At 56.2% G+C, this 114542-nt stretch carries 106 protein-coding genes, 1 tRNA gene and 1 other RNA gene (2 of these 108 cut by a window edge); 80 read left to right on the plus strand and 28 right to left on the minus strand.

The window, feature by feature from the left end; genetic code table 11:
• From tssC to GSUB_RS05510, 22 genes are all read left to right on the plus strand, one after another.
• On the plus strand, nucleotides 1-1171 hold the 3' portion of the coding sequence (tssC, locus tag GSUB_RS05410) for a type VI secretion system contractile sheath large subunit (RefSeq protein WP_040199600.1). Its footprint begins 365 nt before the window's first position; 1171 of the gene's 1536 nt are visible here — the last part of the coding sequence; the start codon falls outside the window, past its left edge; it ends in the stop codon at nucleotides 1169-1171.
• 226 nt (nucleotides 1172-1397) lie between these two features.
• On the plus strand, nucleotides 1398-1883 hold the full coding sequence (locus tag GSUB_RS05415) for an Hcp family type VI secretion system effector (protein ID WP_040199601.1): 486 nt from the start codon (nucleotides 1398-1400) through the stop codon (nucleotides 1881-1883).
• A gap of 88 nt (nucleotides 1884-1971) precedes the next feature.
• Nucleotides 1972-2388: a type VI secretion system baseplate subunit TssE gene (gene tssE, locus GSUB_RS05420; protein ID WP_052464591.1), complete on the plus strand. Its 417-nt coding sequence runs from the start codon at nucleotides 1972-1974 to the stop codon at nucleotides 2386-2388.
• Nucleotides 2381-4114 carry a type VI secretion system baseplate subunit TssF gene (tssF, locus tag GSUB_RS05425; RefSeq protein ID WP_040199602.1) on the plus strand — a complete coding sequence of 578 codons (1734 nt, stop codon included), beginning with the start codon at nucleotides 2381-2383 and terminating at the stop codon, nucleotides 4112-4114. Before tssE ends, tssF begins: the two co-directional genes overlap by 8 nt.
• The gene (gene tssG, locus GSUB_RS05430) at nucleotides 4078-5043 is read left to right on the plus strand and encodes a type VI secretion system baseplate subunit TssG (RefSeq protein WP_040199604.1); all 966 of its coding nucleotides are present in this window, start codon (nucleotides 4078-4080) and stop codon (nucleotides 5041-5043) included. Before tssF ends, tssG begins: the two co-directional genes overlap by 37 nt.
• A 6-nt stretch (nucleotides 5044-5049) precedes the next feature.
• Complete coding sequence (tssH, locus tag GSUB_RS05435; RefSeq protein WP_040199606.1) at nucleotides 5050-7794, plus strand: type VI secretion system ATPase TssH; 2745 nt, start codon at nucleotides 5050-5052, stop codon at nucleotides 7792-7794.
• Between the two features lie 186 nt (nucleotides 7795-7980).
• Nucleotides 7981-10044: a type VI secretion system Vgr family protein gene (locus tag GSUB_RS05440; RefSeq protein ID WP_040199608.1), complete on the plus strand. Its 2064-nt coding sequence runs from the start codon at nucleotides 7981-7983 to the stop codon at nucleotides 10042-10044.
• A 22-nt stretch (nucleotides 10045-10066) separates the two neighbouring features.
• On the plus strand, nucleotides 10067-10501 hold the full coding sequence (locus GSUB_RS05445) for a hypothetical protein (protein ID WP_040199610.1): 435 nt from the start codon (nucleotides 10067-10069) through the stop codon (nucleotides 10499-10501).
• Between the two features lie 37 nt (nucleotides 10502-10538).
• Entirely contained in the window at nucleotides 10539-11072 is a 534-nt protein-coding gene (locus GSUB_RS05450; RefSeq protein ID WP_040199612.1) for a DUF4150 domain-containing protein, read from the plus strand.
• Complete coding sequence (locus tag GSUB_RS05455) at nucleotides 11069-14110, plus strand: toxin VasX (RefSeq protein WP_040199614.1); 3042 nt, start codon at nucleotides 11069-11071, stop codon at nucleotides 14108-14110. Before GSUB_RS05450 ends, GSUB_RS05455 begins: the two co-directional genes overlap by 4 nt.
• Complete coding sequence (locus GSUB_RS05460) at nucleotides 14110-14865, plus strand: hypothetical protein (protein WP_040199616.1); 756 nt, start codon at nucleotides 14110-14112, stop codon at nucleotides 14863-14865. Before GSUB_RS05455 ends, GSUB_RS05460 begins: the two co-directional genes overlap by 1 nt.
• Nucleotides 14866-14899: 34 nt before the next feature.
• The gene (locus GSUB_RS05465) at nucleotides 14900-15568 is read left to right on the plus strand and encodes an REP-associated tyrosine transposase (RefSeq protein WP_040199618.1); all 669 of its coding nucleotides are present in this window, start codon (nucleotides 14900-14902) and stop codon (nucleotides 15566-15568) included.
• Nucleotides 15569-15745: 177 nt separating this feature from the next.
• Complete coding sequence (locus GSUB_RS19365) at nucleotides 15746-16501, plus strand: hypothetical protein (RefSeq protein ID WP_052464593.1); 756 nt, start codon at nucleotides 15746-15748, stop codon at nucleotides 16499-16501.
• A gap of 7 nt (nucleotides 16502-16508) precedes the next feature.
• Entirely contained in the window at nucleotides 16509-17564 is a 1056-nt protein-coding gene (locus tag GSUB_RS05475) for a DUF2169 family type VI secretion system accessory protein (protein ID WP_040199619.1), read from the plus strand.
• Complete coding sequence (locus GSUB_RS05480; protein ID WP_040199621.1) at nucleotides 17561-18658, plus strand: beta-ketoacyl synthase N-terminal-like domain-containing protein; 1098 nt, start codon at nucleotides 17561-17563, stop codon at nucleotides 18656-18658. The genes GSUB_RS05475 and GSUB_RS05480 overlap by 4 nt, the downstream gene beginning before the upstream one ends.
• Nucleotides 18659-18714: 56 nt before the next feature.
• Nucleotides 18715-19575: a DNA ligase gene (locus GSUB_RS05485; protein WP_084211774.1), complete on the plus strand. Its 861-nt coding sequence runs from the start codon at nucleotides 18715-18717 to the stop codon at nucleotides 19573-19575.
• Between the two features lie 152 nt (nucleotides 19576-19727).
• On the plus strand, nucleotides 19728-20969 hold the full coding sequence (locus GSUB_RS05490) for a hypothetical protein (RefSeq protein ID WP_040199623.1): 1242 nt from the start codon (nucleotides 19728-19730) through the stop codon (nucleotides 20967-20969).
• A gap of 192 nt (nucleotides 20970-21161) precedes the next feature.
• Nucleotides 21162-21986 (plus strand): exodeoxyribonuclease III, encoded by an 825-nt coding sequence (gene xthA / locus GSUB_RS05495; protein WP_040199624.1) that lies wholly within the window; start codon nucleotides 21162-21164, stop codon nucleotides 21984-21986.
• A 146-nt stretch (nucleotides 21987-22132) separates the two neighbouring features.
• Nucleotides 22133-22306, plus strand: coding sequence for a hypothetical protein (locus GSUB_RS19370; protein ID WP_158414045.1), 174 nt, complete (start codon nucleotides 22133-22135; stop codon nucleotides 22304-22306).
• A 170-nt stretch (nucleotides 22307-22476) separates the two neighbouring features.
• Entirely contained in the window at nucleotides 22477-23085 is a 609-nt protein-coding gene (locus GSUB_RS05500; RefSeq protein WP_158414046.1) for a zinc ribbon-containing protein, read from the plus strand.
• A gap of 281 nt (nucleotides 23086-23366) precedes the next feature.
• A complete protein-coding gene (locus GSUB_RS05505) occupies nucleotides 23367-23864 on the plus strand; it encodes a ferritin family protein (RefSeq protein WP_040199628.1) in 498 nt (165 codons plus the stop codon).
• Nucleotides 23865-24021: 157 nt separating this feature from the next.
• Nucleotides 24022-24462 (plus strand): SseB family protein, encoded by a 441-nt coding sequence (locus tag GSUB_RS05510; RefSeq protein WP_040199630.1) that lies wholly within the window; start codon nucleotides 24022-24024, stop codon nucleotides 24460-24462.
• Between the two features lie 70 nt (nucleotides 24463-24532).
• On the opposite strand, the gene GSUB_RS05515 is transcribed toward GSUB_RS05510, so the two are convergent.
• The 3 genes from GSUB_RS05515 to GSUB_RS19730 are packed head-to-tail and all read right to left on the minus strand — an operon-like array spanning nucleotide 24533 to nucleotide 26186.
• Nucleotides 24533-24916, minus strand: a complete 384-nt coding sequence (locus GSUB_RS05515) for a pyridoxamine 5'-phosphate oxidase family protein (protein ID WP_040199631.1) — start codon at nucleotides 24914-24916, stop codon at nucleotides 24533-24535.
• Between the two features lie 18 nt (nucleotides 24917-24934).
• Nucleotides 24935-25837, minus strand: coding sequence for a DUF3014 domain-containing protein (locus tag GSUB_RS17915; RefSeq protein ID WP_052464595.1), 903 nt, complete (start codon nucleotides 25835-25837; stop codon nucleotides 24935-24937).
• Nucleotides 25838-25892: 55 nt separating this feature from the next.
• Complete coding sequence (locus tag GSUB_RS19730) at nucleotides 25893-26186, minus strand: hypothetical protein (RefSeq protein ID WP_235269961.1); 294 nt, start codon at nucleotides 26184-26186, stop codon at nucleotides 25893-25895.
• On the opposite strand from GSUB_RS19730, the gene GSUB_RS05530 reads away from it, so the two are divergent.
• Both GSUB_RS05530 and GSUB_RS05540 read left to right on the plus strand, forming a co-directional pair.
• Nucleotides 26114-26350: a DUF3793 family protein gene (locus tag GSUB_RS05530; protein ID WP_040199634.1), complete on the plus strand. Its 237-nt coding sequence runs from the start codon at nucleotides 26114-26116 to the stop codon at nucleotides 26348-26350. The genes GSUB_RS19730 and GSUB_RS05530 overlap by 73 nt on opposite strands.
• A gap of 210 nt (nucleotides 26351-26560) precedes the next feature.
• Nucleotides 26561-26833 (plus strand): cytochrome c3 family protein, encoded by a 273-nt coding sequence (locus tag GSUB_RS05540; RefSeq protein ID WP_040199638.1) that lies wholly within the window; start codon nucleotides 26561-26563, stop codon nucleotides 26831-26833.
• Between the two features lie 95 nt (nucleotides 26834-26928).
• Here the strand turns inward: GSUB_RS05540 and GSUB_RS05545 are convergent, their stop codons facing one another.
• Genes GSUB_RS05545 through GSUB_RS19000 form a run of 3 tightly spaced genes read right to left on the minus strand, consistent with a single transcriptional unit; the run spans nucleotide 26929 to nucleotide 29590 of the window.
• On the minus strand, nucleotides 26929-27882 hold the full coding sequence (locus GSUB_RS05545) for a TAXI family TRAP transporter solute-binding subunit (RefSeq protein WP_052464596.1): 954 nt from the start codon (nucleotides 27880-27882) through the stop codon (nucleotides 26929-26931).
• 53 nt (nucleotides 27883-27935) lie between these two features.
• Nucleotides 27936-28388: a universal stress protein gene (locus GSUB_RS05550; RefSeq protein WP_040199645.1), complete on the minus strand. Its 453-nt coding sequence runs from the start codon at nucleotides 28386-28388 to the stop codon at nucleotides 27936-27938.
• Between the two features lie 26 nt (nucleotides 28389-28414).
• A complete protein-coding gene (locus GSUB_RS19000; RefSeq protein WP_052464598.1) occupies nucleotides 28415-29590 on the minus strand; it encodes a TRAP transporter large permease subunit in 1176 nt (391 codons plus the stop codon).
• Nucleotides 29591-29711: 121 nt separating this feature from the next.
• Between GSUB_RS19000 and tnpA the strand changes: the two genes are divergently transcribed.
• On the plus strand, nucleotides 29712-30149 hold the full coding sequence (gene tnpA / locus GSUB_RS05560; protein WP_040198735.1) for an IS200/IS605 family transposase: 438 nt from the start codon (nucleotides 29712-29714) through the stop codon (nucleotides 30147-30149).
• A gap of 69 nt (nucleotides 30150-30218) precedes the next feature.
• Here the strand turns inward: tnpA and GSUB_RS05565 are convergent, their stop codons facing one another.
• Entirely contained in the window at nucleotides 30219-30899 is a 681-nt protein-coding gene (locus GSUB_RS05565) for a TAXI family TRAP transporter solute-binding subunit (protein ID WP_084211776.1), read from the minus strand.
• 348 nt (nucleotides 30900-31247) lie between these two features.
• Between GSUB_RS05565 and ispE the strand changes: the two genes are divergently transcribed.
• The 12 genes from ispE (at nucleotide 31248) to dnaB (ending at nucleotide 41528) form a co-directional block, all read left to right on the plus strand.
• A complete protein-coding gene (gene ispE, locus GSUB_RS05570) occupies nucleotides 31248-32108 on the plus strand; it encodes a 4-(cytidine 5'-diphospho)-2-C-methyl-D-erythritol kinase (RefSeq protein WP_040199646.1) in 861 nt (286 codons plus the stop codon).
• 84 nt (nucleotides 32109-32192) lie between these two features.
• A tRNA-Gln gene (locus tag GSUB_RS05575) sits at nucleotides 32193-32267 on the plus strand.
• 160 nt (nucleotides 32268-32427) lie between these two features.
• Nucleotides 32428-33369, plus strand: a complete 942-nt coding sequence (locus tag GSUB_RS05580) for a ribose-phosphate pyrophosphokinase (protein WP_040199649.1) — start codon at nucleotides 32428-32430, stop codon at nucleotides 33367-33369.
• 66 nt (nucleotides 33370-33435) lie between these two features.
• Nucleotides 33436-34050, plus strand: coding sequence for a 50S ribosomal protein L25/general stress protein Ctc (locus GSUB_RS05585; RefSeq protein WP_040199651.1), 615 nt, complete (start codon nucleotides 33436-33438; stop codon nucleotides 34048-34050).
• A gap of 10 nt (nucleotides 34051-34060) precedes the next feature.
• A complete protein-coding gene (gene pth, locus GSUB_RS05590; protein ID WP_052464600.1) occupies nucleotides 34061-34636 on the plus strand; it encodes an aminoacyl-tRNA hydrolase in 576 nt (191 codons plus the stop codon).
• A 30-nt stretch (nucleotides 34637-34666) separates the two neighbouring features.
• Nucleotides 34667-36688: a sodium-translocating pyrophosphatase gene (locus GSUB_RS05595; RefSeq protein ID WP_040199652.1), complete on the plus strand. Its 2022-nt coding sequence runs from the start codon at nucleotides 34667-34669 to the stop codon at nucleotides 36686-36688.
• Between the two features lie 78 nt (nucleotides 36689-36766).
• A complete protein-coding gene (gene ychF, locus GSUB_RS05600; protein ID WP_040199653.1) occupies nucleotides 36767-37861 on the plus strand; it encodes a redox-regulated ATPase YchF in 1095 nt (364 codons plus the stop codon).
• Nucleotides 37862-38011: 150 nt separating this feature from the next.
• Nucleotides 38012-38368, plus strand: a complete 357-nt coding sequence (gene rpsF, locus GSUB_RS05605) for a 30S ribosomal protein S6 (RefSeq protein WP_040199654.1) — start codon at nucleotides 38012-38014, stop codon at nucleotides 38366-38368.
• A 39-nt stretch (nucleotides 38369-38407) separates the two neighbouring features.
• Nucleotides 38408-38653, plus strand: a complete 246-nt coding sequence (gene rpsR / locus GSUB_RS05610) for a 30S ribosomal protein S18 (RefSeq protein WP_040199655.1) — start codon at nucleotides 38408-38410, stop codon at nucleotides 38651-38653.
• 33 nt (nucleotides 38654-38686) lie between these two features.
• A complete protein-coding gene (locus GSUB_RS05615) occupies nucleotides 38687-39616 on the plus strand; it encodes a DUF2232 domain-containing protein (protein WP_040199657.1) in 930 nt (309 codons plus the stop codon).
• 15 nt (nucleotides 39617-39631) lie between these two features.
• Nucleotides 39632-40087, plus strand: a complete 456-nt coding sequence (rplI, locus tag GSUB_RS05620; RefSeq protein ID WP_040199659.1) for a 50S ribosomal protein L9 — start codon at nucleotides 39632-39634, stop codon at nucleotides 40085-40087.
• Between the two features lie 73 nt (nucleotides 40088-40160).
• The gene (dnaB, locus tag GSUB_RS05625; protein WP_040199661.1) at nucleotides 40161-41528 is read left to right on the plus strand and encodes a replicative DNA helicase; all 1368 of its coding nucleotides are present in this window, start codon (nucleotides 40161-40163) and stop codon (nucleotides 41526-41528) included.
• Between the two features lie 45 nt (nucleotides 41529-41573).
• On the opposite strand, the gene GSUB_RS05630 is transcribed toward dnaB, so the two are convergent.
• Genes GSUB_RS05630 through dusB form a run of 3 tightly spaced genes read right to left on the minus strand, consistent with a single transcriptional unit; the run spans nucleotide 41574 to nucleotide 45121 of the window.
• Entirely contained in the window at nucleotides 41574-43004 is a 1431-nt protein-coding gene (locus GSUB_RS05630) for a sigma-54-dependent transcriptional regulator (protein ID WP_040199663.1), read from the minus strand.
• 39 nt (nucleotides 43005-43043) lie between these two features.
• The gene (locus GSUB_RS05635; protein WP_052464603.1) at nucleotides 43044-44153 is read right to left on the minus strand and encodes a two-component system sensor histidine kinase NtrB; all 1110 of its coding nucleotides are present in this window, start codon (nucleotides 44151-44153) and stop codon (nucleotides 43044-43046) included.
• Nucleotides 44153-45121 (minus strand): tRNA dihydrouridine synthase DusB, encoded by a 969-nt coding sequence (gene dusB, locus GSUB_RS05640; protein ID WP_040199667.1) that lies wholly within the window; start codon nucleotides 45119-45121, stop codon nucleotides 44153-44155. The genes GSUB_RS05635 and dusB overlap by 1 nt, the downstream gene beginning before the upstream one ends.
• Nucleotides 45122-45523: 402 nt before the next feature.
• Between dusB and GSUB_RS05645 the strand changes: the two genes are divergently transcribed.
• Nucleotides 45524-46837 carry a citrate (Si)-synthase gene (locus GSUB_RS05645; protein WP_040199668.1) on the plus strand — a complete coding sequence of 438 codons (1314 nt, stop codon included), beginning with the start codon at nucleotides 45524-45526 and terminating at the stop codon, nucleotides 46835-46837.
• A gap of 231 nt (nucleotides 46838-47068) precedes the next feature.
• Here the strand turns inward: GSUB_RS05645 and GSUB_RS05650 are convergent, their stop codons facing one another.
• Nucleotides 47069-47857 carry a class I SAM-dependent methyltransferase gene (locus tag GSUB_RS05650; protein ID WP_040199670.1) on the minus strand — a complete coding sequence of 263 codons (789 nt, stop codon included), beginning with the start codon at nucleotides 47855-47857 and terminating at the stop codon, nucleotides 47069-47071.
• Between the two features lie 93 nt (nucleotides 47858-47950).
• Here GSUB_RS05650 and GSUB_RS05655 point away from each other — a divergent pair, with 93 nt between their 5' ends.
• Together GSUB_RS05655 and GSUB_RS05660 are read left to right on the plus strand one after the other, a co-directional pair.
• Nucleotides 47951-48901 (plus strand): aldo/keto reductase, encoded by a 951-nt coding sequence (locus GSUB_RS05655; RefSeq protein ID WP_040199672.1) that lies wholly within the window; start codon nucleotides 47951-47953, stop codon nucleotides 48899-48901.
• Nucleotides 48902-49151: 250 nt separating this feature from the next.
• Nucleotides 49152-50144 carry a permease gene (locus GSUB_RS05660; protein WP_052464605.1) on the plus strand — a complete coding sequence of 331 codons (993 nt, stop codon included), beginning with the start codon at nucleotides 49152-49154 and terminating at the stop codon, nucleotides 50142-50144.
• Nucleotides 50145-50157: 13 nt separating this feature from the next.
• Here the strand turns inward: GSUB_RS05660 and GSUB_RS05665 are convergent, their stop codons facing one another.
• Complete coding sequence (locus tag GSUB_RS05665) at nucleotides 50158-50823, minus strand: hypothetical protein (protein ID WP_052464607.1); 666 nt, start codon at nucleotides 50821-50823, stop codon at nucleotides 50158-50160.
• Between the two features lie 188 nt (nucleotides 50824-51011).
• Here GSUB_RS05665 and GSUB_RS05670 point away from each other — a divergent pair, with 188 nt between their 5' ends.
• Complete coding sequence (locus tag GSUB_RS05670; protein ID WP_040199674.1) at nucleotides 51012-52205, plus strand: class I SAM-dependent rRNA methyltransferase; 1194 nt, start codon at nucleotides 51012-51014, stop codon at nucleotides 52203-52205.
• A 102-nt stretch (nucleotides 52206-52307) separates the two neighbouring features.
• On the opposite strand, the gene GSUB_RS05675 is transcribed toward GSUB_RS05670, so the two are convergent.
• Nucleotides 52308-53687, minus strand: coding sequence for a tetrathionate reductase family octaheme c-type cytochrome (locus GSUB_RS05675; protein ID WP_040199676.1), 1380 nt, complete (start codon nucleotides 53685-53687; stop codon nucleotides 52308-52310).
• A gap of 319 nt (nucleotides 53688-54006) precedes the next feature.
• Here GSUB_RS05675 and fabI point away from each other — a divergent pair, with 319 nt between their 5' ends.
• The 6 genes from fabI to GSUB_RS17920 all read left to right on the plus strand — a co-directional run bounded on the left by fabI (nucleotide 54007) and on the right by GSUB_RS17920 (nucleotide 60712).
• The gene (gene fabI / locus GSUB_RS05680) at nucleotides 54007-54777 is read left to right on the plus strand and encodes an enoyl-ACP reductase FabI (RefSeq protein ID WP_040199678.1); all 771 of its coding nucleotides are present in this window, start codon (nucleotides 54007-54009) and stop codon (nucleotides 54775-54777) included.
• A gap of 73 nt (nucleotides 54778-54850) precedes the next feature.
• The gene (gene hflX, locus GSUB_RS05685) at nucleotides 54851-56509 is read left to right on the plus strand and encodes a GTPase HflX (protein WP_040199680.1); all 1659 of its coding nucleotides are present in this window, start codon (nucleotides 54851-54853) and stop codon (nucleotides 56507-56509) included.
• Between the two features lie 129 nt (nucleotides 56510-56638).
• A complete protein-coding gene (locus GSUB_RS05690; RefSeq protein ID WP_052464609.1) occupies nucleotides 56639-58348 on the plus strand; it encodes a LysM peptidoglycan-binding domain-containing protein in 1710 nt (569 codons plus the stop codon).
• Complete coding sequence (locus GSUB_RS05695; protein WP_040199682.1) at nucleotides 58341-59105, plus strand: hypothetical protein; 765 nt, start codon at nucleotides 58341-58343, stop codon at nucleotides 59103-59105. The genes GSUB_RS05690 and GSUB_RS05695 overlap by 8 nt, the downstream gene beginning before the upstream one ends.
• Nucleotides 59106-59236: 131 nt before the next feature.
• Nucleotides 59237-59962, plus strand: coding sequence for a tetratricopeptide repeat protein (locus GSUB_RS05700; protein WP_040199684.1), 726 nt, complete (start codon nucleotides 59237-59239; stop codon nucleotides 59960-59962).
• Between the two features lie 48 nt (nucleotides 59963-60010).
• Nucleotides 60011-60712 carry a Smr/MutS family protein gene (locus GSUB_RS17920; RefSeq protein ID WP_052464611.1) on the plus strand — a complete coding sequence of 234 codons (702 nt, stop codon included), beginning with the start codon at nucleotides 60011-60013 and terminating at the stop codon, nucleotides 60710-60712.
• A 63-nt stretch (nucleotides 60713-60775) separates the two neighbouring features.
• Here GSUB_RS17920 and GSUB_RS05710 read toward each other — a convergent pair whose 3' ends face one another.
• A complete protein-coding gene (locus tag GSUB_RS05710) occupies nucleotides 60776-63589 on the minus strand; it encodes an Rne/Rng family ribonuclease (protein WP_052464612.1) in 2814 nt (937 codons plus the stop codon).
• 386 nt (nucleotides 63590-63975) lie between these two features.
• On the opposite strand from GSUB_RS05710, the gene GSUB_RS05715 reads away from it, so the two are divergent.
• From GSUB_RS05715 to GSUB_RS05730, 4 genes are all read left to right on the plus strand, one after another.
• Entirely contained in the window at nucleotides 63976-65910 is a 1935-nt protein-coding gene (locus tag GSUB_RS05715) for an ABC-F family ATP-binding cassette domain-containing protein (protein ID WP_040202151.1), read from the plus strand.
• On the plus strand, nucleotides 65907-67214 hold the full coding sequence (locus GSUB_RS05720) for a nucleotide-binding protein (protein ID WP_040199686.1): 1308 nt from the start codon (nucleotides 65907-65909) through the stop codon (nucleotides 67212-67214). The genes GSUB_RS05715 and GSUB_RS05720 overlap by 4 nt, the downstream gene beginning before the upstream one ends.
• 76 nt (nucleotides 67215-67290) lie before the next feature.
• Nucleotides 67291-68253, plus strand: a complete 963-nt coding sequence (locus GSUB_RS05725) for a DUF2226 domain-containing protein (RefSeq protein ID WP_052464614.1) — start codon at nucleotides 67291-67293, stop codon at nucleotides 68251-68253.
• A gap of 55 nt (nucleotides 68254-68308) precedes the next feature.
• The gene (locus GSUB_RS05730) at nucleotides 68309-68995 is read left to right on the plus strand and encodes a hypothetical protein (protein WP_040199688.1); all 687 of its coding nucleotides are present in this window, start codon (nucleotides 68309-68311) and stop codon (nucleotides 68993-68995) included.
• A 21-nt stretch (nucleotides 68996-69016) separates the two neighbouring features.
• On the opposite strand, the gene GSUB_RS05735 is transcribed toward GSUB_RS05730, so the two are convergent.
• Both GSUB_RS05735 and GSUB_RS05740 read right to left on the minus strand, forming a co-directional pair.
• A complete protein-coding gene (locus tag GSUB_RS05735) occupies nucleotides 69017-69913 on the minus strand; it encodes an OmpA family protein (protein ID WP_040199689.1) in 897 nt (298 codons plus the stop codon).
• Nucleotides 69914-69975: 62 nt separating this feature from the next.
• Nucleotides 69976-70194: a hypothetical protein gene (locus GSUB_RS05740; protein WP_040199691.1), complete on the minus strand. Its 219-nt coding sequence runs from the start codon at nucleotides 70192-70194 to the stop codon at nucleotides 69976-69978.
• Nucleotides 70195-70623: 429 nt separating this feature from the next.
• On the opposite strand from GSUB_RS05740, the gene nadC reads away from it, so the two are divergent.
• The 13 genes from nadC (at nucleotide 70624) to GSUB_RS05805 (ending at nucleotide 83323) form a co-directional block, all read left to right on the plus strand.
• Nucleotides 70624-71457 carry a carboxylating nicotinate-nucleotide diphosphorylase gene (nadC, locus tag GSUB_RS05745; RefSeq protein WP_040202153.1) on the plus strand — a complete coding sequence of 278 codons (834 nt, stop codon included), beginning with the start codon at nucleotides 70624-70626 and terminating at the stop codon, nucleotides 71455-71457.
• Between the two features lie 87 nt (nucleotides 71458-71544).
• Nucleotides 71545-72543, plus strand: a complete 999-nt coding sequence (locus GSUB_RS05750) for a biotin--[acetyl-CoA-carboxylase] ligase (RefSeq protein WP_040199693.1) — start codon at nucleotides 71545-71547, stop codon at nucleotides 72541-72543.
• 5 nt (nucleotides 72544-72548) lie between these two features.
• Entirely contained in the window at nucleotides 72549-73340 is a 792-nt protein-coding gene (locus tag GSUB_RS05755) for a type III pantothenate kinase (RefSeq protein ID WP_040199695.1), read from the plus strand.
• Between the two features lie 159 nt (nucleotides 73341-73499).
• Complete coding sequence (gene fusA / locus GSUB_RS05760) at nucleotides 73500-75578, plus strand: elongation factor G (RefSeq protein ID WP_040199696.1); 2079 nt, start codon at nucleotides 73500-73502, stop codon at nucleotides 75576-75578.
• A gap of 125 nt (nucleotides 75579-75703) precedes the next feature.
• Nucleotides 75704-76912 (plus strand): SPOR domain-containing protein, encoded by a 1209-nt coding sequence (locus GSUB_RS05765; RefSeq protein ID WP_040199698.1) that lies wholly within the window; start codon nucleotides 75704-75706, stop codon nucleotides 76910-76912.
• Nucleotides 76913-76930: 18 nt separating this feature from the next.
• The gene (locus tag GSUB_RS17925; protein WP_052464616.1) at nucleotides 76931-77965 is read left to right on the plus strand and encodes a hypothetical protein; all 1035 of its coding nucleotides are present in this window, start codon (nucleotides 76931-76933) and stop codon (nucleotides 77963-77965) included.
• A 23-nt stretch (nucleotides 77966-77988) separates the two neighbouring features.
• On the plus strand, nucleotides 77989-78459 hold the full coding sequence (locus GSUB_RS05775; RefSeq protein ID WP_040199700.1) for an MOSC domain-containing protein: 471 nt from the start codon (nucleotides 77989-77991) through the stop codon (nucleotides 78457-78459).
• The gene (locus GSUB_RS05780) at nucleotides 78459-78950 is read left to right on the plus strand and encodes a MogA/MoaB family molybdenum cofactor biosynthesis protein (RefSeq protein ID WP_040199703.1); all 492 of its coding nucleotides are present in this window, start codon (nucleotides 78459-78461) and stop codon (nucleotides 78948-78950) included. The genes GSUB_RS05775 and GSUB_RS05780 overlap by 1 nt, the downstream gene beginning before the upstream one ends.
• Nucleotides 78951-78990: 40 nt before the next feature.
• Complete coding sequence (locus GSUB_RS05785) at nucleotides 78991-79722, plus strand: PilZ domain-containing protein (protein WP_040199705.1); 732 nt, start codon at nucleotides 78991-78993, stop codon at nucleotides 79720-79722.
• A gap of 484 nt (nucleotides 79723-80206) precedes the next feature.
• A complete protein-coding gene (locus tag GSUB_RS05790; RefSeq protein WP_040199707.1) occupies nucleotides 80207-81871 on the plus strand; it encodes an AMP-binding protein in 1665 nt (554 codons plus the stop codon).
• A gap of 140 nt (nucleotides 81872-82011) precedes the next feature.
• Nucleotides 82012-82461, plus strand: a complete 450-nt coding sequence (locus GSUB_RS05795; protein WP_040199708.1) for a hypothetical protein — start codon at nucleotides 82012-82014, stop codon at nucleotides 82459-82461.
• Between the two features lie 49 nt (nucleotides 82462-82510).
• Nucleotides 82511-82909: a YbaN family protein gene (locus GSUB_RS05800; protein ID WP_040199710.1), complete on the plus strand. Its 399-nt coding sequence runs from the start codon at nucleotides 82511-82513 to the stop codon at nucleotides 82907-82909.
• 78 nt (nucleotides 82910-82987) lie between these two features.
• On the plus strand, nucleotides 82988-83323 hold the full coding sequence (locus GSUB_RS05805; protein WP_052464620.1) for a hypothetical protein: 336 nt from the start codon (nucleotides 82988-82990) through the stop codon (nucleotides 83321-83323).
• Here the strand turns inward: GSUB_RS05805 and GSUB_RS17930 are convergent.
• A complete protein-coding gene (locus GSUB_RS17930) occupies nucleotides 83320-85584 on the minus strand; it encodes a Cache 3/Cache 2 fusion domain-containing protein (protein WP_052464622.1) in 2265 nt (754 codons plus the stop codon). The two genes, GSUB_RS05805 and GSUB_RS17930, sit on opposite strands and share 4 nt — an antisense overlap.
• Nucleotides 85585-85806: 222 nt before the next feature.
• On the opposite strand from GSUB_RS17930, the gene GSUB_RS05820 reads away from it, so the two are divergent.
• On the plus strand, nucleotides 85807-87000 hold the full coding sequence (locus GSUB_RS05820) for a M24 family metallopeptidase (RefSeq protein ID WP_040199712.1): 1194 nt from the start codon (nucleotides 85807-85809) through the stop codon (nucleotides 86998-87000).
• Between the two features lie 56 nt (nucleotides 87001-87056).
• A complete protein-coding gene (locus GSUB_RS05825; RefSeq protein ID WP_084211780.1) occupies nucleotides 87057-88892 on the plus strand; it encodes a putative bifunctional diguanylate cyclase/phosphodiesterase in 1836 nt (611 codons plus the stop codon).
• Between the two features lie 199 nt (nucleotides 88893-89091).
• Here the strand turns inward: GSUB_RS05825 and GSUB_RS05830 are convergent, their stop codons facing one another.
• The 4 genes from GSUB_RS05830 to GSUB_RS05845 are packed head-to-tail and all read right to left on the minus strand — an operon-like array spanning nucleotide 89092 to nucleotide 92671.
• Complete coding sequence (locus GSUB_RS05830; RefSeq protein WP_040199713.1) at nucleotides 89092-90513, minus strand: nicotinate phosphoribosyltransferase; 1422 nt, start codon at nucleotides 90511-90513, stop codon at nucleotides 89092-89094.
• 23 nt (nucleotides 90514-90536) lie between these two features.
• On the minus strand, nucleotides 90537-91370 hold the full coding sequence (locus tag GSUB_RS05835; protein WP_040199714.1) for an SIR2 family NAD-dependent protein deacylase: 834 nt from the start codon (nucleotides 91368-91370) through the stop codon (nucleotides 90537-90539).
• Nucleotides 91371-91427: 57 nt separating this feature from the next.
• Complete coding sequence (gene ybaK, locus GSUB_RS05840) at nucleotides 91428-91919, minus strand: Cys-tRNA(Pro) deacylase (protein ID WP_040199715.1); 492 nt, start codon at nucleotides 91917-91919, stop codon at nucleotides 91428-91430.
• 5 nt (nucleotides 91920-91924) lie between these two features.
• Complete coding sequence (locus GSUB_RS05845; RefSeq protein ID WP_235269912.1) at nucleotides 91925-92671, minus strand: rhomboid family intramembrane serine protease; 747 nt, start codon at nucleotides 92669-92671, stop codon at nucleotides 91925-91927.
• 228 nt (nucleotides 92672-92899) lie between these two features.
• Here GSUB_RS05845 and GSUB_RS05850 point away from each other — a divergent pair, with 228 nt between their 5' ends.
• Complete coding sequence (locus tag GSUB_RS05850; RefSeq protein ID WP_040199716.1) at nucleotides 92900-94264, plus strand: NAD-dependent succinate-semialdehyde dehydrogenase; 1365 nt, start codon at nucleotides 92900-92902, stop codon at nucleotides 94262-94264.
• Between the two features lie 178 nt (nucleotides 94265-94442).
• Nucleotides 94443-96212: a L,D-transpeptidase family protein gene (locus tag GSUB_RS05855; protein WP_052464626.1), complete on the plus strand. Its 1770-nt coding sequence runs from the start codon at nucleotides 94443-94445 to the stop codon at nucleotides 96210-96212.
• Here GSUB_RS05855 and GSUB_RS05860 read toward each other — a convergent pair.
• Both GSUB_RS05860 and ssrS read right to left on the minus strand, forming a co-directional pair.
• Nucleotides 96188-97354 (minus strand): TraB/GumN family protein, encoded by a 1167-nt coding sequence (locus GSUB_RS05860; RefSeq protein WP_235269913.1) that lies wholly within the window; start codon nucleotides 97352-97354, stop codon nucleotides 96188-96190. The two genes, GSUB_RS05855 and GSUB_RS05860, sit on opposite strands and share 25 nt — an antisense overlap.
• A gap of 168 nt (nucleotides 97355-97522) precedes the next feature.
• Nucleotides 97523-97703: non-coding RNA, 6S RNA (gene ssrS / locus GSUB_RS18515), on the minus strand.
• 237 nt (nucleotides 97704-97940) lie between these two features.
• On the opposite strand from ssrS, the gene GSUB_RS05870 reads away from it, so the two are divergent.
• The 9 genes from GSUB_RS05870 to GSUB_RS05905 all read left to right on the plus strand — a co-directional run bounded on the left by GSUB_RS05870 (nucleotide 97941) and on the right by GSUB_RS05905 (nucleotide 103967).
• Nucleotides 97941-98225: a GAF domain-containing protein gene (locus GSUB_RS05870; RefSeq protein WP_040199719.1), complete on the plus strand. Its 285-nt coding sequence runs from the start codon at nucleotides 97941-97943 to the stop codon at nucleotides 98223-98225.
• Entirely contained in the window at nucleotides 98222-98968 is a 747-nt protein-coding gene (locus tag GSUB_RS05875) for a sensor histidine kinase (RefSeq protein ID WP_052464628.1), read from the plus strand. The genes GSUB_RS05870 and GSUB_RS05875 overlap by 4 nt, the downstream gene beginning before the upstream one ends.
• Nucleotides 98969-99255: 287 nt before the next feature.
• The gene (locus tag GSUB_RS05880) at nucleotides 99256-99594 is read left to right on the plus strand and encodes a P-II family nitrogen regulator (RefSeq protein ID WP_040199720.1); all 339 of its coding nucleotides are present in this window, start codon (nucleotides 99256-99258) and stop codon (nucleotides 99592-99594) included.
• 65 nt (nucleotides 99595-99659) lie between these two features.
• Nucleotides 99660-100979, plus strand: coding sequence for an ammonium transporter family protein (locus GSUB_RS05885; RefSeq protein ID WP_040199721.1), 1320 nt, complete (start codon nucleotides 99660-99662; stop codon nucleotides 100977-100979).
• 77 nt (nucleotides 100980-101056) lie between these two features.
• Complete coding sequence (locus GSUB_RS17935; protein WP_052464629.1) at nucleotides 101057-101251, plus strand: hypothetical protein; 195 nt, start codon at nucleotides 101057-101059, stop codon at nucleotides 101249-101251.
• 28 nt (nucleotides 101252-101279) lie between these two features.
• Nucleotides 101280-101813, plus strand: coding sequence for a hypothetical protein (locus GSUB_RS05890; protein ID WP_052464632.1), 534 nt, complete (start codon nucleotides 101280-101282; stop codon nucleotides 101811-101813).
• A 160-nt stretch (nucleotides 101814-101973) separates the two neighbouring features.
• Nucleotides 101974-102762, plus strand: a complete 789-nt coding sequence (cysZ, locus tag GSUB_RS05895) for a sulfate transporter CysZ (protein ID WP_052464634.1) — start codon at nucleotides 101974-101976, stop codon at nucleotides 102760-102762.
• Nucleotides 102763-102830: 68 nt separating this feature from the next.
• Nucleotides 102831-103625, plus strand: a complete 795-nt coding sequence (locus GSUB_RS05900) for an inositol monophosphatase family protein (protein WP_040199722.1) — start codon at nucleotides 102831-102833, stop codon at nucleotides 103623-103625.
• A gap of 126 nt (nucleotides 103626-103751) precedes the next feature.
• A complete protein-coding gene (locus tag GSUB_RS05905) occupies nucleotides 103752-103967 on the plus strand; it encodes a hypothetical protein (protein WP_040199723.1) in 216 nt (71 codons plus the stop codon).
• A gap of 115 nt (nucleotides 103968-104082) precedes the next feature.
• On the opposite strand, the gene GSUB_RS05910 is transcribed toward GSUB_RS05905, so the two are convergent.
• The gene (locus GSUB_RS05910; RefSeq protein WP_040199724.1) at nucleotides 104083-104478 is read right to left on the minus strand and encodes a hypothetical protein; all 396 of its coding nucleotides are present in this window, start codon (nucleotides 104476-104478) and stop codon (nucleotides 104083-104085) included.
• Between the two features lie 235 nt (nucleotides 104479-104713).
• On the opposite strand from GSUB_RS05910, the gene GSUB_RS05915 reads away from it, so the two are divergent.
• Nucleotides 104714-105658, plus strand: a complete 945-nt coding sequence (locus GSUB_RS05915) for a class 1 fructose-bisphosphatase (RefSeq protein WP_040199725.1) — start codon at nucleotides 104714-104716, stop codon at nucleotides 105656-105658.
• Between the two features lie 30 nt (nucleotides 105659-105688).
• On the opposite strand, the gene ptsP is transcribed toward GSUB_RS05915, so the two are convergent.
• The 4 genes from ptsP to GSUB_RS05935 form a co-directional block, all read right to left on the minus strand.
• Nucleotides 105689-108055 carry a phosphoenolpyruvate--protein phosphotransferase gene (gene ptsP, locus GSUB_RS05920; protein ID WP_040199726.1) on the minus strand — a complete coding sequence of 789 codons (2367 nt, stop codon included), beginning with the start codon at nucleotides 108053-108055 and terminating at the stop codon, nucleotides 105689-105691.
• Between the two features lie 438 nt (nucleotides 108056-108493).
• On the minus strand, nucleotides 108494-110812 hold the full coding sequence (locus tag GSUB_RS05925; RefSeq protein ID WP_040199727.1) for a sigma 54-interacting transcriptional regulator: 2319 nt from the start codon (nucleotides 110810-110812) through the stop codon (nucleotides 108494-108496).
• A gap of 114 nt (nucleotides 110813-110926) precedes the next feature.
• Nucleotides 110927-111913, minus strand: coding sequence for an ABC transporter ATP-binding protein (locus tag GSUB_RS05930; protein WP_040199728.1), 987 nt, complete (start codon nucleotides 111911-111913; stop codon nucleotides 110927-110929).
• Nucleotides 111910-112872 (minus strand): ABC transporter ATP-binding protein, encoded by a 963-nt coding sequence (locus GSUB_RS05935; RefSeq protein ID WP_040199730.1) that lies wholly within the window; start codon nucleotides 112870-112872, stop codon nucleotides 111910-111912. Before GSUB_RS05935 ends, GSUB_RS05930 begins: the two co-directional genes overlap by 4 nt.
• Nucleotides 112873-113093: 221 nt before the next feature.
• Here GSUB_RS05935 and GSUB_RS05940 point away from each other — a divergent pair, with 221 nt between their 5' ends.
• On the plus strand, nucleotides 113094-113999 hold the full coding sequence (locus GSUB_RS05940; RefSeq protein ID WP_052464636.1) for a PHP domain-containing protein: 906 nt from the start codon (nucleotides 113094-113096) through the stop codon (nucleotides 113997-113999).
• Nucleotides 114000-114134: 135 nt separating this feature from the next.
• Nucleotides 114135-114542: the 5' portion of a peptidoglycan L,D-endopeptidase MepK gene (mepK, locus tag GSUB_RS05945; RefSeq protein WP_052464637.1), read on the plus strand. Its footprint extends 165 nt past the window's final position; only the first 408 of its 573 coding nucleotides appear in the window; its start codon is at nucleotides 114135-114137; its stop codon lies off the right edge, out of view.

The raw sequence follows: 114542 nt of genomic DNA on the forward strand, positions 1-114542 counted from the left end.
GGTCGACCGCTGTGATTTTCGCGCCAATATCAAGCTCGAACTTCTTGACTGTCGCAAAGACGACCTGCGCGACGATTTCGAGGAGGCGCCGGAGACGGTGCAGACCGGCCTGTATCGCCACGTGTACGTCAATGAGTACGATACGCCGGGCGGACAGCCCATTTCGGCCATGGTCGCCAATTACGAATTCGACAACACGCCCCAGGATGTGGCGCTGCTGACCGATGTTTCGCGGGTCGCAGCCAGCGCGCACTGCCCCTTCATCAGCTCGGTGGGTGCACGCTTCTTCGGTAAGGAGAGTATCGACGAGCTGCCGAAGATTCATGATCTCGCTACCTACATGGAGCGGGCCGAATACATTCGCTGGCAGTCTTTTCGCGAATCGGAAGATGCGCGTTATGTCGGTCTGGTTCTGCCGCGTTTCCTGCTGCGTTTGCCTTACGGGGCCGACAGCAACCCGGTGCGTACCTTCAATTACGAAGAGGAGGTTCGCGCCGAGCACCATGGAAATTACCTGTGGGGCAATGCCGCGTTTGCATTTGCCGCCAATATCGCCCGGTCCTTTGCCGACAACGGCTGGGCGGTCAATATCCGTGGGCCCGAATCCGGCGGCAAGGTCGAAAATCTGGCCATTCATAATTACGATGTCGGCAAGGGTCTCCAGAGCAAGATCCCCACGGAGATCCTCATTCCGGAAACGCGCGAACTCGAATTCGCCCAGCTCGGATTCATCCCCCTGAGCTACTACAAAAACAGTGACTATGCCTGTTTCTTCTCGGCGGACTCGGTGCAGAAGCCGACCCAGTACCAGGCTGACGACGCGACCGCCAACGCCCGCATCAACGCGCGTCTGCCCTATATCTTCCTGGTTTCGCGCATATCGCACTATCTCAAGGTGCTGCAGCGCGAAAATATCGGCACCACCAAGAGCCGCCAGACGCTGGAGAACGAACTCAACACCTGGCTGCAGACCCTGGTGACCAAGATGAAGGATCCGGAACCCGATCTGCTCGCCACCCATCCCCTGAAGGACGGGCGGGTTGAGGTTGCAGAAATTCCTGAAAACCCCGGCTTCTTCAGCGTCAGCCTGTATGTGATTCCCCACTTTCAGATCGAAGGCGTGGATGTGCGGCTCAACCTGGTGGCGCAGATGCCGCGCGCGGAGAAGTAGGCGGGGGAATGGAGAAACGGGGGAAGCCGCCGGTACGGCCCCTGTCCATCTCCAGGGACGCATGAACCCATCCCTGGGGCTTAATTGTCGCCATCCCTGGCGACAGATACCCTGGAGATGGACAGGGGCCGTACCGGCTCTCCCGTAAGAAGAAAAAGAGATGCAATGTTTTTTCAATGCCCGGAGATGAGCTTCGGGATATCAACCCAAGGAGGAAGTACAGAAAATGGCAATTCCGGCTTACATGTGGATCAAGGACGATCAGGGCAACCAGATCGAGGGACCGATCACCGTGCAGGGGCGCGAGCAGAGCGTTGAAGTGCTCGGCTTCGATCATGAACTGCGCATCCCCACCGACAACGATACGGGCGCTCTCACCGGCACTCGCAAGCACGAGCCGTTCAAGTTTCTCAAGGCTTTCGACAGCTCTTCGCCCTACATGTACAAGGCCTGCAGCAACGGCCAGACACTCAATGAACTATTGCTGCGCTGGTACCGCATCGACGACACCGGCACCGAAAAGGAATATTTCCGTCACAAGCTTGAAGGGGTGAAGATCACCTCCATCAAGCCGACCATGCACAACGTCAAGGATCTGGACAAAGAGCGCTTCCCCCATCTGGAGGAGGTCTCGGTGCGCTATTCCAAGATCACCTGGACTTACGTGGACGGCAATATCGAGTTCAGCGACTCCTGGACCGAGGGCCGCTGATTTCCGTTGTCATGCAGTTTATTGTCATGCCGGGGCGAGGAGGGGCGCCCCGGCCCTTTTTTGATTCCTCTTTTGATTTGAATACCTGATGGCCCTGGCTTTATTCGACATTCTGACCGGCTCTGGATATCCGCAGGACGACTCCAGTACCCGTGCCGCGTTGGACAGCGTGCAGACCCATCTGCAGCGCTTGTTCAATACCCGCCGCGGTTCGCTGGTGCATCTGCCGGATTACGGTCTGCCCGACATCGGCGCGGTTTATGAAAACCTTCCCTATTCGGTGGATGACCTGGCACGGCAGGTGCGGCTTCTGATCGAGCGGTATGAGCCGCGGTTGAGCGCGGTGCGGGTGCGTCGCCTCGGATCGGTGGGGGATGACCGGCGCATTCACCTTGAAGTGGCGGCATCTCTTGTCTCCGTAGGGGATGTGCGTTTTCGGACGGTATTCGAGAGTGCCGGCAGCGCTCAGGTAAACGCCCGCGGCGTGCGGAGCCATCATGCGTGAGTATTATGAAGCAGAGATGCGCCTGCTGAGTGAGTCGGCGCGGGAATTCGCCCGTCTTCATCCGGAACAGGCGGCCATGCTCAACCTCGATGAGCTGCGCGATCGCGACCCTTACGTGGAACGTCTGCTGGAAGGGGTCGCCTATCTGAACGCCCATGTGCGGCGCCGCCTTGACGATGATGTACCCGAACTCTGTGAAGCGCTGCTCAATCAGCTCTGGCCTCATTTTCTGCGCCCCTTTCCGGCGGCGACCATCGTGGAATTCTCACCTCGGCCAGGTCAGTTGCAGCAACCACAGACCTTGAATCGCGGCGCTCTGCTGATGAGTTCCCCCCTCGGTCCCGATCGGGTCATCTGCCGGTTTCGCACCACCAGCGAAGTGGTGCTGCAGCCCCTGCAGCTGAAAAACGTGCAGACCGAGGAAGAAGCAGCAGGCGGTACATTGCTGAGGCTGAGCTTTCAGCTTGATGCAGGGCTGGAGGCTGAGAGTCTCGACCTCGCGCGAATCAAATTCTATGTCCACGCCGATGCGGCCCTGGCCCTCAAGCTCTATCATCTGCTGGCGGCGGGGGTAAAAAACGCGCAGATCCGTTTTCCGGACTTTCCCACGCAAAGCGCACAGAGTCTAGGCGGACAGCAGGCCGTCGCTCCCTGTCATCTCGCTGGCGATGATCTGCTGGTACCGGGCGTCGGGCGCAGTTTTCTCGGCTACCATCTGCTGCATGAGTATTTCTGCTTTCGTGAGAAGTATCTCTTCGTCGAGCTGCGCGGGCTGGAGGAGGTCCGTTGGCCGCGGGACTGTCATGATTTTGAGATTGAACTGACCCTCGCCGGCCAGTTTGAGCGTGAAGAACGCCTGAACCGCACGCACCTGAGGTTGCATTGCGCGCCGGCGATCAACCTGTTTGAGACAACGGCCGAACCGATCCGCCTGACGCATCGACGTAGCGAGAACCGACTGCTGGCCGATGCTTCTACCACTGAGGGCGTGGAAATTTACAGCCTCGACGGGGTCGAGGGGATCAACGCCGCCAACGGGGAGCGGCGCGCTTATCGTCCTTTACACGACTTCCGCCACAAAAAACAGGCTGAGCCTTATTACCAGCTGTCCCGCCGCCAGGAAGGCGATGCCGCGCCGGCGCATTTTCTGACCCTCGGCGGTCTGGAGGATTATAGCAGCGAGACCCTTTCCTGCGCCCTGACCGCCTGCAACGGCGAACTGCCCCGCCGTCACCTGCAGGAACGCGGTTTGAGCCTGTCCACCAGCGACATGCCCTCGTTCCTGCGTTTTTCCAATCTGCTGCGACCCGCGCCGCGACTGCAGCCGCCGGCACGGCGCGATTTTCGCCTGACCCTGCTTTCTCATCTGAGCATCAGCCTCAACGCCCTGGATTCGCCAGATGCTCTGCGGCGGCTGCTGCGGCTCTACGACTGGAGTGGCCGGGAGCAGAATCAGCGAAGGATTGAGGGCATCTGCGAACTGCAGGTCGCGGCCTGCAACCGCATTCGCAAAGGTGGATTGTGGCGCGGGGTCGAGGTGCGTGTGGGGCTGCGGGAAGACCACTTTATCAACCGGGGTGACGCATATCTGTTCAGCGAGCTGCTGCATGTGTTTTTCAGCCGTTTTGCGTCCCTCAATGTGTTTGTTGAAACGGTGACGGTGCTTCACCCCTCGGCTCAGGAGATGCGATGGCCCCCGCTGTACGGCGACAGCTCTCCGCTCTGATCAGAGACCTGACAGATGATGCCGCGCCCTTCGAGTATTTCCAGGCCGTACGCCTGATAGAAACCGCCGCTGCAGCTTCCGGCAGCGGAAGGGGCGGGCCCGGGGAGGTGGTGGGCCTGCGCACCGCGGCGGATCTCTCGTTTCCCGCCGCCGATGTGCGGCGTGCCTCTATCGGGAAAGACGGGCGGGTGGTGCTTGAATCCGCTTTCCTGGGGCTTTACGGGGTTGATGCTCCGCTGCCGGCCTATTTCCGTGAGAGTGTGGCGCACGAGGGTAAGGCGGGACAGTGCCTGCGATCGTTTCTTGATCTGTTCGGCGGGCGTTTTTACGAGTTGTTGTATCTGGCCTGGAAAAAGAACCGCGCTCATCTCTTCGATGACAACGCCGCCAATCCTCTGGAGGATTACCTGCTTTCCCTGTCCGGCGTGGTTCAGGGTGAGCGGGGAGATCTGGCCATGGCCTATTCAGGAGTTTTCGGTCGCCGGATCAAAGGGGCGACAGCCCTGGCCGGGATGTTGCGTGACCGTCTGGGGGTGGCGGCTCGCATCGAAGAGTTTGTGCCCTGCTGGGTGGAAACGGGCGCGGTCTCTTCGCTTGGTCGGAGTGGGATGACGCTGGGGGACGATGCCCTGCTGGGCGAGCGGGTGCTCGATGTCGGGCGCAAGATCAATATCCGGGTCGGACCCCTGTCAGAGGACCTTATGCTGGATCTTCTCCCCCTCGGCAATGGCGCGGGGGATTTGCGGGATATCGTCAACGGCTACCTGGAGCCGACGCTGGAATACGACGTCATTTTCGAGTTGGAATGCGCGGCTTCTGAACGCCGCCTGGGGTGCGATCCCATTCATCTGGGCTGGACCAGCTCTCTGGGACGATCGACTGCCGCGCTGCGCCGCATTCGCCTGGCGGGCAGTGCTTACAAGGGGTGATCAATCATGGATAATCGACAGCTTCGCTCTCTGCTTGAGCGTCTCAACAACCATTGTGTCAACGCACTGGAAGGCGCTGCGGCATTTGCCGCAACACGCGGCCACGGCGAGGTGACTATCGAGCACCTGTGCGTCAAACTGCTGGAGCAGGGGGGCGGTGATTTCGACCGTGCCCTGCATCGTTTCGGTGTGGACCTTGATGCTTTCTGGCAGGCGCTGCTGGCCGCGCTTGCCCGGCGCTCCGCCGGTCCGGCAGGCAAGCCGCTGTTCGGAGCGAGCTTGCAGCAGTGGCTGGAACGCGCCTGGCTGGCAGCCTCGCTGCATTATCACACGGATCGGATTCACTCGGCGGCGCTGCTCGATGCCCTGGTGACTCTGGCTCCGGCGCTGCCCGAAGAGACCTTCGCCCTGCTTGACAATGTTTCGCCGGAGATCCTGCGCAAAGAGTTTGGCCGCCCGGGTGATGATTCCGCTGAGGAGCAGGGGGGACAGGATTCTGCAACGACGATGGCCTCCCTTCAGACGAAAACCTCGCCCGGAGGGGAGGCCAGCTCCTTTCTGGCGCGCTTCACGGTAGACATCACCGCCCGTGCCGCCGCTGGGGATATCGATCCGGTTCTCGGCCGCAGCCGCGAGATCCGCATGATGCTCGATATCCTTGCGCGGCGCCGCAAGAACAACCCCATCGTGGTGGGAGAGCCCGGCGTCGGCAAGACGGCGGTTGTGGAGGGACTGGCCCTGCGCATTGCCGCCGGCAGCGTGCCGGACAGTTTGCGCAAGGTACGCCTTCTCGCGTTGGATCTGGGACTACTGCAAGCCGGAGCCGGGGTCAAGGGTGAGTTCGAAAAGCGGCTGAAAAACGTGATCGAGGAGGTCAAGGCCTCGCCCGAGCCGATCATCCTGTTTATCGACGAGGCGCACACTCTCATCGGCGCCGGCGGCGAAGCGGGGCTCGGCGATGCGGCCAATCTTTTCAAACCGGCCCTTGCGCGCGGCGAACTGCGCACCATCGCGGCCACTACCTGGGGGGAATACAAGAAGTATTTCGAACGCGATGCCGCCCTGGCGCGGCGTTTTCAGCCGGTCAAGGTCGAGGAACCCAGCCAGGAGGATGCCATTGCCATGCTCGGCGGTCTGCGCGACCTCTACCAACAGCACCACGGCATCCTGATTACCGACGAGGCGGTGACCGCCGCAGTGCACCTGTCGGCGCGCTACATTTGCGGGAGGCAGCTGCCCGACAAGGCGATCGACCTGATCGATACCGCCGCCGCACGTCTGTGCATGGCCCAGTCCGTCGTGCCGGCGGAGATCGACGCGGACAGAGAGCGTGCCGCGTTTCTGCAGGGACGGCTCAGTGCCTTGATCGCCGAAAAAGCCCAGGGGGTGTCTTTTGACGACACCCTGCTCAAGAAGGTGGGAGATGAGCTGGAAGAAGTTCAGAGGCGGCTATGGATGGCGGAAAAGAAATGGGCGGCAGAAGGTGAGCTGATCCGCCAGGTACGTGGTCAGCGTGAAGAACTGCCGGCGGATGCTGGCGATTGCTGCGGCAAGGTGGTGGCTCTGCGCCGCGCCGCCGGACAGACCCGCGCCCAGCTTAAAGAGGCGCAGGGAGAAAACCCCATGCTGCAGGCCGAGGTCAACGGCGAGGCGATTGCGGCGGTGGTCTCCGAGTGGACAGGCGTGCCGGTTGGCCGCATGCTGCGTGACGAACTTGAGGCGCTGTTGAAGTTCGAGGAAGCCCTGGCGCAGCGCGTCATCGGCCAAGACGATGCATTGGCCGTCATCGGTGAAACCATCCGCAGCGCCAAGGCCAGTCTGCGCAACCCCGCAGCTCCTCTCGGGGTGTTCCTGCTGGCCGGTCCGAGCGGCGTCGGCAAGACGGAAACCGCTCGCGCCCTGGCGCAGCAGCTGTTTGGGGGCGAACGCTTTCTGGTCACCATCAATATGAGCGAGTATCAGGAATCTCACACCGTCAGCCAACTCAAGGGATCGCCTCCCGGCTACGTCGGCTACGGCGAGGGCGGCATCCTGACCGAGGCGGTGCGTCAGCGCCCCTATGCCGTGATTCTGCTCGACGAAGTGGAAAAAGCCCACCCCGACGTGATGAATCTGTTCTACCAGGTTTTCGATCGTGGCTTCATGCGTGACGGGGAGGGGCGCGAGATCGATTTCAAGAACACGGTCATCCTTATGACCAGCAATCTCGGCGCCGAGGAGATCAACGCTCTTTACAGCTCGTTGGATGAAGAGGGGGACGAAAGCCAGACCGCGCCGACCCTGTCGCAATTGGGCGATGTCATTCGCCCTGCTTTGACTCGGCATTTTGCACCGGCGCTGGTCGCCCGCATGCAGGTGGTGCCCTTTCGTCCCCTGAGCGCGGAGGCGCTGCACAACATTGTCGCTCTCAAACTCGACGAGGCCGCACAGCGCCTGCACGCCGCCCATGGGATCGAACTGCGCTGCGCGCCCGAGGTGCTGGAGTTTCTCGCCGAGCGCTGCCGTCAGCCGCAGACCGGCGCGCGCTTCATCAACGCCCTTCTGGAGCAGCGCCTGCTACCCGGTATCGCGCGCAACCTGCTGGGGTATATGGCCGAAGACGACATGCCGGATATCCTGACTCTGGAGATGGATGAGCGGGGGGAGGTAGCGTGCGTATATGCCGATCGGGTGGAGGCGGATTCGGTGAATTTCACCGCGGAGGACGCTGAGCACGCGGAGGAAAATCTCAAGGAGTTTTCTTCTTTTTAGAGTGCGCTGCACAATAAGAACCAGATGGTTTCTATTCACCGCACGGATTCGCAGCTCCCATGACAAGGGCCACTTTACGCCATCCCTGGCCGTTTGATTGGCGCCATCCCTGGCGCCAAACACCCTTGTCATGACAGCTGCGAACCCGTGCTGAACAGTTGCACATGATGATTCAAAGGGGGGAACATGTCATTCATTTCTGCGGCTTGGGACGCCTCGTCTCACAGGGCTGATGCCCAGCAGTATTTCTTCCGTGTTCAAGGCGTGCCGGATGGGACCCTGGCGGTGAAGGATTTCAGCGGGAGCGACCACGGGTTGTCGCAGGATTACTGTTTTACCATCAACCTGTTCTCTGAAAGCTTCCTGGATGTGGGGCTTGCCGTCGGGCGCAAGGGTACGCTCGAGATGGCATGGGAAGGGCGGATGCTTCCACTTCATGGGGTCGTCAGTGAAATCTCCTATGTGGGGGAGGCCGTCGGCGGCCACGCGTATGTTGTGCGGCTCAACTCTGTTCTTCACCCCCTTAAATTGAGGCGTGACAACCGGGTTTTTCTCAACACCACCGCGCCGCAGATCATCGAGGAGATCCTGCAGGGAGCCGGCTTCAGCGAGACCGACTACGAACTGGAGCTTGACGGCGACTATCCCTTCCGCGAATTCGTGGTGCAGTACGATGAGAGCGATTGGGATTTTCTCCTGCGCATCTGCGCTCATGTGGGCATCTTCTTTCGATTCTCCCAGAACGGGGAGGGGGTACGGATCGTCTTTCACGACCGTGTTGACGATCTGCCGGCCTGCGCCTGCGGCGAACTGCTCTATGAAGTTCAGAGTGGCACTCGCCGCGGCCGCGAGACGGTATTTGCCCTGCGTGAGCGCTCCAACCTGCTGAGCGCGCAGGTCGAACTCAAGGATTACAACGATCAGACCCCCGAAGCGCATTTGTCGGCCCATGCCTCATCGTCTGGCGGCAATGGGCGTGACTACCGCTACGGAGAACATTTTCTCGACCTCGAGCAGGGGCAGCAGCTGGCCCGGATGCGCGGTCAACTGCTGGACTGGCAGCGCCGCACCCTGGTTGCCGAGACGGACTGCCGGGCCCTGGCGCCGGGAGAAATTCTGTCCATAACCGGTCACTCGGATGAAGGACTCAACGGAGATTATCTTATCGTCGAGCTCGAACATGATGGCGATCAAAGTGCCGGTTTCGCTTTTGGGGACAGCGGCAAAGGCATGAGCTACCGCAACAGGCTGCTGCTGACTCGCGCTGGAACGCCCTATCGGCCTCCCTTGCCCGCCGCGCGTCCGATGCACGGCCTATTGACGGCGCGCATCGAGACGACTGGCGGTGAATATGCCTATCTCGACGAACAGGGGCGCTACCGCCTGCGCACCGATTTCGATCTCAGCGAGACAGCCCCCGGCGAGGCCAGTCACCCGGTGCGCATGGTGCAGCCCTACGCCGGCAGGGACTACGGTTTCCATTTCCCTTTGCATGCCGGCACCGAGGTGGTGATTTCCTGTGTCAACGGTGATCTGGACCGGCCGGTGATTCTTGGTGCCCTGCCCAACCCCGATACGCCTACGCCGGTAACCAGCGCAAACCGCACGCAGAACATCCTGCGCACCTGGGGCGGCAATGAGCTGCTTATGGACGATCGCGCCGGCAGGGAAAAAACCGAACTCTTCACCCGCGAGCGAAAGAACATCCTGAGCCTTGACGCCGACTGCGACGGGCATCGCGTGCGACTGGCCAGCGAAGAGGGCGAGATGGAGGTCTATGCTGCCAAAACGATGCTGCTCGAATCGGGCGACAGCCAGTTCGTCGAGGTGGGCAAAGATCAGATCGTCACCGTGGAAAACGCTCAGCGCCTGATGACCCGCACAGGCGAGATCGAGCAGCAGGCGGCCACCGATATCCGCATGAAGGCCGGAGAAAACATCCTCATGCAGAGCGACCGGCAGGATATCGAAATGCGCAGCGGCCGCGACCTTGTCGCCGAAGTCGGACGCAACCTGTCTATGGAGGTGCGAAGCGAAGATTTCGATCTCCAGGTCACTCAGGGGAAAATCAGCATCAACGCGGCCCGCGCCATCACAGTGACGGGGCAGGGAGGTGGTGCCATCCGCATTGGCCAGAGCGGCGGAGGCATTGAGATCACCGCCGGCGGGGATGTGATCATCAGCGGCGGCAGCGTCGAGGTCAACGCCGGCATGATAAGCCTTAAGGGCGGCAAAATCGGCAGCAATTGATGAGAGCCAAGGATCACAAACGATGACAAATACGGTGGTAAGGTTTCGTGAAAGCAGGGTTGAAGCGGAAGATATCTGTTCTGTCGCTACAGTGGTTGAGGCAGAACAGGGGCAGGCGCTCTCGGTGATGCTTGCCGATGGGCAGGTTCTGGATGTCCATGGGCACCTGAGCGAAGTGTCTGTGCTTAACGCCAGGGATCAGGTGCTTGTCCAGCGCACCGCTGTGGGTCTTGTGGTAACGGGTCGCCTGCGTGCCGACGGAGAATCCGCCTGTCCGCTGGTGCAGGAACGCAATGGTCGCTTCATCCTCGATGCGGCTGCAGGGATCTGCCTGCAGGCGGGCGACGCCCGCATCGAACTGACGCCCGATGGTCGAATCCATGTTGATGGCAGGGAAATCTACAATATTGCTTCGGGCCGGGTCCGCCTTCAGGGAACGACTGTGGAGATTAATTGATATTGCAGGATCGAATGGATAATCCGGAGGGGGAACGATGAGCAACGTCCTGATCAACGGCCGCACGGCCGTGCATGCCGGCAGCGGCGGCATCCTGACTACTGTCGATGTGTGCCGCACCAAGATCGGTAAGCCGATCGTCAACATTGCCTACACCAATATCGCGCGCAGCGCCGATGCCGCGCAAACTGCCGCCACGGTGCTCATCAACGGCCATCCCGTCTGTCATCAGAAAAGCATCTTCGCCGTGAGTACGGGCGATGAGCCCGGCGACCGCCTGGGCGTGGTGTCCAACACCATCAAGGGCAAGGCTGAATTCATCACCGCCTCATCCAACGTGTTCATCGAAGGCGTGCCCGCCGTGCGCCAGGGGGACATGATGATCTCCAACAACGGCAATACGGCGCCCATGCCGCTGATGCAGCCCGGTGCCGCGCCGCCCGCCGGACTTGATCTCGGCGCTATGGAAGAAGCTCAGAGCAGCGAGTGGCCGCGGCGTATTGATTACGGCCTGTTGGGTGGGCAGACGCCGCTCATCAAGGGCGGTCCCTGCGGGGAGCAGAACGCATGAGCCGTCAACATCGCCGCCTGGCGCGTTACATCGACGGCGAGGGCGACGAAGCCCAGCGTTACCGCGAACTGGTCATCGACACTCTCGATGAGGCCACGCAACGGCTCACCCTGGTCATGCGCGATCTGGCGTTCAACAACTCTTCGCCCGAAGAGCGCGAATATATCGTGCTGCCTTTAGCAGCCTCGGTGCCCACGGTTCCCGCTGACGCCCCGCGTCCCTCCTGCATCGAAGAGTATCCCAACTTCGTCATCCCCATCCTGCCCAAGCGCTACGCGACTCCCGAGCCCGACCCGGCCCAGGCGCAAGAGCTGCGTACTGGCTGGCTCTACGTCTACCGCAACGGCCATCTGTGGCGCGAACTCGAAGTCATGGAGCACGGTCACACCCGCGACGTCAACCTGCGCCGTCATCAGGGCAAAGACGAGCGCCCGGCAAGCGGCGAAGTCGACAGCCGCGTTCTCATCCCCTACAAGATGGGCAGCATTCATCAACAGATCGAAATTGCCTATTCCGAAGTGCAGTGGAGTTGGGCGCGCATCAACGCCCTGGGCGGCATGGACCCCGACCCCAAGGAGGAACCGCGCCTGCGTCCCGACACCCCCAAACCGCAAGTTGGCAAGGAACAGGCCGCCGCCAATCGCCGCGCGCGCATGCAGGACTTTACCGCCGAACTCAAACGCCACATCCGGGGCGAGGACACGGAAAACATCCAGAGTGTGGAGAACTGCACGGCAGAAATCTACTCGCTGCACCTGCATCGATTCAGCAAGCTGCCGGTGGTGTATCTGCATGATCCCTTGGGGGTGGCCATGGATCTGGCCGATCAGCACGAAGCCGCCTGGGCTGATATGGAGAGTTTCATCGAGGCTCTACGCGTCGGGCTTCCTCCGGAAAAGTTGGCCCTTGAAGTGCAGCGCGGCGACATCTTCGGCGAAGCGGAGCAGACCCTGCGCCAGCAGGTTGCCGCGCAGTTCCAAGTTGCCGTCCTGATGCAGCAGATCGGTTTTGCTTCCGAGGAAAACCGCAAAAAGTACGGCCGGCATCTTAGCAGGGAATGTCTCGACGTGCTGCTCGGGGCAGGGGAGCGCAGGCAATTGCGCCAGGTTATCATGAACACCAGAGAGGGTTTGGTGTCTTTTCTGGAAAGCCGCGCCTATCAAACGGCCCTGGGCGATTATCTCGACAACACCCCCGAGCGCCGACTCAACGGCAAGGGAGTGGTTCTTTATGCTGCGCGTTTTCTGGAACTGTCGGCGAATTTTCTCGACGCCCGGCTTGATCCGCCGGACACCCATACGGCCGCCGAGCGGCAGACCTCGCAGGCGGCCCAGGCCTACATGAACAGGCTCAAGACTGCCGGCAACTCCGCGGGGCTGCTGCTGGCGGAAAACGTGGAGATCCGCACCGAGTCCACCTCTCGTCCCGCCGCCAGACCGCGCACGGTAGCCCTGCTGCAAGACGATGCAACGCCGCAGAGCCTGCGACTCAAAACCATCCTGGAGGATCAAGGCGTTGATCTCGCCACCCGGGCTGGAGCGATCGGCACCGCTTTGATCGAAGCTTTTTCCAGCATCACGGCCGATCTGAAAACGCTGGAGTGGGTCTCAGAACGCGTCAACACCCTCAAAGTGCCTGGATTCGGTGAATACACCGTGATTGACGTCTCGCTGCCCGAACCGAAAATCCCCGAAGGTTATCACCCCGTCGAGGGGGAAACCACCAGCCTGGCCCGCCCGGCAGTCACCTACAAAGCGGCGCTGGCCCTCGGTGCCCGGACCGCCACAGCCGATGGCATGATGTCAGTGGTGCAAAAAAACCGGATCGCCATTTTCCCCGCCACCCTCGAGGTGACGGAAGTGACCGCGCGTCAACTCGTGCGCAAGGATCTCAAACCCCTTCCGGCCAGGCTTGCGGCCCGTTATCACGACTCGATCCCCCGCGCCGTCGCCGTCGCGCCCTTTTTCGTCGCCCTCGACCTGCTCAACCTGCGCACCGTCCTGCACCAGATCGCTGCCGGTGAGATCAAAGGTCTGGGCGACGCAGGTCTTCGGGGGCTTCAGTTGATCTCGGCGATGAGTGGCGTTGCGCAGGGGATGGCGGAGACGGGGAATTTGTGGTTGCGGGTTGGGAAAATGGAGACAAGTCGAAGTTTAGCTAAAATTTCTCTTCGCGGTCGTGTTGTCGGCAATGTGGCTATGGGGTTCTTCAATATTTTTGATGGCTTAAAAACTCGTCGCGAAAACGACAATGATGCAGCGGCGGTCAAATTCATTGCCGCCGGGGCTTTTTTCGGGCTTGCTGCTGCCACTACTTGGGCTTGGGCAATTCCCCTGACCCTAGTCGCTGTAGCCGGGACCCTCGCGGGCACCTGGCTGGAGGACGACCCTTTGGAGCGTTTTGCCAAAAATGGGCCGCTGCACTTGCACCACAAAAGGGATGCCACGCCCTGGGAGAAAATCCGTGCCCTTGCTCAAGCGCCTTCGGTAGAAGCAAGCTTCAGCGCCGAGTGGTCGCAGTGGACGGAAATCGAGCGGCTCTTTCTGGACGAATACCTTCTCGGTTTTGGGGTTGAAACTAGCGCGCGCGGACCACACAGTAGATCTTTCCCGTCAGTGTACGTGGATACCCTTTCAGCCATCTGCTCCTTTCAACGGTTCGTGCCCATGCTGAGTCAGACAGAGATCTTCTGCCATTACTATCCCGGAGGCGATTTTTCTTTAGAACCGACCGTCATCCACCCGACTGTCGAGGATTTCCGCACGGAAAAGGATACACAGATGATTTCCAGCATCGGTGTTACATTTCCCATACCGCAGGAACACCTGCGAAATCAGAGCCCGTACTGGAGCGCGATTATCTTCTGCCGCATTAAGTCCCAAACTGACCGTGAGAATTGCCGGCCCCCCCTCGGCGGGGACGGCAGCCCCCGTTATTTCGCCATACGCCACCACGGCAACGGCATGATGCGGAAAACCGCCCGACGCATCGGGACGATGCAAGAGTTGGCCAGACCTGAATTCTGGAGAACAACCTGATGACCTTTATCGATTTCATTCATAAATACATGAGTGTCCTTGACCGTATCCGCAGCACCAAGGAGTGGCTGCCGGTTGATTTTCAAGGTGAGCCCCATATTGTCACACCAAGGTATGCCAAAAGCAATGAGGTGGAGCAATTGGATGAGAAATGTTTTCGGATAAATACCACCGAGACGGCCTGGGGCGGTGTCATGTGGGCCGGTATTGGGTTGTTCGGCTTAATTGCTGGGGTCCTGCCATCCGGATGGGGGCTTTTAAACGAGTTTGGCATCGTGGGATCTTACAATAATGATCCCCTTTGGCTTTCCATATTCTTCATTATATTCATCGCATCTTTTACCTTCCTCCCCCTCCCCGCCATCCTGCTGTCCTTCGTCTATCCCTTCAAACGCCCCAAGGAGCGTTTGCTGATCTGGGATCGAGAAAACGGCACCGTGACCCTGCCGCCGCGCTTCTGGGGCGAGCATGAAGTGGTCCCTTTCAATGAGCTCAAGGTCAAGAAAATTCGCAATCTCGGCTCATTCGTGCAATTTCACGTTCTTGCCGCTTTTCGTCCCAGCGACGGCCAGCCCATCGAGTTCGGTCTGTTGGGCGACAATGAGAAAGACTGGGCTTTCTTCTGCTGGTACATGGACAAAACTCGCCCGCTGCCGCCCGGTGAAGTGTTCGACCCTTACCGCGAGCGCGATGAGGAGCGGCGCCGCACATTTTTACAAACTCTGCCCCCGGCAAACATCCAACAAGCAGGTTGAAAAGGGGACAGGCTACTTTTCGCTAAGGTGAACCATGCCAAGAACTTCCAGAGGTTTAGCCGACGGCTACTGCTACCATATCCTCAATCGCGGCAATGGTCGGCAGCAGGTTTTTCATAAAGATCAGGACTATCTCGCGTTCATCAACCTGCTGAGTGAGGCCATTGAGCGCTATCCGATCACTCTCTTTGCCTACTGCCTGATGCCCAACCATTTTCATCTGTTGGTTCGTGCGGAAATGGGGGAAGAACTGAGTCGTTGCATGCAGTGGTTGATGACCAGCCATGTCCGTCGCTATCACCGGCATTACGGCGGTAGTGGCCACGTTTGGCAAGGGCGCTACAAGAGCTTTATTGTGCAGCAGGACAGTTATCTGGTCACTGCGGCGCGCTATATTGAAGCCAATCCGCTGCGTGCCGGTATGGTGGACAAAGCACAAAACTGGCCCTGGTCTTCCTACTGCGAAAGCAGCGGGGAAAAGGAAAGGCAGATAACAGCTCCGATACCGACTCCCTATAATTTGAATTGGGCTGAATTTGTAAATCAACCCTTGACGCAAGGGCAACAAAACAAATGGCAAAAAAGCATGGAGCGGCAGTCGCCGTTTGGAGAAGAAGACTGGCAAAAGAGGGTGTGCGGGCAGTTCGGTCTTGAATCAACTCTCAGGCCTATAGGGCGGCCAAGGAAGATACAGGAAAAGTAGCCTGTCCCCTTTTCCTTTCCAAGCCGTCCGCGAGGATTGCCGGCCCGCTCTCGGCGAGGGCGGTGGCATTCGCTATCTGGCCATACGCCACCACGGCAACGGCGCGATTCGGAAAACCACACGGCGCATCGGGACGATGCAAGAGCTGACCAGCCCTGAATTCTGGAGAACAACCTGATGACCTTTATCGATTTCATCCACAAATACATGAGTGTCGTTGATCGTATCCGCAGCACCAAGGAGTGGTTGTCAGTCAAATATCAGGGCGGCGATGTGACAGTTCTCAACCGTACCAGCGTCCACTGGCCTGATACCCCACAACTGGACGACAAGAAATATGTTTACAACAAAACGACGCGGGATGTTGATGGTGTCCTTTGGGCCGGCATTGGGTTGTTCGGCTTAATTGCTGAAGTTCTGCCTTCTGGATGGTTTTTGATCAATTTGCTTGGCATAGCAGGCCCAAGTATCAACATGCCATCATGGATGTATTGGCAGGTTATAATTTTTATTTTTTTTGTCACTTTCTTTCCCATCCCCGCCATCCTCCTGTCCTTCGTCTATCCCTTCAAACGCCTCAAGGAGCGCTTGCTGATCTGGGATCGGGAAAACGGCAGCGTCACGGTGCCGCCGCGCTTCTGGGGCGAGCCTGAGGTGGTCCCTTTCAAGGATCTCAAGGTCAAGAAAATCCGCAATATCGGCTCTTTCGTTCAATTTTATGTTCTTGCCGCCTTTCGCCCCAGCGACGGTCAGCCAATTGAATTCGGCTTGTTACACGACAACGCTAAGGATTGGGCATTTTTCTGCTGGTACATGGACAAAACCCGTCCCTTGCCGCCCGGTGAAGTGTTCGACCCTTACCGCGAACGCGATGAGGAGCGGCGCCGCACATTTTTACAAACTCCGCCCCCGGCAAACATCCAACAAGGTTAGACGGCTCATGTATCAACTCGACAACCGCAGCGTCTGGTCCGCCGGGCTCTATCCCGGTTGGGGCCGGGCAGGGGAGCGACAGTTTACCCTCGTCATCAAGGCGGGATTCTGTTTTGATTGCCATGGGCATCTCTCCCCCCTCCCACAGCCTGACATCGAGGAAGCTGATCGCTATCGCGGCGGACCAGGGACCTCAAGTCTGGCCGGGGCCTGCGAAACCGTTCCCTTCAAACAGGGCGCCGAACTGCTGCTGTACGGGACGGCACAGCCGCCGGGAGCCGGGCGCACGGTGGGCGAAGTCGAAATCAGCCTGCGACGAGGCGATGATGCCCCCTGGTCGAAAACCCTGCGCGTTTTCGGCCGTCGCAGCTGGGCAACCCGGCTGCTGATGACCGTGCCCGGCGATCCCGAACCCCTTGAGGCGGTGCCGCTCATCTACGAAAACGCTTACGGCGGAAGCGACCCGGCCGACCCCGAAAAGATCTTTCCTGCTAATCCCGTGGGACGCGGCTTCAGCGACAAAGGACGACGCCTCAAGGGCGTGGATCTGCCGCAGATCGAAATCGGACCGCTTTTCATCACCAGCCCCGCGGCGCGTCCCGCGCCGGCCGGGTTCGGCCCCCTGGCGCCGCTCTGGGAGCCGCGCGTCAGAGCTTTTTCCGTCATCGACGAAGATGCGGCCCAGCACGGCGGCTGCCCCTGGGGTAAGGAGGTTGCGGCGGATTTATTCAACGCCGCCCCTCTGGACCAGCGCTTTTCACAACCCGTTCAAGGTGATGAGTGCATCAGGCTGCGCGGCCTTGTGGCCGAAGCGCCCCAGGGTGTCACGCTGCATGTGCCGAAACTACGCCCCGCCGTCCTGCTGAACCGGAACGCAGTGATGCAGAACCTTGAGGTATGCTGCGACACCCTGGTCATTGAGGCCGACCGGCAGGAGATGCACCTGGTGTTTCGTGCCGCGCTGCCCTGGGATGTTAAAAATCCCGAAAACGGTTGGGTGGTGGTGCGTGAGTCCCGGCCGCAGGAAGAACAACCAAAGATACACAAGCAGGCCAAGACATGATGAGGCTCGAGGATAGCGGGACTTCTCCGAAGAAAAACGCGGCTGGTGAGGTGGCTCTGGTCATCAGCGGCCAGGGTGTGTGCTGCCCGTCCGGCGATGTGCCTTCTGCCCTGCTGGGCGCGGTCGCCACGCATATCTCGGCGGCCGCAGCCGATGAGCGTTTTTCATTGCCGATTCCAGGCGCCGAAGAGGGCGCAGCCGTTTTGACCGCGCCCGTGGCGCAATTGCAAGAACTCAAAGATCCTCCTCTGCGCATGGCGATGCTGGCTCAAACGGCTCTGGAGCAGGCACTAGCTGCCCTGGCCGATGATTTTACCTGGGACGAGCTGCTGATTCTAACCCTGGTGCCCGATACAAGGACGCCGCGGGGACTTCCGCCTCACGCTCTCAATCAACTGCGTCGGGATCTGAGCGAATTGCGTCCCGGGCTTGACCGCGCGGCGTTTCGCTTTGCGTCTTGTGAAGAAGGGGCGGTTGTGCACCTGCAGGCGGCGTGCGCTGAGCTGCGAGAGGGAAAGCGGCGGGCACTGCTGTTCGGCGGTGTCGATTCTTTGGTCGATCTGGTGACTTGTACCCTGCTGGCTCGCGACGGACGCATCGCCACCACGCACAACAGTGAGGGGCGGGTCCCGGGGGAGGGGGCGGCCTACGTGCTGCTGCAACCTGAATCGGCGGCCACTGCCCTGGCGCATCTTGCCGGTATCGGCTGCGCCGTTGAGCCTAATGCCGGGGAAGCCGACGCCAAGCGCATGAGCGGCCTTTCAGCAGCCGTGACATCCTCTCTGGAGGCGCGCAGTCTTTCGCCCGCGGCTATGGATTGCGTGATCGCACCCCATGACGGCAGTTTGAGCGGCGCGCTTGAATGGCATCACACGGTGGAGCGTTTGTTCCCGCGTCGGGAAGCCGCGCCGCGAAATTTTGAAGAACTCCTGCCCTGTCGCAGCTTCGGTGATTTGGGCGCGGCCGCTCTGCCTCTGGCCCTGGTGCTGGGCAGCGCCCGCTTTGAGTTCTCGCACTCATCAGTCAAGCACGTCATGGTCTGTGAAACCGGTGATTGTCCGCAGCGTGGCGCCGTGCTGCTGGTGTCTTTTTAGCTCGAGCCAAAAAGGGAAAACTGACGGTTTGCGCTTTTTTACAGCGGCGATATGAAATGATTAGACAAAAATCGGCATATCCATTCCTGATGATCGGCCTGCTGCTGTTTTTTCTGGAGGCGGCTCCCTCTTTTGCGTCCTCTGCAGGGGGACAGATGCTGCCGCGCACTTATACGGAGCAGGTCGATGTGACGGGCTGGCTGATGAGCGAGAAGCTCGATGGCGTGCGCGGGAGATGGGACGGCCGTCGCCTCTGGTCGAAAAACGGTCATCTCTTTCATCCGCCGGAGGAATTTATTCGCGGACTGCCGGATTTCCCGCTTGATGGAGAGATCTGGGGTGGGCGCGGCACCTTCGGTGAGACGGCGGCCGTGGTGCAGCGAAGCCGGGATGACGAGGGCTGGCTGCAGTTGAAATTTGCAGTTTTTGATGTGCCTGAAGCGGGAACTGATTTTTTCCAGCGCATTGCCAGAGCTGAAAAATGGTTTGCAGCTCATCCGTCTGATTATGCGTTTGTTCTTTCCCAAAAGATCGTGCAAAACCGCGATCATTTACAGGAGGAGCTGCGCCGGGTGGAAGGTCTCGGCGGCGAAGGGTTGATGGTTCGCCGGCCTGACGCCTTTTATCGTGTGGGACGCAGCGCCGGGATACTCAAGGTCAAAAGTTTTCAGGACGCTGAGGCAGCTGTGGTTGCGCACATCCCCGGCAGCGGCCGAAACCGTGGACGACTCGGATCTCTGCGGGTGGAATTGGACAACGGAATTCAGTTCAGGATCGGGAGCGGATTCAGTGATGCACAGCGTGAAAACCCGCCGCCGATCGGTGCGGTGGTCACCTTCAAGCATTATGGATTCTATCCTTCGGGAATCCCTAAATTCCCTTCTTTTCTTCGCGTTCGCAAAGACCAGGATCTTTAAATGGCACAAAAAGCAGAAATTCAAAAAGGCGGGGCTCTATTTCCCTGGCGGGGTCGTCACTCCCATGACAAGGGTGTTTGGCGCCAGGGATGGCGCCAATCAAACGGCCAGGGAGGGCGAAAAGTGTCCCTTGTCGTGGGAGTGATGACCCCATGCTGAACGGTTGCAAAGAGGGATTTGTCCCCTGGGCTCAAACCCACTGGGATTCGGCGGTGGCATTGTTTCGGCAGCGCCGTGCGTTGATTATCTCCGCGGAAGTGGACGCCGATATCGTGGCGCGCAATGAATATCTGCTGCGCATGCATCTGCATGTGCTTGCGCGCTGCGATTGGAGTGCGCCGCAGGGCCGGAAACCGGAGCAGGTCTTCGTCATGCTGGCGCGTCACTTGAGTTCGCCGCAGGCTGAGGTGCGATGCAAAGGTTATGCGCAGGCCCGCGAGATGATGATTGAGGGAGGTGAGTCGGGGGAGGGAGCCTTTGCCGCCCTAGTGCTCTTTCCCGAGGCCGATGCAACAACCAAAATGCTCGATCTCTATCACGAGCACCCAAAGCTGCGCCCGCAGCTCTTTACCCTTTGGCGTGAACAGGGGCGGGCTGTTCCCAGGGCACTTCTCAACCGGGCCGAATTGCAGGGGTGCGACGAGGCGCTGCAGGAGGCGGCCCTGGCCTATGCCGTAAGTCGCCCGGAGATCGGCGTCGGTCTGTTTCGGCCTTACTATGCTCATCTGCAAAGCGCTGTCGCGCCGTGTTGTTCCGGGCGATTGACCGCGCTGGCCCTGTGGGGCGCCCTGGTGCGCGGCGAGACGGGGAGCGCCGAGGTGTTGCGCCGGGCGGTGGAACGTGAGGATGATGCCGAGATTCGCTTTGGGCTGCTGCGTCTTGCGGCCTTGAGCGCGGATGCGCAGATGCTGCCGGTTCTGCGGCGTCTGTTGGAGGAGAACCCTGCGCAGGGAGCGCGCCTGCTGGCTCTGCACGGCAGCGTTGAGGCGATTGAGACCCTGCTCGAGGCACTGTCACAGGCTGCGACCATGAACGCCGCCGCGCGTGCCTGGATGTGGGTCAGAGGTAAACCTCTGCCGCAAAAGCCGCGATTGCAGATGATAGGCCAGGACGACGGACAGGGAGTAATGCCTGACTCTGAAGGCGCTCGTGCCTGGTGGTCTCAACAACGCTCTGCATTGCCGCCGGAGGGGCGGATGCTCTACGGAGCGCCGCTGAGCGTGCCTCGGCTGCATGCGCTGGCGCAGAGCAGAGCCGGGGAGTCGGGGCGCGACCTCCTGGATCTACTTGCTCTCAAGCTGGGGCGCCCTTTGGGAATTTCTCCTCATGTCGAACAGGCGAAGCGGCGTTCTCTTTTACAGGCAATTCCCGCAAATCCTTACGCTCAAGGTTAGATCCCCCATGGACCAATCTCGATAATCGCAGCGACTGGTCCGCCGGACGCCACCCTGGCTGAAGTGCAGAACAAGGCTCCGTTCATCCCCTTTCTTTGAGCCAAAGTCGATTTTTCTGGCCCTTGGCGCCTGCATTTTTTATCCTCAAAACATCAACCACTTTTTGAACACCTGACACAGTAACGAGGTGCCATGAAGTTTGTTTCGTTCAATGTCAACGGCCTGCGCTCGCGGCTGCATCAGCTTGAGGCGGTGGTGGAGAAACACCGCCCCGATGTGATCGGGATTCAGGAAACCAAGGTGGCCGACGCTGATTTCCCGCTGGCGGCCGTGGAGAAGCTGGGCTACCAGGCGGCCTATCACGGGCAGAAGACCCATTACGGGGTGGCGCTTTTGTCCCTCAGTCCTCCGACCGAGGTGCGCTGCGGCTTTCCTGACGATAGTGATGAGGCGCAGAAAAGGCTGATCAGTGCAACCTTTGAAATCCCGTCCGGGGAAAAGATCGAGGTGATCAACGGCTACTTCCCCCAGGGGGAAAATCGCGACCATCCGGTCAAATTTCCGGGAAAGCGGAAGTTTTATGCCGACCTGCGGGCCTATCTCGCCGCACGCTCCGATAAAGAGAACCACTTTGTGGTGATGGGTGACTTCAACGTGGCGCCGGTCGATGAGGATATCGGTATCGGCGAGGAGAATGCCAGGCGGTGGCTGCGTACCGGCAAAACCTGTTTTCTGCCGGAGGAGCGCGAGTGGTTCGCTGACCTGATAGCGCTTGGGCTCAAGGACAGTTACCGGGAACTTTGCCCGCAGGTCAATGACCGTTTCAGCTGGTTCGACTACCGCAGCCGCGGTTTCGAGCGGGAGCCGCGGCGTGGACTGCGCATCGACCACATCCTGTTGTCACCAAAGCTGATGGCGCGCTGCCGTGAGGCCGGCATTGATTATGAAATCCGGTCGATGACGAAACCTTCCGACCATTGTCCCGTGTGGGCGGTGGTGGACGATGCCCCGGCCTGAGACAGTTTTAGTGCCGGCATGCATGCCTATGTGACTAAACCGGTTAAAATTGCCGACCTTGATCGCGTTTTGCGCGATACCCTGGCGGGCGAAAAGTAAATCGTGGTGTGGTCGTGCACCCCCTTCAAACAAAAAAGGATTCGTAGATGGAGCTTATTCTGTTCTGGGCTGTTTTTGCAGTGGCCGCTGGGGTTCTGGCTAAAGGAAAGAACCGTCGTGTTGTGCCCTGGGCAATACTCGGGTTGTTTATCGGACCCTTTGCCGTGCTGGTTGTCGCCTTGGTCAAGACTGCTCCCGGAGAGGATCAGGGTTACCAGTAGGGGGCAGGTTTTGGCCTTTTTGGGTGAAATTCAACTGCGTCAAAGTCTCTTTGGCTTGTGAAAGGGGCCCGTTTAAGCGTATACTTCAACGGAAACGGGGTTTTGCCCTGATGGGCATGTTTTTTACAGAAGGGATGGAGGATACGATGACGGAGTCGAAGAAGAGTCGCATGCCACGCCGAAAAAAAGAGCCGAAAGAGGCGTCGCAGGAAAAGCCGGAAACCATCGAAGTCGCGGCCGAGCCGGTCGTGGAAGCCGAAGTGGCTTCTGAGTCAACGGATTCTGCAGCGCAGACGGAATCTGCGACGGAGGCTCAGGAGTGCGAGGTTGGATTGTACGAAAAGCTGACCGCCAGGACATCCGAAATTCTCGAAGATGGCCGTAAAACCTTGGACGAGGCATTAAAAAAAGCCAAGGACGAGATGACTCGAGCCGGAGATTTTTCAAAAGAGCAGGTGGACAGAGTCGGTGAGTTTGTGCGTCGCGACATCATTGAAAATGCCGGTAAGGCTGTTGAGGCGGTGAAGAATGCTGTTGATCCGCAGCGGTTGTCCGCTGGAATCCAGGATTTTATTGCGCGCATTCTGACCAGTACCGCTGATGCCATAGGTGGGCTGGCCGAAAAAACCGAGCAGAATCTCGAGCATAAAACCGGAGAGCCGACCAGTGCGGGGACCCTGACCTGCAAAGAATGCGGAGCTCAGATGCACCTCAAGCATGCATCGCGTATTCCACCCTGCCCCAAATGTCATAAGACAGTTTTTCGCAAAACATATTGAGACCAAAAACCCTTTCTCCGACCATGGCGGACACGTTGTCTCCCGAATATTGAATATATATTTTCTCCTTTGTTCGGGTAGTTAGCGTGCTCCGTTTTGGTCGGCCAATCAATTCTTTTCTTCTCTGACAATCCGGCAGAATGCTGAAATCCTTAAAAAAACAGAGCCAGGCACTGGAATCTTTGCGCGCTGATGGTATTAGTTAATAAGGCGCTGGGTCTGTCATTTGTGTGTTCAGGCTGGCGCCAAAGTTAAATTCTATTTAACTTGAGGAGGTTTTTATGCCGCAGGAATACAAGATGAAGGAAGCTCTCAAAACCGCCATTCACGCCAAAAAAAATCTGATGGACTTTTATAAAGAGGCCGCATCGATGACGGATCATCCCGGCGGAAAAAAGGTTTTGCTGCGCCTGGCTGATGAAGTGCGCGAAAATGCAAAGAAATTTTATGATCACTATCGGTGGGATGATCTCGATACCTTTGAAAGCCTGATCGATGCACCCACACGGCCGGATTCCGCCATGATCGTTTTCCTGCGCAAGGCACTCGACAAAAATATTCATGAACGCAAAGCCCGTGAGTTGGCCATGAAGGAGCACGAAGATCTCGAAAAGACTTTTCGTCTTGCCGCTAAAAATATGGTTGACCCCCAGGTTAAAGCTGTATTTGAAGAGGTCGCCAAGGATGCCCGCAATCACTATGCCGTCATTGAATCGGAATATGCCCACACCATGGGGATGGTGCATGAGACCGATATCGATACTTATGTTCGAGAATAATTTGAAATATTGAGCGCCAGGAGTTCAATGTCTGGCATTTTCAGGTTGGGTCAAAGAACGGATGCTGTTAAGGTTCTGGTGTCCGCCCCTGTATAGAAGCCGGAGAAGGTTTTCCCTTCTCCGGCCTCGTGACCTGAAGAAATGAAAGGCTGTGCTGATGACTGAACTTGACGACGCTCTTGAAGTTCTGCGGCAGGATACGAGAAATCCAGAAAAGCAATCTCGATTTTACGATCTGTTTCTCAATTCCGAATTTTACATCCCGACATATATCACGCCCGAAAATACCGATGAAAAAGTTGAAGAGTCTGGAGAAAATCGGCAGGGCACACCGTTGGTCATGGAGGCTGACGGCAACGATTTTCTTGTGCTTTTCAGTACCCTCGATCGTTTGAACGAATGGGCGAAATCCGAGGCAACCTACATCCAGGTGCCTGGGCATGTGATTGCTGAAAATTCGACTCATCCCCTCCATTGGGTTCTCAACCTGGGGACCGAGCATGTGAAAATTTTCGTGCCTGACGAAATTGACTGGCTGAAGGAAGCTGTGGCGCTGTGCAAGGAAGAGGCAGGTGTTGGTCAGAAACCTTCGTCCTGAACAAGGAAATGACCAGATTTTCTGTCATACGACGAGCGGGGGCTTTCTCCCCGCTCGTCGTATGTTCCAGCTACCATTGATCCCCGATCAGGGGGAGGACTTTTTCAACTTTGAAGTAGACAATGTGTTTGGGTCCTTTTTCGCGATCTTCCTCTTCAGATAAACAGCGGCGTGACATATCGGCCATCAGTTCCGGATCCTGATCTTCTCGAATTTTTTCCAGGAAAAGCCGCGCCCCTTTGTAACCTTTCCCTTTCTCGATAAAAAGATAGGACGCGTAGGGATTGCGTCCGATATTGTGATAAGTCAACCGCTCCCGCATGATGAAGGCAACGGTGTCTTCATCGATGATGCGAGGGCGGGCATAGACCGCTGAATCGACACGGCCCTCCGCGTCCGCTGTTGAAAGAATCCCGGTTCCTTCCTTCTCATCAAAATACGTACCCAAATCCATGGGATAATCTCCTTCCATTTATGGTGTTGAAGCATTTCCGGATTCATTCAAGGATGTCAACTGAGTGCGAAAAGCGCGCAGTTTGGCCTTGATCAGCCGGGAATTTTCCTTGCCGATGCGAATCATAAGTTTCTGCCCCGCAGAAAGGGCTTCAAGCTCGGGATCGGCAAAACGATATTGAACGACATGTTGTTTAACGGGTATGGGTTCATCAACCTCCGGTGCTTGAATCAGGTGGTCGATGACATCGACAAGACGATCGTTGAAATAGCGATCTGGATAGCCAAGATTCTGGTAAGCCTCCTGAAAAAGGGGATAGAAGTGAACATACCAGTCAACAGCTTTCTGCGTATCGACAGCATCAACCAGTTTGACAAAAGAACGGTAACGCCAGCTGTTTTGAGCCGTTATGTAGCGGATCTCCCCCTGGCCTTCCACTGCAAGGGATCCAGAGGCGGGCTGATAGGGTAGAAGCCGTGGTGGAACCTTTTTGTGTGGCAGCATGTCCACCGTGACAACGATGCGTTTGACGAAATTATCCAAACGGAAAAGTTCGTCCAGCTTCTGTCGTGGGAAAAACCGAGCCAGAATGCTGCGCAGGGCCCCATCGCTATTATTGAGGTCGGGTACTGAGATGTGAAGCTCATCCGGTCCGGGTGGGGAGGGATCTTCCTCGGGTTGAGATGCCTCAGGTTCGACGACCGCAACAGGTGTCGGTTTTCCCGGCGGAGGGTCAGCGGGCGATGGCACTGGTACTGGATAGCGAATATCGGAGGACTTGCTTCCAGGGTCAGGGCTGACGGGGGGTATCTCCTCAGCGGGCAAAATGGTTTCCTGGCTTCTTTTACCAAAATTCCAGGCAAAGTAGCCGCCGCCGGCAGCAATCGCAAAAATCAGGAAGATAAAAATAGATTTTTTCATGAGGCGTCAAAAAATCCCAACTTCGAAAAGGAGAGAAAGGCATATCCCCTATGATTTAGGGCACAAGATTAAGAGTAACTGGAATGTAGGTTTTGGCAAGTTTGCCCTTAGATTTCTCGCGACGGTCAGATAAAGATTTGTTTAAAATGTTCAAAAAAATTCCCAGTTCAAATAAAATGACCGTAAAAACACTTTCTTTGAAAATGGTTTTCAAGACTATTGCCACCCATGCCCTTGCTGAGATATCGTGATAATCATTTTCAAAAAGAGGCATATATGTTTGATAACAAACAGAAACAACAAGACCATGAAGCGAATCCCAGGGCAGGCTTCGTCGGATTGCATTCATTGCCGGTCACATGCCAGCGGTTATGGAAAATTTACGGGTCACCGAAACAAAGCCTCTTGCTCGCCGAGCAATTTGAAAATGCCCGTGCGCAGATGAGGTACTCTTTACTCCAAGGGATGTCACCTCAATCAATATTGAGCTGTAACAATAGATTGGCGGCATGATCTGACTCTGGAATTTAAAATTTTTCGGCCTGTTGCAACCCGACATTCAAAAACCTAAAATACTGAAAATACTTGAATGTCGATCGACATCGGGCGGCGAACGGCTCGATGTCCACTGTTTTAGTGTGTAATTCCTCTTTATAGTATACAACAGAAACCCGAACGTCGTGTTCGTTAGAAAAAAACGCGTATCTATGAAGGAGGAAAAACATGAAACGTTTGACTGCTGTGATTGCCGCTGCTGCATTCCTGGGGGCTGCCGCCCTTGCTTTCGGTGCTGATTCTTACACCTATGAAGCTAAGAATGGCAACGTTACTTTTGACCACAAAGCTCATCAAAAAGCTGCTGGCAAATGTACTGCCTGCCATGAAGGTGGTGTCGGCCCCATTGAAGTCGACAAAGACTACGGCCACAGCACCTGTAAGGACTGCCACAAAGAGATGAGCGGCCCCACCAAGTGCAACGAGTGCCACGTAAAGTAAGCTTGGCATGATTTGAGCGCATCTATTGCGCGGCAACGAAAAAAGGCGCCCTGAAAAGGACGCCTTTTTTCGTTCGCAGTGTGATTCCGGTTCGTTTAAGGAGAGTTCAACGATCTCCAGAAAGCCTCTGCGCCATCGTGCATCGGGGCTATTGAGGGCGGTGGCGGGTTTTCGAATTTAAGCGGGTGCTCAGCGTCCGTTCCGCCCTCTTCCAGCGCTTTCATGATTCCCTTTACCAATTCAGGATCAACTGATTTTCCAGCAACCCAGAGTGCCTGGTCAGCGAAGGTGGCAATTGTGCTTTCCACCCCTGGGTAGGTGCCTGCCGGGACAGTAAACAGGGAGTAGAACGGGTAGTTTTTGAAGAAGCCACTTTTTTCTGCCGCCTCAGAGAGGTCCAGTATTCGGATAGGATAGCTCTCCGCAGCTTGGGTGACAGCGGAGTTGGGAATGCCGGCCAGGACCCACATGGCGTCGACATAGCCATGACCAAGGGCGGAAATGGCATCCTGGTATCCGATGAACTCGGGTTTTATCTGGTCCCAAATGTCCAGGGCGGTAAGAAACCTCTGCGCCGTTGCGGCCGTGCCCGAGCCGATGCTGCCAACAGCAACGCGCTTGCCGATAAGATCATTGATACCTTCAATTTGGCTGTCAGGTTTTACGATAAGTTGGGCTGGTGCAAGATAAAAGGATGCCAGGGTGTACACATTGTCGTAAGTTCGCTCGTCGAACGGAAGACGACCTTCACGCCCCAGGAAGAGGTCTGCGGCATAGACGATGCCCATGTCCGCCTGACCCTTGTTGATGCGGCGCAGATTTTCGACCGATCCGCCTGTCAGGGAATAATTGAGAGTCGCCTCGGTTTGGTGGTCATTGATATGTGCCACGGCCTTTTTAGCGACCTGCTCAAATGTTCCCCCCGCAGGGCCCCCAACAAAAGTGAGTCGTTGCGGTCCCCACTGAACAGCCGATACCGTGGTGCCGGCGAATATGATTCCCACCAGCACCGCAATTCTCAGAAGGGGGTGCGAAAAGGCGATGCTCATATCTGTTTCTCCTGGCGAAGATTGATTGGATCGACAGCAACATCTGCACGGGGCTACTTTCCGTCATGACAGGGGACTGTCAATACCGGGATGGGGGACCTTCTCACCACACGTTCCGCGGTGCTGCCCATCAGGACATGCTCGATGCCCGTGCGGCCATGAGTTCCCATGACGATAAGGTCGGCATTTTGGCTGCGGGCTGTGGCCAGAATAACCTGGAAGGGCTTGCCGATCGTCGTTTCAGTCGTATAGCGAACCTCATCTCTTAGATGTTGTCGGCAGAACTGGTCCATCTCCTTGACGACGTGGACTTCGATTTCCTTCTCAAACAATTCGAAGGCCTCCGGCGGGATGCGGCCCCGCCGCTTGTCCTCAAGCTCGCCAATGACATGGAGGACATGGATGTCTGCACCTGCCAGTTGAGCGAGGGTCAAGGCGTACTCGGCCGCCGGTGCGGAGCTTTCGGAAAAATCTGTCGCGTAAAGAATCCTGCTTATTTTTTTCATCCTGATTACTCTCTTTTGGTGCCGGGTCAGTTGGAGGTCGCCTGGAGTTCGCGCTTGTTCTTTGTTTTTTGCATGAACCAGACCAGTGCGACGATCACAACACCAATCCCATCAGTCATAAAGGTCGGCCAGTAGAGAAGCAGTGTGGCCGGTGCCAGCAAAGCCCATTCTATCACCGAAGTCCTGCGGATCCAGTATCCCATCATCAGGCTTGAAAAGGCGATAGTCCCAAGTACAGCTGAGAAGAAGGAAGAAAATATGCGAATCGGAGTCGGTGAGATTTCACTGCGCACGATAGTGTCGCCAAAACTGACCATGGCTCCAGGACCGGAATAGACCTGCACGACCGTGGCGTCTTTCTTTGCCTTTATCTCCTTGACCTGATCTCCTACACGGATTTGCGCAAGCAGATCCCCTTTGGAGAAATCGTCTCCCTCGGCCACACTGACCTGCATGACTGTGGCAAACGGCGCATCGATCTCGGGCATTTTGCTCTCGACAATCTTGCCTTGAAACAGAATCGATGGAGTAAATGCAAAGAGCAGGGGCATAACGTAGAGCATCTTGGCAAATTTGAATGCCGTCCAGCCTGTTTTCCAGGGGTCAGAGCCTGCAACTGCGGCCCCGGCATAGGCCGCAACGCAGACCGGTGGGGTGATATTTGAATCCTGGCTGAGCCAGTAGACGATCTGATGCGCAACGATGGCTGCGACACCGAATTCGCCCAAGGCCGGGACGGCAAGGACTGCAACGATCAAGTACGAAGCGGTGACCGGTACCCCCATGCCGAGCACCAGCGATGCCAGGGCGATCAGGATAATGGCAAGCAGCAGGCTGTTGCCGGCCAGGGCAATGATGAGATCGGAGAATTTTAATCCCATCCCGGTCAGAGAAATAACGCCGACGATGACTCCGATGACACCAACCGTCGCACCGATAATCAGAGTGTTGCGTGCCCCGGTCTGGATGGCTTCCCAGATTTCACGGGTGCCCATCCGGGTCTCCTTGTGTAGCCAGCTCACGGCGATGCACGAGATCGTCGCCCAGAACGCGGCATACCCGGGAGAACGGCCCATCAACATCAGCACCGTGATGATCACCAGCGGCAGGGCATAGAACCAACCGGTTTTGAGGACCGTCTTCCAGTGGGGAAACTCTTCGTCCTTGATGCCGACAATGTTGAGTTTGAAGTAGAAACCCACACCCTGTGGGTGTGGTGATGTGGACTGGCTACGCCGGTCCCGAATGGGTATGGCTGAAAGCCGCTCACTGTTATTCTTTCTTTCGAGTTGTGCCGCAACATCGAAAAGAAAGGAGAAAACAGTGAGCAGCCGATTTCGTAAGTTATCACACTCGATATGGCACTGCCAGTATCACATCGTTTGGGTCCCAAAGTACCGGTTTCGGATTTTGCAGGGAAAAGTGAAAGAGGCCGTTGAATCAGGTATTCATGCGATATGTGGCTATTCCGGTTGTGAAGTCGTGGAGTTGAATGTTCAGCCCGATCATGTCCATCTGGTTGTGATGATCCCGCCCAAGGTGTCGATCTCGAACTTTCTGGGGCGGTTAAAAGGGCAGACGTCGATGAAACTGTTTCAGCAGTTTCGGCATTTGCGGAAGAAACCCTATTGGGGCAACCACTTTTGGGCCAAGGGCTATTGCGTTGATACCGTCGGCATGGATGCGGACATGATACGCAAGTATGTCCGCTATCAGGACAAGCAAGAGCGGCAAATGGAGCAACTTCAGTTGGGAGATTGAGGACAGGACCGCGGCACAACTCCAGCCCGCCCCCTTGGGGGCAGGGCCAGCCCCCCTATGGGGGGCGAACTACAAAGCCACGTCCTGTGGGCGTGGATTCTTTACAATCAGAATCGGATTGCTGGCCGCTGCCTGGATGACCGATGAGTTGGGGAATCCGGCAAACACCCACATGGCGTCAATCAAGCCGTCTGCCAATGCCGAGGCACCTTGGCTGTAGCCGATAAATTCGGGAGTGAAATTGTCCCATAATCCGACGGCGGTGAAAAAGCGTTGGGCAGAAGCTGCTGCGCCTGAGCCGGCAGGCCCGACAGCAACGCGCTTGCCTTCCAACTCTTTAACGCTGGTGATGCCGCTATCCTTGAGGGTCAGAAGATGTGCAGGGGCACCATACAGATATGCCGCGGAGTAGACATTGCCGTATTCGCGGGGGTCGTTGGTCAATTTGCCGTTTTTGCCGAGATAAAGATCTCCGGCATAAACGACGCCGAAATCTGCATCCCCGGAATTTACGCGCCGCAGGTTCTCAACAGAACCGGCCGATGCCATATTGGATACTTCGAGATCAGCCTGGGTACGGGAAAGACGGGAAGAGATGGCGTTGGAGAAATACTGGAAAGTGCCGCCGTCCGGTCCACCGGAAAAGGCCAGACGAGTTTTTGCCGCCTCCGCAATGCTGCCTGAAAAAATCAAGGCAAAGACAAACAGTGTTGCAGAAAGTGTCGCCAACAATTTAGTTCTGTGAATCATGAAGTCCTCCTTTTAGGGTCGAAATTAGAACGCCATTTTGCCTGTAGCGCTCCCTGGTTAAGCAATCTCTGCGCCAAGGGGTGGGCGATGAAATGCTTCAGTCAAATATCTTTATAATAGCTTATTCTACCATAGTTGCTTGATTTTTTCTGGGAAAGACCGTGCCTGATTGCAGGCTGAAATTCGCCGACCGTGGCGAAAAGTGGCCTTTCGGGGTGTGGCGCCCGGAAAGAGGTAGAACGAGATTCTGGTTTGGCGAAGAAAAATCTGCAGGAGGGCAGTCTTATTGCCTTGACCCATTCGGTTGACCTGGTTTAGAAAGCGGACAGCATTTCAGGAGGTTGTGCAGTGGAGAGAGTTTTTCTGGCGCCGGCAAAGATTAATTTATGCCTGCATGTTCTGGGGCGCCGCTCAAATGGTTATCACGAGCTGTTGATGTTGATGCAGCCTGTTTCTCTGACCGACCGGGTGACGCTGCGTCTTTTGGATGAACCTGTTTTTGAGGTAGAGTGCCCAGAGGTGCAGCTTGCGGAGGGTGAGCAGAATATTGCTCTGCGTGCCGCTCGCGCCGTTTTTGCTCGGGTGGGCTGTGGTGGTGGGGTCAGGGTCCGTGTGGACAAGAAGATTCCTGTTGCAGCCGGTCTCGGTGGCGGGTCTTCGGATGCTGCGACGGTCCTTACGGGCCTGAACGGCATGTTGGGGTCGCCGCTTTCGACTGAATCTCTGATGTGTGAAGCGCTGAAGCTCGGGGCGGATGTGCCTTTTTTTGTGCAGGGGACTTCTTCCTGGGCCAGGGGAGTCGGAGAGCGTCTCGATCCTGTCGATAAGATGCCGGCAGTTTGGTACGTTCTGGTCAACCCGGGATTTGCCGTATCTACAGCGTGGGTGTACGGAAATTTGGGGTTGACATCCCCAGGTGATGTCGCTAAACTTCCGGAGTTTTCCGGCTTGACTGACGATCTTCTGCGGCTTCTGCATAATGATTTGGAGCGGGTGACGGTCGCGCGATATCCAGAAGTGGATCGGATAAAGCGAGCTCTTCTTGAGCAGGGTGCGCTTGGTGCCCTGATGTCGGGAAGCGGACCGACTGTATTCGGGGTTTTCTCTGAAAAAGATCGGGCGACTGCCGCTTACGAGAGACTTCGATCGGTGTCCGGATGGTCGGTATTTCTTGTGCAGCCCTTACGGTCCCCGACGGTTTATGTGTGACTCGCCTCCTGGGCTGCTGTCCCCTGTGGTGACCGACTGCCTGTTTGCAGGTTTTCAATAATTTGGTTTTGTTGTGTTTTTTATTGGGGCGTCGCCAAGCGGTAAGGCATCGGATTTTGATTCCGACATACCCAGGTTCGAATCCTGGCGCCCCAGCCATTTAACCAACGATCAAGGGCTCCGCAACGGAGGGCGAAGTTTGGTCCTTCTGGTGGGGGCTTTTGATTTTTGAGCTTTTTTTCACTCCTGGGGCAGGGGCGCCTCGAGTGGTTGTGGGGCGAAATAATGGTCTTTCGTTACAGCAGGAAAGGATCGGTTTTTGGATAAGATCAAGGTTTTTACCGGCAATGCGAATGTACCGCTGGCGCGAGAGATCTGCGGCCATCTGTCAGTCCCGCTGGCCAATGCCAACGTGCGAACTTTCAGCGATGGCGAAATCATGGTTGAAATCGGCGAAAATGTCCGGGGCCGTGATGTTTATGTGATTCAGCCCACCTCCGCACCTTCCAATAATAACATTATGGAGTTGTTGATCATGACCGATGCTCTCAAGAGAGCTTCGGCATCGCGTATCACGGCAGTTATCCCTTATTTCGGCTATGCGCGTCAGGATCGCAAGGTGGCGCCGCGCACACCGATCACCAGTAAGCTTGTTGCCGATCTTATTCATGCCGCAGGCGCGTCGCGTGTGCTGACTATGGATCTGCATGCCGGCCAGATACAGGGGTTTTTCAATATCCCTGTGGATAATCTGTACGCCGCCCCGGTTATCCTTGATGATCTTAAGGCACGTTTTTCCGACCAGCGCCTTGTGGTTGTCAGCCCTGATGCCGGTGGCACCGAGCGGGCGAGAGCGTTTGCGAAACGGCTCGACGCCGGTTTGGCGATTATCGACAAGCGGCGCAGCAGTCCTAATGTTTCCGAGGTCATGCACGTCATCGGTGATGTGGAAGGTGAAATCTGCATGATCGTGGATGATATGATCGACACTGCCGGAACGCTCTGCCAGGCTGCCAGTGCCCTTAAACAGAAGGGAGCCAAGCAGGTCTACGCCTGCGCCACTCATCCGGTCCTGTCGGGGCCCGCTCTTGATCGTATCAGTGAGAGCAACCTGGAGGAAGTTGTGGTCACCAATTCCATCCCCTTGGGAGAAAAAGCCTCCCAGTGTTCCAAGCTGCGCGTACTCTCCATTGGGCGTTTGCTGGCTGAAGCTATTCGCCGCATCCACGATGATGAGTCCGTCAGTTCTTTGTTCGACTGATACTCGCTGGGTTGAATTCTCTTTTACCTGAAAATACGCAGTCAACTGCTTTGGAGGAATAAACAAATGGCACAGTCTGAATTGTTGGTCCATGCACGTGAAGCAACTGGCAAGGGTGCGGCACGCTCTGCACGTCGTGAGGGAAAGATCCCCGGGGTCGTCTATGGCAAAGGGATGGACGCTTGTGCCGTATCGGTTGATCCTAAGGATCTGGAAAAAGCAATCTCCACGGAAGGGGGTTGGAATACTCTGATCACCTTGAAGGGAGATGGCCCTTTTGCGGATAAAGTGGTTATCCTCAAGGATCTCGTTGTGGATCCTATTAAGGGGTTTCCTCAGCATGCCGACTTTCACGCGCTGGACGTAAAACGCAAGATTTACACGATGGTCCCGGTGCATACGGTCGGCAAATCCCAGGGAGAAAAAGAGGGCGGTTCGCTCCAAGTTATTCGTCATGAGCTCGAGGTCTACTGTCTGCCGAGCCAGATTCCGGCTTCAATTGACGTCGATGTAAGCGCGCTTAATATTGGCGACGTAGTGCATATCGATGACCTCGAGCTGCCTGAAGGTGTTGAGGTGCCGCACGAGGTTAACTTCACCGTGGTCACCTGTACTGGTCGCAAGCCTGAAGAGGAAGAGGGCGAAGAGGAGCAGGAACAGGAAGTTATTACGGAAGAATAGGATTCTGGCCGTGAAGCTGATTGCCGGTTTGGGCAACCCTGGTGACAAATATGCTCGTACGCGGCACAACGTCGGTTTCATGGCGCTCGATGAGATTGCCCGGCGGGCATCAATTCCTCTGAAGAAAAAAGGTCATCAGGGGGTCTATGGTATTGGAAGGTTTGCCGGCGTTGAGGTCACTCTTCTTCAACCTCATACATTTATGAATCTGAGCGGAGCCAGTATTGGCTCCGCTGTTAAATCCCTCGGAATAACACCGGGGGATTTGCTCGTGTTGCATGACGATATTGATCTGCCCTTCGGAACCATCCGCATCAAAAGGGGTGGGGGGCATGGCGGGCAGCGCGGTGTGCGACATATCAGCGAAGTCCTTGGTACCAAAGATTATACCCGCATTCGGATCGGGGTCGGACGACCTCACCCCGGTCTGGATGCTGCTGATTATGTACTGCGGCCTTTTACAAAGGAAGAGGAATCGTTACTTGGTCAGGTTCTCGAAAATGCCGCTGGAGCAGTGGAAGTCATCCTCGCTGACGGTGAGCAAAAAGCGATGAACCTTTATCATTGCAAGGAAGTTTCCGTTTAATCCATTAAAGCAAAGAGAGGGTAAGGTCACATGGAAATGCAGATGTTCGTTCCGATTGTGGGTGTGATCGGTTTCGCTGTCGCCATTGTGCTGTATACGTTTGTCAAGGCCCAGCCGGTTGGCAATGACAAGATGCGCGAAATTTCAGATATGATCCATGCCGGTGCCATGGCGTTCCTGCGCCGTGAATATCGCGTGCTGGGGATCTTCATCGCCATTGTATTTTTTCTCATTCTGATCAGCATGGGTTATCAGACTGCCTTCAGCTTTCTGGGCGGTGCGATTTGCTCCATGACCTGCGGTTTCATCGGCATGAAGGCCGCTACCCGGGCTAATGTACGAACCACTGAAGCTGCACGTGAGTCCGGTCAGGCCAAGGCGCTTCAGATCTCCTTCGATGGCGGCGCTGTCATGGGACTGTCGGTGGCTTCTCTTGGTCTGGTTGGCGTCGGCTTTGCCTACATTTATTTTGGTGGTTCCCCTGAAACAGCCAGCTACATCAATGGTTTTGCCATGGGGGCATCTTCCATCGCTCTGTTTGCCCGTGTCGGTGGCGGCATCTACACCAAGGCCGCTGATGTCGGGGCCGACCTGGTCGGCAAGGTTGAGGCCGGAATCCCTGAGGACGATCCTCGTAACCCCGGCGTTATTGCAGACAACGTCGGTGACTGCGTTGGCGACACCGCAGGTATGGGTGCCGACATTTTTGAATCCTATGTCGGTTCGATCATTGCGACGATCGCCATTGCTGCTGCCGCTTCCCCTCAGCTTCTTGCTACTCTCGGCGGCGGCGACCCTGAGGTTGTTCGCGCCAGTGCCATGTTCATGCCTCTTGGCCTCGCCACGCTGGGACTTATTTTTTCCTTCGTCGGCATCTGGTCGATGAAGAAATTCAGTGACCGAGACCCTGCCAAGGCGCTTCATCTCACCACTTTCGTTGCAGCAGGTCTCTTTTTGCTGTTTTCCTTCTTTGTGGTGATTTTCTCAAGTCTCAAATTCGGCGTCTTTCTTGCTATTCTGGTCGGCACTCTTGCCGGTGTAGCTATCGGACAGATCACTGAATATTATACTGCCCACGGTCCTGTTGTACGCATTGCTAATGCCAGCAAAACAGGGCCTGCCACCAACATTATCAATGGTTTTGCGGTTGGCCTTGAAAGCACCGCCGCTCCTATTTTTATCATTGTTATTGCGATCGCCATCGCCAATGGCGTTGCCGGTCTCTACGGCATCGGTATTGCGGCGGTAGGGATGCTTGCGACTGTAGGCGTGACCATGACCGTCGATGCATACGGCCCCATTGCAGACAACGCCGGTGGTATCTCCGAGATGGCCGGGCTTGGTCCTGATGTGCGTAAAATCACAGACGGCCTGGATGCAATCGGCAACACCACGGCTGCCATCGGCAAAGGATTTGCCATCGGTTCTGCTGCCTTGACCGCTTTGGCGCTTTTCAGTGCCTACGCAACCACAGTTGGTCTCGAGGCGATCAATCTGATTGAGCCCCGCGTCGTTATAGGTCTCTTGATCGGCGGTGCGCTGCCGTTTTTCATCGGCGCACTGACCATGACCAGCGTCGGGCGTGCCGCAGGCCAGATGGTCGATGAGATCCGCCGGCAATTCCGCGAGATTCCTGGGCTTCTTGAAGGGAAGGAAGGTGCCAAGCCTGAACCCGAGAAGTGCATCGATATTTCCGCCAAGGCTGCTCTTAGAGAGATGGTTCTTCCCGGTGTTATCGCAGTTGTGATGCCGGTACTGGTCGGGTTTATCATCGGCAAAGAGGCCCTCGGCGGTATGCTCGCAGGTGCGACCGTTGCCGGCGTTCTGCTTGCGCTGCTCATGTCCAACGCCGGTGGGGCCTGGGACAACGCAAAGAAATACATCGAAAAAGGGGATCTTGAAGGCGAGCAGAAGGGCGGGGAAGCTCACAAGGCTGCTGTTGTCGGCGATACTGTCGGCGACCCGTTCAAAGACACCTCCGGTCCCTCGATGAACATTCTCATCAAGTTGATGAGTGTTGTTTCTCTGGTGATCGCACCTCTGCTTATCTGAGGCGCTTCCACTTTTCTGCAAAATCCGATAGCCGGGGTTCAAGCCCCGGCTATCTTTATTTATGGCGGTTAAATACTCATGGGTTTTAAATGTGGTATCGTCGGCCTGCCCAATGTGGGCAAATCGACCATTTTCAATGCATTGACTTCGGCGGGCGCCGAGTCGGCCAACTACCCTTTCTGCACCATTGAGCCGAATGTCGGAATCGTTTCCGTGCCCGACTCGCGTCTTGATGAACTTGCGCGCATTGTGAAGCCGCAGAAGGTGATTCCGACCACGATGGAGTTCGTCGACATTGCCGGGCTTGTCAAGGGTGCCAGCCAGGGAGAGGGGCTCGGGAACCAGTTTCTCGGCCACATACGCCAGGTCGATGCCATCGCACATATCGTGCGCTGCTTCGATGATGACAACGTAGTGCATGTGGATGGCTCTGTGGACCCTGTACGCGACGTCGATGTGATTCAGACGGAGCTTAACCTGTCTGATCTTGAAACGGTCGAACGTCGCATTCAGCGTGGGGAAAAGCAGGCACGCAGCGGGGATAAAAAACTTCAGGCCGAGATCGATGTCCTGCAGAAGGTGCGTGCGTGTCTTGATCAGGGTCTGCCCGCACGTCGTGTTCAGCTTGATGATGAGCAGTGGATTATTCTGCGCGATTTACACCTGATTACCGCTAAACCGGTTCTATATGTAGCCAACGTTTCCGAGAGCGATCTCGATGGGGCTCACCCTTATGTGGCTTGTCTGCGAGGACGGGCTGAAGAGGAAAAGGCAGAAGTCGTTGTGATCTGTGGCAGTATCGAATCGGAAGTCTCTGAACTTGATGGCGATGAGAAAAAAGAATTTCTTGCGGAATTGGGATTGGCCGAATCGGGGCTCGACCGTATGATTCGTGCCGGATATGATCTACTTGGCCTGATTACTTACTTTACTGCAGGGGTCAAGGAAGTCCGGGCCTGGACCATCACCCGTGGTACCCGCGCCCCGGGAGCCGCCGGGGTAATCCACACCGATTTTGAAAAGGGCTTTATCCGCGCTGAAGTCATCTCCTATGAGGATTATGTACGTGTCGGAGGCGAGAACAAAGCGAAGGAAAAAGGCCTGATGCGCCTTGAAGGGAAGGAATATGTCGTAAAAGACGGAGACGTCATGCACTTCCGGTTCAACGTCTAATCATAAATAGAACGACCAGGTAAAAAAGGTTGAAGAAGCTGCAGTTTTGTGGTAAAAGGCTAAGTTCACTGAAGCGTGGGGCTCAATGTGCCCACTCCTTGCTCCGGCCGGTGCCGGGGCGAAATACCCGAGAGGAGGAATTGTAAACCGATGAGAAGTTACGAAACCATGTTCATCGTTCACCCCGAGGTGGTCGGTGACGATTTCAAGGCCCTGGCTGATAAGTTCCAGGGAGTGATCACCGAGAGTGGTGGTGAGATCGTTAAGGTGGATGAATGGGGTTCGCGCACGCTGGCCTATCCGATTCAGAAGCTGAACAAAGGCACATACGTGATCCTCTATTTCCAGGCTGATCCTCAGGTGATTTCCGAGCTTGAGCGGCGGATGCGTCTTGATGACAAGGTGTTGCGTTTCAATACCCTGGTGCACGAAAAAGGGTTGAAACTGTCTGCCCCCGAGAAGGAAAAATCTGAAGAAGGCGAAGCCGCCGAGGCCGCCGAGGCCTGACCCCGATCTTTGATTTAAGGAACTGGAGGATAAAAGATTATGGCACCACCGAGAAGACGTTTTGGACGGCGTAAAGTTTGTCGTTTCTGCGCTGATAAAGACCTTAAGATTGATTACAAGGAAGTCGATACCCTGCGTGGTTTTGTGTCTGAGCGCGGCAAAATTGTTCCCCGACGTATTACTGGAACCTGTGCGCCCCATCAGCGCTTTTTGACCGAAGCGATCAAGCGTGCGCGCAAGATGGCCCTGCTTTCCTACACTTCGTCCCATTCCCTGGTGGATTAAGGGCGAATTTATCTCCGCTGTGGATTTTACCCGATGAGGGACTGGATTTTATTTGCCCTCGGCGGGGCGGTTGTAACCGCACTGTTGTACTGGGGTGCGCAGAACATCGTCCCCCTGGCGCTCTTTTTAAATTTGTTCACTCCCATGCCCGCGGCATATACACATATGCGTTTCGGCACTCTGCCGGGTGGATTGGCGGTTCTGGGGGCCTGCGTGATTCTGGCTGTTTTTTTTCCCGCAACAATGGCGGGGGGATATCTTCTGCAGTTCGGAATTCTGTCCTTCGTCATTCCTCTGCTCCTGCGCAGGGGAATCGCCTGGGATCGCACGGTTCTTTTGAATGTGTGTGCCGTCATGCTTGTTGCGGGGGTATTACTGGTCGGATTTTCCGTCACCCAGGAGGTGTCGCCTGCCCAGGTCATTCGTCAGCAGGCGGATTTAGCCGTTGCACAGGCGCTGGAGTTTTACGACCAGGGGCAGTTTCCCGCCCAGGATCGTGACCAGTTCGCGAGCACACTCGGAGATATGGCTGATATTTTTGTCAGGATCTTCCCGGCGCTCGGAGCAGTCATCGTCGCAGGGCTGTCGCTTCTGACAGTCCTTTTGCTGAACTCCTTCTCCGGGGGGCGCTACCGTGTTCCCGGGCCAGAGTTCGCTGCCTGGCGATCGCCGGAGTTCCTGATTTGGGGGGTGATCGCAGCCGGGTTCTCAATGTTGATTGATCAGCCCCTGCTGCGCACAGTGGCCATGAATCTTCTGATTCTTCTTCTGCCCATTTATTTCGTGCAGGGGATGGCCGTGGTGAATCATTTTTTAAAGCGTCGGGCCGTTTCGCCCATCATTCGATCCCTCATTTATTTTCTCATTTTCATTTTCAACCCTCTCCCGTTGGTGGTAACCGGGGTTGGAGTGTTTGATTTGTGGATCGATTTTCGGAAGCCTAAAATAAAAAAAACGTCGTGATACATGGAGGACCCCATGGAAGTCATACTCAGAGAAGCCGTTGACGGCCTCGGCAATATCGGTGACATTGTCAAGGTAAAGCCGGGCTATGCCCGTAATTTTCTTGTGCCCCGCGGCTTTGCCATTCAAGCGGACAAGCGCAATGTGCGTGAACTCGAACACCAGAAGCGCATGCTTGAGCGCAAACTGCAGAAGCTGTCCAAGGACGCTGAAGCCCTCAAGCAGCGTATCGAAGCTGTTGAGTGCGCATTTGAACAGCGTGCCGGGGAGGAAGGTAAGCTTTTCGGTTCTGTGACCAGTCTCGATCTTGAGAAGAAACTTCAGGATGCCGGCATTGAAATCGATCGCAAGAAGATCAAGCTGCCTGAACCGATCAAGAGTCTTGGCGAATTCAAGGTTCCGGTGCGCCTCAACGCAGGGGTGGTCGCTGAAATTAAAGTGACCGTCTCGGCACAGGAAGAAACCGAGTAATTCCCATTCCTGTTACACTTCGAGGGGCGGCTGTCTAACGGTCGCCCCTTTTGTCTTTTAATCAGGTTTCACTATGGAAGAAGCGCGTTCGCATCGTCTCCCCCCCCAGAGCCTCGAGGCGGAAATGTCCGTTCTCGGCGGCATTCTCATTGATGAGCAGGCGCTGGATAAAACGCTTGAGTTGCTTCGGCCTGAGGATTTCTACCGTGAAAGCCACCGGCTGATCTTTGAAAGCCTTATCGCGCTTGGGGAAAAAAGCGAGCCTGCCGACCTGGTGACTCTCTCCGCCCATCTTCAGAGTCGACAGAAACTCGAAGCCGCAGGCGGACACGCCTATCTGGCCACCCTTGTCGATTATGTTCCGACCGCCGCCAACATTGTCTATTACTGTCGATTGGTTAAAGAGAAAGCGATTGCACGTCGGCTGATCTCCGTGGCAACCGAAATTGCGACCTCCGGGTACGAAGGTGGCAATATTGAGGAGATTCTTGATCAGGCTGAGAAATCGATTTTCGAAATTGCCGAAAACCGTACCCGCCCCAGCTACTATCCTGTCCGCGAGATTCTGAAAGAGACTTTTCGCAATATTGAAAAGCTCTATGAACGCAAAGAGTTGGTCACCGGGGTTCCCACCGGCTACCTTGACCTCGACAAGATGACTGCCGGCCTGCAGCCTGGCGATCTGGTTATTATTGCCGCTCGTCCCTCCATGGGGAAAACCGCTTTCTGTCTGAATCTTGCTGAGTATGCCGCCGTTCGTAGTGAGAAGAAAACAGCGAGCCTGATCTTTTCGCTGGAGATGGGGAAGGAGCAGCTGGTACAGCGTCTCCTTTGTGCATCGGCTCTGGTTGATGCCAGTCGCATGCGGACAGGAAACCTGGGAGAGTCGGACTGGCCGAAGCTGACTGATGCCGCAAGCCGATTGGGCGAGGCAAAAATCTATATTGATGATACGCCCGCCATCAGTGTGCTGGAGATGCGCGCCAAGGCCCGTCGCCTTAAGGCACAGGATGATATCGGGCTGGTCATTGTTGACTATCTTCAATTGATGCGCGGCAACAATCCCGAGAGCCGCCAGCAGGAAATCTCTGAAATCAGTCGCTCTCTTAAGGCTTTGGCCAAAGAGCTCAACGTCCCCGTGGTGGCCTTGTCGCAGCTCAATCGCTCTTTGGAGAGTCGCACCGACAAACGGCCTGTCATGGCTGACCTGCGCGAGTCAGGTGCCATCGAGCAGGATGCCGACGTCATCATGTTTGTTTATCGCGACGAGGTTTATTGTCCTAAATGCAAGAAGAATGAGGAGTGCGGCGAAAATCACCGGGGCGCGGCGGAAATTATCATCGGCAAGCAGCGAAACGGTCCCATCGGTACCGTCCATCTTGCTTTCCGTGGTGAATACACACGCTTTGAAAACGTCGATCGCCACCACGAAGAATTCTGACCGTTTGCCGTTTTTTTATCCGAATTGGAAGAATTCAGCTGATTTTCACTCTTTTTTCAGATCGATACCGAGGGTCTGAATCTTTTTACGCAGCGTGTTGCGGTTTATGCCAAGCACCTCCGCTGCTTTGACCTGATTTCCCCGTGTTTTTTCCAGCACAATCTGGATCAGGGGCCTTTCCATCTGGTGCAGGACCATTTCATACAGGTTGTTAAGCTCCTGAACCTCCATTCCGCCGATTGACCCTCGCAGCTTTGCCGTAATCAATGCCTCAAGGGAGCCGTGGTCCTCGCTGTTGTCTGCCTCATGGAGTGATGTGAAATCCTCGGGGGCCAGGAGTTGGTTGGGGCTGAGAAGGGCGGCGCGTTGAATAGTGTTTTCCAGCTCACGGACATTTCCCGGCCAGGCATAGGATTGCAAAAGAGCCAGTGCCTCAACGCTGCAGCCCAATGCGGCCGTTCCAAATTTCTGCCGTGCTGCCTGGATGAAAAAATCCACCAGCAGAGCAATATCGTCTCCTCTCTCCCGCAGCGGCGGTAGATTGAGGGGGACAACATTGAGTCGGTAGAAAAGATCCTCCCGAAACTCCCGGCCCTGAACCTTTTTCCCGAGATCCTGGTTAGTTGCCGCGACAATGCGTACATCGACCTGAATCGTGCTGTTGCCGCCGGTTCGGGTGATCTCTTTTTCCTGAAGCACGCGCAGGAGCTTGGCCTGCAGATCGAGGGGCATATCCCCGATTTCATCGAGAAACAGGGTCCCTCCATCGGCCTGTTCGAATTTGCCTGCTTTGCGCTCCACCGCCCCGGTGAAAGCTCCTTTTTCAAAACCGAACAATTCACTTTCAAGCAGTTCGCGCGGGATCGCAGCGCAGTTCAGTGCCAGAAAAGGCTTCCCCAGGCGTGGACTGTTAAAATGTATGGCCCGTGCGACCAGTTCCTTGCCGGTACCGCTTTCGCCGGTGATGAGGACGGTCACGTCGGATGGGGCAATCCTGCCGAGTGTCTTGTAAACCTCCTGCATCGGTTTGCTGTTGCCGACCACCGTGCGTTCAAGGTGGTAATGCTGCTTGAGTTCCCCTTTGAGCCGACCGACTTCGGCAGAGACTTCGCGAGCCTTGTCGGCTTTGAGCAAGATGGCATCGAGAGCGTCGAGATCAAAGGGTTTTGTGATGTAGTCGTAAGCGCCCCGCTTCATCGCCTCGATGGCATTTTTCATGGAGGATTCAGCGGTCATGATGACTGTCAGGGTTTGTGGGCGTTTATCCTGAAAGCGAGTCAGCAGGTCGAGGCCTGAAATGCCGGGCATTTTGATGTCGAGGATCGCCAGATCGTAGCTGTTGCGTAGAAACAGGTCCTCGGCCTGGTTGCCGTCGCTGGCCAGATCAACCTCAAAGCCTTTTTTGCCGAGGGCCTTGGACAGAACCCAACGCATACTTTCTTCATCGTCGGCAACCAGGATGCGTCGAATAGGCATAGCAGGAAAACTCTCTTTCGAAGTCAGGTATTTGATGTATCAGCGATAAAAGGGGAGAGAAACGGAAAATGTGGTTTTCTGTCCAGGCAGGCTGTCCACTTTAAGAAACCCCTGATGCTCGCTGATGATTTTCTGGCAGATTGCCAGCCCCAGGCCGCTGCCTTGAGTCTTGGTTGTGAAGAAGGGGGTGAAGATCTGTTCCATCTGCTCTTTTGCGATTCCAGGGCCGTTGTCGCTGATGTCGACCACGATGAAGGGAATCGGGCGGTCTCCGGGTTGTTGAAGATGATATTCGGAGGCAACACGTGTGGCAATCTCCACGCGTCCTCCCTTTTCCACGGCTTCCCCGGCATTTTTGATCAGGTTGAGAAAAAGTCGTGTCAGCAGGTTTTCGTCCCCCTTGATGGGGGGGATGCTGGGGTCGAGTTTGAGAGCGAAGTCAATCTTTTTATGGCGAAGGGCCTCGCGTTGGAAAAGAACGATGTCGCCAAGGAGTTTGGCCAGGTTGACTTCGTCTGTTTCGGGCCGGCGCGGACTGGAGAGGTCCATTAATTCTTCAATGATGCCGTTCAGGCGCTCTACCTCTCGAATCATGACGCGAGTGTATTCCTGCAGCTCGTTGTCGGTGCTGAATTCCTGTGCCATCAGCTGTGCCGCGCCCCGAATGCCGCCAAGCGGGTTTTTGATTTCATGAGCAAGTCCTGCCGCCATGGTGCCGATCATCGACAGGCGATCAGTCCGCCGTACTGCCGCTTCAAGTTCCCTGATGCGCGAAAGATCCCGTAAAATCAGGACCACCCCTTCCTGGCTGCCGTCGTGATCGAAAAGCGGCGAGACCGAAACCCTGACCGGCAGGGGAGTGGAGGCCGGCCTGAGCAGCAGCAGTTCTTCATAGTTGACGATGGAGCGACCTTCTCGGATGACGCACTGCACCAGGGTCAAAAGTACGCTCTGTCCTCGGAAAATCGTATCGAACAATCGCCCGAAACATTGTCTGAGGCTCATACCGGTCAGGTTTTCCGCCGCAGGGTTGAAGAGAGTTATTCTGCCCTTGCGGTCAAGAGCGATAACCGCATCTTCGACATTTTCCAACACCCGGGCGTAGAGCTGCGGGTCGGTGGAGGCCCCTGTTCTATTGGAGATACTCATTACAATTGATCGGATGACGCAGAAAAGAATGCGTCGGTTTCCCGGACCATTTCAGCTATGGAGCGGGTGCTGTTGATTCGTGCGCGAAAGTTGGCGGCGCCGGGCAGGCCTCGTGCATACCAGCACAGGTGTTTGCGCATCTCGCCCAGAGTGCGCGTTGCCCCGAAATATTCCAGGTGCATGTCGATGTGAAGCAGGGCAACTTGGCGTCGTTTAGCTGGCGGAGGACAAGAGGTTTCCTCCCTGTTGTTCAGGTTGAGAATGCTGCGTGCCAGCCATGGGTTGCCGTATGCCCCGCGGCCGAGCATCAGTGCATCGCACCCGGTCTGTTCGGTCAGTCTGTCGGCGTCGGCAGGTTTGAGGACGTCGCCGCTTCCGATGACGGGAATTTTAAGCGCTTGTTTTAGTTTTCGAATGTGACTCCAATCGGAGAGGCCGCCGAATCCTTGAGTCCGGGTCCGGGGATGAAGGGTGACAGCATCGGCACCTTCTTCCTGCGCCATACGACCGACTTCCAAGTAATTTTCACTGTCCCGGTCCCAGCCGGAGCGAAACTTGACGGTCAGAGGGCGCCGTGTGACATGACGTACCGCACGGATGATAGCGGCTGCACGAAGGGGCTCTCGCATCAGGGCCGAACCGGCCCCGGAGCGAACAACTTTTTTAACCGGGCAGCCCATGTTGATGTCGATAACATCGGCCTCCTCTTCAACAAGCGCCGCTGCCCGCGCCATGATGTCCGGATCTGCTCCGAACAATTGGACGGCCAGGGGTTTTTCGCGCGGCTGGGAGCGCAGAAGGTCACGTGTGCGGGCGCCATTGTAGACCAGTCCGTTGGCGCTGACCATTTCGGTAAAAACCAGGCTGACGCCAAAACTTTTGAAAATCAGACGGAAGGGCAGATCTGTGATGCCGGCCATGGGGGCCAGGAAAAGATTGTTGGCAAGGGAAAGATTGCCTATCTTCATATTTTATATCTCTTTTGCTTAAATTTTATGCATATTATCACGCCCCTTGTTCAAGTCAAAAGGAAATTCATCTTGCCTTCCTGGTGTGAATACTGTATACAAAATAAAGCTTGACATTGTTCGGTCCCTGTTGCTAGAAAAGTGACTAAAATGATATTTGAAAATATTGTTTACGGTGGAGAATGCACTGCCCCATCTTCTTGATAATTTTATTGTTTTTTATAACGGTGTTATTTTCTTTTTTCTTGAGGTATTGGGACTTTGGGGGCCGGCGGAAATGAGTCCGCTGTGTCTGTTTGGGTAGGCTTTTATTGGATGCCGTTCCGGTAATTCTGCCGGAGGGTAGAGGCTGAGTCGATGGGAAGTTCCCATCGCAATTTAAAATGGAAAAGGAGAGAGAGTATGGCGACTTTGAAGGAAACTCTGTTAAAGAAGATCCAGGAGCACCGTCCTCGCACCACCCGTCTGGTCAAAGAATTCGGCGATGTGAAAATCGGTGAGGTAACCATCGCTCAGGCCATTGGTGGTGCACGCGGCGTCAAGTGCCTTGTGACCGACATCTCCTATCTTGACCCCATGGAAGGTATTCGCTTCCGCGGGATGACAATTCCTGAGACTTTTGAAGCTCTGCCCAAGGTCCCCGGTTCCGAATACCCCTATGTGGAAGGTTTCTGGTACCTGCTGCTGACCGGTGACGTTCCGACCGACGCCCAGGTGCAGGAAGTTGTCGAAGACTGGAAAGCCCGTGCTCAGGTTCCCGAGTATGTCTTTGACGTGCTGCGCACCATGCCCCGCGACACCCATCCCATGACCATGTTCTCCGCTGCTATCCTTGCTATGCAGCGTGAATCCGTCTTTGCCAAGAAATATGCTGAAGGCATCAGCAAGATGGATTACTGGGATCCGATGTATGAAGACTGCAGTACTCTGATGGCCCGTCTGCCCCAGATCGCTGCCTACATCTACCGCATGAAGTACAAGGGAGATACCCCCATCGCTCCCGATCCCGACCTCGACATGGGCGGCAACTTTGCTCACATGATGGGCATTGACAAGCCTTATGATGATGTTGCCCGCATGTACTTCATCCTGCACTCCGATCATGAGTCCGGCAACGTGTCTGCGCACACCACCCACCTGGTGGCTTCCGCACTGTCCGATGCCTATTACAGCCTCTCTGCCGGCATCAACGGTCTGGCAGGCCCGCTGCATGGTCTGGCAAACCAGGAAGTTCTCCGCTGGACTCAGGACTTCATGAAAAAGCTCGGCGGCGAAGTGCCCACCAAGGAAGGGCTCGAAAAAGCTCTGTGGGACACCCTCAACAGCGGTCAGGTCATCCCCGGCTACGGTCATGCTGTTCTGCGCAAGACCGACCCCCGCTACACCGCTCAGCGTGAGTTCTGCCTGAAGACCCCCGGTCTCAAGGATTACCCGCTGTTCCAGCTGGTCAGCATGATTTTCGAAGTGGCTCCTGACGTTCTGCAGCAGCATGGCAAGGCTAAGAACCCCTGGCCGAACGTCGACGCCCAGTCCGGTGTTATCCAGTGGTACTATGGCGTGACCGAGTATGACTTCTACACCGTTCTGTTCGGTGTTGGCCGCGCCCTCGGTGTTCTCGCCAACATCACTTGGGACCGCGCTCTCGGCTATGCTATCGAGCGTCCCAAGTCCGTTACCACCGATATGCTGGAAGAAGCAGCCGGTATCAAGAAGTAATCTGCGAACACGGCAGAGATTTCCATTACATTTTCATCTGATGAATTGGCGGGGTGCCCTGAAAAGGGTGCCCCGTTTTTTAATGTTTTTGGGAAAAGTCTCTTTTTAGAATGCAAAAAGCCCCTCCAGTATAGTTAGGCGGGGCTTTTTGCATTTGTCGGGTGCTTATAATGTCTTGCGGAATTTTGCGGTGAAGTAATCCTGTTCTTCAGGTTGGCCGCCAGGACATTGCTATTTCTTTTCCGGTCGACGGCCGAACAGCAGAAGCTTTTGGTCGGTGTAGCTTTCCACTTCCCCTGCGAAAGTTTCAATCTGAAAATAGTCATGGACCTTCTGCGGTGCATCGATAAAATACTTGTTGAGGCGCTGAACTCCTTGTCTGTCGAGGCCCGAGCGCTTAGCCCATGTGATGAAATCATGGGTTTTGGGGAACTTCTGGGTCTGCAGGTCGATGAAGCCGGCCTCTTTCGCCATGGCGAGCCACTGGTCTTCAGTGAACGCCTGCACATGGGTAGGGTCGCGCATCTTTTCCATTGTCTGGTAGAAATCTGCAATCTCAGGATCTTCCGGCAGCAGAGTATCGATGATGACCATACGCCCTCCGCGGCGTAGGACACGGAAAAATTCGCGCAAAGCCTGGGGCACGTCGGGAAAATGGTGCGGTGCGATGCGGCAGGTGAGGATGGTGAAAGATCCTGCGGGGAAGGGCAGATCCTCGGCATCGGCCTCGCGGAAAGTGATGTTTTCCACGCCCCCCTCTTCGCTGATGAACTCCTGTGCTTTTTTGAGAATCTGCATGGTAAGGTCCGAGGCGACTACGCTGCGGACTTTTGGGGCAAAGAATAAAGATGTATGTCCTCCGCCGGTTGCGACATCGAGCATGAGATCATCTGTGGTCGGATTTAACAGGCGGGCTGCTTCAGCCAGGTCGTCTCCATGCGCGAAGCCTTCGTCGTGGACATAACGGTCGGCTGTCCGTGCGAACTGTTCTTTTACTTTTTCCTTAAACCCCTTGTCCATGGAGTCTCTCCTGATTTACTGTGTAGTGATGGCAAGGATCTGGTAAGCAGGTTTTCTGCCAAACGTATAGTAGATAAAGAACGGGAGCATAGCATGAAACAGACGGAATTGGGAAGCACTGGTTTGCGCGTCACCCCCCTTGTCTTCGGCTCGCTGCCTCTGGGACCGCTGCAGGCTGATCTCGATCCGCGTGAAGGCGGACGGCTGATCCGCCATGCGCTCGATTGCGGCATCAATATGGTGGACACTGCAGAGCTTTACGGTACCTATGCGCATATACGCGAGGGGCTTGCCGGGTTATCAAACCTTCCGGTCCTTGCCAGTAAAACTCATGCAACCACCGCCGAAGATGCCCGTCAGCATGTTGAAAATGCTCTGCGGGGTATAGGGGTTGAGCGGCTTGATATCGTGCACATTCATGGCGCCCGCCTCAGCGATCCTTTCAATGAAAGGGCCGAGGTTCTCGAAGAACTGCAGCGTATGCGCGCAGAGGGGCTTATCGGCCATATTGGACTTTCCACCCATTATATCTGTGCGGTTCGTGCCGCGGCAGATCATCCTGAGATTGAAGTTATTCATCCCTTGATCAACCGCGGTGGCATGGGGATTCTGGATGGCTCGGCAGAAGAGATGGCTGCGGCCATCTCCTACGCGGCGGCCAGGGGCAAGGGGATCTATGCCATGAAAGCTCTGGCAGGCGGCAACCTCATATCCAGCGCTCGCACCAGTCTTGGCTACGTCCGCAGGCTTGACGGCGTACATGCGGTCGCCGTCGGCATGCTCGCCCGTGAAGAGATCGAGGCCAATATCGCTCTCTTTGATCAGCGGGCCGAAGATGAAACCCTCTGGCGGGCGTTGGAAAGCAGGCGACGCCACCTCAAAATCATGGCGAATTTCTGCAAGGGGTGCGGTGCCTGTGTGGATGCCTGTACGAATGACGCATTGCGGCTTGTTGATGGCAAGGCCGAGATCATCGAGGAAAATTGCATTCTTTGCGGGTATTGTGCGGCGGCCTGTCCCGAATTTATTATCCGGGTGGTCTAATGTGCTGCCCTGAGATTGTGTGTCTTTTGGCTGCGTATTTTTTCTGAACGACCTCTGGAATAAAGATTGCTAGAGCCCCGTGGAGTTGGAAGTGTCCGGTCCTCCACGGGGTATTTTATTGCCTCCGCAAAGGGGTTGAACGACAATTGTGGCGAAAATCTGTCCAGCACGGCGATCTGCGTGACAGATAATGATTCGATGCCTGTCCGATGCGGGCAGGCAGGATCTTATGCGAAGGAGTCAGGTGTAAATGGAAAACTGGGATGTGATGTTGGCCGAACTGGGGCTTAAACTGTGGCGTGAATTGCTTTATATCCTGCCGTATCTTGCCATCGGTGTTTTTCTCGAAGCCGTAATCCGCACGTTTAAATGGCATGTGCGCATTCGCAAGGCGCTGACCCGCTTCGGCCTGATCTCTATCGTATTCGCCACCCTGCTTGGAGCCATAAGCCCCCTTTGCGCCTGTGCAACGCTGCCGCTGGTTATCTCTCTGCTGCTGGCCGGGCTGCCTTTGGCGCCGGCGGTCTCCCTGCTGGTGACCTCGCCGTTGATGAGCCCCGCATCCTATACCATGCTCTCAGGCATGCTGGGGCTGGGATGGGCCAACATGGTGCTGCTTTCCGCGATCTTTCTCGGCCTTTTCGCCGGTTATCTGACGCACTGGCTGCGCGACTTCGGATTTTCCGAAGATGTTATTTTCAAGAAAAAACTTCCTGAAGGCGATTTCCACGACCCCGATTATCCCGTCGAAGAGCTGCGCTGTGAATGCGGCAAGCAGCTGTCGCACCGGGTCGATCGCTGCACTCACAACAAATTCCTTGTTTTTCTGGCCAAATTCTGGGAAGGGGCGATCAAGATCGGTAAATTCGCCATGATCGGCCTTATTATTGAAGTGGTGGTCACCTCTTTTGTCCCCAATCAGTGGATTATCAATCTGCTCTCCGGGGAAGGGTTGGCTCCGATTTTTACCCTGACTTTCGCAACAATCCCCCTGCACCTTCCCCAGGTGACGGCGGCGTCGATGATCTTCGGCTTTTTTCTGCCGGATCCCGGTGAGGCGATTGCTCTGGCCAAGGGGCCGGGTATTGCCATGCTGGTCGGGGGGCCGGTGACGGCTTTGCCGGTTATGGGGGTTTTTATCTCCATGTTCCGCCCGCGAGTTGTTTTGCTCTATCTGGCTCTATGTGTCACCGGGACCTTGTTTCTGGCTCTGACGCTGCGCGTGCTGCCGATTTCACTGTGATCCGGCACCAGTTTTATTCCTCCTGGTTCTCCTGCTCTTGCTCCTGTTGTGCTTCCTGCAGGCGCTGCTCAAGCCACTGCGCCAGTTCATGGACCGGGCTGTCCGCACCCTCCGGAAGATCCTCCAGGGACCGCAGGCCGATTTCCAGGCGTCTTGCTGCCTGCAGGCAGGCCCGGTAGTGCAGGGCAGGGTCCTGGTCGGCGGTGTCCTGCGCTGCGGCGGTTTCCTTGAATTTTTTCAGAACGGTGGGATGGCTACGTTCTTCATCCACCACCGCCTTGCGTAAATCAGCATATTCCTCTTCTGAAAAGTTTTTTTCCTCCCGTGCCTGCCGCAACAGATCAATGGATCGATAATCGGGGAGAGGCGAGAGTCCCTCATGGCGCGCCAACACCTGAGGTTCGTTTTTTTCAAGAAAATGATAGGCCATCAGCAGTTTGTCGGCTGTAGCCTTGCGGATGCGGATCTCGCGGGAGCAGTAATCCTCGAAAACGGCATAGCCCCAGTTCTCAAAAAGTTTCTGTCGGCGCACTTCGGCAAGGCGTTCACCGAGTTCAGCCCATGAAGACTTGAAACGCTTGGCCGATTCAAGCGCGCGATATCGGTCGGAGCCGGGCTCGACTTCCTGCATGATCTGTTCTATTTGACGTTCCGCTTTCGATTTGACCTGTTCGTCCATTGTATAATGCTCCTTTGTGCAGACGCTATCTTGCCAGACGAGAGCTTAACACAGCAATGCTGGGCGGCAAAGAGTCTGGTCGATGTGTGCTATCGGTGGTAATCTCTGCCCTGCCGGCCTTTCTCTCATCAGGATTCAGATGGGGATGGCGTTGTTGTTGGTGAATACCTTTAGAAGGAGATTTTTACATGCTGCCTTCAGCTGTGGTCGGGCCTGAAACGGTCCGCATGTTGGAACTGGGCCATCCCTGGGTGATCGCAGATCGATATACACGCCGGTGGCCGAAAGGTCGCGCCGGCGATCTTGTTCTGCTGACGGACGAGAAGGGGCGAGCTCTGGGCTGTGCGCTGCGCGACCCCAGTGACAGGGTGGTGGCGCGGGTCATATCAGAAAAAGCGGTGAAGCTTGATCAATCCTGGTTTGAAGCGATGCTGCGTGACGCACTCATGCGGCGGCGTCATGCGGATCTCGGCGACACGACAGCCTATCGTCTGGTGAACGGGGAGGGGGACGATCTCTCCGGCGTGGTGATTGAATGCTACGGCGATTTTCTCCTGATTCAGCTCTACACCCAGGCGTGGGAGCCCTACCTCGACCGCATTGTCGCAGCGCTGGTGAAAGTGGTTGGGCCCCGCGGCATCTATCTCAAGACCAGACCGCGCCAGACGCGCAAGTTGGCGGCCGAAAATCGGGAAAATCGGCTGGGGCGCCATGTCTGGGGCGCCCAGGCCCGGTTCCCGTTGACGGTGCGGGAAAACGGCCTGAATTTTCTGGTCGACCTGGAAGAGGGGCTCCATACCGGGTTGTTCATGGATCAGCGTCATAACCGCGCAGACCTGATGAAGCGTATCGCAGGAGCGCATTTTCTGAACCTGTTCTGCTTCACCGGGGCATTTTCCGTTGCAGCAGCAGCTGCCGGAGCCGAGCATGTCGTCAGTGTGGACGCTTCTGCGACCTATCTCGATTGGGCGCGCCAGAATTTCAGAGCTAATGGTCTCGACCCGCAAGACCACGAATTCATTGCTGGTGATTGCTTTGCTGTGCTGGCCGAAGCCGTACGTGAAAACCGGCGCTTTGATGTGATCCTGATGGACCCTCCTTCCTTCTCGACGACCCGTAGCAGCCGTTTCACAACGCGAGGCGGCACCAGTGACCTGGTCGCCAGTGCCTTGCGATTGCTTTCTCCCGGAGGGTTGCTGATCTGTTCATCCAATCATCAGAAAATCGATTGGGCCGAATTTCTCAAGGAGATTCGTCGCGGAGCTCTGCAGGCCGGCAGTTCGCCTCGGGTTTTGTCCACCCGGGGTCAGCCTGAAGATTTCCCCTTTCCCGTGACATTCCCCGAAGGGCGCTATTTGAAATACGTGATGATGGAGAAATAGCCCCGGTTGTTACGGATAAAAAAAGGCCCGGCGTGGGGGCGCCGGGCCAAAACGTGAGCAAGGGAGTCAGGCTCACGGTCAAGATGTTGGTTTTACAAACGTTTACTTGAGGCGTGCGCTCTTGCCGGTGCGCAGCGGATCCCCTTCATAGCCAAGGGCTTTCCAGTCCAGGCGACCGTTGTCGCCGTGGCAATCCAGACAACCCAGGGACTGCTCTTTGGGGGACACCATGTGGTTGATGCTCCAGTACATCTTGGTGGAGGCAAAGTCATAGTTGCCGCTGTATTCGAGGCCGCTGGCCTCCATGCCGAGTTTGGCGGCGCTCTGCCAATCGAAGGTTTTCCAGTAACCGTCCTTGCCGAACACCTTCGGAGTGATCAGGTACTGATGTTCGGTGTCGTAGATCTGCTTGCCTGTGTGGACCTTGAAAGGTGAAATCTTGGCTTCAGGGTCGTTGATGTCGCCGAGAGGATAGCTCAACAGAGTCATCTCATCGGGGTTGATTTTATCCCCCGGGATATATGCGCCGCCGGTGCCGTTGTACCAGGCATACTCAGGCACGATATTCTTGTCCCAGGTGAAGTGACCCTTCTTTTTCATATAAGTCGGCTTGCCATGCTCGTCCTTTGCCTCCTCAAGATCCTGCCCGGCGGTTGACCAATCCCAGGAGGTTTTGGTGGGGATTTGCTTGGCAAAGGTCGGGATGTGACAGGTCTGACAGGCTACAGCCGCCGTGTGGTCATTGAGCAGGCTTTCGGCGTGCGGGTCGGCGTGACAGCTTTCACAGCCGATGTGGGTCTGGTTGGAGGGGGAAACAACCATGGCGTTGCCGCTGATCTCGTGATTCTCGGTCGCGTGGCAGGTCTGGCAGGTGAAGTCGTTGCCTTCTACAGCCATATGCACATCTGTTTCCCGTTCGGGATAATCGATCGATGAATCAAGGTCGCCGTGTTTGACCGCATCGCCGCCGCCACCGAAGAAGTGGCAGGACCCGCAGTTGAAGCGGCTGGGGGTGCCGACATTTTTTGCGACATAGACCAGGTCAACAACTTCATCGGGGTGGCCCGCACCGGTGGCGGTTTTCTTGTAGGTCCCTGTCGTGTCATGGCATACAAGGCAGTCGACCTTGGTTTTATCGGTAAAATCGAAACTGGCGTCTTCCCAGCCGTAGCCGATATGGCAGCTGGTGCAGCGCGGCCAGTTGCTGTCAATGGAGACACAGAAGTTATTGATGGCGTTTTTTTTGCCGCGGTCGACTTCTTTGCCATTGATGGTCTGCTTCAGGTTCCAGTTCCAGTGGCTGGTTTTCATGACGTCTGTGGCTGCGTCCTCGTGGCAGTTCAGGCAAGCTGCAGTCACTTCCGGTCCGCTGTTGAGCGGTCCGCTGATATAGTTTTCGTGACCGGCCAGAGCGGTCAGCGGAATGGTGAGGAGCATGAGGACGAAAAGTCCCAAGCTCTTCCTGGGCTGTTTCCCTTTCATTTCATTGCCTCCATAATGCTGCGGGCGGGCATGGCCTGATCCCGTGAAAGTAGTGATTCATAATGATTTTTATTTTTTCTTTGGCCCCCATGCGGACGTGTCCAGATGAGTATCAAACATTTGGAAAACATACAATATAAAAAATTGAATGTTCATATAAGCAAAACTTATGGGGTGTTTAAATACTTGCCTTAGTTTATTGTTTTTGTTAAAAATGCCTATTCGGCTGTTCGTCTTCAGCAACTGATTGAAATGTGCATTTCCCGCTTAGATTCAGTTGCGGCGGCAGGCGAGAATACCAAGGAGGATATAAAGAATAATGGGATTTCTTGAAGGAAAGCGCGGCATTATTTTCGGTGTCGCCAACGATAAGAGTATTGCCTGGGGGATCGCCCGGGCTCTGCGCGATGCCGGCGCCGAGTTGGCCTTTACCTATTTGAACGAAGCGCTGGAGAAGCGCGTCAGACCTCTTGCCGAGAGTCTCGGATCGTCGCTGGTGCTGCCGTGCGATGTTCAGAAAGATTCGGATATCGAAGCGGTCTTTGGCGAGCTTGAAAAAGCCTGGGGCAAGCTTGATTTTGTGGTTCATTCCGTGGCGTTTGCCCACCGTGATGACCTCAAGCGACCTTTCAGCCAGACTTCTCGCGAGGGATTCTCCCTGGCTATGGACATCAGCGCCTACTCTCTTCTGCCGATCAGTCGCTATGCCGCGCCCTTGATGAAAGAGGGGGGCAGTATCGTCACTATGACTTACCTTGGGGCGCAGAAGGCGGTTCCCAATTACAATGTCATGGGGGTCGCCAAGGCTGCTCTGGAGGCCTCTGTCCGCTATCTGGCCGCAGAGCTGGGGCCTGAAGGTATTCGGGTCAACGCCGTTTCGGCCGGTCCGATCAAAACCCTTGCAGCCTCGGGGATCGGCCAGTTCAAGGAAAAGCTCAAGCTGATGGATGATTTTGCGCCTCTGCGACGCACCGTCACGCAGGAGGAAGTCGGGAAATCGGCTCTTTATCTGGTATCCGACCTTTCCAGCGGCGTGACCGGCGAGGTCCATTTTGTTGATGCCGGATTCAACGTGATCGTTAACGCTTGAACCCGGCATGACGCATGCTGATCCAACGGGGCCCTGGAGGCCCCGTTTTTTTCTCGGAAGGAGGTGAGGCTGCGTGCTTGACGGCAACCTGACCGGACTCAAGCCCAGCCAGATCAAGGCTCTTGAGCGGGTTCACAAGCGACGCACCGCTGCCGATCAGGTCATTGGAGCGGATCTGGCCCGCTTTCTGACGGAATTATCGGGCGAGATTCGTCGCCAGCTTGCAGTTCTGATCGACCGCCAGGGCACGGTCGTGCATGTCATCGTCGGCGACGATCGTGAAATCGTTATCCCCGATCTGTCGCGCTACCGCTTGGGTCGCAGCGGCCTGCGCGGGTTGCGCTGCATCCATACTCATCTTGGTGGTGAGCCCCTGTCCCAGGATGACTTGACCGACCTTGCCCTGCTGCGTCTGGATCTGATGGCTGCGATTGCCGTTGGTGCGCACGGTCTTCCCGGACGCATCGATTACGCCCATCTGCTGCCTCCAACCCCCGAAGGAAAAGGGGTTGAGCTGCTCAGCGCGCCTTCCGTACATGACCTCCACCTCGACTTCCCTCACTTTATCTCGTCCCTTGAGTCCGAGATGGAGCGCAAGATGGGGGAAACTTTCGACCTCTCCGACCCCCGCGAAAAAGCGATTCTCATTTCGGCCGGCCGTGAACCGCGGGCTGAACTGGAAGATTCTCTTTCCGAACTTGCCGAACTTGCCCGAACCGCTGACGTGGTGGTGCTGGACCAGGTGGTGCAGCGTACCCAGAAAATTCACCCCCGATTTCTGATGGGGGAGGGGAAGCTCAAGGAGGTCATCATTCGCGCCCTGCAGCAGGGGGCGACCCTGCTGATTTTTGATCAGGAGCTTTCGCCTGGGCAGGCGCGGGCGATCGGCGCCATGACCGAAATGAAGGTTATCGATCGGTCTCAGCTGATTCTCGACATTTTTGCCCGGCGGGCTCATACCCTGGACGGCAAGGTGCAGGTTGAGCTGGCGCAACTCAAATACATCATGCCGCGCCTGCTCGGCAAAGGCACATCCATGTCCCGCCTGATGGGTGGTCTTGGCGGCCGCGGGCCGGGTGAAACCAAGCTCGAGATTGATCGCCGCCGCATTCGAGACCGGATCACCCGCCTGGAAAAACAGCTGGCGTCACTGTCCAAGGGGCGTCGGCAACGACGCCAGCGGCGCATCCGTTCCCAGCTCCCCATTATTTCCATTGTGGGTTATACCAATGCGGGCAAATCAACGCTTCTCAATGCCCTCACTCAAAGCGCCGTATTTACGGAAGATCTCCTGTTCGCCACTCTGGATACCTCCTCACGCCGGTTGCGGTTTCCGCAGGAGCGTGAAGTCATTATTACCGACACCGTAGGGTTTATCCGCAAACTGCCCAAGAGTCTTCTGGGGGCCTTCAAAGCCACTCTGGAGGAGCTTGAAGACGCGGATCTGCTTCTGCATGTGGTCGATATTTCCGATCCGCGTTTCGAGGAGCAGATTGTTGCCGTGGAGCGCATCTTGCAGGACCTTGATCTTGGCACTTTGCCGCGGCAGCTGGTTTTTAACAAAACCGACAAGGTTTCATCGCAGGAAGTTGCGGCCTTATGCCGTCGCTTCAATGCCATTGGCGTCAGTGCCCTCGATCGGAGCAGTTTCAATCCAATGCTTGCGGAACTTGAATCGCGCTTCTGGCCGGGAGAGGCGGACGATGCGCTGCATGAGCATTCCGAGCCGTAAATTAAATTCAATTGGGAAGCTTGGCGACACCACCGGCCTCTTCCTCTCCAATGGCCCAGCCCTGCTTGCCCTGTCACTTTAACTGTCGGGCACGCTGTCCCTCTTCGTCTAAATTCCAGGGAATTAGTAATGAAAAAATGTCTGTTTCTTATCCTGCCGCTGATCTGTTGTGGTTGTTCTGTGCCGTCCTTCTGGTTTTTCGACCTGAACCGCGAGGCCTTAATCACTGACGGGGAGAAAAGCGTGGCTTATGCCTCCCAGGATGCTGCCGTAAAGTCGGATCAATCGGGGTTGCCGCTGATTGATCCGGATTATCCGGCAGAAAAGACTGACAGTATCTCCAGTGAAGTGCTTTGGGCCCAGGAAAATCCTGGTGGTGAAAAGACTTCCGAAATCAGTCGCGAAACTGCCGAAGATATTGCATTGCTGGAGACTGCTCCCGTTTTTGAACAGGGGGAAGGCAATACGGTGGCGCGCGATGAGATCGTTTTTGACTTCCCCGTGGTCGAAAACGATCGTGTACGCTATTTCATCGATCTCTACAGCGGTAATGCCCGTGGCACCTTTAAACGCTGGCTTGAACGCTCCGGGCGTTACCTGCCCATGATGCGTGATATTTTTTCCCAGTACGACCTGCCGTTGGACCTGACCTACCTCGCCATGATTGAATCCGGTTTCACTGACCGCGCCTATAGTTGGGCCCATGCGGCCGGGCCGTGGCAGTTTATCGAGAGTACCGGCCGTGTTTACGATCTTCATGTCGACTGGTGGCTGGATGAGCGACGGGATCCTGAGAAGGCGACCCATGCCGCCGCTCGCTTTCTCAGGGACATGTATGAATTTTTCGATGGTGACTGGTACCTTGCAGTCGCCTCCTACAACGCGGGCATGGGTAAGATTCAGCGCGCCATTGAGATGTATGACAGCAGAGATTTCTGGGAAATATCGCGTGGCAAATATCTCCAGGAAGAGACCAAGCACTATCTGCCCAAGCTGCTGGCCGCACTGACGATCGCCAAGCAGCCGGAGAAATATGGTTTCACCGATCTGGATTACCACGAGCCCCTGACGTATGACGTGGTCGAGGTATCAACGGCTACCGATCTTGAGCTGGTGGCGGAATTGTGCGGCGTTTCCTACGAGGAGATTAAAAAGCTCAATCCTGAACTCAAACGCTGGTCTACGCCTCCGGCCGCGGATAAGCATTCTCTGCGTCTGCCGCCCGGCAGCAGCGAGCCGTTTCTGGAAAAATTCCTGCAGATTCCGGTCGCTGAACGTGCCCGCTACAAGCGCCATGAGGTTGTGTCCGGAGACACCCTGCTTAGGATTGCCAAACGGCACGGGATTCAGGTCGACGACATTGTTCGTCTCAATAAGATCAGCAATCCGCGGGCTCTGAAGATCGGGTCCACCCTGATTCTGCCCCTGCGGCAAGGCTACACCAGCCGTCCCCTGGATGAGCTCGAGGACGATTATGTCCGTTCCTACCGCCGGAGCTATACAGTGCGCGAAGGGGACAGCCTGTGGAAAATATCCCGTAGATTCGAGGTCAGCGAGAAGCAGCTGCGCGTCTGGAATAAACTTGGGTGGAGCAATCTGCTGCGCCCCGGTCAGAAATTGGTTGTCTCTGCGGCAGGGGCCAAGTCGAACCGCAGCAACCGCCAACCGACCAAACAGCTGGTTTACGAAGTCAAATCGGGAGATACCCTGTGGGATATCGGCCAGCGATACAATGTCGGCACCCGGGAGATCATGAACTGGAATAATCTGGATCATGATCATGTGCTGCGTCCCGGCGACAGTCTGACCCTTATGGTCGCTCCGGGGCACAGTGGCTGAAGTCGAACGCTGCATCTTTTCGGCCGCCTTTGATGGAGAACTCCCCGCGGAGGTAGGCAGGGTCTATCTCGGTGCGGAATTCTGCTGTTGGCTGGTCCCGCCTGCGCGCCAGCTGGTTTCCGAGATTGCGTCGGTTCATCATCTCGGTCGACCGGTCTCGGTTGTTCTGCCTGTCCTCAATGAATTTTTTCTGCCGCAGCTGCAAACAGCTCTGTCCACCCTTTGTCCGTTTCTGAAAGACGACGACGAGATCGTGATTTCGGATTGGGGTGCCCTGGACCCGGTGCGCAGCTGTTGTCCAGGTGTTGAGGTGGTTGCCGGACGTGTTCTTTCCGGGCAGAAGCGCGGGCCCCAGGCACTGTCTCTCGATGAGTCCAGTGATACCGCCGGTTACTTTCGTCGCAGTCGTTGGCACAGTGAGGCGATGGCGGCAATGTTGAGGGATCTTGGAATTTTCAGGGTCGAACTCGACAACCCTGGCCAGGGAGTGGCCCCCTTGCCGCCAGGTCTGCGGGGAACGCTGCATACGCCTTATGCCTTTGTCACTTCCAGCCGTAATTGCCCCTGGCGGACTTCCGGTTCCACCGCCGCCTGCAGGGGGCCTTGTGGCGAGGTTTTCCGCCTCGATGCGGCACCGCTTGAGGCCCCTCTGCTGCAGCGTGGCAATACTCAGTTTGTGGAAAAAAGGGGGCTGCCTGCCGATCCCTCCTCTCTCGGAATCGACCGCGTGGTTTTTCATCCGTCTCTGCCACGCTGAGCGCTCTGCCCCATCCAGCGGAAGTTTTTGACATTTCAGGGGGGGATTGCTAAACTCACTCACCCTGAATTCCGTTGTATGCCCTGAGGCGGAATTCCCATCATCCACGCCGAAAGGACACGCTTTTTCCTATGTTCAATCTGATCATCTCTCTGCTTCTGTGTTCCGGTACTCTTGTCGGTCTTCATCTGCTGGCCGGGCTGGAATTGTGGATTTCTGCCCTCATCGCCATGGCGGTTTTCACCGTGGTTTTCATTGTCATCACCCGGATTGTGATGAAAAAAGTCGGACGACTGATGGAGACCGCCCAACACGATCTGCAGGCCGGGCGAACCGAAAAAGCCATCAAAACCCTCGAGTCCGGTTATCGCTTCAGTAAATGGCAATTTTATGTCAAAGGGCAGATCGATGCGCAGATCGGCACCCTGCTGTTCATGAAACGCGACTTCTCAAAAGCATTTGATTACCTGAAAAAGGCCTTTGTGCGTCACTGGATTGCCATGGGGATGCTGGGCGTCTGCTATATGAAGCGCAACCAGGTCGGAAAAATGATCGAAACCTTTGACAAAGCTGTTTCCGCCACCAAAAAGGAAGCCTTGCTCTGGAATCTTTACGCCTACTGCCTGGAAAAGGTTGGTGAAAAAGATAAGGCTGTCTCCGTCATGGAAAAAGGCCTCAAGAAAACCGGGGGCGATGAGCGCCTTGAGGCCAATCTTGAGGCCCTCAAAGCGGGGCGCAAGATGAAGATGCGTGCTTATGGCGATATGTGGCTGCAGTTCCACCTGGAAAAGCCCGGCAGTCTCGTCAAGGAGCAGTCGCGCTCGGTCATGGGGCGCCGCAAGATTGTGCGCCGCTGATTGATTGTATCGCGTGCCCAGTCAGGTTGAATCCGCCAGGGTCAGGCCATGTCCCGTAAAAAGAAACAAGCCGGCAATGCCGGCCAGAAAACATTTAAAAACAGCCCTTTCAGTGCATTGAAGGGCTGCAATCTCGCTGACGACAAGGGGCCAGGGCCTGCTGCCGGCAAGCCCGCTCCCGCAGATCCCCCTCCCGGACGCGCCCCGAGTGAAGGGCTTGACTTCCTTGAGGAGATGGTTTCGCTGGGCGTCAAGCCTTTTAAAAAGGGTTGTAGGGTTGCATCGACCCCGGATCAATCGGATGGGATAAACGACCGGGTCGTGGAAGATGGTGCGGTCCAGCAGCCAAAGGATGACCACTCTCTGTTCCTTGAGGCTGTGGGGCAGATGGACGCCACCTTCAGCGATGAGCTGCCTCCGGAAGAACCGGCCCGTGCCCTGCCGCGCCGTATGCGTGACTTGGTGCGTGGTCGCCTCACTCCCGGTGCTGAAATCGATCTTCACGGTTTGGATCGTGAGCAGGCCCGCCAGCGTGTTGCTTATTTCCTCGATAATTGCGTCTATCAGGATGTTCGCGTGGCGTTACTGATCACCGGACGGGGGCGCGGATCGGGAAGTGAGCCGGTTCTGCGCAGTGAAATGGAGCGCTTTCTCGATGACGACGGCCGGAAATGGGTGGCCGAATGGGGAAGAGCCCCTCAGCGATACGGCGGCGAAGGGGCTCTGGTTGTGTTCCTCAGAAAAAAATAGCGGACTCAAAATCATGTCACAAATAAAACGCCGGAGGCGGGTCGACCGCCTCCGGCGTTTTCTTTATTGATCAGAGTTTTCCTGGTCCTTATCCGGTGAAGATTCAGATTGAGAAGCTTTGTCCGTTTTGGTGGTGCGCGCCGCGGTTCGCCGGGTGCGAGGTTCGGCGGGCGTTTTTTTCGCAGCCGTTGACTTTTCAGTCTTGGAAGCCGTTTCTGTCGGGCTCGTCTTGTCGCTTGCGTCTTTTCCCGGCATGGGTTCCGGCTCAGCCTCGGCCTTTTTTTCGGTGGCCTTGGTGCGCGCGGGTGTTTTTCGTGTCGTTGGGGTGCGTCGCGTCCGGGGCAAAGTCGCCTTTTTGGCGGCGGCTTCGGCTTCAGGTTCCCCACCCTTCGAAGTCTCTTTCTTCGGGCTTTCAGAGGGCTCTGCGGCGTTTTCTGCTTTTTCAGCTGCCTTTCGGGCGGTTACTCTGGTGCTGGTTGACGCCTTGCGCGTTGTACGACGGCGCGGTGCAGGCTTGGCCTCTGTTTCCCTGGCTTCTCCCTCTGCCGCGCCCTGTTGCGGAGGCGCTCCTTGAGCAGGGGACATCTCGGTTTTTTCTTTTTCCTGTTCCTGTTCTTTTTTTGCCTCGGTTTTCCTGGGACGTCCCCGGCGTTTGCGCGGTGCAGCCGCTTGGGTTTCCGCTTCCGAAGCGTTTGCTTCAGGTTCCGGTGTTTGCTCCGGTTGAGTTTCCTGTTTCTGTTCGGATTGAGCAGCGGCCGGCTCCCGGGGTGCCTCTGGTCTCTTTTGGGGAGGCTTCGGGGCAGTTTCGTCCGCGAAGGGTTCTTCACCCGCAGAGTTGGTCTGCACGCTCGGCGATTCTGCCGATTTAGGTCTTGCGGGTTTGCGGCGACGAGGCGCGCGCGCTCGTGGTGGCGCCGTTTTGGGTTCCTCTTTTGTCTCGGCCTTCGCTTCAGACTGGGCCGCCTCTTCCCCTTGTGCTGTTCGCTGAAGCGTAGACCTCTTGGGTACTGGCGGTGCTTCAGGCTCTTTTTCTACAAGGGGAGCAGTGGACGCAGCAGGCTGATCGGTGGCAGGTTCGCCTTCTTTTTCAGCTGCGATTTCTTTTTCCTTCTTTTCCATTTGCACGGGCTCCGCAGGGCCCTGGGCCGCCTCCGTGCCGGTGGCTTCACTGGTGGAGGGCTTTTTGCGCCGCCGCCGCCGACGGCGCTTTTTGGGAGCCTGCTCCGTCGACGCGTTTTCTGCCGCAGGGGCGGCAGCCTCTTCCGGTGCAGCATCACTCTCTTTGCCCGAACGGTCTTCATCTTTTTCGTTGCTGCCGCCGTTTAAAACGGAGTCGACCTGGGAGACCAGGTTGATCGGCGCGATATCGCCATTCTCTGAGGACGTTTCCTCTTTTTCGCGACGGATGGTGTTGAGTTCGGCTTCATGGGGCAGCATTCCGGCCTGGCCATGCAGGATGATTTCCATGTCATAGCGCCGCTCCATTTCACTGAGTTCTTCCCGCTTGATATTCAGGAGATAATCCGCCACTTCCAGTGGCAGGCGCCCCTCAATGCGCTGCAGTTGGCCTTTTGCGGCCGAGGCGGCCTGAATGCGTCGCAGAAAAGCCAACCCCTGAGTTTCAACGCTTTTGATCTGCCCATGCCCCTGACACTGCGGGCAAACCCGGTATGAAGCGGCAGACAGGTTCGGCTTGAGGCGCTGGCGACTCATTTCCAGAAGGCCGAATTGGCTGATGCGGCCGACGGTAACGCGCGATTTGTCCTTTTTGAGGGCATCACGCATCTTTTTTTCAATGGCCCGGATGTTCTTGCGATCGCGCATGTCGATGAAGTCGATGACAATCAGGCCGGCCAGGTCTCGCAGCCGCAGTTGGCGGGCAGTCTCTTCGGCGGCTTCCAGATTGGTCTTGTAGGCGGTCGCTTCAATCCCCTGTTCAGAGGACATCTTGCCCGAGTTGACATCAACCGCAACCAGCGCTTCGGTCGTGTCAAGAACGATGGACCCTCCCGACGGCAGGTTCACCTTGTTGTGGTTGATGGTTTCGATCTGCTCTTCGATCTGATAGCGGCTGAAAATGGGGCGCCGTTCCTGGTGCAGTTTGACCAGTTTTACTTTGTCCGGCATCAGCATGCGGAAAAAATCGCGGGCGGCTTCATACATGACCGGATCGTCAATCAGAACTTCTTCGGTCTCTTCGGTGAAGTAATCGCGGATGCAGCGAATGATCAGGTTGGATTCACGAAAGATGAGGCAGGGAGCCTTGGCCTGGCGGGCACGTTCCTGGATGCCGCGATGGATCTCCACCAGATTTTCGAAATCACGACGCAATTCCTCGGGCGCCTTGCCAATCCCTGCGGTGCGCACGATGTAGCCCATGTTCTCGGGCAGATCGAGCTCCGCCATGGCTTTTTTGAGTTTCTTGCGCTCGGACTCTTCCTCGATCTTTCGGGAAACCCCTTTGGTGGGGCTCTCCGGCATCAGCACCATGTAGCGGCCGGCCAGCGAAAGATAAGTCGTCAGCGCTGCACCCTTGGTGCCTCGTTCTTCCTTGGTCACCTGGACAAGAATCTCCTGTCCCGGCCTCAGGATGTCGTTGATGCGGGGGCGCCCCCGCCGATCGTCTCCGGGCGAAGGAGGGTAAAGGCTGGGGTGAATTTCGCTGATCTGCAGAAACCCCAGGCGTTCCCCGCCATAATCAACAAAAGCGGCCTGCAAGCCGCTTTCAACCCTTATGACTGCTGCTTTGTAGATGTTTCCGCGTGTCTGTTCCTTGGCTGTAGTTTCGATGTCGAGTTCAGTCAGATAACCGTCCTCGACAATAGCCACCCGATGCTCCTCCGGATGGGTGGCGTTGATCAGCATTTTACGACTCATTCATTTCATTCCTTCTGAAAGTGCGAAAAATCGCGCTTCCGAAACGGGTTCGCGCACCAGTGTTGCGAGGTGCAGGTCATGGCGCGGCGGCCTCAACGGGGTATGCCGGCGATGGTCCCATAATAGAGGAACCTTCGCAGCAGCCATCGTATTCCGGAGGCGCCGGGCGGAAAAGGGGGGTGCTTTATATCTTTCTTTATTCAGACGTCGCCGTGTTCTCTTCGTACAGAGCACGGGTCTATGAAATTCTTTTCAAACTGTCGGCGCAAGCCGGCAAGTTTTGAAGAATATAGCAGAGAGATGCCGCTTTGGATAGGGCAAAGTCGGAAAAAGACAGTCTTTTTATCTGCTTCACCAGATCCTGGGGCTGTGTTATAAAAAAGGCCATGTATCAATTACGACAGGTTCGAAAATATTTCGCCGACCATGCTGTCTTTGCCGGCATCGACTGGACCATCGGCCCGCAGGACCGGATCGGGCTCTGTGGGGAAAACGGCGCAGGCAAGACCACCCTTCTTCGCCTGTTGGCGGGGCAGGTCGATGCCGATGAGGGTCAGGTGCAGATGGCACGTGACACCACGATCGGCTACCTTCCCCAGGATGGGCTTGAGCATTCCGGTCTTGTGCTTTTTGAAGAGGTTCGCAGTGCGCTGTATGAGATCACGGCCATGGAGCGCGAGATGAAACATCTCGAACGCGATATTGCGGCCCGCAACGAAGCGCGCGACCTTGAGAGGTACTCCCAGCTGCAGGAGCTTTTTCACCAGCGCGGTGGCTACACCATGGAGGCTGAAATCGGAAAGGTGCTCCACGGCTTGGGCTTTGCCGAAGAAGACTGGACAAAACCCTGTGAGCAGTTCTCCGGCGGTTGGCAGATGCGCATCGGCCTGGCCAAGCTGCTGCTGCGGCGTCCCAATCTACTGCTGCTTGACGAACCGACCAATCATCTGGATCTACCTGCCCGCGACTGGCTTGAAGATTATCTTTCCAACTACCCGTTCGCCGTCGTTCTGGTTTCCCATGATCGATTCTTCCTGGACCGCGTCGTCAATCGAATTGTTGAGATCTGGAATGGGCGCCTCACCGAATACCCCGGCAGCTACAGTCACTATCTCAGGGCGCGTGATGAGCATGTGGCCGCCTTGCGGGAGGCAAAGAAACGCCAGGACGAGGAGATCGCCCGCATCGAAGCGTTCATCAGCCGCTTTCGCTACCAGGCCAACAAGGCCTCCCTGGTCCAGAGCCGGGTCAAGCAATTGGAGAAAATCGAGCGGATCGAAGTGCCGCCGGTTCGCAAGCGCATCTCCTTTCGCTTCCCCGATCCGCCCAAAGGCGGGCGATTGGCCCTGACCCTGGAAGGGGTGCGGCATGGCTATGACGACCTGGTGGTGCTTGACGGTGTTGACCTGAATATTGAACGGGGGGAAAGAGTGGCCCTTGTCGGGCCCAACGGTGCCGGCAAGTCAACCCTGATGCGCATTCTGGCAGGGCAGGAAGAGCCGTGGCAGGGGCAGCGCGTGTCCGGCCATAACCTCAAACTGAGTTATTTCGCCCAGGATCAGGCCAAGGTCCTCAATCCGCACCGGACCGTCCTCGAGGAAATCACCGCCGCCGCTCCTTTTGAAATGGTGCCGCGGGTACGCGACGTGCTGGGGTCTTTTCTGTTCTCCGGCGACGACGTTCAGAAAAAAGTCGGCGTCCTCTCCGGTGGAGAGCGCAACCGCCTCGCCCTGGCCGGAATGCTGCTTCATCCCGCCAACCTGCTTTTGCTGGACGAGCCGACCAACCACCTCGACCTGCAGTCCAAAGAGGTTTTGCTCGATGCCTTGCACCATTATCGGGGGACGCTGGTTTTCGTATCGCATGATCGTTACTTCGTCGATGATCTGGCGACCCGGGTCGTGGAGGTAGGGCGGGGGAAATTGTTGAGTCACCCCGGCAACTACGAGGATTTTCTGCGTTTCAAGGAGCGGCAGGGCGATAACAGTCACAGCCGTGAGCGGGTTGAACATATCGAGGGTAGGAAAGCGTCTCCCGCAACCTCTCCAGCCGATTCCGAAGAGCGTACCCTTTCCCATGCCGAGCGAAAAGAAGCCAAACGGCTGGAACGCCGCCGACAGAAAGATCTTGAAGAGATCCAGGAAAAAATTGAAAACCACGAATCGGAACTGGCGGACCTGGAAGAGCGGATGGCGCGTCCGGAAGTGTTCAACGATCCGCAGGCTGCACGCGAGGCGGCCGACCGTCATGAAGAGCTGCGCCGTGAACTGGACGAGCTTTACGAACGGTGGGCGGATCTCGACGTCGAGGCAGCCGGATGAGCCGAGAGTGCGGCGACCCCTCGAAGTCTTCTTCGCCGGTTTTTGCGATCGCGGTTGCCGGAATCACACCGGGGGTGGGAAAGAGCACCATAGCGCTCAACCTCGCCATCTATCTCAAAGCATTTAGGGAAGATCTGCCGGTGACCCTGATCTCCCTCGACCCCCACTTCAACGTCGCGGATTTTTTATCCATCAGTGGAGAAGGGCTTTGCGGCGGCGGCGATCTTTTCTCCGGCAGCTCCTTTGCCGAGGCGGCTCATCTGGGTCAGTACGGCGTTCAGTTTTTAGCCGGAGAAAACGGAGGGGATTTTTACTCCATCGAAAGGGGAGAACTGCGCCGCACTCTGACACGCTCCTCGGCGGAAGGGATCCTCATATTTGACACCGCCTCCGGGCTGCAGGACGCCACCCGCCGGGTCCTCGAAGCGTGCAACCTCGTGCTGGCGCCTCTTTGCGGACACCGTCCCTGGCGGGATCTGTCTGTTTTGGTCGCAGCGGCGAGAGAGGCCGGCCTTCAGCGTGAAGCTCTGTGGCTGCTGCCCAATCAGGTTGAAGCGCAGACGCCTGGCGGAGGCGATGCCGGGTGGCAGGAATATCTCGCTTCCTATGCGGAAGAGTTCGGCTTCCCTGTGACCCCGCTGGCGCTGGAGCACGCTTTCGACCTTGCAGAAAACACCTCCCCCGCGAACCCCTTTTGCTCGGTGATGCACCGCTTGCCTGCAGGGCCGTTTCAGCGGGGATTTCGCGAACTGGCCGCGTTTGTTCTCGATCGCTACGACCGGCCAAAGGAGGTTGCGAACGGAAAGCCGCCGGGAACCCGCCGACAGGAGCTTCTCTCTCGTACCCGGGCTGCCCGGTTTCAACCGCAATGCCCGTGGTGCGGATTGGATACTGATGAATCAGCTCGTCTGTGGTACTGGGAAGACACCGCTCGCAGACGCCACGGCTTCATCCACCATTCCTGCATGGAAGAGCTGGCAGAGAATGTTGGAGTTGATCTTTCCGTTCTGGACAGCAATCTCCTGGCGCTGACGAAGAATGAGCCGGGCTGGAGTCCTGGTCTGGTTCTCTCTCTGCAGGCTCTGGATGAAGAGGGCGCGCCGGAGACCTGCCATGCTGTGCCGGGCGACGCAGAGATGGCCCGGGTGTTTTCCAATATGACCGGGCGCCTGATGCAGGAACTGCCTGCGGTGCGGATTTTTCTGGCGGATGGAGGGGAAAGGCCGGAGGCGTTTCTTACCGCCCGGGGATACAGAGATTTCTGTCGGCTTCGCCGACAATTTCGACAGTGGACCAGGGGGTGACCGAGGTGCGAAGAGTGTCTGATTGTCTGAAAAAGCATGTCATTGAATTCATTCCACATCGGGAGAGATTAGTCGCATGATTCTATTGCCACGTGGAAACCCGGTCAAGGAAAGCCTCAATCCCGCACGCATCGATCTGCCGGGGGCTTTTAAAAAATTGCAGGCCGGCCGCTTCACCGGCTATCTGCGGTTCGAAACGGGATCAGGGACCGGGATTCTGATTTATGAGAAGGGCAAACTTGTCAGCGCCCTGTTCGAGGGGCACGGCGAGCGATCGGTCGCCGAAGATGCCATCGGGCGCATTTTTGATGAGTCTCAGCAGGGAGATGCACGGCTTGACATCTACAAGCTGGCACCCGAGGTCGCTCTGAGCATTCACGCCCTTCTTCATGGTGAGCTGCTGTATCAGGGGCAGGACCTGAAGCTTATTGACATCAAGGCGCTTCTTGCCCGCATTAAAGAAAAACGCATGAATGGCTGCCTGCGGATTTACGCCGGTGACCGTATTGCATTGATTTTCTATGACCAGGGCCATCCCCTTGGGTTTTTTCGCGACGGTTCAACGGGGATTGAAACGACTGCCGACGCTTCCATGTCCATTGCCAAGCTCCCCGGCGCCAAGATCGACGTTCTGACGACCAAAAATCTTGAAGAGCTGATGCTGACGGATCTTCAACAGTCGGTCGATCTCACTTCCCTGTGGCAGGGTGCGCGAACGCGTCAGCAGGAAACGCTGCGCAAGATCGAGGAGCAGCAGGGGCGGATCAGTGAAGAGCGCGACCGCCAGCGGCGCAGAAACGTTCAGCTTTTCCTGTGCGAAACAGCACAGAAGTATCTGGGGAAAACCGGCGCAGGGTTGGCGGACAAGGAATTTGAACGCACCGTCAAGAGCGAGGGACCGATGACGGAGGCTTCGCTGGTTGATTTTTACGTCAAATTCAATAAGGCCGCGCGCATGCTGGCCGGGTCCAATGCCGTCAATCGAATGCTTGAAGAGATGAAAGGCGGAGTTAAAGCCTGCCTGCAGAAGGATTTGTGATAATCCCGGTGCGAGGAATTAAAGGACCGGTATTTTTTTCAGGAGGATGTAGCCGATGGATTTGAGCCTGTTGCAACTCGGTCTCTGGCTGATTGCAGGAATCGTCTCTTTTTATTTCAGCTTGGGCAGCGCCCGGGTATGGACCAGCATTTCGCTGGGCTTTTTTCTGATACTGGTCGGCGTGGTGATCCCTACAGCGATCCCCTTTCTTCCTGGAGCCGATCTGCCCAGGGTCCAGGCTCTTGGGTCGATTATCGGTACCATCGCCATCATGGTCATGACGCACGGTTTTATGGAATATTACCTCTTTTCCCGCACCCTGGAACTTGAGGGGCGGCGAAGATATGTCTTCATGGGGACTGCACTGGTGATTCTGGGATCGGTGATTTTTGTCGCTATTAATCCGGAGCCTTCCTCCCGTACCCTTGAGGTCATCCGCATAATCGAAAATGCCAACTGGGTCTTTTTGTCGATCATCAATATCGATATGCTGCGCAAAATCTATCTTAACGTCAAAGATACGCCGATTGCCCGCGGTTTCGTGGCATTCATGGGGGTCTTTGTCTGTCTTTTTCTTTGGAAAGGTGCCGCCCTGTACATCCAGGTGTACGACCTGCAGACGTTGGCCGGGGAATACCCGTTTCGCTATCAGTTCTCAAGCGTGGTAAGCCACCTGGGAAATATTCTGGCCAGTGTTTCCGTTGGTGGAACCTTTGTTTACCTGCTAAGGCTGCTACGCTGATCCCTTTGGGTACGGGTGAAGTTACGGGGATGAGTCGCCCGGTTCGGCGGGGGCCAGCACGATCTGGATACGACGGTTCTGGGTGCGCCCTTCGGCGGTGTCGTTGCTTTCCACCGGGCGATAGGGTCCGTAGCCGCAACTGACCAGGCGCTCCGGTGCGATCTTGCTGGTTTTCTGAAGAAAGTGCACGACATTGGTGGCGCGTGCGGTGGAAAGCTCCCAGTTGGTAGGGAATTTCTCCTGCAGGCGAGGGCTGATGGGGATATTGTCGGTGTGCCCCTCAACGCGGATGTCCCGGTCAGTGGACTCCGCCAGGATTTGCCCCACCCGTGACAGGACCTCAAGCCCTTTGTCCTTGATATCCGCTTTGCCCGAATCAAACAGGATGCGCTCGACCATATTGACCGTCAGCTTACCCTGCAGTTCTGAAATGGTGATCTCGCCGCGTTCAATCTCATTTTCAAGCTTATCGACAAGTTCATCGTAGGTGCTTTTCATCTGAGCCAGACGGGCCTGTCGCGCAAGTCGCTCTCTCTCCACCTCGCGGCTCAGTTCGCGATTGCGAATTTCGAGTTCATCCACCCGGGTGCGCATTTCGCTGATGATCCTGCCGGTCTCCGCATCCTTTGCATTGAGAGCTTTTTCGCTGCGATCGAGATTGGCGCGGGCGCGCAGAAGATCCTGATTGAGGGAGGATTTTTTTTCAAGGGCGTCGGCAAGTTTGCGCTCAAGAGTGCTGTTCTGGTTGAGAGCTTCCCGCCTGTCTTCCTCCAACTGCTCCATCCGGGCCTGCAGGTCAGCAATGCGGGTACTGAGTTCCGTGGCCTCTTCGACTTTAGACTGGTATGTGCTTTTGCCTACGCACCCCGTTGCAAGCAGGCACAACAGTAAAACACCCCAACGGGCGAACTTTTTCATACCGAACTCCTGGCAAAAAAACTAAGTGCAAGATCACGTACAAAGCCAAAGGGGGAATCGTTTCAGACCCGATTCCCCCCGCGCTTGATTTCATGACCGCAACGACTGCAGAACATCTTGTGCAAAGTGCCTTCCCGGTCGCTGCGCGCCGGGCGGATGTGCCTGTCCGGGTCAGTCGCGGCCCCGTCGCGCACCACATTGCGTGAAGTGGCGGTGGCCAGCACCTCTCGGTGCTCAGAGCCGAAACAGTTGGGGCAGATCAATTCGTTGCGGTTCTTCATAAATATCCCCGATCGCTGAGGTTTTTGCGCCGTATCGATTCAGCAAATCCTGGCTTTTTTCAGCCCTGAGCTGCTGCTGTGCCGTTCAAATGCTTTTCATGCGATTTGTTGTATGTTTTTAACAACCTTTCTTTCAAAAGTAAAGCGTATACGTAACCATTCAGCATGGAGTCGCAACTCCCATGACGAGAGCCACTTTTCGCCCTCCCTGGCCGTTTGATTGGCGCCCTCCCTGGCGCCAAACACCCGCGTCATGGGAGCTGTGACTCCACGAGGTGAATAGATGCGCGTATACAATGGTATGTCGTGTGGTCCCCGTCTATGGGACAACCGGGGTATAGCCGTTGAAAACCGGTTGTTTTTTGCGTTGCGAGGGGGGGGGTGGTATGCTATAAGGAATTGTTTTTATATAACTTTATGGAGTTTTTCATGTTCGAAGTCGATCGCATAATCCACACTGCTCTGGCCGAGGATATCGGTGCAGGTGATCTGACCACTGAAGCGACCATTGCTCCGGAAACCCAGGGCCAGGCGCGCCTTGTGGCAAAAGAGCCTTTCACCCTGGCAGGGCTTGATGTGGCACGTCGCGTTTTTGCCATGGTGGATTCTTCCATCAAATTCACGGCCCGTCATCAGGATGGTGATGAACTCAAGATCGGCGACGAGCTGGCACAGGTCTCCGGGCCTGCCGCCAGTCTGCTGCAGGCAGAGCGGGTCGCCCTGAATCTCCTGCAGCGCATGAGCGGCATTGCGACTATGACGGCCCACTTTGTCGCGGCAGTGGAGGGAACCGAGGCGCAGATTGTCGATACCCGCAAAACCACCCCTGGCCTACGCGTTCTGGAAAAATATGCGGTTCGCGTCGGCGGCGGGCGCAATCATCGCTATGCTCTCTATGATGGCGTTTTGATCAAGGAAAATCACATCGCGGCGGCCGGCGGTATCTCCGCTGCAGTGCAGCGCGCCCGCAGAAGGCTGTCTCATATCCATAAAATTGAAATCGAGACGCGCAATCTGGACGAGGTCCGTGAAGCGCTCGAAGCCGGTGCCGATATCATCCTGCTTGACAATATGGACAACGACACCTTGCGCAAGGCGGTTGATCTGGTCGCCGGGCGTACCCTGACCGAAGCCTCGGGAGGCGTTGACCTGAACCGGGTGCAGGGCATTGCTCAAACCGGCGTCAACCTGATTTCCGTGGGCGCGTTAACCCATTCCTATCGCGCTGTCGATATCTCCATGCTGTTCGACAGCGAGGTCTGAAGCTGATTTGAGATGCCCGATTTTTTGAGACCGAACTATCCGCCTCTGTAAAATTTTTCTGAAATCCTAATTATCGGTTCGGAGTCTATGCACGATTCCAGACACACTGCCCAGGAAGAAGTCCTTTCTCTGCTGCGCCATGCCGACGGGTGCATTTCGGGGGAGGAATTAAGTCGTCGTCTGGGGATTTCGCGTACTGCAATATGGAAACACATCAAGGCGCTTCGCAGCCACGGCTATGAAATCAGGGCGGCGAGCGGGCGGGGTTACCAGCTGGTGCAGGTGCCGGATCTTCTGTCTCCGACAGAGATTCAAAACGGCCTGCACACGCGCTTTATCGCCCGAAATGTGTATGCGTTTGATCAGGTCGACTCTACCAACCACCAGGCCATGCTGATGGGGGAAGAGGGGGCGGCTGACGGCACGGTCGTAATTGCCGATGCGCAGAGCTCAGGAAAGGGTCGCCTCGGCCGCCGCTGGGCCTCCCCTGCCGGCGTCAATCTTTACGCTTCCATCGTGCTGCGCCCTCCCATCGCTCCTCATCGAGCTCCGCAGCTGACCTTCGTTTCGGCAGTGGCGGTGGCGCAGGCGATCAATTCCTTCTCGGGGCTGGACGCCCGTGTCAAGTGGCCGAACGACATCCTGATCGATGATTGCAAGGTTGGGGGACTTCTCAACGAGATGAGCGCCGAAAGCGAGCGTGTTCATTCCGTGGTGCTCGGTATCGGTCTCAACGTCAATATGACCGCCTCCCAGTTCCCGACCGATCTGCGTTATCCCGCCACTTCTCTTTTTCTCTCCTCCGGCCGCAAATGGCCGCGCGCCGCACTGGCGCGTCATCTCTTCGAAAAGCTTGAGCAGCTCTATCACCAGTACCTCAACGAAGGGTTTGAACCCATTTTGCAGCAGTGGGAATCTCTGTGCTGCTGGCAGGGGCGGGTGGTGGAGGTTGATCGCGGCACAGATCGTATTCGAGGTCGTTTTGCCGGGCTCGATCAAACCGGCGCCCTGCTGTTGGATGCCGGGGGAACTCTGGAGAAAATCTATTCCGGGGATGTACGCCCCAGCGACGATGAAACAGGATAAGCGATATGCTCTTTGCGATCGATATCGGCAATACCAATACCGTTCTGGGGTTGTACCGCGACCGGCAGTTGTTGCACGACTGGCGCATCACTACGGACAAGTCCCGCACGGTCGATGAGTACGCGGTGGTCATCCATGATCTCTTTGCCCTGGCGCAGGTGAGATTTGACCAGGTTGAAGATGTGATCATCTCCTGCGTGGTTCCCCCTGTGCTGGTGACATTTGAATCCCTGTGCCGCCGGTATTTCAAACATGTCCCGCTGGTGGTCGAGGCCGACACCCGCACCGGCATGCCGATCTGCTATGATCATCCCTCGGAGGTGGGGGCGGACCGGGTTGTCAATGGTGTGGCCGCCTATGAACGGTATCACCGCGCCCTGATCATCGTGGATTTCGGCACGGCCACCACGTTCGATTACATTTGCGCACAGGGGAATTACCAGGGGGGAGCAATTGCGCCGGGAATCGGCATTGCAGCTGAGGCCCTGCATCAGCGCGCCAGCAAACTGCCCCGTGTGGATATTGTCCGGCCTCCTCACGTCATCGGGAAAAATACGGTTTCCAGCATGCAGGCAGGCATATTTTACGGCTATGTCGGCCTTGTGGACGGAATCGTTGAGCGCATGAAGGCTGAATGTGGTGAAGACCCGCTGGTGATTGCAACCGGAGGTCTTGCCCCCCTGGTCGCCGAAAGTTCGACCACCATCGACGAGGTTTCGGCGGACCTTACTCTTGAGGGATTGCGCATTATCCATGAACGGCACCGGCTCGGTTTTGACAGGTCCCCGGTGCGGTGATAGACTTAAATGCCATTAACATCTTTAAAGCCAGTATTCTCGGGAGGTTGTGAACGGATTCAGGTGAAAAATCATAAGGGCGTTAGCCCTGCTGGGTGTTTTTCCGCGGATTGCCATGCGACAGTCGGTCGCCACTGAATGGAATTGAAAGGAGAAGCCATGGGAAAGTACGACATCTCGAAGCTGAGAAACCTTGGAATTGTCGCGCACGGAGGGGCGGGCAAGACCTCGTTGGTAGAGGCCATGCTGTTCGACACGGGAATGGTCGATCGTTTGGGGCGCGTCGATGACGGTTCCTCGAACATGGATTTCGAGCCCGAAGAGATCAAGCGAGGCATTACCCTGAGTTCCAGCCTTCATCACTGTGACTGGCAGGGCTACAGCCTGCACCTGGTCGATACTCCCGGCTACTCCAATTTTCTGCACGATACCCGCAACTGCCTGCGTATATTAGGCGGTGCAGTCGTTATTGTATCCGCCATTTCAGGGGTCAAGGCCCAGACGCGCCAGATATGGGACTGGTGTGACGAGTTCGAGGTGCCGCGCATCGCCTTCGTCAACAAGATGGACCGCGAGCGGGCCAATTTCCTGCGGGCTCTCGACGACATGGCTGCGGCTCTCAACAACCGCCCGGTCGCGGTGACCATGCCGATCGGCGCTGAGGAAGACTTCAAAGGCGTGATCGACCTGGTGCGTATGAAGGCCCGTCTTTTTCAGTTTGACGAGAAGGGAACCTATGAAGAGCAGGATATCCCTGGTGATCTGCTGGACGAGGCACAGCGGCTGCGTGTTCTTCTGCTCGAAGCGGTTGCCGATGCCGATGACGAACTGATGGAAAAATACCTTGAGAATGAAGACCTCAGCGTAGAGGATCTTCTGCGCGGGCTGCGCGAGGGGACCCTGACGGGAGTTTTTACCCCCGTTCTGTGCGGCAGCGCCACCGCCAATATCGGCATCCGCCAACTTCTCGATTACATCCTTCATTGTCTGCCGTCGCCCCTCGATAAAGGCGAGCAGCATGGTCGTCACCCTCTCAGCGGCGACGACGAGGTCCGTCGCCCGGACGAGGATGAGCCTTTTTCGGCCATGGTGTTTAAAACCATCAGTGATCCTTTTACCGGCAAGCTGACTCTTCTACGGGTCTACTCCGGCAGTCTCAAGCCCGACTCATCTGTCTATAATCCCAATAAAGATGCCACCGAGCGGGTCGGCAATATTTACGAGATGGAGGGCAAAAAGCATAAGTCCCTGTCCCTTGCCGTCGCGGGCGATATTGTCGCAATCCCCAAACTCAAGGTGACCGCGACCGGCGACACCCTGTGCGATGAAAGCAAGCCGATCGTCTTTGAAAGCCCCATGCCTCTCAAACCGGTCATCTCCTTTGCGCTGCGCACCAAGAGCAAGGGGGATGAAGATAAACTCAGCACCGCCCTGCACAAACTGATGGATGAAGATCCGACTCTCAACCTGGTCCGTGATGAGGATACGCGAGAGATGATCATCTCCGGCATGGGCCAGGTCCACCTGGAAGTTGCCGTGGAAAAGCTCAAACGGAAATTTGGCGTGGAAGTTGAATTGCTTGAGCCCAAGGTGCCTTATCGTGAAACAATCACCGGGCGCACCAAGGTTCAGGGCAAATATAAAAAGCAGTCCGGTGGGCGCGGACAGTTCGGGGATGTCTGGATTGAAATGGAGCCCCTGCCGCGCGGCGAAGGTTATGAATTCGTGGATAAAATCGTCGGCGGAGTTGTGCCCAGGCAGTATATCCCTGCAGTCGACAAGGGGATTCAGGAAGCGTCCCACCGCGGTGTTCTGGCGGGCTTCCCGGTCGTTGATTTCAAGGTGACGCTGGTTGACGGCTCCCACCACTCGGTGGATTCGTCGGAGATGGCTTTCAAGGTTGCAGGATCCATGGCGTTCAAGAAGGCGATGGAGGAATGCAAGCCGGTGCTGCTGGAGCCGGTCATGGCCATGGAGATTAGCGTGCCCGATGATTGCATGGGAGATGTCATCGGCGATATGAACTCTCGCCGAGGCAAGGTGTTGGGTGTTGAGCCCAAGGCCGGCAGCCAGATGATTCGTGTTCAGGTCCCCATGGCCGAGGTGTTGCGTTACGCACCGGAATTGAGGTCGATGACCTCTGATCGCGGAATGTTCACCATGGAATTCAGTCACTACGAAGAGGTGCCGCCTCATTTGACCGCAAAGATACTTGCGGATCTGAAAAAGGCCGAATAGCGGGCCGAAAACTGTCACCCCAATGTGTCTCCCGGACGTCCGGCGGCCGGTTTTTCCTGCCGCCGGACCGATCTCCGGTCTTTTCTGCAATGGGGTATGGCGCGATATCAGGAGGATCAATCCGGATGACTGGCAAGGATGATGTGAAAAAAGAGATCGATCGTCAGACAGAATCCGCACAACAGGATACGCAACAGGAAAAAGACGTTCAGGCCCACAGCGGGGATGTGCCCAACGAGCCTGTTTCGCCTCCTCCGCAGGGACGATCCGTGCGCCCGCTTCTGCTTGTGCTTGTGCTTCTGCTGGTCGTCCTGGCCGCCGTCGCCTGGTTTGTCTATTTTGCGCCCCAGCAGTCTTTGAATTCTTCTGGAGTGTCGGGCGACTCTGTTGCCCAAAGAGAGACCCGCCCCATCCCCAATCGCGAGAAAGAAGTCTCCCAAAAACCGCAAACGCAATCAAAGACAGTTACGGCACCTGAGGATGCATCCTCCCCCTCTGATCAAACCGAACCCCCGGTAAACAAGCAGGACGGCACCGAGAAGCCTGCCGTTCAAAAACAAGCCATCCCCCGTCCCGCTGCGAAAAACCAACCGCAGGCCATCCCGATTACGGATGCGGCGGAGGGTAACGCTGTGGAAGAAAAAAAAGATGCAGCCTCCTCGACCACGAAAGAGGAATCAGGGCCGATTGCGAGCGAAGAATCGGATTCTTCTGTTCGGGAGAATGTTCAGGATGAGGCCCCGAAAAAAGGTTCCGAAGATGCCAAGACCGCCGCCCTTTTGCATGATTCCGATCCCGGTCCTGCCGCTGAACCCGGGCAGTCCAAACCGGCATCAGAACAAGCGGTTTCTTCCGGAAAGGACAGTGAGAAGGCTGTCGCCAAGGGAGCCTACATGGTCCAGGTCGGCGCCTACAGTGTCGCTGCACATCTGGCCGCCGACCAGAAGAAACTGCATGATCTTGGCTTTGAAACCTCGGTTCTCGAAACTCGACGCCCAATCCGCATGATCCGGCTGCGGGTCGGAACCTTTTTCCCCAACCAGGGAGAAACACAAATCGCTCGGTTGACAGAACTCGGAGCAAAGCCTTTTTTCGTCAAAGACGGAGATCTGATGGTGGTTTATGCCGGCTCCTTCCGCAGTGAAGAACGTGCCGATCGGCTCTCGCAGCGCCTTGCAGAGGCTGGAGTCCATGTTGAGGCCGAACGGACCAGCGTCGATGTTCAACTGTCGATTCTGCGGTTCGGTCCGTTTGAGTCCTTTGCCGAGGCCAGATCAGCCGCCCAAAAGGCGGATGATGCCGGGTTGGAGACTCTCATCGTCAAAATGCGCTGAACCCAGGCGGTCGAGACGATGGAAAAGGGTGAACGGTTGCGCCTGCGTGTCAGCCCGCAGGTCGCTGCGCAGATCGGTCCCGGCTCTTCGCGTACTCAGCGCCTGGAGGTCGCTAAGGCCCGGCATCCCCTGCCTGATCTTGCCTATGCCTTGGTTTTCCTGGCTTTCGGACAGGATGAAGAAATCCGCAAGCATGCTCTGCTCACGTTGAAAAAACTTCCTGTCGTTCATTTACACTCACTTTTGAGTGATGAAGCCACGCCTCCCAAGGTTTTGCATCTCATTGTCCGCCTTCGATATGACGATGCGGACTGCATGGCCTCCGTGATTAAGAATCCGGGGGTTTCAGACCGCACGCTTCTTTTTCTCGCCCGTGAGGCAGGGGAACAAACACTTTCACTGTTGCTTGAGGACGAAAAATACAGTGTTTCAGCCCCTGGTCTTCTTGAAGCCATTGCGGACAATCCCAGGGCAGGCAAGGGCATTAAAGACAGGATATCGGCTGGGAGGGGAGGGGAGAGCAGTTTGCAGGCCGAAAAATCTGCAGAACATTGTGAAGATGACAAAAGCGAGGGGGACAAAGACAGGGCGTCAGAAGATAGCCGGGAAGATGACATTTCAGAGTCCAGTGAGATCAATCAGTCCAAATACCAGATGTCGTTGGATTTGTCGGTTTCTGAAAAGATCAAGATGGCGTTGACCGGCGACAAGGAGTGGAGATCGATCCTTCTGCGCGACGCCAATAAGCTGGTCTCTTCGGCCGTGCTTAAAAATCCCCGCATCACCGATGGCGAGGTGCTCGCTGTGACCCGCAACCGCAGTGCCAGTGACGACCTGATTCGGATCGTTCTGCTCAATACCGAATGGGTCAAGAACAACGAAATTAAAAAAGCCCTGGCCATTCATCCTCGCACCCCTCTGCCGAAGGCTTTACGCTTCATGTCGGCTTTTACTGAAAAAGAATTGAAACAGCTCTCAAAAAGCCGTAATGTTTCGCAGGTTATCGTCAACAGCGCGCGAAGAATGCTGATGGGCAAAGAAAAGGGGCGCTGAGTACCGTTTTACAGGAGCATTTCATGCAACAGGGAAAGTTGATCGCCGTTTGTACCAGCCCCGGCAAGGGGCAGCGTAAAAAAGACGTAGGGCAGGGCGTACTGGTCCCCGGATTCGGGGTTGAAGGCGATGGGCATGGGGGAGACTGGCATCGTCAGGTTAGTCTGCTGGCCATGGAGAGCATCGATAAAATGCGTGCCGCGGGTCTTGATGTGGGGCCTGGGGATTTTGCGGAAAATCTGACTACCGAAGGACTTGATCTTTGCGCATTGCCTTTGGGGAGCTTGCTTCAAGTGGGCGAAACGGCCGTGCTGGAGATCACTCAGATCGGCAAGATCTGCCATGAGCGCTGTGCCATTTATTATCAGGCCGGCGACTGCGTCATGCCCAAGGAGGGCATTTTTGCGGTCGTCCGCGAGGGGGGAGAGATCGCACGGCAGGATCGGGTGAAAGTAATCAAGATCGGTGACGGCACCACGGAGGCTGTCTCCTGATGACTGCTTTTCGCATCGCAATCCTGACTCTGTCCGACAAAGGCGCCCGTGGCGAGCGCGAGGATGAGAGCGGTCGTATCCTGCACCAGATGTCGGCCTCTCTCGGGACGGTCGATCATTATGAGATCATTGCCGATGAAGCGGATCTTATCACGGCACGGCTGATGGAGTGGTGTGATTGCGGAGAGCTCGACCTGATCCTGACCACCGGCGGGACCGGTGTTTCTCCCCGTGATGTGACGCCACAGGCGACACAGCAGGTTCTTGATTATGAAATTCCCGGCATGGCCGAAGCCATGCGCGCCGCCAGCCTGGCCAAGACCCCGCATGCCATGCTCTCACGCGCCCTTGTCGGGGTCCGCGGACAGACTTTGATTGTCAATCTACCTGGAAGTCCAAAGGCGGTGCGGGAAAATTTCGAGGTGATTCTACCGGCACTGCCTCATGCACTGGCCAAACTCAAGGGTGATCCGTCCGATTGTGCCCAGTGAAGCCAAGAGATCGATTTTTCCCAAATAAGTGGTGGTAATTATGCCCAAGAAGATCCTTTTTGCGGTTTCCGATCCTCACAAACTTGGTCTGTCCCGCGGTTTTTACCGTCGCGATGAATTCAAAACCACCCTTTGCAGCGATAGCCGCGAAGCCTATGCCATCATTGAAGAAGATGCGCCGGATCTTGCCGTAATAGAGGTTAATCTCCCTCCGTGGGGGGGCGATTCCTGCTGCCGCCGTGTCAAAAATGATTTTTTACTGCAGCGAACCCGAATCATTCTGCTTGCGCCGCCGAAAATAGAGGATGAAGAGCGCTGCCGTGACAGTGGCGCCGATGCGATTCTGCCGCTGACCACCGCGCCCGATCCACTGCTGGCAACGGTTCGCAGGCTCCTGGGGCTTCCCGACCCGGGGCGTCTGGCTCCGCGCGCTTCCATCGAACTTAAAATCCGCTTTCGCCACCTTCCCCATGGTGATTTCTGTCAGGGGATCACTGTTAACCTCGGAACGGGAGGGTTGTTTCTGCAAGCGGAAGCACTTTATCCCCGCGACAGCCTCATTGAGCTTGTTTTCCCAGACCTGGGAAAACATCAGGGCAAGCAGGCAACCTTTACGGCCCGTGTGGCCTGGGTCAATCATCCCGAATGGGTTCTGAAACCTGAGCTTCCTGTGGGTATGGGGTGTGAGTTCATCGACCTGTCCCTGGCGGAAATGACGCAGCTTGAAAGGTTTGTTTCCCGCCATCTGTCCGAGACAACCAGCGCCACCTGACTGGATCTGTGTTTCTTTTGCAGAAGCCGGTACCTCAACCTCTTTGAGTCGATTATTTTCTGGTACAGTCCTCCTTTCTTCGCTCACTCTTTTTAGCCCGCCCTTGATTATCGGTTGTCAGCGGTGTCGCTGTCCACGCCAATGCCACTTGGTCGTCAATACATGTAAGATGCTGAAACTTAATGATTTAAAGCTGTTCCTCCTTTGTTTTCACAGTTCCTGTGGATAGCACTGTGAAAAAATTCAGGACAGTCGTGGCCAACGCCCCCGGAACGAGACATTCAGCTTTTTGCCTAAAAAATGTGCAGCGATGCTAGGCTTCATTTCTACCGAGTCTATGGAGTAAGAGCATAAGGTTTGAATTGACTGAAAAACAAAATCCGTGTTATCAAAAATTCTCTTTAAATATCAGTTTTTTACATTGTTTAACATTTTTTTGGGCACCCCAAAAATTTAGTACTGTTTAAAAAATGGAGGTTTCAATATGGCACAATCTCTCGCTTTCACTATGGGCTCCCTGCTTGCCGATATCGCCCGCCGTTTCCCCGAGCATGACGCCCTGGTTTATCCTGATCGCGGTCTGCGTTTGACTTATCGCGAATTCGACGCATTGACCGATCGTGTCGCTAAGGGCCTTCTTCGCATGGGGATCCAGAAAGGAGATCATGTCGCCATCTGGGCCACGAATGTCCCCCAATGGGTGATTCTGCAGTTTGCCACGGCCAAAATCGGTTCAGTACTGGTCACGGTCAATACCAACTATAAGTCGGCCGAGTTGGAATATGTGCTCAACCAGTCGGATGCCAAGGCGCTGTTTCTGGGGGAGGGCTTCAAGGATACCGATTATGTGGAAACTCTCTATACGGTGGTTCCTGAACTCAAGGGAACCGCTGCAGGTGCGTTGGAAAGTGCGAAACTGCCCTTTCTGAAACACGCCGTTTTCCTGGGGGAAGGGACTCCCGACGGCATGCTGGCATATAATGAGCTGGAAAACATGGGTCGCGATATCTCTGACGATGAACTCGATGCAGTCAAGAACAGCCTTGACCGCTTCGAAGTCATCAATATGCAGTACACCTCGGGAACCACAGGGTTTCCCAAGGGAGTGATGCTGACCCACGACAACATCATCAACAACGGCTTCCAGATCGGCGAGTGCATGAAGTTCACCGAAAACGACCGACTCTGCATCCCCGTGCCGTTTTTCCACTGCTTCGGCTGCGTGCTTGCAGTTATGGCCTGTGTCACCCATGGAACGGCTATGGTGCCGGTGGAGACGTTCAACCCTGAACAAGTTCTGAAAACCATCGAGGCTGAAAAATGTACTGCCGTCCACGGTGTCCCGACCATGTTTATCGCCGAGCTTGAGCATCCCAACTTCAGGAATTACGATCTTTCCACCCTGCGTACCGGAATCATGGCCGGCAGCCCCTGTCCCATTGAAGTTATGAAGCGTGTGATTCGCGACATGAACGCAAACGAGATCACCATCGCCTACGGCCAGACCGAATCTTCACCGGTGATCACCCAGACCCGTACCGACGATCCGATAGAACTGCGGGTGGCCACCGTCGGGCGCGCCCTGCCCAATGTCGAAGTCAAGATCGTCGATATCGAGACCGGCGAGTCTCTGCCGCCCGGTAAGCAGGGCGAACTCTGCACCCGCGGCTACCATGTGATGAAAGGGTACTACAAGATGCCCGAAGAGACCGCGCGCGCCATCGATGACGAAAACTGGCTGCACACCGGCGATCTTGCGGTCATGGATGAAAACGGCTATTGTAAAATCACCGGGCGCATTAAGAATATGATCATTCGCGGTGGGGAAAACATCTATCCGCGCGAGATCGAGGAATTTCTCTACACGCATCCGAAAATCAGCGATGTCCAGGTTTACGGCGTACCGGATCGCAAGTATGGAGAGCAGGTGATGGCGGCGGTCAAAATCAAGGACAATGTCGAGTGCAGCGAAGACGAGATCCGCGATTTCTGCCGGGGACGTATCGCCAACTACAAAATACCGACCTATGTGAAATTCGTCGATGAATATCCCATGACCGCCAGCGGCAAGATTCAGAAATTCAAATTGCGTGAAATGGCGATCAAGGAATTGCAGCTTGAGGACCTCGAATCGGCCTCAACGGGCTGAGTTACGTATCTTTGAATATATCTATTCACCTCGCGGGGTCGTCACTCCTTTGTCATGGGAGTGACGACCCCATGCTGAACATTTACCCTTAAGTGGTACGAAGCCAAATCTCCAGATTTTAACTGATGGGATGATACAGCATGATTTCAAAGCGCAATAATGCAATTCACCAGCGAGTGCGCGAAGCGTTGAAAGCGCAGTCGCCGCTGCCGCTGGAGGAGATCATCGCACTGCGTAAGAAGAGCCGACAGGCTGTCAAACTTTTTAAGGCCACCTTCTGGGTGGCCATTATTCTCTTCAACCTGGTTCTCTGGGTGCCGCTGCCTTTTGCCCTGAGTACAACAGCGCTGGTGACAATCTGTGCGATCTGCCTGTTTGTGGCTTTTGTGCCGCCGATCTTCGGCATCCGTGAACACCAGCGCCGCCTGGATCTTTTGCAGGAATCTTCTGCCGGACCTAAACGGTCGCTGGTTGGTTCCGCTGGCAAGACCTATCTCGAGAAGGTCAAGGAAGAGGGGCGCCTGCTGGTCAAGGCCGAGGTGGAAATTCTGGAAGAACGTCAACCGGCCGGCGCATCGGAGTCGAATTGAGGTACCTGGGCAGCGATAATTCCCGTTTCATGAGGGCGTTTGACAGATCGTGACCGCAGGCGCTTCTAAGAATAAAGATCGCCCCATCCTGCGAGCTTTTCTTCTGGCCGGGGGGCTTTTAAGCACGGGACTCGCTGTTCTCGGCATTTTTCTGCCGCTGCTGCCCACCGTTCCCCTTCTGCTGCTGGCGGCCGCCTGTTTTGTCCGCAGTTCCGCGCGCCTGCATCGCTGGTTGTTGGAACATCCACGCCTTGGCCCTCTTGTTTCCGGCTACCTTGATGGAGAGGGCATGCCGCTGCGGGCTAAAGTCAGCGCTATCTTGTTGATCTGGATCTCCATTCCCCTTTCTGCCTGGCTGGTTCCGCTGCTCTGGGTGAGTGTTCTGTTGATTCTTTTGGGATTGGCGATTACAATTTACCTGCTGAGTCTACCGACGCTGGAGTGCTGAATTCTCTCGACAATTCTCTGAAATCTCATCCCTTTCCGTCTCCGGGGGTTGCCTCGATGCGGAGAAAGAGCTGCTTTTGTGGACAATCAGGAATATGACGATCAGAACCTCGAGCAATATTCCGAAGGTCTTCAGGCATTGCGCAAGCGGCGCCTGAGCCTGGGAATCCTGATTCTGATCTATGTCCCGGCGATCTGGCTGGCTTTGAAACTGGGTCAGTCCGATCGGGTTGCGGGGGTCGTGTTTGCCATCTGGATCCTGCTGGTGTGTGTTGCGGTGTGTTACACGGCTTTTGCCCGGTGCCCCAGGTGTGGCAATTATTTCCACATGAACGGATTTATCCCTCTGTATCTGCGCCGCTGCCTGCATTGCAACCTGCACGTCAATGCGGATAAGCAGAGCAGAAAGGGTTAATTCTCTTTCTGCTCACTTCCTCTGGCAAAGGGCGCTCCTCTATCGGGCCACGGCAGTTCGATGTAAACACGCGTCCCCTTCGTCGGGCGGCTTTCCACCCAGACCCGCCCCTGGTGTTCCTGCACGATATCCTGCACGATGCTCATCCCCAGTCCTGTTCCTTCCACTGCCGTGGTGGAGCTGTCCGCGCGGTAGAATTTGTCGAATATATGTTTGACCTCTGAGGCCTTCATGCCGATCCCCTCATCCTCAACCATGATCTGGTAGCCGTCCACCTTTGGGGCCCCGACAATGCGGATTCTGCCCCCGTCAGGGGAATATTTGATTGCATTTCCGACAATGTTCTCCAGGGCCTGCTCCAGTTTGTCCCGGTCGCAATCCAGAACAACCGGCTCCTGCGGCACGTCGACTTCAAATTGGTGGCGCCGGGAAAGGTTGCGTCCGAACGTGGCGGCTTCATGCAGAATATCATTGAGGTCGCAGGGGTGTTTCTCGAGAGGGATTTCTCGCCCCAGCTCAATGCGGCTGAGATCGAGCAGGTCATTGACGATGCGAGATAGAGACCAGGCTTTCTTGTTGATAAAGGTCGCAGCTTCGCGAAAGGTCTCATCGGGCAGATCGCGGTTTTCCAGCAATAATTCCGAGTAGCCGATGATCGATGCCAGCGGTGTGCTCAATTCGTGCGCCGCTGTGCAGATAAATTCGCTCTTGAGGCGGTCTACTTCCCTCTCTCCGGTGACGTCATGAATGATAAAGATCATCCCGGCAAACCCTCCGACGCGCGCTTGTATGGACGAGGTGCGGGCTTCCATAATACGTGTCCCCTTTCGGGTGGGGACCTCAAAATCGAATCTCTGGGAAATTTTTCTGTCATGGAGACTCTCGTCGATTTTGCGACGAAGCTGTTCGTAGGGAACAATCTGCTCAAATGATCGCATGACCGCATATCTCGGGGAAACCCCCAGAAATTCGGCGGCTGGATCGCTCAGCAACATAATGCGGCCATGGTTGTCGACTACGATCAGGATTTCCTCCACCGATGTCAGGACGCTGTCGATCCGGTTGCGGATTCCGCCGGCGACCATGTAGCCGACGGGAACAGCCAGCAGCACCATGATCGCAGCCGTCAACCCCGTCCAGTAGCCCATGTTGTTGATCGCCGCCTGCAGCCGGTACTGGCTGTCCATCAGGTCGCTTTCGTAATATCCTGCTCCGATGACCCAGTCCCAGGGTTCGAAGTAGGCAACCGCAACGATTTTTTTCCGCGGCTCGTCTTCGCCGGGATTTCTCCAGCGGTAATTGACGAATTCCACCGGGATAGGGGAGCCTGTGGGGGGATTTGCCTGCCTGAGCGCCTGCTCGATGATTTCACGAATAAAGTAGCGGCCGTCCGCGTCGACGCTGTCCCAGATATCCTCCCCATCGCGGGTGCCGTCTTTGGATATGATGTAGTGCCCCCGGTGTCCCCCTTTGCCGCCGAGAACGTAAACATAGCCGCTTTTGCCCACCACGATGTCCGCAATCCCTTTGCGTAAGCTTTCGAGGTTGTCCTGACGCACTCCGACATAAAGGGCACCCACGACATTCTTGCGGGCCTCATCCCACAGGGGGTGGTAGGCGGTGACATACCAGGCATTGACCACATAGGCTCTGCCCCGGTAGCTCTCGCCCTTGAGAATAGCTGAAACAACCGGGTCTGCTTCACCTTCGGGAGTCACGGCCGGGATATATGTGCCGATTGCGCGGCTGCCGTCTGTTTCCGCCACGTTGGTCGCCACGCGCAACATATCGCCACGGGGGTTCATCCGCTGGAAAAGGGTAACCGTACCCCCGACCAGGTTCTGAATATCGTCCACAATGGGAGTCGGATTTTCGAAGTCCTTGTTCCGGCCCAGCCAAGTGGAACCGATATACAGGCGTGGCAGGGTGATCGCCTGCTGTGACCCATCGTATTGGTTGCGCACCTGCCATTCGATATTCGGTTCGCGAAAATGAACGCTGCCGTGGGATTTCACAATATGGCGAGCGACCTGCAGGTTATGGTTGACGGTCTGCTGCAGGGCCTCCTGGGTCGAGCGGCACATCAGGTAGACATTGCGGGTGATTTTACGGGCCTCGCTGCGGGCTTGCCGGTCAATTTCCTGCACAAAGAACTGCTCAAGCGAGCTTTTGTGGTAAAGGGCTGTTGCCGTGGCGACCAAGGTCGTCAGAAGGATCGGAAGAATGGCCATCCAGGTGATTTTCAAACCGAATTTCATCATGGCGTAACCCCCAACAGGCAAGCATTCAAATCGCAGCAGTACATATCTGAAAGGATAACGGGTTTTTAAAGTTTTACGACGAGGCAATTGGGCTGCTCATGTTTTCTTGACAGTCGAAGTCGACACTGTAAAAATGCCACTTTTAATTATGGGACAATATTATAAAGCGTGATTGCCTGTATCGCTCTTAGGATCACATTTTTTATAGGGAGGTTGAGTTGCATGCGCATAACTCCAGCGTCTGAACTGCAGAATCGTGTCCACGCACTTCAAAGCCTGATGCAGGAGGCCGGCCTGGATGCCGTCCTGATGCTCCAGAGCGCGGACCTTTTTTATTTCACCGGCTCCATTCAGCAGGGTCTGCTCTATGTTCCGGATTCCGGCGACCCCATCTACATGGTGCGCAAGGACTACACCCGGGCTCGTATGGAAAGCGGCCTCAAAGAAATAGTCGCGTTCCGGAGTCCGAAGGATCTTCCCGGGATTCTCGCCGATTTCGGACGCAGCATGCCGAAGACGGTCGGCCTTGAACTCGATGTGTTGCCGGTGTCCCTTTACCAGCGGCTGCGCAAGGTTCTTGGCGATGCCCAGGTCGGTGACGCCACGCATCTGATACGTACAGTCCGGGCGGTGAAATCCGAGTACGAAATCGAAATCATGAAGGACGCCGCGCTGATGGTCGATCAGGTCTGCCAGCATGCCGCTGAAATCATCCGGCCCGGCATGACGGATCTGGAATTGGCCGCCGAACTTGAATTCACTGCGCGCAAGAAGGGGCATCAGGGTATTACCCGCATGCGGGGATTCAACTCCGAACTCTTCTACGGCCATATCTTTTCCGGGGCCGACAGTGCCGCGCCGGCCTACCTTGACGCGCCGCTGGGCGGTATTGGCGTCAACCCGTCCATCGGCCAGGGCGCAAGCTACAAACGGATCGAGGCACATCAACCGATCATTGTCGATTTTGCCGCCGCTTTCGACGGTTACCTGGTGGATCAGACCCGGATTTTCTGTATCGGCGAGTTGCCCGCCGACCTGCAGAAAGGCTATGACGACATGCTCGCTATTGAAAAACACCTCAAGCAGATCGCGCGGCCGGGTATCAGTTGGGGCGACCTTTACGAGAGCTGCTACAACCTGGCCTGTGAAATGGGACACAAGGAACATTTCATGGGAGCCGCAGGGGCTCAGGTTTCGTTCATCGGCCATGGTGTCGGCATCGAAGTCGACGAATATCCTTTTATTGCCAAAGGGTTCAAGGATCAGCTTCTGAAGGAGAAAATGACCTTCGCTTTTGAGCCCAAGGTTGTCTACCCCGGCAAAGGTGCGGTCGGCATCGAAAATACCTTTTGGGTGGAAGACGATGGTCTCAAGCACATTACATTTACCCGGGAAGAGGTTTTTATCATCGACTGACCACGACAGGCGGCGTTGCCACCGTCGATCATCATTACCTTTGGGGGGGGATTGTGATGACTGGAGATACAAAGGAGAGCTGTGTGCCTTATTGCGCTGACGAGCAAAACCACTGTCAGCAGCAGCCAGGCTGGTCGGCGGTTCTATCCTCGTTGGCAGATGCTTCTCTTCTACTGAGAGAGGATGACGACCTTTACAGACGTTTGGTTGAAGATGTTTCAGATGGCCTTTTTCTTCTGGATGGATGCGGCCGGATCGAATACGCCAACGACGCCCTGGCCACGCAGTTCGGGCTGGAGTCCATCGACCTGCAAGGCGCTTTTCTGTGGGACTTTGCCACCGATGAAGAACAGGCAGGAAAAATAAGGGCGCTGCTTGCGCAGGTTCAAGCTGGGACAAGGTCCAAGCAGGATGTCTTGCTACGCGGCCATGACGGGAACGATTTCTGGGGATTGCTGTCGCTGAGCCCCGTGACCCGTGATGGGCTTGCCGTGACAGCGGTGGTGGGGCTTCTCAGCGACATCAGTCGGCGCAAAATGGCTGAAAAAGAGATTCTGCGGCAGGCCTATACTGATCCTCTGACCGGTCTGCCTAATCGCATCCTCCTCGAGGATCGTCTGCACCAGGCGCTGGCGCAGGCGCGGCGTCAGAAAGCCATGGTGGCCGTCCTGGTCATCGACTGTGACAGTTTCAAGGATGTCAACGACAGCCTGGGGCATGCAGCGGGGGACTGGTTTCTGCGTCGCATCGCCAAGCGCATGGAAGCGGAACTGCGCCGTGGCGATACCATTGCCCGCATCGGGGGAGATGAATTCGTTGCTGTTTTCTCTCCACTGAAAGGAACCGAGGATGCGGTTGTCCTGGCGGGTAAACTGCTCGATGTCCTCTCTTCACCGGTGACCTGGGATAAATGCGAGATTCCCTGTGCGGTCAGTATGGGAATGGCATTGTTCCCGCAGGATGGAGAAGACCCGGAAACCCTGCTTCACCACGCCGATATCGCCATGTATCAGGCCAAGAAAAGGGGAGGGCGAAGGTTTCAGTTCTTCTCCCCTTCCATGAACATGCGCGCGCGGCAATCGGACCGTTTTGAGCAGAACATTCTTCAGGCCCTGAACACGGGGGAAATTGAACTGCATTTTCAGCCTGAAATCGACCTGGCCGGAAAGCAGGTCCGCCGCGTTGAGAGTCTTCTCCGCTGGCGGCACCCTGAACATGGACTTCTCTCACCTGGCTTTTTCCTTCCTCTCGCCCAGCAAAGCTCCATCCGCCCTGTGCTGGGGGAGTGGATTCTGCGGACCGCCTGCCGCGCGGCACAACGGTGGCGAAAACAGATTGACACCCCCTTTCTCGTTTCCATCAACCTGAGTGCGGAGGAATTTCGAAACTACAAGTTCTTCGGAACCCTGGTGCGGGTTCTGCGGGAGAGCGGCTTGGATCCTGCTGCGCTTGACCTGGAGCTGCCGGAGGACGCCCTGGTTGGCGATGATGTTGAAATCTCACGTCGTCTAAGGGAGTTGCGTGATCTCGGGGTACAGCTGACCATTGATAATTTTGGCAGCGGTTATTCCTCGGTGCAGCGGTTGAGCGAGTGGCCCATTCAGCGGATCAAGATTGCACGCAACTTTGTTGAGATGATGGAGACACGTCGGACCATCGGTCCAGCCGCTGCAGTTCTGGCGCTGGGAAACAGCCTGGGAGTGGACGTGGTGGCCGAGGGGGTGGAAAGTCCGCGGCAGGTTGATCTGCTGCGTCGACAGGGGTGCCGCCACATGAAGGGATATCATTTCTGCAGACCCTGTGAGGCGGGTGCTTTTGATGAAATGCTGGCCAGCGGCCTCGGGCGCAGCGGTTTCGGGGTACTGGAGAGCAGGGTGGTGTCGCTGGATTGAGTTTTTCCTGTTGATTCGAACAAATTATAGCGTCCCATAAGACTGAGGTCGACACCGAAATTGGCCGATTCCTCGTATCCATAGTTAAAATTTTAAATAATACGCGGAATTTTGGAAAAGGAAGGTGCGGGAGGATGTTTATTGAGTGAAACTACCTGGGGGGAGACAAATCAGCAAGCCCTGAGTTGTGAGTTGGTTCTCAGGGCTCATGACGGGCGACGAGGGAATCACGCAGTTGGTGAAGTTTTTGACTGATGGAAACCTTGTAGATGTGCGGGTTGGTCAGTCGAAGAGAGCCGGCAGGGAGTCGCTGCAGCTGGTCCATGCAGCGGTCGCGCGCCTGCTCCAGGGTGGAGAGCTCCACACAGATGTTTCCGTCCTGCATGACCTGCCTGCGCGGCGATTCGAACTCTGCATCGTGCGGAAGTGTTTTCTGCCGCACGGGATTGGCCGGATCATAAACTCGATCCCCTGGCTTGGGTTCTTCGCCGTCGCTGGTGATCAGGTCCAGGTGGAAGTCGCCGTTTTTCTCCAGGACGCGCCAGACACTCTTGCGGTCGGGCAGGGTCGCCTTGGAGATGTCGGAGGTAGTCTTCATGCGTGGTTTGCCGTCGAACTGCACCAGTTTGTAGACGCCTCCCAGAGCACCGCCGCCTTCACCGTGGCAGGTGGCCAACTTGGTGCCGACACCATAAATATCCACCCGGCCGCCTTCATCGCGGATGGAATGGATCACGTGCTCATCCAGTTCGTTGGACGCCACAATTTTAGCATCGGGGAAGCCTGCTTCGTCAAACATGCGGCGCGCTTCCCGGCTGAGGTAGGCCAGATCGCCCGAATCGAGACGCACGCCGAGAATCTCATGACCGCGTTCGCGCAACTCCCTGGCGACCGTAATCGCATTGGGCATGCCGGACTCAAGCGTGTCGTAGGTGTCCACCAGCAGCAGACAGCTTTCGGGAAAGCATTCCGCATAGGCGCGAAAGGCTTGAAGTTCTTCCTCAAAAGCCATGACCCAGCTATGGGCATGGGTTCCTTTGACGGGGATGCCGTGCACCTGCCCGCCCCACACGTTGCTGGTGCCGAAGACGCCGCCGATGGCCGCCGCGCGCGCTACGCTGAGACCGCCGTCGGGGCCTTGTGCGCGACGCAGGCCGAATTCGATGACCGTACTGTCCGGCCCGGCGGCGGTGGTCAGTCGAGCGGCCTTGGTGGCCACCAGCGTTTGAAAGTTGATGATGTTGAGCAGCGCCGTTTCCACGAATTGCGCTTCAGCCAGGCTGCCTTCCACCGTCAACAGGGGTTCGGTCGGGAAGACCACCGTCCCTTCCGGGGGGGCCGTCACCGAACCGCGAAAGCTGAAGTCCCGCAGAAACTCAAGAAAACGCGGCTTGAACAATCCGAGGGAAGAAAGGTAGTCGAGATCCTCTCCCGTGAATTGGAGCTGTTCAAGATATTCGAGCGCCGGCGCAAGACCGGCAAATGCAGCATAGCTCCCCTGAAAGGGCGCTTTGCGAAAAAAAAGATCGAAAACGGCCGGCTTGTCGTGCATCTCTTCATCAAAATAGCCGGCCAGCATGGTGAGTTCGTACAGATCGGTCATCAGGGCTGAATAACGCATTCTGTCTCCTGTTCCGATGTGGTTTACGGAGTGTCGAGCTGCTGCTCAATCCCTCTGAGTCCTTCGAGCCCTCCGCAGTTCAACGAGATATGGGGCGCGTCGATGTGCGGCTCGCGCGGGTTGATGCGAATCACCTTGATGCCTGTGCGGCGTCCCAGACGCTCGCTCAGGAAGCGGATGGTGGGAACCATGGTTCCGGCGCCGATTTCGACCACCGCGATGGGCTGATCCCTGTGGGTATCGAGAAAGGCCTCGAAGTGCTCCTCCTGTCGTTGCGTGCGGTCGCTGATCCAGGAGTAGTCGCCGAACATGAGGATATTGGGGCGCGCCGTATGTCCGCAGTGAATACAGCGGGGAATGTGTTCTGCCCGCATGGTGTTGAAATCGACGGGGATCTCCTCTTTGTTGGGCCAGATCGCCATGCAGCAGGGCTTGAGACATTGAAGGTGGTGAATTGAACCATGGACCTCAAGGATCGCCCCTTCGTCGAAGCCGGCTTTCTGAAATTGCCCGTCGACATTCGAGGTGACCACGAAATGATTCAGGTCATAGCGTTTGATCCACTGCCGCAGAAGGGAAAACCCTTCATGGGGAGTCGTTGCGCGATAGAGGTTGGTGCGGTGACCGTAAAACCCCCAGCCGAAGGCGGGATCCTGCTCGAAGTGAGTGGGGTTGGCGGCATTGACGAAATTAATGCCCAGCCTCTGATACATGGGGTAGGCGTTCCAGAAACCATGATCGCCACGAAAGTCGGGCAGGCCCGAATCCACGCCGATTCCGGCGCCGGCTGTGACAATCAGGGCGCGCGCTTCGGCGATGGCCTGCGCGGCGGCGTGGAACAGCTCCTTCTGTGACATGCGTCCTCCTCAAATATCCATGCTTTTCCCGAAGCTCAATCCTGACCTACCCCCTCACTATACCAACTCCTGCGCAACTTGCACGGGGGTGGGCGCCAGCACACGAATCAGGTCTTTGGGAGCTATTTCCACCAGGAATCCACGCTTGCCGCCGTTGATGAAGATGCGGGGCAGTGTGGCGATGGTCTCCTCCATGTAAACCGGCATCGCTCTGCGCACGCCGAAAGGCGACGTGCCACCGACCTGGTAGCCGCTGTGACGCTGGGCATCGGCGGCGGCACAGGGTGTGACGTTTTTGACTCCCAGGGTGCGGGCCAGATTTTTGGTGGAGACCTGGCGGTCACCGTGCATCAGGACGATCAGCGGGCGGCCTGCTTCATCCTCCATGATGAGTGTCTTGATGACGCAGTGCTCATCCACGCCCAGTTCCCGTGCGGAGACCTCCGTGCCGCCTTTCTCTTCATAGGCGTAGAGGTGGGGCTGAAAACTGACCTTTTCTTTTCGCAGTACTCGAATGGCCGGAGTGACCGGTGTCTTTTCCTTAGCCATGATTGTTATTGAAACCAGGCGAAGAGCATGCCGACAAACGACAGGCCCGTCAGGACTACGCAGACCCAGGCGGTTGTTCGCAGCGCCGGCTCGATAGCCCGCTGGCGGGTGCTGGTCACCGGCATGACCATGCCGAGCAGAACCCCGCCGACCGCGCCGCCGAGATGTCCGGCATTGTCAGCGCCAACCAGCAGGCCGAAAATAAATGCAAAAACAGCCCATTGGAACATGAAATTGCGCATGGAGATGGCGATGGAAGTGCCGATGCGGTGATAATACATGACCGAAAAACCGATCAGCCCGAACAGCGAGGTGGAGGCCCCAACCACCGGTGTGTGGGGGTGCCACAGCAAACCAGCCAGGGTGCCGGTGATGGCGGTGATGAAATACAGGTTGATGAAGGCCGGGCGGCCGATCTCAAATTCCAGGCGTGAGCCGACCTGGTAGAGTACGATCATGTTGAAGGCCAGGTGGATGAGACCACCGTGGGTAAAGGCATAGGTGACACAGCGCCACCACTGGTCGGCCTGCAGCACCAGGGGCTGCCAGAGCTGTCCGCCCCAGTGCAGCAGCAATGCGACCGGGGGATTCATGATCGCTCGCATCTGCAGGCCTGCCACAGTCCCGTGCAGCACCATCAGGGTAAAAAGAATCAGATTGATGAAAATGATGGTCCGGGTCACCGAAACCGACTGTGCACCGAACCCGTGCCCACCCGAAAGGTTTCTTTTGATTTGGCGTTGCCAGTTCACGAATATCTTCTCCTTGTAAGAACGAAGTTGGAAAGGATAAAGACTAACTCAGCCCCTCGATTTGAGCAACGCATAAAGGACAGAAGCTTCGAGGTCAATTGTTCGGTTTGTTGCCGTGGAACTTGAAATCCAAAGATGATTTAGGCAAACTGTTGTGCTATCAGGGTAGCGTACCCGATAAATCTCGAATGCTTTGAATTTCACTCTTATTCTGGAGGAGACAACGACATGGCCCTGGAATCAATCAATCCGGCAACGGATGAACTGATGGAAACCTTCGATGAGTGGTCTGCGGAACAGACCGCAGAAGTCATCGATGAGGTGGATGCGGCCTTTCAGCAGTGGCGGCTGACATCCTTTGAGAAGCGGCGCGAGCTGATGAATCGTGCCGCGGGCGTTCTGCGGGAGAACAAGGATGAATACGCGCGCATCATGGCGCTCGAGATGGGAAAACCCATTAACGACGGGCGCGGAGAAGTGGAGAAATGCGCCTGGGTCTGCGAGTACTACGCTGAACAGGCTGAAAAGATCCTGGCGGATGAACCGATCGAAAGCGACGGCTCCAAATCCTATGTCGGTTTTCGCCCCATCGGAACGGTGCTGGCGGTCATGCCGTGGAATTTCCCTTTCTGGCAGGTGTTCCGTTTTGCCGCACCGGCCCTGATGGCGGGCAACACCGGGGTGCTCAAGCATTCCTCCAACGTGCCGCGCAGCGCCCTGGCCATCGAGGAAGTTTTCGTCAAGGCAGGCTTCCCGCCTAATGTTTTCCGTACCCTGATGATCGGTTCCCGCAAGGTCGATGCAGTGATCGAAAATGACCTGATCAAGGCTGTGACCCTGACCGGAAGCGATATCGCCGGGCGAAAAGTTGCCGCCAAGGCCGGTGAGATGCTGAAGAAAACTGTCATGGAACTCGGCGGCAGCGATCCCTTTATCGTGCTGGAGGACGCCGACCTGGAAGAATCGGCCCAGGTGGCGGCCAAGGCGCGCTGCATAAACTCCGGCCAGAGCTGTATTGCCGCCAAGCGCTTTATTGTCGTTGATGCCGTGTATGAAGCCTGGACGGAAAAATTCAAGGCGGCTCTGACCTCCCTTAAAGTCGGCGACCCATTGGCCGAAGAGACCCAGGTTGGTCCGCAGGCGCGGCGCGATCTGATGGAGGAACTGCACGAGCAGGTGGAAAAATCGGTGAGGATGGGGGCCCGGGTGCTGCTGGGCGGAAGCCCGCAGGAGGGCAAGGGAAGTTTTTATCCTCCGACCCTGCTGGCTGACCTCAAGCCGGGTATGCCGGCTTATGACGAGGAACTGTTCGGTCCGGTCGCCTCTCTGATCCGCGTCGCCGATGCCGAAGAGGCTGTGGCGGTTGCCAATGCCAGCGCCTTCGGGTTGGGCGGCTGTGTCTGGACGGCTGACAGCGCGCGCGGAGAAGAGATCGCCGCCCGCATCGAGGCCGGTGCGGTCTTCGTCAACGGCATGGTCAAGAGTGATCCTCGACTGCCTTTCGGCGGTGTGAAAATCTCAGGTTATGGCCGCGAACTTTCCCACTACGGCATCAAGGAATTCGTAAATATCCAGACCGTCTGGGTGCGCTGAGCCGGCTGCGGAAATCAGAAAATAGAGCTTTGCCCCCTGAAACCCTTTTTGATGGGCTTCAGGGGGCTTTGTTCTGAATCCGCCATCAGATCCGGCTGCAGAACTGGCATTTTTGCTGTTATAATAGGTCCTGACAAGCGTTTTGTTATTGACCCACCCTTGAGCAATGGGAGCGTTCATGTCTTTTGTCAGGATTTTCTGCCTTGTTTTTTGCTGTTTGCTGATTCCCTTGGTGGATGCTTACGGCGCAGATCGTTCGGAGCCCTCCCTGAGCGCGCGCATTGCGCTGGACATTCAGACTCTGACCCGGCAGTTTTCGCCGCCGGCCCTACGAATCGGCAGCCAGACTCTGCAACTGCACGAAGACCTGGCGCGCTTCTATATCGAAGGTGATTTTCAGCCTGCCTGGTTCAACCCGGACACGGGATGGGTTTCAGGCCAGGCGCGCTGCCTGCAGTCGGTGGTGCGCGATGCGGCAGAGCACGGCCTGCATCCCGAGGACTATCATTCTGAGCCCATCCGACAGCTTCTGGCGCTGGTGGAAGACTACCGGCGCTTCGGCATCCCCCCCGACCCCTTCCGACTTGCACAACTCGATCTGCTGCTCAGCGACGCTTTTTTGTCCTATGCCTCCCATCTGACGGCTGGGCGTGTTGATCCCAATTTGGTCCATGCCGGGCAATGGCAGGCCAGACCCAGACAAGCCGATGTGCGACGCCTTCTATCTTTCAGCCTTGAAAATAGGCGTGTCGCTGAAGCTCTCAACGGGATGGTTCCGGCTTATGCCGAATACCACCGGTTGCGGGAAGCCCTGCAGCGCTACCGCCTCGTGGCTCAAATTGGGGGATGGCCGTCTGTGCCGGCAGGAAATATCTTGCGCCCGGGAGACTCGGACCCGCGTTTGCCGCTGTTGCGCAAGCGGCTCTGGATCGAGGGGGATTTGTCTTATTCAGGTGACGAGGGCGATCTGCATTATGATGAATTTACAGCCCGGGGGTTGGGAAGATTCCAGGCGCGCCACGGTCTGAGCGCGGACCGCGTTCTGGGACCAAAAACCCTGCGGGAACTCAACCAGAGCGTAGAAAAACGGATTGAGCAGATCGAGATCAATCTTGAGCGTTGGCGCTGGCTTCCGAAGAATTTGGGCGACAGGCACATTCGTGTCAACATCGCCGATTTCAAATTGGAGGTCAGGGAAGGCGAGCGCACCGTCATGTCCATGCCTGTCGTCGTCGGGACGTCCTATCGAAAGACCCCGGTGTTTTCCGACCGCATGACCTACCTGGAATTTGCACCTTACTGGGGGGTGCCGCAGACGATCCTCGAAGAAGATAAGCTTCCTGAAATAAGGAAGAATATCAATTACCTGGATGCGCACAATTTTGAGATTATCCCCTGGAACGGTCCGGGATGGGCACGTATCGATCCGCGGACGATTGACTGGGATCGCGTGACGGCCGAAGATTTTCCAGGGCTGCTGCGGATGCGACCAGGCCCCTGGAATCCCCTGGGGCAGGTTAAATTCATGTTTCCGAATGAATTCGACGTCTATTTGCATGACACGCCTGAACGCCATCTTTTTACGCACAACAAGCGTCTTTACAGCTCAGGATGCATCCGTATCGAGCGGCCGGTTGATCTGGCTCAGTATCTGCTGGAAGGCGATGCAGAGTGGGGAGGGTGTTCGACGTTGCTGGATCTGTTCAATGGCGCGGAACCACGCCGGGTGGAGCTTGCAAAATCTCTCCCGGTGCACCTGTTGTACTGGACCGCGTGGGTTGATGCGTCGGGCTCTGTTCAGTTCCGCCCGGATGTCTACGAGCGCGATGCCGATCTGATACAGGCGTTGAAAAACCAGCGGCAATCAAGACGTTATATCGGTTCGCAGGCCGAATCCATGGAAAAGCTCGTGGGGCAGGAGGCTCAGATCAGATCCTTGAGCCAGTGAAAAGCAAGGAAGGTCCCCGCGGTTGACCCCAGGGATGAGAAAAAGAACACCAGCAGCACACGGGCCAGCCGATTTTTCCACCAGCCACGCACGACGACCAGATCCTCTCCCAGACGCTCCATGTCCCGTACCGTGGGGCTGGCCACGATCGCCTGCACCAGACCGGTGACAAAGCCGGCACCGATGGTGGGGTTAAGAGAGGTGATGGGGGCTGCGATGAAGGCAGCAAGAATGGTCAGCGGATGCCCCAGCGCCACAAGGGTCCCCAGCGCCGAGAGGAGCCCGTTGGCCAGTACCCACGCGAGTGCGGCACCTGCAACCTGCTGACGATCGCCGAGCAGGAACCCGAGGATGAACAGCGCTGCGACCACCGACGGAATGATCCAGGGGATAATCTTTGAAATCAGGGGTTTCGGAGGAACGTCCGAAATATCCTCGATTTGTTTTGTGCTGATTTCTTCATGCAGCAGACGCTTTATGCCGGGGATGTGAGCTGCGCCGAGCACCGCAACGATCCGCTTTCCAGGGGCCTTGCGGATGTGGTGCGCCATGAACAGGTCGCGTTCATCGACCAGAATGCTTTTCACCGACGGAAGCATGCGGCTCATTTCCTCCAGCATGGCTGAAAGAGTATCGCTTTGCCGCAGCCGGGCCAGCTCCTCCTCGTTGATCTCGCTTTTTTCAAAAAGGCTGGCCACCAGCGAAGCCATAATCTGCGTCTTCTTCCAGAACCCCGTCTTGCGCCACACGCGCAACAGCGTCGTGCGGATGCTGCGGTCGACCAGCTCGACCTGCAGGCCGAGTTTTTCGGCCGCTTCGGCGGCGGCAGCCATCTCGGCACCGGGTCGCGTACCGGTCTGCAATCCCATCCTTTTCTGAAAGGCGGAGAGTGCCAGGTTAGCCATCAGAAAGGGCACCTGCCCATTGCGAATGACCTGCTTGAGGTTGAGTGATTCCCACTGGTTGCGATACTGCAAGGCCTTGAAACGCTGCTCGTCAAGTTCAACGCAAACCGTATCCGGGGCCGTTTCCTCAATGACGCGGGTGACTGTTTCGGCCGACTCACGCGAGATATGAGCGGTGCCGATCAGAATGATTTCTTTGTCGTCAATACAGATTCGATGAATATCGGATTGGTCCATGGCAGCCATTTCTCTTTTCTGTGAACAGGATTCGCGCCGGATGGTAACACAACAGCGGGATGTGTCGCTGAAAAAATCGCATCCCGTGCTTTGGTACGGGGCCGGCCCGGCAATTCAATGTCCAGGCCAGAACGCAAAAAAGGCGCCTGTATTGCACGGCGCCTTTTTAGTCTCTCCACACCTACCGTGGGCCGTTGGCCTCACTACGAGTACCAACCAGGTGGGCTTCTCGCAGGCCGCATCAGGCGTCCCGCTCAAAGGCGGGCTTGCACACAGCAACCCTCTGGGAATCCCGATTCAAAATTATTCCGCGTGGGCGTTCCTGGCCTCACCTGTAGGGTAGAGAGTCCAACCTCTATGAGTTTGAGTATTAACAGATCGCTGCCCGCTGAGCAAGCCCTATTTTGAGCCTCTTTCTGCTCTTTTTTTCATCATCGCAGGGTGAATTGTTCGGCAACGTTCTGCTCCGTCGCAAGGCCGAATCTAAAGAGACCATGAAATATCGGGAGCTTGTAGCATAATTTTAAAATGGCACGGCTTATGCCGGTGTAAAAAATCATTGAATTCTGAGCGAGAGAGGAGCCCCATGGCAAGCTTCACCATCGGGAAAAAGGAAAAACTGCTGGAGGCCCTGATCGAGATCGGGCAGGAACTGGTTTCGACAACTGACCTGCAATCTCTGCTGCAGCGGGTTCTCGATGTCTCACGCGACGTGTTTCAATTTGACAACGCCATCATTCGCCTGCTTGATGAATCAGGGGAGAAATTGATCACCTCCGCCAGTTATGGATACGGCCCCCATGCCGTGGTGCGGGAGAACGCCGCTTCCAGAAACGCCGCATCGCCCCCCTTCTTGAAGAAAACGGCGTGACCGCCGGAGCCGTTGTGATCGTGGAGGATATCACCGATTTCAAAAATCTTCTCGACCAGACCATCCTATCTGAAAAGCTGGTTGAAATCGGCCGCCTCTCTGCCGGAATTGCCCATGAAATCAACAATCCTCTCAGTGTGATCTCCTATGCAACCCAGCTGCTTTTGAGAGAGGAGGACCTGCCGCCGTTTCAGATCGAGATGCTGGAGCGGATTGAAAACGAGACGGACCGTTTGAAAACTCTGACCGGCGGCCTCCTGTCGTTCTCCAGGTCCGGTGAAAGCCGACAGCGTTTGACCGACTTCAATGAGACCGTCAGGGACGCATTGCGCCTGTTGCATTTTGAGACGGCACGCAAGCAGATAGCGTTGCATGAATGCCTGGCGGCGCTTCCTCTTGTACGGATGGATGCCAACAAGATCAAGCAGGTGGTAATCAACCTGGTTATGAATGCCATTCAGGCACTGGGCGAGCGGGGCAACATCACTCTAAAAACGTTCGAGCCGGAGCCTAAAATGGTTGAGCTCTCTGTCGCCGATGACGGCCCCGGGATCTCCCCCGAAGTTCAGCAGAGGATGTTCGAGCCGTTTTACACCACCAAGAAAGAAGGGGAAGGAACCGGGCTGGGGCTTTACATCTGCCGTTCCATCGTTTCCGATCACGGCGGACAAATATGGGTCGAATCGATGCCCGGAGAGGGGACAACCTTTCACATTCGTCTGCCTGTTGCACAGTCTGTATAAAAAAAAGGCAAAATTGCTTTTCGGTGAGGAAAATAATATCAGGTGAAAAACGAGCGAATATTATAAGTTGCCGAAATAGCTAAGTTTTCTCAGTTGGCACGTTGAGTGCTATAAACCGGACAACCACGACAATCAAACCTGGCGGGATGAAACAATGACGTTTCGGTGCCCGCAGGAAATAAGGGCAACGGCGCCTGTGTCTCTTCCATGAATTTCATGGAATGTGGATGCGGGCGTTTTTTTATTTACGGTCGAAAAATTCATCGGCTTACAAGGAGAAGACAGGCATGAAAAAAGTGGAATGCATCATCAAGCCTTTCAAGCTCGAAGACGTAAAGAATGCACTGATCGAAATGGGGATTCCGGGCATGACCGTTGGCGAAGTGCGCGGTTTCGGCCGTCAGAAAGGACACACCGAACTGTACCGCGGCGCAGAATACCAAATCGATTTCATCCCTAAGATCCGCCTCGAAGTGGTTGTCGAGGATGGGCAGGTGCCCGAGGTGGTGGCCGCCATCCAGAAAGAAGCCTGCACCGGCAGGATCGGCGACGGCAAGATCTTTGTCACCCCGGTGGATCAGTCGATCCGGATTCGCACAGGCGAGCAGGGGGCTGACTCTCTTTAATCCCATGCCGATCAGGTCCGTAAACGCTCAATGAGATCACTCAAAATTATTTCGGAGGTTCAGTCATGAAAAAAATATTAACTCTTATCCTCGCTTTTTCGGCCTTGCTGCTTTTGTCTTCACCGGCGCTGGCCCAGGTTGAGGTCGGGCCGGAGGTTGCCTTTATCCTCAATACTTTTTCGTTCCTGATCAGCGGCGTGCTGGTCATGTGGATGGCGGCGGGGTTCGCCATGCTTGAGGCAGGCATGGTGCGCACCAAAAACGTGGCGACCATCTGTCTGAAAAATATCTCGCTCTATTCCATCGCCGGCATCCTGTATTACCTGATCGGGTACAACCTCATGTACGCAGGAGTCGATGGCGGATTCTGGGGGAGTCTCGGTTTCTGGGGTCCCGATGACGCCGCAGCTCTGAGCGGTGATTTTTCGGCCGGTTATGCCAGCGGCTCCGACTGGTTCTTCCAGATGGTCTTTGTGGCAACAGCGGCTTCGGTTGTTTCCGGCACCGTTGCTGAGCGCATCCGCTTGTGGCCTTTCCTGATCTTTGTCGTTGTTCTCACCGGCCTGATCTATCCCATTCAGGGTGCCTGGAGTTGGGGCGGCGGCTGGCTGAGTGAGATGGGCTTCTCTGATTACGCCGGATCCACCATCGTTCATTCCGTGGGTGGCTGGGCAGCGCTGACCGGGGCACTCATCCTGGGGGCTCGCAAGGGGAAATATGGCATCGGCGGTCGTGTTAATCCCATGCCGGGCTCAAGCATGCCTCTGGCGACCCTGGGCACTTTTATCCTTTGGCTCGGCTGGTTCGGCTTCAACGGCGGTTCGGTGCTCGCTCTCGGTTCAGCTGATGCGGCCATCGAGATGTCGGTGGTCTACCTCAATACCAACCTGGCGGCCGCCGCAGGGCTGGTGGCGGCGATGATCGCCCTGCAGATGATCTACAAGCGGGTTGACCTCTCCATGGCTCTCAACGGTGCGCTGGCCGGTCTGGTCTCTATTACGGCAGGTCCGGCGACACCTTCACCCGGCGCCGCGGTGCTGATCGGTGCCGTCGGGGGTGTTCTGGTTGTTCTGGCCGTTCCCATTTTCGACAAGTTGCGCATCGATGATGTGGTGGGTGCCCTCTCCGTCCACCTGGTGTGCGGCATATGGGGAACCCTGGCCGTTCCGTTCACCGATTCCGAAGCGAGCTTTGTTGCCCAGATCGTTGGCGTGGCAGCGGTCGGGGTGTTCGTCTCCCTCACCAGTTCACTGGTGTGGCTCGCACTGAAGTTCACCGTCGGAATCCGTGTTTCCCAGGAAGAAGAAAGTTCCGGGTCCGATACGGTCGAACTGGGCCTGGAAGCCTATCCCGAGTTCGGACGCGGCTCTCAGGGCCTGAAGTAAGTAAGTGTTTCTTTGACCATCGCCGGGCGGCATGGTGTCGCCCGGCGGATCGATTCATCGACACAAGGAGAAAAACAATGACTGTGAAAAAATGGTACGCGGCTCTGTTTGTTGCCGTGATGATGAGTACAACCCTGGCCAATGCCGCAGATGCCGCGATTGAAGTGTCCGGCGACGCCTATATCGGCATTTATGACAAGTATCTCTGGCGCGGAATCGATTTCAGCGCTGGGCAGCCCGTTTTGCAGGGGGGGGGCGGACGTCAGTTTTAAAGGGTTTACTCTCGGATTCTGGAGCAATATGCAGCTCAGCCATGGCGGCACCGACGCCCTGGACAGCGGCGAGGTAACCGAAACGGATATTATTCTGGACTACACCTTCAGCCCGGTTGATGGCCTGGCGGTGAGTCTCGGCAATATTACTTACACGTTCAACATTGAAGACAGTGCCACCAACGAGGTGTATCTTGGGCTTGCCCTGGACACGCTTCTCTCCCCGAACCTGACGGTGTATTACGACTGGGATGATGAAGAGGGCTTCTATTACACCCTGGATGTCAGTCACGGTTTTGCCCTGGCTGACAACCTCGACCTCGGCCTGAGTGCGCTGGTGAGCTACAGTGCGCAGAGCCCGGCGGTCTTTGCCGGCGACGGCAGTGATTTCTCTGATTGGAGCACTTACGAGTTGGGTTTGAGCCTTGATTATGCCGTGACCGATCAGATCGTTATTACTCCCTCGTTTCTGTGGTCCGACACGTTGAGTGATGATGCCGAGGATGTCGGGATGCTGGATGACGAAATCCTGGCCGGCGTCAGCGTGTCCTTGAATTTCTGAATCCGACCAATAAATCTGCCGGATAAAAATTTGGGAAAACCGCCTTTTCAATCAGGATAGGGCGGTTTTTTCATTCTGCACAGAGGCATGACAGGATGCATTCAGCTCCGGCTTGTGCTAGGATTTTTCTTTTTGACCACAATAACGGGGAGAATTATCCATGTCCGGTATTCTGCGAAACAACCCTGTCAGCCATTTTTCGTTGGGATTTTTATACCCTTTTCGTGCCGCGCGCTATATTTCCCGTCATCCCACACTCTGGAAATTCGTGCTCATCCCTTTTCTGATCAACACCGTTGTTTTTTCCATTTCCGTATACTTCGGGCTTAATTTTTTCAGTGAAACCGTCGTAGCCCTCATCCCTACAGGTGAGGCCTGGTACTGGATGATTCTTTATTACCTGAGCTGGGTGCTGGCCGCCGTGGTCACGGCGGTGCTTGTTTTTTTCTCCTTCATGGTGGTGGGCAACCTGATTGCTTCGCCGTTCAATGACCTGCTCTCCGAACGAACGGAGGAGAAGTTGCGGGGCGGCATCAGCGAAACGCCCTTTTCCCTGCGGGAATTCCTGCTAGACGCGCGCTATGCCCTGGTTGAGGAGTTTAAAAAAATCAGCGTGTTCGTGCTGGCCATGGTGTTTGTTTTCGCATTCAATCTGCTGCCGGGATTCGGGACGCTGATCTACTCCGTTCTCTCCATTCTGATTACGCTTTTTTTCCTTTCGGTTGAATATACCGGCTACATTTTTTCCCGGCGGCGGGTGCCGTTTCGCGAACAGCGCCGCTACCTGCTGGGGAGAAAATTTCTCATGCTTGGATTCAGTACAAGCCTGCTGGTTATCCTTGCGATCCCTCTTGTGCAGTTTTTGTGCATTCCGATGGGGGTGGTGGGAGCTACCCTCTTGTGGGTCGATCACACAAGCCCGGAATTGGAAAAAAAATCCGGAGCCTGAAATCACCTGCAAACCTCTGCTTATTGAATGACAGGCCTTTATTGCATGGCCGTTGACAGGAGATGTTGATGAAAGAGATCGCTATAAAAGCCGCCCACGAAGGAGGCCGTGTCCTGCTGCAGAAATTCGGCGGTGTTCTCGATGTCGGCTTCAAGGGGGCCATCGATCTGGTCACGGAAGCCGACCGGGCCGCCGAAGAAGCGGTGGTGGGAATTATCCGCCATACCTTCCCGCGCCACGCGGTTCTGGCAGAGGAGGCCGAACATGGCCTCAGCGAAGGAGAGTACCGCTGGATCATTGACCCCCTGGATGGGACGACCAATTACACGCACGGGTTTCCCTGGTTCGCCGTGTCCATTGCCTTGGAAGTCCGCGGGGAGGTGGTTCTCGGCGTGGTTTACAACCCTGCGCACCAGGAATTGTTCGTTGCGGAAAAAGGGCAGGGGGCCTACTGCAACGCTGTGCAGATCCGCGTGTCTGAGACCCGGCGCCTCGACCGCAGTTTGCTGGCCACAGGCTTTCCATACGACCGCAAAGAGAGCGAGATCAACAACTACGATCATTTTGTGAATTTTCAGCAGGCGGCCCAGGCCTGCAGAAGGCCGGGTGCGGCCAGTCTCGACCTGGCCTACACCGCAGCCGGACGCTTTGACGGTTACTGGGAGATGAAACTCAAGCCCTGGGATGTCGCTGCGGGGCAGTTGCTGGTCAAAGAGGCGGGTGGTCGGATCAGCAATTTCGCCGGTGGCGATTTTGATATTTTCAGCCCAGAAATTCTGGCCAGCAACGGGGCCGTCCATGGAGCGATGGTCGAGGTTCTGCGGCGTGGCCGGTGCCCGCAATCTTTTACCTCTAAGACGTGATTATTGGACAGACGGGGATTTGTCTCCTGCCGGAAAGTTGTTATAATAGCGACAGAAACGACCCGCCGCAGTCGTGGCGTAGTGCACAGTCGGCAGCGGTGGGTTCAGCAAGGCAAAGGAGGTCTTATGCCCGAGAACAACACTGGTTCCGGAACGACTAGCGTCGACCCTCGCTTGGAAAATCGCATTGAGAAAGTCGAGCGTGATCTGGACATCATGGATCGGCACTCTCTGGAAATGTCCGAAACTGAGGAAGGCATCCAATCTTATATGAGGCGTTTGGATCGCGAGTATAAAGACAGTCACCTGCACAGTGTTCCAAAAGCACGCAAACACTCCTGAGATCGCGCAGATAACCTCGATTGTAAAAATCTGCATAACCTGAAAAAGGCTCCCCCGTTTTGCCGGGGAGCCTTTTTCAGCTTTAAAATCGATTGTTTGGAAGATTTTCTTTTTTTTATTGTTCGGAACCGGAATCCGTTGCAGAGGCCTTTTCTTCCTTGAGGGCTTTGATCTCCTCCTCCAGTTGGATTGCCGATTGCTTGAGGTTGTCCAATTTGTTCAGAACCTGGCGCACGTCTTCCTGATCGAGAGGATTCCCGGCTGCGTTTTCACGGGCCTGATCCACTTTGCGTCCCAGCTCGGCGTGAGCCTGGTCGATTTTCTTGCGTGTCGCGGCCAGATCAATTTTCTTCTGCACCATTTGCTTGTAGCGAACAGCGGTGGAGCTTGCCTGGTCGAGAGTTTTTCGTGTCGATTTCCACCAGTCGGATGCACTCTTCTGTTTCTGTTGCTCCTGCTCTTCCACCTTTTCCTTCTGTTCCTGCTCCTGTTGGGGGTTGGTGTCGTTCATCAATGCCTCCTCCCTGAAAGCGTCAAGTCCTGGCAACAGGCGGGGTGATGCACCCGCCTCCGGTCAAAGATCATGTATAGCCTAATAAAAATCCTAGCAGTTTTATTTATTTCGTCAAACTTCAAACCATTTGAGGTGCTTGCCCCGGCGGGCTATTTCGTCTAGACTCCTTAAATATCGTCCACATGGCAGTATGTTCACTTTTTAATCATTTTCAACCCCATGGAGGTTCCCCGTGACGGCTGTTTCCGAACCCGGTACAACCAAGCTACAGATTGATCTGCGGCGCCATCTGCGTGAGCTTGATGAGGATCGCGATCTGACCCGACTGATCTGTGAGGTCGCTGATGCATCAAAGTATATCGTCAACTCCATCCGCACTGGCGACCTGGGGGTGGCGGGTACTTCCAACCTGTACGGTGAAGATCAGTTGGCGCTCGATGTTCTCTCAGATCGTATCCTGAGAAAACGCCTGATTCATTCGGGAGTGGTGGCTACAATCCTCTCCGAGGAGACCAACGAAGTCATTGAAGTTGACCCGAACGGGAAATTTTCTGTGGCATTTGATCCCCTGGACGGTTCCTCCCTGGTTGATGTCAACCTGGCTGTCGGTACCATTGTCTCGATCTGCCGCGGGGGCAACCTCCTGCAGCCCGGGCGTGAGCAGGTGGCCGCCATGTATATTCTTTATGGCCCACGTACGACACTGGTTTATTCCACCGGGCGTGGCGTACATGAATTCCAGATGAACCACCTGATGGAGTATACCCTGACGACGGAGAATGTGCGCATCAAGCCGAGCGGACGCATCTACTCACCGGGCGGTCAGCGCAATCTCTACACTGAAGGAACGGAAAAATACGTCAGCTCTCTGGAGGAGAAGGGGTACAAGCTGCGTTACAGCGGCGGATTCGTGCCGGATATCAACCAGGTGATGATGAAGGGGACCGGGATTTTCCTTTATCCCCATCTGCGCGACAATCCCCATGGAAAGCTGCGGTTGCTCTTCGAACTCAATCCCATGGCCTTTCTGATTGAGCAGGCCGGCGGCAAGGCCTCCACCGGCAAGCAGAGAATCCTGGATATTGAACCTCAGGGGATTGATGACAGGGCGCCTGTTTTTATCGGCTGTCGCGAGGATGTGGAGACGGCTGAAGAATTGATTGCCAGATACGGCTGATCAGCAACACTGCGGGATCGCTGACCCGCATCAGGAAACCTTGATGCCGTGCGTGAGCAGGTCCCGGCGGATCTGCTCACGTACCAGGCTTCCCTCCTCGAGTTCCAGTGCCCTTTCGGCGATCTTCCGGGCATCGGCCAGACTGATTTTTCCCAGAAAGCCCTTGATCCGTGGGATGAAGGGCGCCGCCATGGAAAATTCGCGAAAACCCAGGCCCAGCAGCAGGGTCATGTGAATGGGATCGGTGGCCATCTCGCCGCAGATGCACAGGCCGATGCCGTTGCGCTCGGCGCATTGGCCGATATCCTTCAACACCTGCAACACTGCAGGATGAAGGGGGTCGTAGTACTTCGACACCAGCGGGTTGTTGCGGTCGGCCGCAAGTACGTATTGAATCAGATCGTTGGTGCCGAGGGCGAAAAAATCGACTTCACGGGCCAGCCGGTCGGCGAGATAGACGGCCGAAGGCACTTCGATCATCACCCCGACGGGAACCTTCTCCTTAAATTCAATTCCTTCCCTGGCCAGGTTTTCGCTGGCCTCTTTTATGATCCGGCGGCAACCGCGCAACTCATCCATTCCTGAAATCATCGGGAAAAGCAGCTTGACCGGTCCGTGCACACCGGCCATCAGGATGGCCTCGATCTGGGTGCGGAAGATGTCGCGGTGATCCAGGGAAACCCGCACGGAGCGCCACCCCATGAACGGATTGTCTTCTTTGGGGGAGGTGAAGTAGGGAAGCGCTTTGTCCCCCCCGATATCGAGAGTGCGAATGGTGACCGGATCACCGCCGAACCCCTCGATAATACGGCGATAAAGGTGATACTGCTCATTTCGGTCCGGGAAGTCGCTGCGTGCCATATAGGGGAATTCGGTGCGGTAAAGGCCAACGCCGACCGCACCATTGCGACGGGCGATCGCCATGTCCCCGATCAGGCCGATATTGGCGCGCAGGGTGAGTTCCACGCCGTCGCGCGTGCGTGCCGGTAGGTCGCGATACTTTTCCAGGCGGCTCGTCTCGCGGATGCGGTCCTGTTCAAGTCGCTCGAATTCGTCTTTGATCTGTTCCGAGGGGCTGATGTAGAGTGTGCCGGAATTGGCGTCAAGAATCAGCGGTTCATCGGGATGAATCAATTTCAGGGCGCTTTTTACGCCGACGATTGCCGGAATCCCCATGGATTTTGCCATGATGACGGCGTGGGAGTTTTTCTCGCCGGCCTCGGTGACGATGCCCTGGATCTTGGTATGATCGAGCGTCGCCATATCGGACGGGAGCAGTTCCTTCGCGACCAGAATGCCTGGATTTTTCAGATGGAGGTGATGGGTTTTTTGCCCGACGAGATTGGCCAGGATGCGTCGGCCGATGTCTTCCATGTCTGCGGCTCGTTCTCGCAGGTAGGCATCGTCCATGCGGCTGAAACCCTCGATGTATTCGGCCACCACTTTTTTCAGGGCATAGGGAGCGCTGTGTTGCTTGTCGCGAATTTCCCCTGTCAGCCGCTTAAGAAACCCCCGATCTTCAAGGATCATCAGATGCGTATGAAAGATGGCTGCGTCGTCCGCTGAAAAGCGGTCCGCCATGCGCTTTTCCAGGTAAAGAGTCTGGATGCGGGTTTTTTCCAGGGCGCCTTCAAGCTTTTCGCACTCCTTCTCCGGGACGATTCCTTCCTCATCGAGAATATCGGCAAAGCCGAGCCGTTCATCGAGCAGATTGGCCGGCCCAATTGATACGCCGGGATAAGCCACCGTACCGCGAAGCGTGCGATATTCCTGCTCGGCTCCGGCCTCCTCTGGCTCCTCGCGGCTCTGTTCCCGCAGATTTTTGCGGGTCATCTCCAGCTCACGGGCGAAACGGTTGCTTTCCTCTTCTTTGCGGCGAATTGAATCAAGCAGACGGGCATTGACGACGATGGAGGAGACCTGGAAGGCGATCGTCGACAGGGCGCTGATCTCTTCGGGACTGAATTGGCGTGGTTCGACGGTCTGAATGGTGATAACGCCAATCGGTTCGCGGCGGTCGAAAAGAGGGATGCCGAGAAAAGTGTGGAAACGTTCTTCGCGCGTCTCCTTGAAATAGCGGTAACGGGGGTGCTTGTTGGGTTCAAGGATGGAGATGACGCGGCCATTTTCTATCGCCAGACCGGTCAGACCTTCATCGATACGCATCACGACACGACCGATCGCACGGCGGGAAAGACCTTTGGTGGCTCGCAGCCGGATACTCTGATGATCGTCTTCCAGCAGGTAGATCGAGCAGACCTCGGTGCGCATGCGCCGCGCCACCAGGGAAACGATATTGTTCAGCGTTTCATCGAGGTCATGAGACTGCAGGATAAGGGTGCTGATATCCTCCAGGGTGGTGATGCCGAATGGTGCTTTTTTGCGATGAGGCGTCATAGGCTTCGTAGGTGCCGTTAAGGTTGGTTGTGAACGAAAAGCGACCATGGCATTTTAACGGACGAAGTCGGGACTTGCGATAAAAAAACGCCGTACAGGGGGAGAGAGGGACCCTGTACGGCGTAAAAGGGGCGGGATTCCGTTTGGGTAGGAGGAAATAGTCGAGCCCCGAGATACTTTTCTCTTTAGCAGTATTCATGCCAAAATTGAAAGGGGCGCAAATACACAAAGACGTTGAGCTTGCTTCGAGGCCTGTTCAGGCTGCTCTGCGCCTGTATTTTTTCTGAAAGACGCTAGTCGGAAGGGAAAATCGGGGAGTTCTGGGTACGTGACAAGTGTGTCTTTAGTGGCACATATGCGGAAGTGTCCGGGTTGAATTATGACGGATTGCCGGAATAATTGAAGCGAAAAGGCTGTGTCATAATTGGCCCACAAAAATCAGGATCCGTCATTTGACGGAGAAGATGCGGCTTTTTTGAAGGCAGCTCCTTTCAGCCCATGCCGTTCCAGCATCCGATAAAATGTGCGGCGGGGAATGCTGGCGGTGCGAGCGGCTTTGGAGACATTTCCCCCGGCGTCCTCGAGATATTTTTTGAGCAGGCTTTTTTCTACAATCCTCAGATGTTTTTCTCTCTGTCCTCTCAAGGATCCCTTCTCCTGCGCTTTGGCGGTGCCGCCAAGGAGCGGCTCCTCCAGTGCCAATTCGGAAAAGATGGTCGGCAGGTTTTCCAGGCGGACAATATTGTCCTGGGTCAGAACCGAGGCGCGTTCGATGATGTTCTGCAGTTCACGAATGTTGCCGGGCCAGTGATAGCGCAGCAAGGCGGCAATGGCGCGGTCTTCGATTCCTCGGATCGGTTTGTTGAGGCGCTTGCTGGCCGAGGCGAGAAAGTGGTGGACCAACTGCGGAAGTGATTCAGTGCGGTTGCGCAAAGGCGGCATGGTGATGGTGAACACGTTGAGGCGATAAAAAAGGTCTTCGCGAAACCATCCCTCCTCGACCCCCTCTTCAAGGTTGCGATTGGTGGCGGCGATCAGCCGCACGTCAACTTCGGTCGGTCGGTTTCCGCCGACGGGCTTGATTTCGCCGCTGTCGAGAACCCGCAGCAGTTCCGCTTGCAGCTTGGGGGTGATGTCGCCGATTTCATCCAGAAAAATCGTGCCGCCGTTGGCAGCTTCAAACAGCCCTTTTTTATCAGCAATGGCTCCGGTAAACGACCCACGCTTGTGTCCGAACAGCTCGCTTTCCAGCAGGCTGTCGGTCAAGGTGGTGCAGTTGACAGTGACCAGAGGCTTGTCGGCGCGATTGCTGTGCTGATGGATGGCGCGTGCGGTCAATTCTTTGCCGGTTCCGCTTTCGCCCCGGATAAGAACAGTGGTCGGGGTGGGGCCGACCTGGCGGATCAGCTTCAGGACGTCGCCGGTGCGGGGATCCTGCCCGATGATGGCGCTGTCGCCGAATTCCTGGGCCAGCGCGCGCTGAGCCAGCTCGTATTTCTGGGTCAGGATGACCCGGTCCTCTTCCAGCCGTTTGATGGAAAAGGGCAGGCACATCTCGTTGTCCGCCAGCCCCTGGTAAACCGCTGCCGCATGTTCGCGACAGGTCGGGTAACCGCAGGCGCCGCAGTCAAGTTCGTCCTCCTGGGTAAATTTGTTGGTGGCCTGCAGGATGGCGCGGATGCTCTCGCCGCTGGGGTTCTTCAGGTGTTTGAATTTGTTGGTGAACGATCTTTGAAGTGAAGGCCCGCTCGAGGCGGCTCCCTTCTTCTCCGGCAGATAGGGGACCTCATGACGCTGATGGAAAGCATCGATGATCAGGCTGCGTTTGGAAAAATTGGTGAGGCGATTGTTTTTGCCGGGGCCGCCGATGCAGCCCCCTTCGCAGAAACGAATATCGACCCATTTTGGGGTGATGCGTTGGGCGGCAAGATCGCGGATGAGTTCAAGGGCACCCTGCTCTCCACCGGTCGAAACAAAATCAGCGTTGAGAAAATCGTTGTGAACGTCAAAGGCCTGAAACGGTCCGCCCGAGATGGGGAACAGGCGCCCCCGGTCGGGCTTGCGTCCGCTGAAGGGCGCATCTTTCATCCGTGTGGGGTCAAGGCCGCGGTCACGGAACATCTGGCTGAGTTCACGGTAAGTGAGCACCATGTCCACCCCTCCGGCGACCTCTTCAGAGCTGACCTCGAATTTCCCCGCGATGCATGAGCTGATATAGACCACGGGCGTTTCTGCTCCCCGGGTCTGTTTGATGTGCCGTCCAATGGCCACCATGGGTGAAACAACCGGCATCAGATTACGCACCAGTTGCGGATAATGGCGTTCAATCAGGTCGACGATGGTGGGGCAGTGGCTCGAGATCAGGGGGCCGCGACCGCCGCTTTCAATCAGCTGCTGATACTGCCCGGCGATCAGTTCCACGCCCGCTGTGCCCTCGTAGATATCCGCGAAACCGAGCTTCTGCAGGCCGGCGACAAGCTGTCCGGGGCGCAGCTCACTGAAAAAAGCGGGATAGGAGCAACCCAGGATTGCCACGGGGGAGTTGTCGTTCTCGAGTATGCGCAGAGTCTGTGTGATGCAATCGGCGATCTGCTTTGCTTTCTGGGAGCAGACTTTAAGGCAGATTCCGCAACCGATGCAGCGATCATGAATGACTTCAGCCCAGTGCTCCTTGACCTTGATGGCCTTGACCGGGCAGTTGCGGACGCAGGAATAACATTTGCGACATCTGTCTTTTGCGGTTTGAATGGGCCCCATGTTGCCTCCGGGCGGGTGGTCTTTAAAAAACGGGAGAGGTGAGCAGGTGGACTGATTCTGTACGATGGTGCAGCAACCTGTCAAGCGAGCCGATTCATGGTGCCCCGTCGTCGTTCAGGAGCGGCGGCGCCCGACTTCGTCACTGAAATGGCATGCACTGAAATGCCCCGGCGCTTGTTCAACAGGTTGCGGAGCCTGGTGGGCGCAGATGTCGCGGGCATAGGGGCAGCGCGGATGAAAAGTGCATCCGGTCGGCGGAGACAGGGGAGAGGGGATTTCTCCCTTGAGGGGAACGTGCGGGCGTCGGCGGTGAGGATCGGGTACCGGCACCGCCCCAAGTAGAGCCTCGGTATAAGGGTGGCGGGGGCGGCGGTAGAGACTCTCCGCCGGGGCCTGCTCTACGATAGCGCCCAGATACATGACGGCAACCCGGTCGCAGAAATGTTCCACCAGGGACAGGTCGTGGGCAATGAACAAGTAGGTCAGGCCGAACTCCTGCTGAAGGTCCTTGAGCAGATTGACGACCTGGGCCTGGATGGAGAGATCAAGGGCAGAAACGGGCTCGTCGGCGACGATCAGTTGCGGGTTTGGGGCCAGCGCGCGTGCAATGCCGATGCGTTGGCGCTGCCCGCCTGAAAATTCATGAGGGTAGCGTCCCGCATGATCGGCGCTCATGCCGACTTTTTCCAGCAGCTCCACGACCTGGTCCCGCAAGCCTGCTCCCTGGGCGCGCCCATGAATCTTGAAGGCTTCCGCAATCGCATCGCCGATGCGCATGCGAGGGTTGAGAGAAGCATAGGGATCCTGAAAGATCATCTGCATTGAGCGGCGTAAGGGACGCATGTGCTTGTTGGGCAGGCGGGTGATCTCCTGCCCCCGAAAAAAAATCTGGCCGCCATCGGCATCAAGCAGGCGCATGACCAGCTTGCCGGTGGTGGATTTCCCGCAGCCGGACTCCCCCACAAGCCCCAGTGACTCTCCGCCCTTCAAGTGCAGCGAGAGGTTATCGACGGCCCGCAGTTCCAGCTTGCGGGGGGAAAAGGGGGAGGCTTTGACCCAGAAGGATTTTCGCAGGTCGCGGATATCGAGCAATGGAGTCATTGTGCCCTCCAGCAGCGGACGAAATGACCCGAAGCCACCTCGGTCAATTCCGGCCTCTGCATGCTGCACCGAGGAAGGACTTCGGGGCAGCGCGCGGTAAAGGGGCACCCCTGCGGCATCTGCCGCGGGTCAGGGACCTGCCCCCCGATGGGAGCCAGCCGCGACTTCTTCTCACCCAGGCGCGGAACGCAGGCCAGAAGCCCGCGGGTGTAGGGATGGCGGGGATGGTCGTAAATTTGGATCACCGGTGCATATTCCATGATTAGGCCGGCGTACATGATGGCCACGCGATCCGCGCTTTCAGCGACAATGCCCAGGTCGTGGGTGATCAGAAGGGTTGCCATGTCGCGCTCCTGCTTGAGCCGCAGCAGAAGATCCATGATCTGCGCCTGGATCGTGACGTCAAGGGCGGTGGTGGGTTCATCGGCGATCAGGATGTCCGGATCGCAGGCCAGAGCCATGGCGATCATGACGCGCTGGCGCATGCCGCCCGACAGACTGTGCGGATATTCGCGCAGGCGTTGCCGCGCTGATGGAATCCCGACATCGTGCAGCAGTTTTTCCGCCTGATCGAGAGCCTGTGCGCCCCCGAGTTTTTTGTGCAGCTGCAGCACTTCCCCGATCTGGTCGCCGATGCGCAGAACCGGGTTGAGCGAGGTCATCGGTTCCTGGAATATCATGGAGATGCGGTTGCCGCGGATACGGCGCATTTCCTCGTTGGAAAGCTTCGCCAGATCGGCCCCCCGATAAAGGATGCGTCCTTCCACCATGCGCCCCGGTGGTGGGATCAGTCCCAGGATTGAAAGGGAGGTGATGGATTTACCACAGCCGGATTCGCCAACCAGCGCAAGAGTTTCGCGGGGGGACAAACTGAAGTCGATCCCGCGGACCGCATGGACCGGACCGTTCTCGGTAAAAAAAGAGATGTGCAGGTTTTCAATTTCAAGCAGTTGTGTCATCGGTCCGTCCGGGAGAAAGGGAAACGTTTTGCGCACTGATTACAGTCGGCGCCCATGAATTTACCCTCTACACCGTAATGGGTCAAGAAATGGCCGAGGGCTCTTCTCATGACAACCTTCTTCTCATGACAACCTCTTTTGTGCTAAACTCTCCAGTCAGTCGAACCCGTTGTTTTCTGGTTTTTTTCGTCACCCGTTGATCCGAAAGCTTATTCGATTAAATGAAAATACAAGAATTCAGTGCGCCCGGCACAAAGCCTCAGGGCCCATTGGCTGACCTGCATGTTCATACCACATATTCGGACGGACTTTTTTCTCCGGAAGAGGTTGTCGCCAAGGCGCGTCACAACGGGGTGCATGCACTGGCCATCTGCGACCATGACAATATCGATGGCATTGAACCTGCCATCGGCGCCGCTCGCGGCAGTGATCTCGAGATTGTTGCCGGAGTGGAGTTGTCCAGTCAATGGCAGGATCTGCGCGATATCCACATTCTCGGATATGGCTTTGATCCTCATGCGCCGGAACTGTTTGGGGAATTGGCGGATTTTCGCGATTTCCGCGCGCGGCGCAATGAAATGATCGTGCAGCGCGTCAATGAAGTTCTTGCCGCAGAAGGGCGCACGCTGCTGGATTTCCGGCAGATCCGCCGCTCCGCGGGAGGGACTGTCGGACGCCCGCATATTGCACGCGCCCTCATCGAGGCCGGACATGTGCGCGACAACGATGAAGCCTTCAACCGCTACCTGGTGCGCTGCAATGTGGAAAAGCGTTTTTTCCCTGCCGACCAGGCGATTTCTCTGATTCATCGTGCAGGCGGGGTCGCAGTTCTGGCCCATCCCCCTTTGATCACGGATGATTCCCGCGTCCTGCTTCATTTGCTTGACGCTTTTGTCGGTCTGGGCCTTGATGGTATTGAGGCGTATAATAATGCCGGATCCCTGGATGAGGTTGCCGAGTTGACGGCCTTGGGGCGGCAGCGAAAGCTAATTGTCACCGGTGGTTCGGATTTTCACGGATTTCCTGATAGTGCCGCCCGTATTGGATGGGCGCGAGGCGAGATCCCTATCCCCCTGTCATGCTGGCTGGAGGTTCGAGATTCTCTGGCTCAACGTGCGGCGGGGTGATGCTTCGCTGAATGCCGTGCTTTGAATAAAACTGTTCTGGCCCGGAAATTGCTCTTCAAGGGTGAGCCTGGTCGAAAAAAGTTCATTCCCTTTGCCTGAACAGATTGAACAAGAATAGTTAAAAGGATTTGTTTTATGTCCTCTGTTTTTACTGACCCTCGTATTTTTTCTGCTCGAATCGGAAGACGTGCGTTTATCGGCAGCCACCTGGCTGCTCTTGCCTGTATGGCCCTGCCGGTTTCAGTTTCCGCCCGGCAGGCTCCGGAACGCAGCCTCTCATTTTTCAATCTTCACACCGGCGAGAAGCTGGAAAACGCGGTCTATTGGGCCGAGGGTAGATACAACGACTCCGTCATGCGGGAGATTGAGCATATTCTGCGCGATTTTCGCCGGGACGAGGTTGCCCCGATTGATCCGCTTCTCCTCGATCAGTTGTTCGCGGTGCGCAGCACACTGGAATCATCCTCCCCGTTTAACATTATCTCCGGCTACCGGTCGCCGGAAACCAACAAGATGCTGCGGCAGCAAAGCAGTGGTGTGGCC

Origin of the sequence: Geoalkalibacter subterraneus (assembly GCF_000827125.1) — a bacterium.
Classification (GTDB): domain Bacteria; phylum Desulfobacterota; class Desulfuromonadia; order Desulfuromonadales; family Geoalkalibacteraceae; genus Geoalkalibacter_A; species Geoalkalibacter_A subterraneus.

Excerpts from the sequence above, each read along its gene's own strand:
- GSUB_RS05415 (WP_040199601.1), top strand. The coding sequence starts at position 1,398 with ATGGCAATTCCGGCTTACATGTGGATCAAGGACGATCAGGGCAACCAG.
- tssE (WP_052464591.1), top strand. The coding sequence starts at position 1,972 with ATGGCCCTGGCTTTATTCGACATTCTGACCGGCTCTGGATATCCGCAG.
- tssF (WP_040199602.1), top strand. The coding sequence starts at position 2,381 with ATGCGTGAGTATTATGAAGCAGAGATGCGCCTGCTGAGTGAGTCGGCG.
- tssG (WP_040199604.1), top strand. The coding sequence starts at position 4,078 with ATGGCCCCCGCTGTACGGCGACAGCTCTCCGCTCTGATCAGAGACCTG.
- tssH (WP_040199606.1), top strand. The coding sequence starts at position 5,050 with ATGGATAATCGACAGCTTCGCTCTCTGCTTGAGCGTCTCAACAACCAT.
- GSUB_RS05440 (WP_040199608.1), top strand. The coding sequence starts at position 7,981 with ATGTCATTCATTTCTGCGGCTTGGGACGCCTCGTCTCACAGGGCTGAT.
- GSUB_RS05445 (WP_040199610.1), top strand. The coding sequence starts at position 10,067 with ATGACAAATACGGTGGTAAGGTTTCGTGAAAGCAGGGTTGAAGCGGAA.
- GSUB_RS05450 (WP_040199612.1), top strand. The coding sequence starts at position 10,539 with ATGAGCAACGTCCTGATCAACGGCCGCACGGCCGTGCATGCCGGCAGC.
- GSUB_RS05455 (WP_040199614.1), top strand. The coding sequence starts at position 11,069 with ATGAGCCGTCAACATCGCCGCCTGGCGCGTTACATCGACGGCGAGGGC.
- GSUB_RS05460 (WP_040199616.1), top strand. The coding sequence starts at position 14,110 with ATGACCTTTATCGATTTCATTCATAAATACATGAGTGTCCTTGACCGT.
- GSUB_RS05465 (WP_040199618.1), top strand. The coding sequence starts at position 14,900 with ATGCCAAGAACTTCCAGAGGTTTAGCCGACGGCTACTGCTACCATATC.
- GSUB_RS19365 (WP_052464593.1), top strand. The coding sequence starts at position 15,746 with ATGACCTTTATCGATTTCATCCACAAATACATGAGTGTCGTTGATCGT.
- GSUB_RS05475 (WP_040199619.1), top strand. The coding sequence starts at position 16,509 with ATGTATCAACTCGACAACCGCAGCGTCTGGTCCGCCGGGCTCTATCCC.
- GSUB_RS05480 (WP_040199621.1), top strand. The coding sequence starts at position 17,561 with ATGATGAGGCTCGAGGATAGCGGGACTTCTCCGAAGAAAAACGCGGCT.
- GSUB_RS05485 (WP_084211774.1), top strand. The coding sequence starts at position 18,715 with ATGATTAGACAAAAATCGGCATATCCATTCCTGATGATCGGCCTGCTG.
- GSUB_RS05490 (WP_040199623.1), top strand. The coding sequence starts at position 19,728 with ATGCTGAACGGTTGCAAAGAGGGATTTGTCCCCTGGGCTCAAACCCAC.
- xthA (WP_040199624.1), top strand. The coding sequence starts at position 21,162 with ATGAAGTTTGTTTCGTTCAATGTCAACGGCCTGCGCTCGCGGCTGCAT.
- GSUB_RS19370 (WP_158414045.1), top strand. The coding sequence starts at position 22,133 with ATGGAGCTTATTCTGTTCTGGGCTGTTTTTGCAGTGGCCGCTGGGGTT.
- GSUB_RS05500 (WP_158414046.1), top strand. The coding sequence starts at position 22,477 with ATGCCACGCCGAAAAAAAGAGCCGAAAGAGGCGTCGCAGGAAAAGCCG.
- GSUB_RS05505 (WP_040199628.1), top strand. The coding sequence starts at position 23,367 with ATGCCGCAGGAATACAAGATGAAGGAAGCTCTCAAAACCGCCATTCAC.
- GSUB_RS05510 (WP_040199630.1), top strand. The coding sequence starts at position 24,022 with ATGACTGAACTTGACGACGCTCTTGAAGTTCTGCGGCAGGATACGAGA.
- GSUB_RS05515 (WP_040199631.1), bottom strand. The coding sequence starts at position 24,916 with ATGGATTTGGGTACGTATTTTGATGAGAAGGAAGGAACCGGGATTCTT.
- GSUB_RS17915 (WP_052464595.1), bottom strand. The coding sequence starts at position 25,837 with ATGAAAAAATCTATTTTTATCTTCCTGATTTTTGCGATTGCTGCCGGC.
- GSUB_RS05530 (WP_040199634.1), top strand. The coding sequence starts at position 26,114 with ATGTTTGATAACAAACAGAAACAACAAGACCATGAAGCGAATCCCAGG.
- GSUB_RS19730 (WP_235269961.1), bottom strand. The coding sequence starts at position 26,186 with ATGAATGCAATCCGACGAAGCCTGCCCTGGGATTCGCTTCATGGTCTT.
- GSUB_RS05540 (WP_040199638.1), top strand. The coding sequence starts at position 26,561 with ATGAAACGTTTGACTGCTGTGATTGCCGCTGCTGCATTCCTGGGGGCT.
- GSUB_RS05545 (WP_052464596.1), bottom strand. The coding sequence starts at position 27,882 with ATGAGCATCGCCTTTTCGCACCCCCTTCTGAGAATTGCGGTGCTGGTG.
- GSUB_RS05550 (WP_040199645.1), bottom strand. The coding sequence starts at position 28,388 with ATGAAAAAAATAAGCAGGATTCTTTACGCGACAGATTTTTCCGAAAGC.
- GSUB_RS05565 (WP_084211776.1), bottom strand. The coding sequence starts at position 30,899 with ATGATTCACAGAACTAAATTGTTGGCGACACTTTCTGCAACACTGTTT.
- GSUB_RS05585 (WP_040199651.1), top strand. The coding sequence starts at position 33,436 with ATGGCACAGTCTGAATTGTTGGTCCATGCACGTGAAGCAACTGGCAAG.
- GSUB_RS05595 (WP_040199652.1), top strand. The coding sequence starts at position 34,667 with ATGGAAATGCAGATGTTCGTTCCGATTGTGGGTGTGATCGGTTTCGCT.
- ychF (WP_040199653.1), top strand. The coding sequence starts at position 36,767 with ATGGGTTTTAAATGTGGTATCGTCGGCCTGCCCAATGTGGGCAAATCG.
- rpsF (WP_040199654.1), top strand. The coding sequence starts at position 38,012 with ATGAGAAGTTACGAAACCATGTTCATCGTTCACCCCGAGGTGGTCGGT.
- rpsR (WP_040199655.1), top strand. The coding sequence starts at position 38,408 with ATGGCACCACCGAGAAGACGTTTTGGACGGCGTAAAGTTTGTCGTTTC.
- GSUB_RS05615 (WP_040199657.1), top strand. The coding sequence starts at position 38,687 with ATGAGGGACTGGATTTTATTTGCCCTCGGCGGGGCGGTTGTAACCGCA.
- rplI (WP_040199659.1), top strand. The coding sequence starts at position 39,632 with ATGGAAGTCATACTCAGAGAAGCCGTTGACGGCCTCGGCAATATCGGT.
- dnaB (WP_040199661.1), top strand. The coding sequence starts at position 40,161 with ATGGAAGAAGCGCGTTCGCATCGTCTCCCCCCCCAGAGCCTCGAGGCG.
- GSUB_RS05630 (WP_040199663.1), bottom strand. The coding sequence starts at position 43,004 with ATGCCTATTCGACGCATCCTGGTTGCCGACGATGAAGAAAGTATGCGT.
- GSUB_RS05635 (WP_052464603.1), bottom strand. The coding sequence starts at position 44,153 with ATGAGTATCTCCAATAGAACAGGGGCCTCCACCGACCCGCAGCTCTAC.
- dusB (WP_040199667.1), bottom strand. The coding sequence starts at position 45,121 with ATGAAGATAGGCAATCTTTCCCTTGCCAACAATCTTTTCCTGGCCCCC.
- GSUB_RS05645 (WP_040199668.1), top strand. The coding sequence starts at position 45,524 with ATGGCGACTTTGAAGGAAACTCTGTTAAAGAAGATCCAGGAGCACCGT.
- GSUB_RS05650 (WP_040199670.1), bottom strand. The coding sequence starts at position 47,857 with ATGGACAAGGGGTTTAAGGAAAAAGTAAAAGAACAGTTCGCACGGACA.
- GSUB_RS05655 (WP_040199672.1), top strand. The coding sequence starts at position 47,951 with ATGAAACAGACGGAATTGGGAAGCACTGGTTTGCGCGTCACCCCCCTT.
- GSUB_RS05660 (WP_052464605.1), top strand. The coding sequence starts at position 49,152 with ATGGAAAACTGGGATGTGATGTTGGCCGAACTGGGGCTTAAACTGTGG.
- GSUB_RS05665 (WP_052464607.1), bottom strand. The coding sequence starts at position 50,823 with ATGGACGAACAGGTCAAATCGAAAGCGGAACGTCAAATAGAACAGATC.
- GSUB_RS05670 (WP_040199674.1), top strand. The coding sequence starts at position 51,012 with ATGCTGCCTTCAGCTGTGGTCGGGCCTGAAACGGTCCGCATGTTGGAA.
- GSUB_RS05675 (WP_040199676.1), bottom strand. The coding sequence starts at position 53,687 with ATGAAAGGGAAACAGCCCAGGAAGAGCTTGGGACTTTTCGTCCTCATG.
- fabI (WP_040199678.1), top strand. The coding sequence starts at position 54,007 with ATGGGATTTCTTGAAGGAAAGCGCGGCATTATTTTCGGTGTCGCCAAC.
- GSUB_RS05690 (WP_052464609.1), top strand. The coding sequence starts at position 56,639 with ATGAAAAAATGTCTGTTTCTTATCCTGCCGCTGATCTGTTGTGGTTGT.
- GSUB_RS05700 (WP_040199684.1), top strand. The coding sequence starts at position 59,237 with ATGTTCAATCTGATCATCTCTCTGCTTCTGTGTTCCGGTACTCTTGTC.
- GSUB_RS17920 (WP_052464611.1), top strand. The coding sequence starts at position 60,011 with ATGTCCCGTAAAAAGAAACAAGCCGGCAATGCCGGCCAGAAAACATTT.
- GSUB_RS05710 (WP_052464612.1), bottom strand. The coding sequence starts at position 63,589 with ATGAGTCGTAAAATGCTGATCAACGCCACCCATCCGGAGGAGCATCGG.
- GSUB_RS05715 (WP_040202151.1), top strand. The coding sequence starts at position 63,976 with ATGTATCAATTACGACAGGTTCGAAAATATTTCGCCGACCATGCTGTC.
- GSUB_RS05720 (WP_040199686.1), top strand. The coding sequence starts at position 65,907 with ATGAGCCGAGAGTGCGGCGACCCCTCGAAGTCTTCTTCGCCGGTTTTT.
- GSUB_RS05725 (WP_052464614.1), top strand. The coding sequence starts at position 67,291 with ATGATTCTATTGCCACGTGGAAACCCGGTCAAGGAAAGCCTCAATCCC.
- GSUB_RS05730 (WP_040199688.1), top strand. The coding sequence starts at position 68,309 with ATGGATTTGAGCCTGTTGCAACTCGGTCTCTGGCTGATTGCAGGAATC.
- GSUB_RS05735 (WP_040199689.1), bottom strand. The coding sequence starts at position 69,913 with ATGAAAAAGTTCGCCCGTTGGGGTGTTTTACTGTTGTGCCTGCTTGCA.
- GSUB_RS05740 (WP_040199691.1), bottom strand. The coding sequence starts at position 70,194 with ATGAAGAACCGCAACGAATTGATCTGCCCCAACTGTTTCGGCTCTGAG.
- nadC (WP_040202153.1), top strand. The coding sequence starts at position 70,624 with ATGTTCGAAGTCGATCGCATAATCCACACTGCTCTGGCCGAGGATATC.
- GSUB_RS05750 (WP_040199693.1), top strand. The coding sequence starts at position 71,545 with ATGCACGATTCCAGACACACTGCCCAGGAAGAAGTCCTTTCTCTGCTG.
- GSUB_RS05755 (WP_040199695.1), top strand. The coding sequence starts at position 72,549 with ATGCTCTTTGCGATCGATATCGGCAATACCAATACCGTTCTGGGGTTG.
- fusA (WP_040199696.1), top strand. The coding sequence starts at position 73,500 with ATGGGAAAGTACGACATCTCGAAGCTGAGAAACCTTGGAATTGTCGCG.
- GSUB_RS05765 (WP_040199698.1), top strand. The coding sequence starts at position 75,704 with ATGACTGGCAAGGATGATGTGAAAAAAGAGATCGATCGTCAGACAGAA.
- GSUB_RS17925 (WP_052464616.1), top strand. The coding sequence starts at position 76,931 with ATGGAAAAGGGTGAACGGTTGCGCCTGCGTGTCAGCCCGCAGGTCGCT.
- GSUB_RS05775 (WP_040199700.1), top strand. The coding sequence starts at position 77,989 with ATGCAACAGGGAAAGTTGATCGCCGTTTGTACCAGCCCCGGCAAGGGG.
- GSUB_RS05780 (WP_040199703.1), top strand. The coding sequence starts at position 78,459 with ATGACTGCTTTTCGCATCGCAATCCTGACTCTGTCCGACAAAGGCGCC.
- GSUB_RS05785 (WP_040199705.1), top strand. The coding sequence starts at position 78,991 with ATGCCCAAGAAGATCCTTTTTGCGGTTTCCGATCCTCACAAACTTGGT.
- GSUB_RS05790 (WP_040199707.1), top strand. The coding sequence starts at position 80,207 with ATGGCACAATCTCTCGCTTTCACTATGGGCTCCCTGCTTGCCGATATC.
- GSUB_RS05795 (WP_040199708.1), top strand. The coding sequence starts at position 82,012 with ATGATTTCAAAGCGCAATAATGCAATTCACCAGCGAGTGCGCGAAGCG.
- GSUB_RS17930 (WP_052464622.1), bottom strand. The coding sequence starts at position 85,584 with ATGATGAAATTCGGTTTGAAAATCACCTGGATGGCCATTCTTCCGATC.
- GSUB_RS05820 (WP_040199712.1), top strand. The coding sequence starts at position 85,807 with ATGCGCATAACTCCAGCGTCTGAACTGCAGAATCGTGTCCACGCACTT.
- GSUB_RS05825 (WP_084211780.1), top strand. The coding sequence starts at position 87,057 with ATGACTGGAGATACAAAGGAGAGCTGTGTGCCTTATTGCGCTGACGAG.
- GSUB_RS05830 (WP_040199713.1), bottom strand. The coding sequence starts at position 90,513 with ATGCGTTATTCAGCCCTGATGACCGATCTGTACGAACTCACCATGCTG.
- GSUB_RS05835 (WP_040199714.1), bottom strand. The coding sequence starts at position 91,370 with ATGTCACAGAAGGAGCTGTTCCACGCCGCCGCGCAGGCCATCGCCGAA.
- ybaK (WP_040199715.1), bottom strand. The coding sequence starts at position 91,919 with ATGGCTAAGGAAAAGACACCGGTCACTCCGGCCATTCGAGTACTGCGA.
- GSUB_RS05850 (WP_040199716.1), top strand. The coding sequence starts at position 92,900 with ATGGCCCTGGAATCAATCAATCCGGCAACGGATGAACTGATGGAAACC.
- GSUB_RS05855 (WP_052464626.1), top strand. The coding sequence starts at position 94,443 with ATGTCTTTTGTCAGGATTTTCTGCCTTGTTTTTTGCTGTTTGCTGATT.
- GSUB_RS05860 (WP_235269913.1), bottom strand. The coding sequence starts at position 97,354 with ATGGACCAATCCGATATTCATCGAATCTGTATTGACGACAAAGAAATC.
- GSUB_RS05870 (WP_040199719.1), top strand. The coding sequence starts at position 97,941 with ATGGCAAGCTTCACCATCGGGAAAAAGGAAAAACTGCTGGAGGCCCTG.
- GSUB_RS05880 (WP_040199720.1), top strand. The coding sequence starts at position 99,256 with ATGAAAAAAGTGGAATGCATCATCAAGCCTTTCAAGCTCGAAGACGTA.
- GSUB_RS05885 (WP_040199721.1), top strand. The coding sequence starts at position 99,660 with ATGAAAAAAATATTAACTCTTATCCTCGCTTTTTCGGCCTTGCTGCTT.
- GSUB_RS17935 (WP_052464629.1), top strand. The coding sequence starts at position 101,057 with ATGACTGTGAAAAAATGGTACGCGGCTCTGTTTGTTGCCGTGATGATG.
- GSUB_RS05890 (WP_052464632.1), top strand. The coding sequence starts at position 101,280 with ATGCAGCTCAGCCATGGCGGCACCGACGCCCTGGACAGCGGCGAGGTA.
- cysZ (WP_052464634.1), top strand. The coding sequence starts at position 101,974 with ATGTCCGGTATTCTGCGAAACAACCCTGTCAGCCATTTTTCGTTGGGA.
- GSUB_RS05900 (WP_040199722.1), top strand. The coding sequence starts at position 102,831 with ATGAAAGAGATCGCTATAAAAGCCGCCCACGAAGGAGGCCGTGTCCTG.
- GSUB_RS05905 (WP_040199723.1), top strand. The coding sequence starts at position 103,752 with ATGCCCGAGAACAACACTGGTTCCGGAACGACTAGCGTCGACCCTCGC.
- GSUB_RS05910 (WP_040199724.1), bottom strand. The coding sequence starts at position 104,478 with ATGAACGACACCAACCCCCAACAGGAGCAGGAACAGAAGGAAAAGGTG.
- ptsP (WP_040199726.1), bottom strand. The coding sequence starts at position 108,055 with ATGACGCCTCATCGCAAAAAAGCACCATTCGGCATCACCACCCTGGAG.
- GSUB_RS05925 (WP_040199727.1), bottom strand. The coding sequence starts at position 110,812 with ATGGGGCCCATTCAAACCGCAAAAGACAGATGTCGCAAATGTTATTCC.
- GSUB_RS05930 (WP_040199728.1), bottom strand. The coding sequence starts at position 111,913 with ATGACTCCATTGCTCGATATCCGCGACCTGCGAAAATCCTTCTGGGTC.
- GSUB_RS05935 (WP_040199730.1), bottom strand. The coding sequence starts at position 112,872 with ATGACACAACTGCTTGAAATTGAAAACCTGCACATCTCTTTTTTTACC.
- GSUB_RS05940 (WP_052464636.1), top strand. The coding sequence starts at position 113,094 with ATGAAAATACAAGAATTCAGTGCGCCCGGCACAAAGCCTCAGGGCCCA.